This is a genomic window from Azospirillum agricola (genome assembly GCF_017876095.1).
Lineage (GTDB): Bacteria > Pseudomonadota > Alphaproteobacteria > Azospirillales > Azospirillaceae > Azospirillum > Azospirillum agricola.
In genome coordinates, this window is sequence record NZ_JAGINM010000004.1 from 281286 (window position 1) to 393621 (window position 112336).

The 112336-nt window shown below is 70.7% G+C and carries 104 protein-coding genes and 1 tRNA gene (2 of these 105 only partly in view); 47 read left to right on the forward strand and 58 right to left on the reverse strand.

What is annotated here, in order from left to right; translation table 11 throughout:
* Together J2847_RS07730 and J2847_RS07735 are read left to right on the forward strand one after the other, a co-directional pair.
* Window positions 1-276, forward strand: partial view of an amidoligase family protein gene (locus J2847_RS07730; protein ID WP_209778364.1) — the final stretch only. 696 nt of this gene lie to the left of the window's left edge; 276 of the gene's 972 nt are visible here — the last part of the coding sequence; its start codon lies off the left edge, out of view; it ends in the stop codon at window positions 274-276.
* Between the two features lie 13 nt (window positions 277-289).
* On the forward strand, window positions 290-1021 hold the full coding sequence (locus tag J2847_RS07735; RefSeq protein WP_209778366.1) for a gamma-glutamyl-gamma-aminobutyrate hydrolase family protein: 732 nt from the start codon (window positions 290-292) through the stop codon (window positions 1019-1021).
* Window positions 1022-1203: 182 nt separating this feature from the next.
* On the opposite strand, the gene J2847_RS07740 is transcribed toward J2847_RS07735, so the two are convergent.
* A complete protein-coding gene (locus J2847_RS07740) occupies window positions 1204-1557 on the reverse strand; it encodes a hypothetical protein (RefSeq protein ID WP_143268355.1) in 354 nt (117 codons plus the stop codon).
* A gap of 320 nt (window positions 1558-1877) precedes the next feature.
* Between J2847_RS07740 and J2847_RS07745 the strand changes: the two genes are divergently transcribed.
* Window positions 1878-3464, forward strand: coding sequence for a phospholipase D-like domain-containing protein (locus J2847_RS07745; RefSeq protein ID WP_209778367.1), 1587 nt, complete (start codon window positions 1878-1880; stop codon window positions 3462-3464).
* A gap of 39 nt (window positions 3465-3503) precedes the next feature.
* Here J2847_RS07745 and J2847_RS07750 read toward each other — a convergent pair whose 3' ends face one another.
* The 3 genes from J2847_RS07750 to J2847_RS07760 all read right to left on the reverse strand — a co-directional run bounded on the left by J2847_RS07750 (window position 3504) and on the right by J2847_RS07760 (window position 5529).
* Window positions 3504-4280, reverse strand: a complete 777-nt coding sequence (locus J2847_RS07750; protein WP_233474348.1) for an OmpA family protein — start codon at window positions 4278-4280, stop codon at window positions 3504-3506.
* Window positions 4277-4789 (reverse strand): DUF4398 domain-containing protein, encoded by a 513-nt coding sequence (locus tag J2847_RS07755; protein ID WP_209778369.1) that lies wholly within the window; start codon window positions 4787-4789, stop codon window positions 4277-4279. Before J2847_RS07755 ends, J2847_RS07750 begins: the two co-directional genes overlap by 4 nt.
* A gap of 122 nt (window positions 4790-4911) precedes the next feature.
* Window positions 4912-5529: a DedA family protein gene (locus J2847_RS07760; RefSeq protein ID WP_209778371.1), complete on the reverse strand. Its 618-nt coding sequence runs from the start codon at window positions 5527-5529 to the stop codon at window positions 4912-4914.
* A gap of 188 nt (window positions 5530-5717) precedes the next feature.
* On the opposite strand from J2847_RS07760, the gene J2847_RS07765 reads away from it, so the two are divergent.
* From J2847_RS07765 to J2847_RS07775, 3 genes are all read left to right on the forward strand, one after another.
* A complete protein-coding gene (locus J2847_RS07765) occupies window positions 5718-6383 on the forward strand; it encodes an NnrU family protein (protein ID WP_209778373.1) in 666 nt (221 codons plus the stop codon).
* Between the two features lie 62 nt (window positions 6384-6445).
* Entirely contained in the window at window positions 6446-6880 is a 435-nt protein-coding gene (locus J2847_RS07770) for a CBS domain-containing protein (protein ID WP_209778375.1), read from the forward strand.
* Between the two features lie 25 nt (window positions 6881-6905).
* Window positions 6906-7127: a DUF2934 domain-containing protein gene (locus tag J2847_RS07775; protein WP_209778376.1), complete on the forward strand. Its 222-nt coding sequence runs from the start codon at window positions 6906-6908 to the stop codon at window positions 7125-7127.
* Between the two features lie 189 nt (window positions 7128-7316).
* Here the strand turns inward: J2847_RS07775 and J2847_RS34800 are convergent, their stop codons facing one another.
* The 3 genes from J2847_RS34800 to J2847_RS07790 form a co-directional block, all read right to left on the reverse strand.
* On the reverse strand, window positions 7317-8063 hold the full coding sequence (locus J2847_RS34800) for a cold-shock protein (protein ID WP_209778378.1): 747 nt from the start codon (window positions 8061-8063) through the stop codon (window positions 7317-7319).
* Window positions 8064-8217: 154 nt separating this feature from the next.
* Window positions 8218-8391 carry a hypothetical protein gene (locus J2847_RS07785; RefSeq protein ID WP_209778380.1) on the reverse strand — a complete coding sequence of 58 codons (174 nt, stop codon included), beginning with the start codon at window positions 8389-8391 and terminating at the stop codon, window positions 8218-8220.
* A gap of 35 nt (window positions 8392-8426) precedes the next feature.
* Window positions 8427-8999: a hypothetical protein gene (locus J2847_RS07790; RefSeq protein ID WP_209778382.1), complete on the reverse strand. Its 573-nt coding sequence runs from the start codon at window positions 8997-8999 to the stop codon at window positions 8427-8429.
* Between the two features lie 234 nt (window positions 9000-9233).
* On the opposite strand from J2847_RS07790, the gene J2847_RS07795 reads away from it, so the two are divergent.
* Entirely contained in the window at window positions 9234-10106 is an 873-nt protein-coding gene (locus J2847_RS07795) for a DMT family transporter (protein WP_233474349.1), read from the forward strand.
* Window positions 10107-10120: 14 nt separating this feature from the next.
* On the opposite strand, the gene J2847_RS07800 is transcribed toward J2847_RS07795, so the two are convergent.
* From J2847_RS07800 to J2847_RS07830, 7 genes are all read right to left on the reverse strand, one after another.
* A complete protein-coding gene (locus tag J2847_RS07800; RefSeq protein ID WP_209778385.1) occupies window positions 10121-12628 on the reverse strand; it encodes a hybrid sensor histidine kinase/response regulator in 2508 nt (835 codons plus the stop codon).
* Window positions 12629-12839: 211 nt separating this feature from the next.
* Window positions 12840-13808 carry an MBL fold metallo-hydrolase gene (locus tag J2847_RS07805; protein ID WP_209778387.1) on the reverse strand — a complete coding sequence of 323 codons (969 nt, stop codon included), beginning with the start codon at window positions 13806-13808 and terminating at the stop codon, window positions 12840-12842.
* Window positions 13809-13841: 33 nt separating this feature from the next.
* A complete protein-coding gene (locus J2847_RS07810) occupies window positions 13842-14546 on the reverse strand; it encodes an ABC transporter ATP-binding protein (protein ID WP_209778388.1) in 705 nt (234 codons plus the stop codon).
* A 14-nt stretch (window positions 14547-14560) separates the two neighbouring features.
* Window positions 14561-15379: an ABC transporter ATP-binding protein gene (locus J2847_RS07815; protein WP_233474375.1), complete on the reverse strand. Its 819-nt coding sequence runs from the start codon at window positions 15377-15379 to the stop codon at window positions 14561-14563.
* Between the two features lie 2 nt (window positions 15380-15381).
* A complete protein-coding gene (locus tag J2847_RS07820) occupies window positions 15382-16329 on the reverse strand; it encodes a branched-chain amino acid ABC transporter permease (protein ID WP_209778392.1) in 948 nt (315 codons plus the stop codon).
* A gap of 27 nt (window positions 16330-16356) precedes the next feature.
* On the reverse strand, window positions 16357-17232 hold the full coding sequence (locus tag J2847_RS07825; RefSeq protein ID WP_209778393.1) for a branched-chain amino acid ABC transporter permease: 876 nt from the start codon (window positions 17230-17232) through the stop codon (window positions 16357-16359).
* Between the two features lie 173 nt (window positions 17233-17405).
* Window positions 17406-18560, reverse strand: coding sequence for an ABC transporter substrate-binding protein (locus J2847_RS07830; protein ID WP_209778395.1), 1155 nt, complete (start codon window positions 18558-18560; stop codon window positions 17406-17408).
* A gap of 404 nt (window positions 18561-18964) precedes the next feature.
* Here J2847_RS07830 and paaX point away from each other — a divergent pair, with 404 nt between their 5' ends.
* The 3 genes from paaX (at window position 18965) to J2847_RS34805 (ending at window position 22405) form a co-directional block, all read left to right on the forward strand.
* Window positions 18965-19921, forward strand: a complete 957-nt coding sequence (paaX, locus tag J2847_RS07835; protein WP_209778396.1) for a phenylacetic acid degradation operon negative regulatory protein PaaX — start codon at window positions 18965-18967, stop codon at window positions 19919-19921.
* A 311-nt stretch (window positions 19922-20232) separates the two neighbouring features.
* Window positions 20233-21261 (forward strand): hypothetical protein, encoded by a 1029-nt coding sequence (locus J2847_RS07840; RefSeq protein WP_209778398.1) that lies wholly within the window; start codon window positions 20233-20235, stop codon window positions 21259-21261.
* 85 nt (window positions 21262-21346) lie between these two features.
* Window positions 21347-22405 (forward strand): 2Fe-2S iron-sulfur cluster-binding protein, encoded by a 1059-nt coding sequence (locus J2847_RS34805; RefSeq protein WP_209778400.1) that lies wholly within the window; start codon window positions 21347-21349, stop codon window positions 22403-22405.
* Between the two features lie 61 nt (window positions 22406-22466).
* Here the strand turns inward: J2847_RS34805 and J2847_RS07850 are convergent, their stop codons facing one another.
* Window positions 22467-23483 carry a fumarylacetoacetate hydrolase family protein gene (locus tag J2847_RS07850; protein WP_209778401.1) on the reverse strand — a complete coding sequence of 339 codons (1017 nt, stop codon included), beginning with the start codon at window positions 23481-23483 and terminating at the stop codon, window positions 22467-22469.
* Window positions 23484-23556: 73 nt separating this feature from the next.
* Window positions 23557-24681, reverse strand: a complete 1125-nt coding sequence (locus J2847_RS07855; RefSeq protein WP_209778404.1) for a homogentisate 1,2-dioxygenase — start codon at window positions 24679-24681, stop codon at window positions 23557-23559.
* Between the two features lie 151 nt (window positions 24682-24832).
* Here J2847_RS07855 and J2847_RS07860 point away from each other — a divergent pair, with 151 nt between their 5' ends.
* A complete protein-coding gene (locus tag J2847_RS07860; RefSeq protein WP_209778406.1) occupies window positions 24833-25399 on the forward strand; it encodes a MarR family winged helix-turn-helix transcriptional regulator in 567 nt (188 codons plus the stop codon).
* A gap of 40 nt (window positions 25400-25439) precedes the next feature.
* Here J2847_RS07860 and J2847_RS07865 read toward each other — a convergent pair whose 3' ends face one another.
* Window positions 25440-26057 (reverse strand): phenylacetic acid degradation protein PaaY, encoded by a 618-nt coding sequence (locus tag J2847_RS07865; protein WP_209778407.1) that lies wholly within the window; start codon window positions 26055-26057, stop codon window positions 25440-25442.
* Between the two features lie 220 nt (window positions 26058-26277).
* On the opposite strand from J2847_RS07865, the gene J2847_RS07870 reads away from it, so the two are divergent.
* The 4 genes from J2847_RS07870 to J2847_RS07885 all read left to right on the forward strand — a co-directional run bounded on the left by J2847_RS07870 (window position 26278) and on the right by J2847_RS07885 (window position 29987).
* Entirely contained in the window at window positions 26278-27966 is a 1689-nt protein-coding gene (locus J2847_RS07870; protein WP_209778409.1) for an FAD-dependent oxidoreductase, read from the forward strand.
* Between the two features lie 27 nt (window positions 27967-27993).
* Window positions 27994-28191, forward strand: a complete 198-nt coding sequence (locus J2847_RS07875) for a DUF2783 domain-containing protein (RefSeq protein WP_209778411.1) — start codon at window positions 27994-27996, stop codon at window positions 28189-28191.
* A gap of 175 nt (window positions 28192-28366) precedes the next feature.
* Entirely contained in the window at window positions 28367-28624 is a 258-nt protein-coding gene (locus J2847_RS07880) for a hypothetical protein (protein WP_085555339.1), read from the forward strand.
* 97 nt (window positions 28625-28721) lie between these two features.
* Window positions 28722-29987, forward strand: coding sequence for a BaiN/RdsA family NAD(P)/FAD-dependent oxidoreductase (locus tag J2847_RS07885; RefSeq protein ID WP_267912499.1), 1266 nt, complete (start codon window positions 28722-28724; stop codon window positions 29985-29987).
* A 13-nt stretch (window positions 29988-30000) separates the two neighbouring features.
* Here the strand turns inward: J2847_RS07885 and J2847_RS07890 are convergent, their stop codons facing one another.
* Window positions 30001-32229, reverse strand: a complete 2229-nt coding sequence (locus tag J2847_RS07890) for a transglycosylase domain-containing protein (RefSeq protein ID WP_209778412.1) — start codon at window positions 32227-32229, stop codon at window positions 30001-30003.
* A gap of 240 nt (window positions 32230-32469) precedes the next feature.
* On the opposite strand from J2847_RS07890, the gene J2847_RS07895 reads away from it, so the two are divergent.
* Entirely contained in the window at window positions 32470-32781 is a 312-nt protein-coding gene (locus J2847_RS07895) for a polyhydroxyalkanoic acid system family protein (protein ID WP_085555342.1), read from the forward strand.
* Window positions 32782-32847: 66 nt separating this feature from the next.
* Here the strand turns inward: J2847_RS07895 and pspF are convergent, their stop codons facing one another.
* Entirely contained in the window at window positions 32848-33864 is a 1017-nt protein-coding gene (pspF, locus tag J2847_RS07900; protein ID WP_209778414.1) for a phage shock protein operon transcriptional activator, read from the reverse strand.
* 169 nt (window positions 33865-34033) lie between these two features.
* Here pspF and J2847_RS07905 point away from each other — a divergent pair, with 169 nt between their 5' ends.
* The 4 genes from J2847_RS07905 (at window position 34034) to pspC (ending at window position 35719) form a co-directional block, all read left to right on the forward strand.
* The gene (locus tag J2847_RS07905) at window positions 34034-34180 is read left to right on the forward strand and encodes a hypothetical protein (RefSeq protein ID WP_179166186.1); all 147 of its coding nucleotides are present in this window, start codon (window positions 34034-34036) and stop codon (window positions 34178-34180) included.
* 86 nt (window positions 34181-34266) lie between these two features.
* Window positions 34267-34938: a phage shock protein PspA gene (pspA, locus tag J2847_RS07910; protein ID WP_209778415.1), complete on the forward strand. Its 672-nt coding sequence runs from the start codon at window positions 34267-34269 to the stop codon at window positions 34936-34938.
* Window positions 34939-35037: 99 nt separating this feature from the next.
* Window positions 35038-35265, forward strand: coding sequence for an envelope stress response membrane protein PspB (pspB, locus tag J2847_RS07915; protein WP_209778417.1), 228 nt, complete (start codon window positions 35038-35040; stop codon window positions 35263-35265).
* 40 nt (window positions 35266-35305) lie between these two features.
* Window positions 35306-35719, forward strand: a complete 414-nt coding sequence (gene pspC, locus J2847_RS07920; RefSeq protein ID WP_085555346.1) for an envelope stress response membrane protein PspC — start codon at window positions 35306-35308, stop codon at window positions 35717-35719.
* Between the two features lie 67 nt (window positions 35720-35786).
* On the opposite strand, the gene J2847_RS34565 is transcribed toward pspC, so the two are convergent.
* The 3 genes from J2847_RS34565 to J2847_RS07930 all read right to left on the reverse strand — a co-directional run bounded on the left by J2847_RS34565 (window position 35787) and on the right by J2847_RS07930 (window position 37224).
* A complete protein-coding gene (locus J2847_RS34565; RefSeq protein WP_263300937.1) occupies window positions 35787-35909 on the reverse strand; it encodes a hypothetical protein in 123 nt (40 codons plus the stop codon).
* Window positions 35910-36124: 215 nt separating this feature from the next.
* The gene (locus J2847_RS07925; protein WP_209778418.1) at window positions 36125-36637 is read right to left on the reverse strand and encodes a hypothetical protein; all 513 of its coding nucleotides are present in this window, start codon (window positions 36635-36637) and stop codon (window positions 36125-36127) included.
* Window positions 36638-36657: 20 nt separating this feature from the next.
* A complete protein-coding gene (locus J2847_RS07930; protein WP_209778420.1) occupies window positions 36658-37224 on the reverse strand; it encodes a hypothetical protein in 567 nt (188 codons plus the stop codon).
* A gap of 305 nt (window positions 37225-37529) precedes the next feature.
* Between J2847_RS07930 and J2847_RS07935 the strand changes: the two genes are divergently transcribed.
* The 4 genes from J2847_RS07935 (at window position 37530) to tagF (ending at window position 43799) form a co-directional block, all read left to right on the forward strand.
* Complete coding sequence (locus tag J2847_RS07935; protein WP_209778422.1) at window positions 37530-39422, forward strand: potassium transporter Kup; 1893 nt, start codon at window positions 37530-37532, stop codon at window positions 39420-39422.
* Between the two features lie 352 nt (window positions 39423-39774).
* Window positions 39775-41082, forward strand: coding sequence for a type IVB secretion system protein IcmH/DotU (icmH, locus tag J2847_RS07940; protein ID WP_209778423.1), 1308 nt, complete (start codon window positions 39775-39777; stop codon window positions 41080-41082).
* Between the two features lie 10 nt (window positions 41083-41092).
* Window positions 41093-43102 carry a type VI secretion system membrane subunit TssM gene (gene tssM / locus J2847_RS07945; protein ID WP_209778425.1) on the forward strand — a complete coding sequence of 670 codons (2010 nt, stop codon included), beginning with the start codon at window positions 41093-41095 and terminating at the stop codon, window positions 43100-43102.
* 19 nt (window positions 43103-43121) lie between these two features.
* Window positions 43122-43799, forward strand: coding sequence for a type VI secretion system-associated protein TagF (tagF, locus tag J2847_RS07950; protein WP_209778427.1), 678 nt, complete (start codon window positions 43122-43124; stop codon window positions 43797-43799).
* Between the two features lie 459 nt (window positions 43800-44258).
* On the opposite strand, the gene J2847_RS07955 is transcribed toward tagF, so the two are convergent.
* Window positions 44259-44858 carry an EF-hand domain-containing protein gene (locus J2847_RS07955; RefSeq protein ID WP_209778428.1) on the reverse strand — a complete coding sequence of 200 codons (600 nt, stop codon included), beginning with the start codon at window positions 44856-44858 and terminating at the stop codon, window positions 44259-44261.
* 298 nt (window positions 44859-45156) lie between these two features.
* Here J2847_RS07955 and J2847_RS07960 point away from each other — a divergent pair, with 298 nt between their 5' ends.
* The 3 genes from J2847_RS07960 (at window position 45157) to J2847_RS07970 (ending at window position 47507) form a co-directional block, all read left to right on the forward strand.
* Entirely contained in the window at window positions 45157-45774 is a 618-nt protein-coding gene (locus tag J2847_RS07960; protein WP_085555351.1) for a glutathione S-transferase family protein, read from the forward strand.
* A gap of 66 nt (window positions 45775-45840) precedes the next feature.
* The gene (locus J2847_RS07965; protein WP_209778430.1) at window positions 45841-47022 is read left to right on the forward strand and encodes a M20 aminoacylase family protein; all 1182 of its coding nucleotides are present in this window, start codon (window positions 45841-45843) and stop codon (window positions 47020-47022) included.
* Window positions 47023-47027: 5 nt separating this feature from the next.
* Window positions 47028-47507, forward strand: a complete 480-nt coding sequence (locus J2847_RS07970) for a protease complex subunit PrcB family protein (RefSeq protein WP_209778432.1) — start codon at window positions 47028-47030, stop codon at window positions 47505-47507.
* 94 nt (window positions 47508-47601) lie between these two features.
* Here J2847_RS07970 and J2847_RS07975 read toward each other — a convergent pair whose 3' ends face one another.
* Window positions 47602-49167, reverse strand: a complete 1566-nt coding sequence (locus J2847_RS07975; protein ID WP_209778434.1) for an adenosine deaminase family protein — start codon at window positions 49165-49167, stop codon at window positions 47602-47604.
* 156 nt (window positions 49168-49323) lie between these two features.
* Here J2847_RS07975 and J2847_RS07980 point away from each other — a divergent pair, with 156 nt between their 5' ends.
* The 3 genes from J2847_RS07980 to J2847_RS07990 all read left to right on the forward strand — a co-directional run bounded on the left by J2847_RS07980 (window position 49324) and on the right by J2847_RS07990 (window position 52528).
* Window positions 49324-50961: a tetratricopeptide repeat protein gene (locus J2847_RS07980; RefSeq protein ID WP_209778436.1), complete on the forward strand. Its 1638-nt coding sequence runs from the start codon at window positions 49324-49326 to the stop codon at window positions 50959-50961.
* On the forward strand, window positions 50958-52274 hold the full coding sequence (locus J2847_RS07985) for an MFS transporter (RefSeq protein ID WP_209778437.1): 1317 nt from the start codon (window positions 50958-50960) through the stop codon (window positions 52272-52274). The genes J2847_RS07980 and J2847_RS07985 overlap by 4 nt, the downstream gene beginning before the upstream one ends.
* A gap of 74 nt (window positions 52275-52348) precedes the next feature.
* Window positions 52349-52528: a hypothetical protein gene (locus J2847_RS07990; RefSeq protein WP_209778439.1), complete on the forward strand. Its 180-nt coding sequence runs from the start codon at window positions 52349-52351 to the stop codon at window positions 52526-52528.
* Window positions 52529-52729: 201 nt separating this feature from the next.
* Here the strand turns inward: J2847_RS07990 and purH are convergent, their stop codons facing one another.
* From purH to clpB, 4 genes are all read right to left on the reverse strand, one after another.
* Window positions 52730-54334, reverse strand: a complete 1605-nt coding sequence (gene purH / locus J2847_RS07995) for a bifunctional phosphoribosylaminoimidazolecarboxamide formyltransferase/IMP cyclohydrolase (RefSeq protein WP_209778441.1) — start codon at window positions 54332-54334, stop codon at window positions 52730-52732.
* A 282-nt stretch (window positions 54335-54616) separates the two neighbouring features.
* Entirely contained in the window at window positions 54617-56269 is a 1653-nt protein-coding gene (locus J2847_RS08000) for a heparinase II/III family protein (RefSeq protein ID WP_209778442.1), read from the reverse strand.
* Between the two features lie 132 nt (window positions 56270-56401).
* Window positions 56402-57700, reverse strand: coding sequence for an RsmB/NOP family class I SAM-dependent RNA methyltransferase (locus tag J2847_RS08005; RefSeq protein WP_209778444.1), 1299 nt, complete (start codon window positions 57698-57700; stop codon window positions 56402-56404).
* A 96-nt stretch (window positions 57701-57796) separates the two neighbouring features.
* Complete coding sequence (gene clpB / locus J2847_RS08010; RefSeq protein WP_209778445.1) at window positions 57797-60382, reverse strand: ATP-dependent chaperone ClpB; 2586 nt, start codon at window positions 60380-60382, stop codon at window positions 57797-57799.
* Between the two features lie 287 nt (window positions 60383-60669).
* On the opposite strand from clpB, the gene J2847_RS08015 reads away from it, so the two are divergent.
* Both J2847_RS08015 and J2847_RS08020 read left to right on the forward strand, forming a co-directional pair.
* Complete coding sequence (locus J2847_RS08015) at window positions 60670-61236, forward strand: NUDIX domain-containing protein (protein WP_209778447.1); 567 nt, start codon at window positions 60670-60672, stop codon at window positions 61234-61236.
* Window positions 61237-61350: 114 nt separating this feature from the next.
* On the forward strand, window positions 61351-62124 hold the full coding sequence (locus J2847_RS08020) for an MOSC domain-containing protein (protein ID WP_209778448.1): 774 nt from the start codon (window positions 61351-61353) through the stop codon (window positions 62122-62124).
* A gap of 18 nt (window positions 62125-62142) precedes the next feature.
* Here J2847_RS08020 and J2847_RS08025 read toward each other — a convergent pair whose 3' ends face one another.
* The 9 genes from J2847_RS08025 to J2847_RS08065 form a co-directional block, all read right to left on the reverse strand.
* Window positions 62143-62592 carry a DUF4167 domain-containing protein gene (locus J2847_RS08025; RefSeq protein WP_209778450.1) on the reverse strand — a complete coding sequence of 150 codons (450 nt, stop codon included), beginning with the start codon at window positions 62590-62592 and terminating at the stop codon, window positions 62143-62145.
* A 271-nt stretch (window positions 62593-62863) separates the two neighbouring features.
* Window positions 62864-63715 carry a peptide chain release factor N(5)-glutamine methyltransferase gene (gene prmC / locus J2847_RS08030; RefSeq protein ID WP_209778451.1) on the reverse strand — a complete coding sequence of 284 codons (852 nt, stop codon included), beginning with the start codon at window positions 63713-63715 and terminating at the stop codon, window positions 62864-62866.
* 80 nt (window positions 63716-63795) lie between these two features.
* Entirely contained in the window at window positions 63796-64869 is a 1074-nt protein-coding gene (gene prfA / locus J2847_RS08035; RefSeq protein ID WP_209778453.1) for a peptide chain release factor 1, read from the reverse strand.
* Window positions 64844-66160: a glutamyl-tRNA reductase gene (hemA, locus tag J2847_RS08040; RefSeq protein ID WP_209778455.1), complete on the reverse strand. Its 1317-nt coding sequence runs from the start codon at window positions 66158-66160 to the stop codon at window positions 64844-64846. Before hemA ends, prfA begins: the two co-directional genes overlap by 26 nt.
* Before the next feature lie 186 nt (window positions 66161-66346).
* A complete protein-coding gene (ispG, locus tag J2847_RS08045) occupies window positions 66347-67477 on the reverse strand; it encodes a flavodoxin-dependent (E)-4-hydroxy-3-methylbut-2-enyl-diphosphate synthase (RefSeq protein WP_209778456.1) in 1131 nt (376 codons plus the stop codon).
* A 161-nt stretch (window positions 67478-67638) separates the two neighbouring features.
* On the reverse strand, window positions 67639-68874 hold the full coding sequence (locus J2847_RS34570; RefSeq protein WP_209778458.1) for a helix-turn-helix domain-containing protein: 1236 nt from the start codon (window positions 68872-68874) through the stop codon (window positions 67639-67641).
* A 123-nt stretch (window positions 68875-68997) separates the two neighbouring features.
* Window positions 68998-71289 carry a phosphoenolpyruvate--protein phosphotransferase gene (gene ptsP / locus J2847_RS08055; protein ID WP_209778459.1) on the reverse strand — a complete coding sequence of 764 codons (2292 nt, stop codon included), beginning with the start codon at window positions 71287-71289 and terminating at the stop codon, window positions 68998-69000.
* Window positions 71290-71291: 2 nt separating this feature from the next.
* Window positions 71292-72398 carry an NAD(P)H-dependent flavin oxidoreductase gene (locus J2847_RS08060; RefSeq protein ID WP_209778462.1) on the reverse strand — a complete coding sequence of 369 codons (1107 nt, stop codon included), beginning with the start codon at window positions 72396-72398 and terminating at the stop codon, window positions 71292-71294.
* 36 nt (window positions 72399-72434) lie between these two features.
* Window positions 72435-73670 carry an aspartate kinase gene (locus J2847_RS08065; protein WP_209778463.1) on the reverse strand — a complete coding sequence of 412 codons (1236 nt, stop codon included), beginning with the start codon at window positions 73668-73670 and terminating at the stop codon, window positions 72435-72437.
* A gap of 183 nt (window positions 73671-73853) precedes the next feature.
* Here J2847_RS08065 and ubiG point away from each other — a divergent pair, with 183 nt between their 5' ends.
* Together ubiG and J2847_RS08075 are read left to right on the forward strand one after the other, a co-directional pair.
* Window positions 73854-74633 (forward strand): bifunctional 2-polyprenyl-6-hydroxyphenol methylase/3-demethylubiquinol 3-O-methyltransferase UbiG, encoded by a 780-nt coding sequence (gene ubiG, locus J2847_RS08070; protein WP_211114646.1) that lies wholly within the window; start codon window positions 73854-73856, stop codon window positions 74631-74633.
* Between the two features lie 210 nt (window positions 74634-74843).
* Complete coding sequence (locus J2847_RS08075) at window positions 74844-76634, forward strand: hypothetical protein (protein WP_209778464.1); 1791 nt, start codon at window positions 74844-74846, stop codon at window positions 76632-76634.
* On the opposite strand, the gene J2847_RS08080 is transcribed toward J2847_RS08075, so the two are convergent.
* From J2847_RS08080 to J2847_RS08125, 10 genes are all read right to left on the reverse strand, one after another.
* Window positions 76579-77124, reverse strand: a complete 546-nt coding sequence (locus J2847_RS08080; RefSeq protein ID WP_209778466.1) for a Uma2 family endonuclease — start codon at window positions 77122-77124, stop codon at window positions 76579-76581. The two genes, J2847_RS08075 and J2847_RS08080, sit on opposite strands and share 56 nt — an antisense overlap.
* A 107-nt stretch (window positions 77125-77231) precedes the next feature.
* A complete protein-coding gene (ptsN, locus tag J2847_RS08085; RefSeq protein ID WP_085555374.1) occupies window positions 77232-77690 on the reverse strand; it encodes a PTS IIA-like nitrogen regulatory protein PtsN in 459 nt (152 codons plus the stop codon).
* Window positions 77691-77728: 38 nt separating this feature from the next.
* Entirely contained in the window at window positions 77729-78322 is a 594-nt protein-coding gene (gene hpf, locus J2847_RS08090) for a ribosome hibernation-promoting factor, HPF/YfiA family (RefSeq protein ID WP_085555375.1), read from the reverse strand.
* Window positions 78323-78446: 124 nt separating this feature from the next.
* The gene (gene rpoN / locus J2847_RS08095) at window positions 78447-80051 is read right to left on the reverse strand and encodes an RNA polymerase factor sigma-54 (protein ID WP_209778467.1); all 1605 of its coding nucleotides are present in this window, start codon (window positions 80049-80051) and stop codon (window positions 78447-78449) included.
* Between the two features lie 17 nt (window positions 80052-80068).
* Complete coding sequence (gene lptB / locus J2847_RS08100) at window positions 80069-80845, reverse strand: LPS export ABC transporter ATP-binding protein (protein WP_209778469.1); 777 nt, start codon at window positions 80843-80845, stop codon at window positions 80069-80071.
* Window positions 80842-81729 (reverse strand): LptA/OstA family protein, encoded by an 888-nt coding sequence (locus J2847_RS08105; RefSeq protein ID WP_209778574.1) that lies wholly within the window; start codon window positions 81727-81729, stop codon window positions 80842-80844. The genes lptB and J2847_RS08105 overlap by 4 nt, the downstream gene beginning before the upstream one ends.
* Window positions 81729-82490, reverse strand: a complete 762-nt coding sequence (gene lptC / locus J2847_RS08110) for an LPS export ABC transporter periplasmic protein LptC (RefSeq protein ID WP_209778471.1) — start codon at window positions 82488-82490, stop codon at window positions 81729-81731. Before lptC ends, J2847_RS08105 begins: the two co-directional genes overlap by 1 nt.
* Before the next feature lie 25 nt (window positions 82491-82515).
* Window positions 82516-83547: a KpsF/GutQ family sugar-phosphate isomerase gene (locus tag J2847_RS08115; protein ID WP_209778472.1), complete on the reverse strand. Its 1032-nt coding sequence runs from the start codon at window positions 83545-83547 to the stop codon at window positions 82516-82518.
* A gap of 169 nt (window positions 83548-83716) precedes the next feature.
* Complete coding sequence (locus J2847_RS08120) at window positions 83717-84343, reverse strand: ribonuclease D (protein WP_209778474.1); 627 nt, start codon at window positions 84341-84343, stop codon at window positions 83717-83719.
* Window positions 84344-84458: 115 nt separating this feature from the next.
* Window positions 84459-84545 (reverse strand) — tRNA-Leu (locus J2847_RS08125).
* A 243-nt stretch (window positions 84546-84788) separates the two neighbouring features.
* Here J2847_RS08125 and J2847_RS08130 point away from each other — a divergent pair.
* Together J2847_RS08130 and J2847_RS08135 are read left to right on the forward strand one after the other, a co-directional pair.
* A complete protein-coding gene (locus J2847_RS08130) occupies window positions 84789-85760 on the forward strand; it encodes a complex I NDUFA9 subunit family protein (protein ID WP_209778476.1) in 972 nt (323 codons plus the stop codon).
* Between the two features lie 175 nt (window positions 85761-85935).
* Window positions 85936-87102 carry an MFS transporter gene (locus J2847_RS08135; RefSeq protein ID WP_209778478.1) on the forward strand — a complete coding sequence of 389 codons (1167 nt, stop codon included), beginning with the start codon at window positions 85936-85938 and terminating at the stop codon, window positions 87100-87102.
* A gap of 8 nt (window positions 87103-87110) precedes the next feature.
* Here J2847_RS08135 and J2847_RS08140 read toward each other — a convergent pair whose 3' ends face one another.
* Window positions 87111-87911: an undecaprenyl-diphosphate phosphatase gene (locus J2847_RS08140; protein WP_209778480.1), complete on the reverse strand. Its 801-nt coding sequence runs from the start codon at window positions 87909-87911 to the stop codon at window positions 87111-87113.
* A gap of 377 nt (window positions 87912-88288) precedes the next feature.
* Between J2847_RS08140 and J2847_RS08145 the strand changes: the two genes are divergently transcribed.
* The 7 genes from J2847_RS08145 to htpG all read left to right on the forward strand — a co-directional run bounded on the left by J2847_RS08145 (window position 88289) and on the right by htpG (window position 101538).
* Entirely contained in the window at window positions 88289-89755 is a 1467-nt protein-coding gene (locus J2847_RS08145) for an NAD(P)-dependent oxidoreductase (protein WP_209778482.1), read from the forward strand.
* A 117-nt stretch (window positions 89756-89872) separates the two neighbouring features.
* Window positions 89873-94420 (forward strand): glutamate synthase large subunit, encoded by a 4548-nt coding sequence (gene gltB / locus J2847_RS08150; protein ID WP_209778484.1) that lies wholly within the window; start codon window positions 89873-89875, stop codon window positions 94418-94420.
* 246 nt (window positions 94421-94666) lie between these two features.
* Window positions 94667-95122 (forward strand): GNAT family N-acetyltransferase, encoded by a 456-nt coding sequence (locus tag J2847_RS08155; RefSeq protein WP_085555388.1) that lies wholly within the window; start codon window positions 94667-94669, stop codon window positions 95120-95122.
* 119 nt (window positions 95123-95241) lie between these two features.
* A complete protein-coding gene (locus J2847_RS34085) occupies window positions 95242-96729 on the forward strand; it encodes a tetratricopeptide repeat protein (protein WP_267912506.1) in 1488 nt (495 codons plus the stop codon).
* A gap of 161 nt (window positions 96730-96890) precedes the next feature.
* Window positions 96891-97559, forward strand: coding sequence for a glutathione S-transferase family protein (locus J2847_RS08165; protein ID WP_209778486.1), 669 nt, complete (start codon window positions 96891-96893; stop codon window positions 97557-97559).
* A gap of 117 nt (window positions 97560-97676) precedes the next feature.
* Window positions 97677-99305, forward strand: coding sequence for a hypothetical protein (locus J2847_RS08170; protein WP_209778489.1), 1629 nt, complete (start codon window positions 97677-97679; stop codon window positions 99303-99305).
* A gap of 349 nt (window positions 99306-99654) precedes the next feature.
* The gene (gene htpG, locus J2847_RS08175; protein ID WP_209778491.1) at window positions 99655-101538 is read left to right on the forward strand and encodes a molecular chaperone HtpG; all 1884 of its coding nucleotides are present in this window, start codon (window positions 99655-99657) and stop codon (window positions 101536-101538) included.
* A gap of 79 nt (window positions 101539-101617) precedes the next feature.
* On the opposite strand, the gene J2847_RS08180 is transcribed toward htpG, so the two are convergent.
* Window positions 101618-102820 (reverse strand): sensor histidine kinase, encoded by a 1203-nt coding sequence (locus J2847_RS08180; protein WP_209778497.1) that lies wholly within the window; start codon window positions 102818-102820, stop codon window positions 101618-101620.
* A 410-nt stretch (window positions 102821-103230) separates the two neighbouring features.
* On the opposite strand from J2847_RS08180, the gene J2847_RS08185 reads away from it, so the two are divergent.
* From J2847_RS08185 to J2847_RS08200, 4 genes are all read left to right on the forward strand, one after another.
* Window positions 103231-103665, forward strand: coding sequence for a Fur family transcriptional regulator (locus tag J2847_RS08185; RefSeq protein ID WP_085555395.1), 435 nt, complete (start codon window positions 103231-103233; stop codon window positions 103663-103665).
* A gap of 206 nt (window positions 103666-103871) precedes the next feature.
* Window positions 103872-104135, forward strand: coding sequence for a hypothetical protein (locus J2847_RS08190; protein WP_223677785.1), 264 nt, complete (start codon window positions 103872-103874; stop codon window positions 104133-104135).
* Window positions 104136-104206: 71 nt separating this feature from the next.
* Window positions 104207-104923: an HAD family hydrolase gene (locus J2847_RS08195; RefSeq protein WP_209778498.1), complete on the forward strand. Its 717-nt coding sequence runs from the start codon at window positions 104207-104209 to the stop codon at window positions 104921-104923.
* A gap of 64 nt (window positions 104924-104987) precedes the next feature.
* On the forward strand, window positions 104988-105389 hold the full coding sequence (locus J2847_RS08200; RefSeq protein WP_209778500.1) for a DNA-binding transcriptional response regulator: 402 nt from the start codon (window positions 104988-104990) through the stop codon (window positions 105387-105389).
* On the opposite strand, the gene sigJ is transcribed toward J2847_RS08200, so the two are convergent.
* From sigJ to J2847_RS08245, 9 genes are all read right to left on the reverse strand, one after another.
* Window positions 105378-106310 carry an RNA polymerase sigma factor SigJ gene (sigJ, locus tag J2847_RS08205; protein ID WP_209778501.1) on the reverse strand — a complete coding sequence of 311 codons (933 nt, stop codon included), beginning with the start codon at window positions 106308-106310 and terminating at the stop codon, window positions 105378-105380. The two genes, J2847_RS08200 and sigJ, sit on opposite strands and share 12 nt — an antisense overlap.
* 7 nt (window positions 106311-106317) lie before the next feature.
* Window positions 106318-106767 (reverse strand): carboxymuconolactone decarboxylase family protein, encoded by a 450-nt coding sequence (locus J2847_RS08210; protein WP_209778503.1) that lies wholly within the window; start codon window positions 106765-106767, stop codon window positions 106318-106320.
* A gap of 99 nt (window positions 106768-106866) precedes the next feature.
* Window positions 106867-107148 (reverse strand): hypothetical protein, encoded by a 282-nt coding sequence (locus J2847_RS08215; protein WP_233474351.1) that lies wholly within the window; start codon window positions 107146-107148, stop codon window positions 106867-106869.
* 8 nt (window positions 107149-107156) lie between these two features.
* Window positions 107157-107624 carry a DsrE family protein gene (locus J2847_RS08220; protein ID WP_209778504.1) on the reverse strand — a complete coding sequence of 156 codons (468 nt, stop codon included), beginning with the start codon at window positions 107622-107624 and terminating at the stop codon, window positions 107157-107159.
* Between the two features lie 28 nt (window positions 107625-107652).
* Window positions 107653-108468, reverse strand: coding sequence for a HesA/MoeB/ThiF family protein (locus tag J2847_RS08225; RefSeq protein WP_233474352.1), 816 nt, complete (start codon window positions 108466-108468; stop codon window positions 107653-107655).
* 135 nt (window positions 108469-108603) lie between these two features.
* Window positions 108604-109371 (reverse strand): hypothetical protein, encoded by a 768-nt coding sequence (locus J2847_RS08230; protein ID WP_209778506.1) that lies wholly within the window; start codon window positions 109369-109371, stop codon window positions 108604-108606.
* Window positions 109372-109724: 353 nt separating this feature from the next.
* Window positions 109725-110684 carry a cysteine synthase A gene (gene cysK / locus J2847_RS08235; RefSeq protein WP_209778507.1) on the reverse strand — a complete coding sequence of 320 codons (960 nt, stop codon included), beginning with the start codon at window positions 110682-110684 and terminating at the stop codon, window positions 109725-109727.
* A gap of 75 nt (window positions 110685-110759) precedes the next feature.
* Window positions 110760-111215, reverse strand: a complete 456-nt coding sequence (locus J2847_RS08240) for an RrF2 family transcriptional regulator (protein WP_085557233.1) — start codon at window positions 111213-111215, stop codon at window positions 110760-110762.
* Window positions 111216-111433: 218 nt separating this feature from the next.
* Window positions 111434-112336 carry the 3' portion of a cisplatin damage response ATP-dependent DNA ligase gene (locus tag J2847_RS08245; protein WP_209778509.1) on the reverse strand. The gene runs 687 nt beyond the window's last position, so only the last 903 of its 1590 coding nucleotides appear in the window; its start codon lies beyond the right edge, outside the window; its stop codon occupies window positions 111434-111436.

Here is a 112336-nt window from a genome sequence, read left to right on the forward strand (position 1 = left end):
GACCCGGAACGGCTGGACGCCGCCGGCGTCAGCGACCCGCATGTCCGGCCGCGCCCGACCTTCCATTACCGGCTGCCCAACGCCCGGCTGAGCGACCCCGGCTGGTCGCTGGCCGCCGACTGGAACCGCTGGGTGGCGGTGGAGGAGCTGGCGGCCGACCGCGAGCGGCTCGACCGGCTGGGCGCCGACTACCGCGACTTCGCCGCCCGCAGGGCGCTGGACGATTGGGCGCGGGAGGCCGGACGCCGCATCGCGCCGCGCCCGGCGGCCGGCTGAGGGACGCGCGGCCATGGCTGTCCTGCCCGGCACCGCGAAGCCCCTGGTGGGGATCACCGCCTCGGTCCATGGCAGCCGGATCGCCTGGTGGGCGAACCGGCTGGCGCTGCGCCGGGCCGGGGCCTCGGCGGTGCGCATCACGGCGCGCGATCCCTACCCGATCGACCGGCTCGACGCGCTGGTGGTCGGCGGCGGCGACGACATCGACGCCGCCCTCTACGGCGAGACGGCGCGGCCGCACATCCGCATCGATCCGGAGCGCGACCAGCTGGAGATGCGCGCGCTGGATTGCGCCGCCAAGCTGGGGCTGCCGGTGCTCGGCATCTGCCGGGGCTCGCAGATGATCAACGTGCACCGCGGCGGCTCGCTGCACGTCGACATCCACGAGATCTACGAGGAGGCGCCGCACATGCGCACCGTCCTGCCGCGCAAGCGCATCCGTATCGAGCCGGACAGCCACCTCTACCGCATCCTCGGCATCGCCGAATGCCGGGTGAACGCGCTGCACCACCAGTCGGTCGACCGGCTGGGCGACGGCCTGCGCGTCGTCGCCCGCGAACGGGCCGGAATCGTCCAGGGCATCGAGGCGGCCACCGAGCCCTTCCTGATCGGCGTGCAGTGGCATCCCGAATATCTGATCACCGACAGCCGTCAGCAGGGGCTGTTCCGCCAGCTCGTGGCGGTCGCCATGGGCGCGCCCGGTCTCGGCGAACCGCTGTCCGGCGCTCTGCACGCCGCCGACTGACCCGCGCCGGCCCGCCCGCCAAGCCGATTGACGCAAGTCGGATCATTCACCCGACTTGACGCAAGTCGGATGGACCACCGCCCGGATCGTCGCGGAAACGGAAACGGGCGCGCCGGATCGTCTCCGGCGCGCCCGTCGTCGCGCGAGGCCCGCCCCACGGGGGAGCGGGCCGAAAGCGGTCCTTACTGGCTGCCGTCCGGGCCGCAGTTCGGGGTGCCCGGCGGGCAGTGGGTGCCGGTGGCGGTCTGGTTGTCGCGCGGGATGTTGCTGCCGGTGTTGTTGCCCATGCCCGACGGCGCGGTGGTGACGCCCGGCATGCTGCTGCCCGACGAGTTGCCCGACCAGCTTCCGCTCGACCCGGCGGTGCCGTTGGGGGTGCCGGGCGCGTTCAGCGGGCCGCCGGTGGTCGAGCCCGCCTGCGGGGTGGTCGTGGTCCCCGGATAGTTCGGGCTGGACGGCGACGACGACATCTGGGCCATGGCCGAGCCGGTCATCAGGAGGACCGCCGAAACGGCGCCGATCATCACGTTACGCATGCTCGAATTCTCCTCATCTGGTGACGGCGCCTCACGCTCGGGCGCCTTTTTCCGAAAGAAGCCGGAACTGGTTTCCCGCCCCCGGCGAAGCGGGATGACCCGAAACGGGATGCCCCGAAACGGGATGACCGGGGGGCACCAGCCCCTTGCACCCATCCCCAACAGGCGGAGGCCGACATGGTTGCCCTCCCGATCGAGGCTTTTCGACAAAAGCAACGGCATCGCCGGACCTGCCCCGAAAGCTCCAGGGGCGCGCGTGGAACAGGGGCGGCGGCGGGGGGTTGCATCGGCAGCGCATCACCGCCGAGCCGCCCCGCACCATGCCCGACGATTCCCCCCGCCCGCCCTTCCGGACCCGCCCCGGCACCGATGGCCCGGTCCTGCGTCCCGGCGACACCTGCTGGCGGATCGAGCGGGCCGGGCGGCTGGCCGTCCTTGTCGACGGCGCCGCCTTCTTCGCCGCCGCCCGCGCCGCCATGGAAGCGGCGCAACGGTCGATCCTGCTGGTCGGCTGGGACATCGAGCCGCGCATGCGCCTGGACCCCGACCGGCCGGAAAATCTCGGCCAGTTCCTCGCCCGGCTGGTGCGGGAGCGCCCGGAGCTGCGGGTGCGGGCACTGAAATGGGACATGCCCTTCCCGATCACGCTGGAGCACCCGCACGAGCCGCTGGAGGACCTCGACCACAGCACCGGCCGGCGCCTGAACGCGCGGCTGGACGGCGAGCTTCCGGTGGGCGCCGCCCAGCACCAGAAGATCCTGGCGATCGACGACGCGCTGGCCTTCTGCGGCGGCATCGATCTGGCCGGCGACCGCTGGGACACGCCGGAGCACCGCGACGACGAGCCGCGCCGCCGCTGGCCGACCGGCGAGCCCTACGCCCCGCGCCACGACGTGATGATGATGGTGGACGGCGCGGCCGCCGGGGCGCTGGCCGATCTGGCGCGCGAACGCTGGCGCCGCGCCACCGGCGAGACGCTGGTCCCCTGCCCGCCGCCGGATCCCGATCCCTGGCCGGCGCAGGTCGCTCCCGACCTGACCGGCGCCACCGTCGGCGTGTCGCGCACCGTGCCGGAAGCCGCCGGCCATCCGGCGATCCGCGAGAGCGAGGCGCTGATCTTCGCCGCCATCGCCGCGGCGGAACGGACCATCTATCTGGAGAACCAGTATTTCGCCTCGGCCGCCATCGCCGACGCGCTGGCCCGCCGCCTCGCCGAGCCGGACGGGCCGGAGGTCGTGCTGGTCCTGCCGATGGAAAGCCCGAGCTGGTTCGACCGCATGGCGATGGACACCACGCGCTCGGTGGCGCTGCGCTGCCTGCGCGAGGCCGACCGCCATGGCCGGCTGCGGGCGATGACCCCGGTCACCCCGGCGGGGACCGGCATCGTCGTGCATTCGAAGATCGTCGCGGTGGACGGGCGGCTGCTGCGGGTCGGTTCGTCCAACCTCAACAACCGCTCGATGGGCTACGACACCGAATGCGACCTGACGGTGGAGGCCGCGCCGGGCGACCACGCCGTCGCCGAGGCCATCGTCGGCACCCGCGACCGGCTGCTCGCCGAGCATCTCGCGGTGGAGCCCGCCATCCTGTCCGCGACCGTGAAGGAAACCGGCAGCCTGATCGCCGCCATGGACCGGCTGGGCAAGGAGACCGGCCGCCGTCTGGTCCCGCTGCCCGCCACCGATCCCAGCCTGACCGAACAGGCCTTCGCGGCGCTGCGCATCGCCGACCCCGGCACCCCGGACGAGGCGTGGGCGGTGTGGAAGCGGATCCCGCTGCCGGCCCCGGCACGGCCGGTCCTGAACGCGGCGGCGGCCGCCTTGATGACGGCTGGAATCGCGCTCGGCGTGTGGGGGGCGGTGCGGACGCTGGATGCCGCGGGGATGCAGGAGGGGCCGGAGGAGTGAGTGCCATCCGGCCCTCGCCCGTCCCCGCGTCCCTTCCGGTCAGGGCCGCGTTTCGGCCACGGTCCCGTCGTCGGAAATGACGATGTCGACCCGGCGGTTCTGCTGGCGGCCGGCGTCGTTGCTGTTGGAGGCGACCGGCTGCGCCTCGCCGAGGCCCTGGGTGATGATGCGCGACGGGTTGACGCCGCGCGCGGTCAGGCCGTCGCGCACCGCCTGGGCACGGGCCTCCGACAGGCGCAGGTTGCTGTCCGCGTTGCCGGTGCTGTCGGTGTGCCCCTCGATCCGCACGGTGCGGGCCGGGTAGCGCTGCATGAACTGGGCGAGCCGGTCGATGCGCTCGTAGGCGCTGCTGGTCAGCTCGGCCCGGCCGGTGGCGAACAGGATGTCGCCCAGCGTCATCACCAGCCCGCGCTCGGTCCGCTCGGCCTGGAGGTCGCGGAGCTGCTGCTCCAGCTCGCTGTTGCGGGCCTGGAGGCGGTAGCTGTCGGCGTTGGCGACGACGTTCTGCGCGCCCTTCACCCCCGCCGTCTCCTGCGCGATCTGCACGCGGCGGCTGGTGAGATAGGCCTGATGATCGACCTCGACCGCGCCGCCGCCCTGGTTGCGCACGGCCTCGGCCTGGCGCAGGGCCTCCTCGGCGCGGCGCAGTTCGAGCGGCGCGTTGGCCGCGACCTGCGGGTTGCTGGCGGCGGCGTTGTAGTCCTGGCGGGCCTGGATCAGGGCCGCGGTGTCCATCGAGCCGGTGGCGCAGCCGGCGACGCCGGCACCCAGCCCGGCCAGAACCAGCAGGGCGCGCGTGGCGCTCATCGTCCTCATGGCCGGACCTCCGGATAGGTGTAGGTGCTGCCCCAGCTCGTTCCATTGTTCATCGGAACCACCCCGCCGGACACGGGCGGCAGCGTGCTGCCGGAGACGGGCGGCGCCGTCACCGCCGGAGGCGGCGTCATGGCGGACTGGGGCGCCGAGCGGGGAATCGCCTGCTGCCGCACGGCGGCGGCGGCCTGCTGGGTGACGGCGCGCTGGGACTTCGCGGTCGCCAGCTCGGCGTCGGCCTGGGCCTGCTCGGCGAGCTGGCGGGCGCGGGTGCGCTCGTCGGCGCGCATCGCGTCGTCGGCGGCGGCCAGCTTGTTGCGGGCGGCCTGAAGCTCGACCGGAGCGTATTGCAGCGCGTTGGCACGCTCGGCCGCCGCCACGGCCTGCGAGGAGGCGCCGAGCTGGGCGGTCGGCGGCGGGACGTCGGTGGCGCAGGCGGCGAGGCCGAGCGCGGCCGACAGGGCAGCCGCGGCCGCAGGCCAGCGGCGCGGGGGTGAGGGGTTCCGGGTCATCGCGTGACGTTCCTTGTTTGCCGAAGGATCATGTCCTTTCGGATGGATCGTCCCGGAAACGTCCGGCGGCGGGGAAAGTTCCGCCCACGCTCGACCGCCGCCCCATTCAACCGCCGCCCCATTCAACCACCACCGGGCAGCCGGGTCTGGCGGCGGTGCAGCACGACGCGCAGGACATAGGCCAGCAGCAGCCCGGCGAACAGCAGCAGCGCCCCCGGCACCATCAGGTCCGCCACCCAGGGAAAGCCGACCCGCACCAGATAGCCGGTGGTCGCCAGCACCAGCGCCCACAGGGCCGACCCGACCGCCGAATAGGCGAGGAACACCGGCATCCGCAGGCCGCAGGCGCCGGCCGGGATCGAGATCAGGGTGCGCAGCCCCGGCAGCGGCTGGCACAGCAGCACCGCCACCCCGCCGCGCCGGGCGAACCATTCGGTGGCGCGGTGGACCTGCTCGGGCCGCACGGTCAGCCAATGGCCATGGCGGCGCAGGAACGCCTCGAACCGCTCGCGCCCCATCCAGTGGGCCGGCAGGTACCAGACCAGTTCGCCGACCGCCGACCCCAGCCCGGCGGCCAGCGCCACCAGCAGCAGGTTGAACTCGCCGCTCGCCGCCCCCATGCCAGCCAGCGGGATCACCGTCTCGGCCGGCACCGGCGGCAGCACGCGGGCCAGGACCAGCATCAGGAAGATGCCGGCGTAGCCGAGCTGCTGCACGATCTGGATGATCCATTCGGTCATGATGGGTACGGGGGCTATCCGGACGGACGGTGATCCTTCGACAACCGCCGGACGCGCCCGCCGTTCCGAAACCGCCGTTCCGAAACCGTTGGCCCCGGCCGGGCAAGGCGTCATGGCGCAAAGACGCCACCCGCCCGGTTTGACCCCGGTCAAGGCGTCGGACGGGCGGATGCGATGGGATGGGCATCATGACCGCGCCGCTGCTTCTCTCCGCCCTGCTCCTGTTCCTCAGCCACGCCGTGCCGTCCTGGCCGGGGGTCCGGCCGGCCCTGATGGCGCGGATGGGCCGTCCCGGCTTCATGGCCCTGCATTCGCTGGGATCGCTGCTGACGCTCGGGCTGTTCGTCCTCGCCTACCGCGCGGCCGACGGCGGCGGCGTGCTGTTCGTGCCGGCCGGCTGGGCGGCGCCGCTGGTGGCGCTGGTCATGCCGCTGGCCTTCCTGCTGCTGGTCGCCCGCGTCACCACCCGGTTCGGGACCCTGGACGCCCCCGACCCGCCGCGCGGGATCTACCGGATCACCCGCTGCCCCGGCAGCCTGGGGCTGCTGCTGTGGGCGCTGGCCCATCTGAACGCCACGGGGGACGAGCGGCGGGTCGTGCTGTTCGCCACCATGGCGGCCATCGCCCTGTTCGCCATCGTCAAGAACGACACGGTTCTGCGACGCAACGCCGGGGGGCGGGCCTACCGCGCCGAGACCTCGGCCGTCCCCTTCCTGGCGCTGCCCGGCGGGCTGCGGGCGGCGCTGGCCGAGTTCGGCTGGCTGCGGCTGGCCGGCGGGCTCGCCGCCTACGCCGCCATGCTGGCGGTGCATCCCTGGCTGTTCGGCGTCAGCCCCCTCTATTGGATGAATTGAGCGGGACGCCCGCCGCCCGCGCCTGTTGAAGGCACGGACAACGGAAAACAGGGGCTCCTTCCATGAAGATCCGCGAGATCATGACCCGCGACGTGCAGACCGTGCGGCCGGACGACAGCATCCGCCGCGCGGCGGGGCTGATGGACGAGTTGAACGTCGGCATCCTGCCGGTGTGCGACGGGCGCACGCTGGTCGGCGTCCTGACCGACCGGGACATCACCATCCGCGCGACCTCCGCCGGGCTCGCGCCCGACCGCTGCACCGTCGCCGAGGTGATGACCGCCAGCCCGCGCTACTGCTACGAGGACGATCCGGTCGGCAGCGTCACCGAGCTGATGGCCGGGCAGCAGATCCGCCGCGTTCCGGTGGTGGACCGCAACGACCGGCTGAGCGGCATCGTCTCGCTGGGCGACCTCGCCACCGACGCCAAGAACGACCGCGCGGTCGGCGACGCGCTGGAACGCATCTCCTCCCCCTCGCGGCCCGACCGTGGCTGACGTCATTCACCAAGGGAGCATAGCGATGGACGAGAATTCCCGCATCCGCGCGCGCGCCCACGACCTGTGGGAGCGCGAGGGACGACCGGACAACCGCCATCAGGAGCATTGGGCGCAGGCCGAGCGCGAGATCGCGGAGGAGGAGGCCGTCAACGGCCCCGGCGCGGGCATCCAGGTCCCCGACAACGCCAGCACCCGCGTCCTGCGCGAGGCGGCGGAACACATCGCCGGAAAGACGGAAAGCTGACGCCGGCCGTTTGAGCGGTCAAAAGATATCGTGTGTGATTCTGATACAGATGAACACAGACAGACACAGATGAACAATGATGACGCTTCCGCTTTCATGGAAAAGGCCTGACCGGCAGAGCCGGGGTTCTTCCATGTTCATCTGAGTCTGTCTGTGTCCATCCGTGTCCAAGCAACAATCAAACGGCCGTCACTCGGCCGTCAGGCTGACCGCTTCCATGCCCTTTTCGCCCTGGCGGACGGTCATCCGCACGCGCTGGCCATCGTCGAGGCCGCGCAGCCCCGCACGCTCCAGCGCCCGCGCCGGGATGAACACGTCGCGCCCACCATCGTCCGGGGCGGCGAAGCCGAAGCCCTTGCTGCTGTTGAACCACTTCACGGTGGCGGTCATCTCGCTCGTCGGGCCGGAATCCCGAGGCCCGCCGCGCTCGCCGCGCGGGGCGAAGTCGCGCGGCGCCCCGCGCCCGCCACGGTCGGGCCCACCCCGGTCGAAACCACCCCGGTCGCCTCCACGGTCGCCGAAGCCGCGATCGCGCGAGCCGTAATCGCGCGGACCGCCACGGTCGCCCCCACGGTCGCCGAAGCCACGATCGCCGAAGCCGCGATCACCGAAACCACGGTCCGGGCCGCGCGGGCGCTCCGGCATGCGCGGGCGCGCGGGCGCGGCGGTCGACAGATCGACGGAATGCAGCGCGCTGACCTGCTTGCCCTTGCGGTCCTCGACGAGGTCGACCACGACGGTGGCGCCCTCCGGCAGGGTCGCGTGGCCGGCCGGCACGACGATGGAGGCGGGAAGCAGGGCGTCCTTGCCCTCCTCGCCAAGCTTGACGAAGCCGAAGCCGCGCTCCGGGTCGAACCATTTGACGGTGGCCGTCACCTGGGTGCCAACGACGTTGGGCTGGCGATAGACATGCTGACGGGGCGGCTGACGGCTCATGGGAAACCCGAACTCCAACGGACTGTAACGGCGCCCACGGACCTCGCGGGCGCGCCTGGAAGAGACATCGCCCGCCGAGGCCGGATTGGCAAGGCGCAGTTGCACGAATCCGGGCGAATCCGGGTGGAAGCCACCCGAAATCACCGAAGGGAACTCAAGCCGACAGATGCTCGGGCACCGGCGGCGGTTCGCGCGGCGGCACCGGGATGGGGGCCGGCGGCTCGCCCATCGGCGGACGCGACGGGTCGCCCGGCATCGGCAGCGGCGGGGTCGGCAAGGGGATGTCGCCCGGCGTCGGGGCCGGCGGGTAGGGTCCGAGATGCATCATGCGTGTCGTCTCCAAAAATCTCCGGAAGAGGGGGGTCAGCCGCCGCTGCCGCCGGGGGTCGACAGCGACAGGCGGCGGGCCTCGCCCAGGCTGTCCATGCAGCGGGTCTCGTCGCCGTCCCTGGCGGCGGCGCGGGCGGCGGTGACCAGGGATTCGAGCTGCGCGTTGCGCGCCGCCCGTCCCATCGTGTCGCCGGCCCCGCCGCTGCCGCCGGGCATGGCGCCCTGCGCCGGGTTGGAGCCGGCATCGGGCCGCACCGCCGGGGCGGTCGGCATGTTGCTGGCGCCCGAGCGCGGCGGGTCGATCACCGCCCGGTCGCCGACGGCGGGCGGCGCGATCAGGCCGCCCGACTGCGCCAGCCGCTCCGACGAGGCGGCGCCGCTGCCGTCCGTCGCGTCGCTCCGCGCGCTGGAGCCGGCGCTGCCCGGCGGCGCCGGCACGGCGGTCGGCGGCGGCTGGGTGGACAGGCTGTGGTCGGCGGCGAACTGCTCGACCATCGCGCCGCAGGTCTGCTGGGCCGCCGCCGGCAGCGCCGCCAGCATGGCCAGACCGGCGACCAGCGCCGCCCCGCGTCCCGCCTGTCCCGTCGACGTCGGTTCTGCTCGCATGGTCGGCTCCCTGGTCTGCTGCGGGGGTTTCGATGGGGGTTGAGGACACCCTCCCTCCATCAACGGCGAAACCGCCGTGCCGGTTCCCGGAACACGGGATCCCGCGTCTTCACAGGGCGGACGTGTGAAAAGGCGATCCCGCCATGCGCGTTGCTCATTTCGCGGGCGGATGGCGGGCGTCGTAGAGTGCCGGCCCCCTCAACGATTCGTGCGTTCCCCATCATGATCGCAAACATGGCCGCGCTCGGCGCCGCGCTGTGCTGGGCCGCCGGCGGGCTGATCGCCATCGGGCCGGTGCGGGCGCTGGGATCGATCGCGTTCAACCGGCTGCGGCTGACCGTCGTCGCCACCGGCCTGCTGATCGCCACCGGACTGCTCGGCGGCTGGCAGACGCTGGACACCGGCGCGGTCCTGACGCTGGCCCTGTCGGGGGCGATGGGCATCGTGATGGGCGATCTGGCGCTCTTCTGGTCGCTCAGCCGGCTGGGGCCGCGCCGCAACGTGGTGATCTACGCCGCCAACGCGCCGCTGACGGCGCTGCTCGGCTGGATCGTGCTGGGCGAGGCGCTGGGCAGCTGGACGGCGCTGGGCATCCTGCTGGTCACCGCCGGGGTCATGCTGGCGGTGGCGCTGCGCTCGGGCTCCACCCATTCCTGGGAGGCCGTGCAGGGCAGCCTGCTGGCCGGCGTCTGCGTCTGCCTCGTCGCCGCCTGCGGGCAGGCGGTCGGCTCGGTCATCGCCAAGCCGGTGATGGCGGCCGGCGCCGATCCGGTCGCCTCGGCGGCGGTGCGCGTCACCACGGCGGCGCTGATGCTGACCGCCATCGGGCTGCTGCCGGGGCAGCGGCTGGGCTTCGGCCCCGGCCTGACGCCGCGCATCGCGCTCCAGGTGGTCGGCAACGGCTTCATCGGCGTCGGGCTCGGCATGACGCTTCTGCTGGTCGGGCTGGCCCACGGCAACGCCGGGGTCGTCGCCACCCTGTCGGCGCTGAGCCCGGTGCTGATCCTGCCGATGCTGTGGATGCTGACCGGCCAGCGGCCGGGCCTGGGGGCCTGGGCCGGCGCCCTGGTCGCGGTGGCCGGCGTCGCCCTGATCGTCAACCGCTAGCTTGTCCCTTGCGGTCAGATGGCCGCCTCGACGCTGCCCGGCAGGGCGGCTCGGACGGCCTGGGTCGCCCGGTTGAAGGCGTCGCGCAGTTCGCCCTTCAGCGCCGCCGCGTCCTCGCGCTCCTGCTCGCAGGCGTGCTGCACGGCGCGCGCCAGCCGCGACAGCTCGACCATGCCGAGATTGCCGGCCAGGGACACCATGGCGTGCGCGTCGAAGCCGGCCGCCTTCGTGTCGCCGGTCTCCAGGATGCGGTCGACCCGCTGCGCCAGCTCGCCCAGCGTGCCGGCGACGAAACGCGGCATCACCTCCGGCCCGAGCGTGTCGGCCAGCGTGTCCAGCGTCAAGCGGTTCAGCACCGGCTCGGCCGGCTCGCTCCCCGCCGTCACCGTCGCCGGAACCTGCGGAGCCGGCCCCAGCCAGCGCTCGACGGCGGCCAGCAGGGTATCGCGCTCGATCGGCTTGGTGACATGGTCGTTCATCCCGGCGTCGAGGCAGAGCTGGAGCTGGTCGGACAGGGCGTTGGCGGTCAGCGCGATGATCGGGATGGAGCGCCGCGGATCGTCCAGCCGGCGGATCGCCGCCGTCGCCTGCACCCCGTCCATGCGCGGCATCTGCATGTCCATCAGCACGAGGTCGAACGCGCCGTCGCGCACCGCGGCGACCGCCGCCAGCCCGTCCTCCACCACCTCGACCGTGTGGCCGGCCTTGCACAGGATGGAGGAGGTGACGATCTGGTTCATCGGCACGTCCTCCGCCAGCAGGATGCGGGCGGCGCGGCGGGAGGCCTCCGGCGCCGGCCGGTCGGCCGGCCCCAGCACCTCCGCCGCCACCGGCAGCGGCAGCTCGAACCAGAAGGTGCTGCCGACGCCGGGGCTGCTCTGGAAGCCGATACGCCCGTTCATCAGCTCGGACAGCTGCTTGGAGATGATCAGCCCCAGCCCGGTCCCGCCGTAGCGCCGGGTGGTGGAGCGGTCTCCCTGGCTGAAGCGCTGGAACAGGTTCGGCTGCTCGGCGAGCGGGATGCCGGCGCCGGTGTCGCTGACCGAGAAGCGCAGCGGCGCCGCCCCGCTCTCCATCCGGTCGGCCGACAGCAGCCCGACCGACAGCAGGATCGAGCCGCGCTCGGTGAACTTCACCGCGTTGCCCAGCAGGTTCAGCAGGATCTGGCGGATGCGCGCCTCGTCGCCGCGCACGAAGCGCGGCACCGACGCGCCGAGCGCCAGTTGCAGCAGCAGCCCCTTCTGGGAGGCGGCGTTGCTCATCAGGTCGCGACAGTCGCGCATCAGCCGGTGCAGGTCGAAGGCGCGCTCCTCCAGCTCCAGCTTGCCGGCCTCGATCTTCGAATAGTCCAGGATGTCGCCGATGATCGCCAGCAGCCCGCGCCCGGCCTCGCGCTGGAGCGCCACATACTGGCGCTGCTCCGGCGTCAGCTCGGTGCCGAGCAGCAGGTCGGCGAAGCCGATGACGCCGTTCAGCGGCGTGCGGATCTCGTGGCTCATCGCCGCGAGGAATTCGGACTTCACGCGGTTCGCCGCCTCGGCCTCGGCGCGGGCCTCGTGGAGCTGCTCCTCATGGAGCTTGCGCTCGGTGACGTCGCGGACGGCGGCGATCACCGTGAAGGCGCCGGTGGCGTCCAGCGCCGGGCGCATGCTGGTCTCGACCCACGGGAACCGGCCATCCCGGTGGCAGGCGCGGTGGATGACGGCGAGCGGCGGCGAGCCCGGCTCCAGCCCGGCGAAGGCCGTGGCCGCGTATTCCCGGTCGTCGGGGTGGATCAGCGATCCCGCCAGACGGCCGACCACCTCCTCCGGACTGCGGCCCAGCAGGTCCCGCGCCGACGGCGAGGCGTAGGCGATCTCCCCGTCCGCCCGCAGCACCAGGATCATGTCGGTGACGTTGTCGGCCAGCAGCCGGTAGCGCGCCTCGCTCTCCGCCATCCGCAACTCGGCGTCGCGGTGGCGCTGCTCGCGCAGCAGCAGCGCGCCCAGGAACAGCGTGCCGCAGGGCAGCATGGCCAGGAAGGGCAGCGCCGTCTTGGCGAACACCTCGGCCATCAGGTCCCAGCTCGGCAGCAGCAGCAGGGTCGACAGCGACGACCCCGACAGCAGCACGCCGAGCGCCGCCATATGGGACAGGCGCAGCGTCATGCCGCGGCGGCGGATCCAGAAGGCGAAGCCCAGCCCCACCAGCAGCGAGACCGCGGCGTTGGCGACCCCCGCCGCCATCCCCACCCCGCCGAGCCAGGCCCGGTAGCCGCCGGCGACAAGGCTGGTCATCACCGCGGCGAGCGGCCCGCCGAACAGCGCCGTCAACCCGATCAGGGGCGCGCGCGCGTCGATGAAGATTCCCGGCCCGACGTGGATCGGGTGGACCATGGAGAAGATCGCCGTCAGCCCCATGAACAGGCCGAACAGCCCCTGCCGCGCCAGATTCCCCCAGCCCGAGGAGCGGCGGACGATGAAGGTGTAGGCGAGAACGACGAAGGCGCTCGCCGCGATGTTCTCGGCGAGGTCGTAGGTCATTGAGGAGAAATCGCCCAGCATCGTCCCGGTGCCCGCCCGTCCGCTTCCGTGGCCAACCACCGACCCCTCGCCGGCCCAGCACGGGAGCGAACGGATCGACCAGTCTTATACCACGCAAGCGGGTGGGAGAACCGTTAAAGCTCGCCGGAACGGTGGGGTGACAACGTCATGGGGCGGGCCGCCTTTCCCGCCCCATCCTTGCGCCTCACCCTCACGCCTGGAGCGCCGCCCACATCTCGCGGTCGCGCTCGGCGGTCCAGATGCGCGGATCGTCGATGCCGCCGGCCTCGTCGTAGGCGCGGGAGACGTCGAAGGGCAGGCAATGCTCGAAGATCACCCACGTGCCGAAACGCGGCTCCAGCGCCGACCGCGTCCGCGCGAAGGCATCCCCCAGCGAGGCGCCGGCCGCGCGCGCCTGCGCGACGGAGCCGTACATGGCGGTCAGGAACGCCTTGGTCTCGGCGATCGCCTCGGCGCAGAGCGCCGGCGTCGTCAGCGCGTTGCCGCGCCCCGGCACCAGCTTCTCCGGCCCCAGCGCCGACAGCCGGTCGAGCGTCGCCGGCCACTCGCGCAGATAGGCGTCGCCGGTGTAGGGGGTGGCGCCGTACTCCACCAGATCGCCGGAGAACAGCACCTTGGCATCGGGCAGCCACGCCACCGTGTCGCCCTTGGTGTGGCCGCGGCCGAGCTGCATGATCTCGACCCGCGTCCTGCCCATCCACAGCGTCATGCGGTTCTCGAAGACGATGGTCGGCCAGGTCAGGCCGGGGATCGAGTCCGCCCCCTGGAACAGGCGCGGGAAGCGGCCGAGCTCGGATTCGTAATCCTGCTGGCCGCGCTCGACGATCAGGTCGTAGGTGTCGCGGCTGGCGATGATGTGGTCGGCGCCGTAGCCCGACGCGCCGAGCACGCGCACCGCGTGGTAGTGGGTCAGCAGGACGTACTTGATCGGCTTGTCGGTGACGCTGCGCACCTTGGCGATGACGTCCTCGGCCATGCGCGGGGTCGCCTGGGCGTCGATCACCATCACGCCGTCGTCGCCGACGATGATGCCGGTGTTGGGGTCGCCCTCGGCGGTGTAGGCGTAGGCGCCGGGCGCCAGCTCGGCGAAGGTGACGGTCTTGGGCTCCAGGTCGCCGGTGGAGGCGAAGGCCTTGGCCGGCGCGGTGGTGGTGGACATGGGTTCCCGTCCTCGTTTGTTCGCGTGTGTGTCTCAGAGGCCCAGATAGGCTTGGCGGACCCGCTCGTTGCTCAGCAGGGCGGCGCCGCTGTCGCTCAGCACGATCTCGCCGGTCTCGATGACGTAGCCGCGGTCGGCGATGGCCAGGGCCGCGTGGGCGTTCTGCTCGACCAGCAGGATCGTCGTGCCCTCGCGCTTCAGCCGTTGCACCGCGTCGAAGATCTCGGCGACCAGCAGCGGCGCCAGCCCCATGCTGGGCTCGTCGAGCAGCAGCAGGCGCGGCTTGGCCATCAGCGCGCGGGCGAGCGCCACGATCTGCTGCTGCCCGCCCGACAGCGTGCCGGCCGGCTGGTCGCGCTTGACCTTCAGCATCGGGAACAGCGCGTAGAGCCGCTCCAGATCCTCGGCCGGCCTGCCGCTGCCGCGCCGGAAGGCGCCGAGCCGGAGATTGTCCTCGACCGACTGCGGGCCGAAGAGCTGGCGGCCCTCCGGCACCTGCACCACCCCCTCGGCGACACGGCGCGACGCCCGCATCCGGGTGATGTCGCAACCGTCGAACCTGATCATCCCGCTCGACGCCGGGTGGACGCCGGACAGCGTGCGCAGCAGCGTCGTCTTGCCCGCCCCGTTGGCGCCGACCAGCGCCACCAGCTCGCCCTCGCGCACCGTCAGGCTGGCGGATTTCAGGGCGTGGATGCGCCCGTAATGGCTGTTGAGGCCGTCTATTTCGAGAAGCATGGTCTCCGGTCCCCCTACGGCGCCGCGCCGAGATAGGCGGCGACGACCTCGGGGTTCGCCGCCACCTCCGCCGGGGTGCCCTCGGCCAGCTTGCGCCCATGGTTCAGCGCGGTGATCCGGTGCGAGATGCCCATCACCATCTTCATGTCGTGCTCGACCAGCACGATGGTCACCCCGTCGGCGGCGACCGTCTTGATGACCTCGTCGATCTCGCGGCTTTCGGTGGCGTTCAGCCCGGCGGCCGGCTCGTCGAGCAGCAGCAGCTTCGGCTCCGCCGCCAGCGCGCGGGCGATCTCCAGCCGCTTCAGGGCGCCGTAGGGCATCGAGGCGGCGTCGGCGTCGAGGTATTTCGACAGGCCGACCGCCCCCATCAGCTCCGCCGCGCGGTCGCGCGCCTCGGAATCCCGGCGCTTCAGCGAGGGGAAGCGGAACAGCGCCGGCAGCAGCCGGGTGTCCAGGTGCAGGTGCCGCCCCACCATGACGTTCTCCAGCGCCGTCATGTTGAAGAAGATCTGCAAGTTCTGGAAGGTGCGCGACATGCCGCGCGCCGCCAGCCGGTAGGGCGCCTGCCCCGACACGTCGGCCCCGTCGAACAGCACCCGCCCGCCCGACGGCTTGTAGACGCCGGTCACGAGGTTGAAGAGCGTCGTCTTGCCCGCCCCGTTCGGCCCGATGATCGAGTGGATGTCGCCGGCCGCCACGGTGAAGCTGAGGTCGCCGATGGCGAGCACGCCGCCGAACTCGCGGCTGAGATGCTCGACCCGCAGCAGGGCCGGGCCGGCGCGGCGGTTCAGCGGAGCCGCGTCGGCGGCCAGTTCCGGATCGGTCAGCATGTTCATGCCCGCCTCCGCGCCGGGATCAGAGCGGCCAGGGTGGGCAGCAGCCCCTTGGGCATGAAGACCATCGTCGCCATCAGGATCGCACCCAGCACGATCTGCTGGTAATCCTGGAACATGGTCAGAAGCTGCGGCAGCAGGGTCAGCACCACCGCCCCGACCACCGCCCCGAAGGTGGAGGCCATGCCGCCGAACACCACCATCGTCACCAGCTCGATCGACTTGAAGAAGTCGGCCTTGGCCGGGGTGATCAGGCCGGCGTAATGGGCGAACAGGCTGCCCGCCACGCTGGCGAAGACCGCCGACAGCACGAAGACCAGCACCTTGAAGCGCGCGGTGTCGACGCCGACCACCTCGGCCGCGACCTCCGACCCGTGGACGGCGCGCAGCGCCCGGCCCATCGGGCTGTCGATCAGGTTCAGCGACAGCCAGACCACGGCGAACAGCAGGGCGCCGACCACCCAGTACCAGACCCTCTCGCCGTACAGCTCGACGCCGAAGATGCGGAAGGGCTCGACCGTCATGCCGTCGGGGCCGCCGGTCAGGCCGCTCTCGGTGCGCAGCACGATGGAGACGATGATGCCGATGCCGAGCGTCGCCATCGCCAGGTAATGGCCCTTCAGCCGCAGGATCGGCTTGGCGACGACGAAGGCGAGCAGCCCGACGAACACCGCCCCGGCGAGCAGCGCCAGCACCGGCGGCCAGCCGTAGGTCCCGGCCAGCACGCCCGACGCGTAGGCGCCGATGCCGAAGAAGCCGGCGTGGCCCAGGCTGATCTGCCCGGCGTAGCCGATCAGCAGGTTCAGCCCGACGCAGACCACCGCGTTGAAGCCGGCGAGGATGGCGACGTCGAGGTAGAAGTTGTTGGGCAGGAAGGCCGGCAGGACCGCGATGATGGCCCCCATCGCCAGCAGGCCGGTCAGGCGCCCATGAAGGATGTTCTGCATGAAGGGTGTCCTCGGAGGCACGGGTCGTTACACGCGCTCGGTGCCGCGCTTGCCGAACAGCCCGTTCGGCATGAAGAGCAGGACGGCCAGGATGATGACGAAGGCGACCGCGTCCTTGTAGGCCGACGACAGGTAGCCGGCGCCCAGCGCCTCGGCGACGCCGACGATCAGCCCGCCGGCGACGGCGCCCGGCCCGTGCCCCAGCCCGCCGAGCACGGCGGCGGTGAAGCCCTTCAGCCCCAGCATGATGCCCATCTCGGTGTAGGAGAAGGTGATCGGCGCCACCACCGCGCCGCCGATGGCGCCGAGCGCCGCCGACAGCGCGAAGGAGGCGAGCACCACCCGCTTGACGTCGATGCCGACGAGCTGGGCGGCCAGCCGGTTGTGCGAGGTGGCGAGCATCGCCTTGCCGGTCAGGGTGCGGTTGAAGAACAGCCCGATGGCGACGATCAGCACCGCGGCGCAGCCGACGACCCACAGCGACTGCGGCTGCATCGAGGCGCCCATCAGCTGGATCGGCGTCTCGCCGGAGAAGGCGTCGAGCCGCTTGAAGTCCTTGCCCCAGACCAGCTCCGCCACGCCGCGCAGGAAGATCGAGGCGCCGATGGTGATGATGATCAGGGTGACGGTGGAGGCGTTGCGCGCCCGCTCGACCGCGAACTTGGCGACCAGCACCCCGACCAGCATGGCGCCGCCGCAGCCGATCAGGATGGCGAGCGGCAGCGGCACGCCGGACGCGGTCAGCGTCGCCGAGGCCATGCCGCCGATCATGATGAACTCGCCCTGGGCGAAGTTGATGACGTGGCTGGCGTTGTAGATGATCGAGAAGCCGAGCCCGGCCAGCGCGTAGATCGCGCCGATGGTCAGCCCCGACAGCATGTATTGCAGCAGTTCCGCGAACATGGCCGTTCCCTGATGACCCTTTTCCGCAAGCCTCCCCCTCTCCCCCCGCTCACGCGCAAACGAAGTTTGCGCTGACGCGGCAGGCGGACCCTTGGTCCGCCGAGAGCGGGGAGAGGGTCGGGGCGAGGGGGATGCGTGGCGACGTGGTGGGGGATGGCGAAGCGCCGGCGCCCCTACTTCACCAGCGCCCAGTCGCCCTGCTTGACCTCGACCATGTGGAAGGCGTCGAGCGTCAGGCCCATGTGGTCCTTGGGGCTCATCGTCACGATGCCGCCGGTGCCGACATAGCCCTTGGTCTGCTCGATGGCGTCGCGCAGCTTGGCCTTGTCGGTGCCGCCGGCGCGCCTGACCGCGTCGAGCGCGATCATCAGCCCGTCATAGGCGTGGCCGGCGAAGGTCGAGACCTCGGAGCTGAAGGCCTCCTCGTAGACCTTGGTGAACTCGGTCACGACCTTCTTCTGCGGATCCTCGGCGGCGAGCTGCGCCGCGACGACCAGCCCGGCGGCCGGCAGCCGCACGCCCTCGGCGGCACCGCCGGCCAGCCGGATGAACTCCTTCGACGCGACGCCGTGCGACTGGTAGAGCGGCAGCGCGATGCCGAGCTGGCGGTAGTTCTTGGTCACCACCGCCGGCCCCTGCCCCAGCCCGAACACCAGCACGGCCTGCGCCGCCGCGTTGTTGCGGATCTTGGTGAGCTGCGCGGTGACGTCGGTGTCCTTGGCGCCGTAGGTCTCGTCGGCGACCAGCTCGATCCCGCGCTCCTTGGCGACGGCGACGGTCTGCTCGCGGCCCGACTTGCCGAAGCCCGAATCCTCGGAGATCAGCGCCAGCTTGGTCAGCCCGCGCGCCTTCATGTCCTCCATGACCTTCTCGGCGGCCATCCGGTCGGTGTGCGGGGTCTTGAACACCCATTTCTTCACCGGCTCGACGATCACGACCGCGCCGGCCAGCGAGATGAAGGGCACCTCGGCGCGCTCGACCAGCGGCACCGCCGCCATGGTCGCCGCCGTCGTCGTGCCGCCGACGATCACGTCGACCTTGTCGCTCTCGATCAGCCGCTTGGTGAAGGAGGCCGCCTTGTCCGCCGCGCCGCCGTCGTCGTAGACGGTGAGCTGCACCGGGCGCCCGGCGACGCCGCCCGCCTGGTTGATGCGGTCGGCGTACAGCTCCAGCACCTTCTTTTCCGGGTCGCCCAGGAAGGAGGCCGGCCCGGTCGCCGAGACGATGGCGCCGACCTTGATCGGATCGGCGGCCGACGCCGTCCCCGCCATGGCGCCGAGAGCGAGGCCGACCATCGCGGCCATGGTGGAGAGCAAGCGATTGCGCATGGTTTCCTCCCGTCTTGCTGCGCCCTTCGTTGAACCGAAGGACGATTTGCCGAACATAATGTTTCAAACGAAATGATTTCGGAAGAAAAAATTTCCCCCATGATCCACGGGGTCGTCCGGATGCCGCGCGCGTCCTCCCGATGCGGCTTCCGATGCGGACCGGTTGCGATCCGTTGCTCCGATCCATTGGAGGGACGCGTTCCAGCCTTCGATTTCGTGACACATTTTTCTTTTGATGGATGCAAACTAGTGTATCACGTTATTGATTGTCAAACGGAAAGTCCGGACACCCCCATATCCCGCCGCCCGATGCACGCCCATGGCGCATGGCGCTGGCCCTGACCGGGGCGGGTTGCGTATACAGGGGCGCCCGCACCGTCTCGCAAAAAGGACGCCCCGTCCGCATGGCCCGCCCGCGCCGCCTTGAAGATCTCGCCGCCCAGCTGACCGACGCGGTCGCCCCGCGCGCGAAGTCGCTGATCATCACCGTCTATGGCGACGCGATCCTGCCGCACGGCGGCTCGGCGTGGCTGGGCGGGCTGATCGACCTGATGGCCCTGTTCGGCATGAGCGAGCGGATCGTCCGCACCTCGGTGTTCCGGCTGTGCAAGGACGACTGGCTGACCAACACCCAGATCGGCCGGCGCAGCTTCTACCGGGTCACCGACAGCGGCAAGGAACGCTTCGAAGCGGCGGACCGGCGCATCTACGCACCGCTCGTCCGCGACTGGGACCGCGGCTGGGACCTGCTGATGGTGCCGCCGAACAGCCTGGACGCCGAAACCCGCGACGCGCTGAAACGCGAGCTGGTCTGGCAGGGCTTCGGCGCCGCCTCGCCCACCGTCTACGCCCACCCCAACTGCGACGAGGCGGCGATGCGCCGGCTGCTCGCCGAGCTGGGGGTCGCCGACCGCATCGTCCACATGAAGGCGACGCTCGACCGTTCCAGCGGCTTCGGGTCGCTGCGCGATCTGGTGCGCGGCTGCTGGGACGTGGATCAACTCGAACACGACTACGTCGCCTTCCTGGATCGCTTCCGCCCGCTGTGGACGGCGCTCGACACCGCCGACCAGCCCGACCTGCGCGCCAGCTTCGTGGTGCGGACGCTGATGATCCATGATTTCCGCCGCATCCTGCTGCGCGACCCGATGCTGCCGCCCGACCTGCTGTCGGCCGACTGGCCGGGGCAGGAATCGCGGATGCTGACGCGCAACCTGTACCGGCGGCTGACCGCCCCATCGGATGCCTACCTGATGTCGGTCCTGACCACCGCCAACGGCCCGTTGCCGGAGGCGCAGCCCTCCTTCTACGCCCGCTTCGGCGGCCTGCTGGACAGCGAGCCGGCCGCCGCCATCGGCTGACGCGCCCCGCACACCCTCACGACGAGCGGACCGCCCCGCGCCTCCCCCGTGCCTGCGCGCGCGGCGGCGCGGCGACCACCGATTCGATACATCCGCCACGCGTCATCCGAAGCCATGATGATGAATTGATCTGGATCAATTCGCTCATTTTCGAATTGTCCGTTTCTTTTCAATGCAATGCCCATAATTCAAGCGCGCATCAATACGATACAGATATAATTGATTGCTCGCAGTTTTTGTGTCATAAAAATCCCCACAAGGCGCCAATGGACAAACACGAGCGCCCACCGGATTTGAGGAGGAAACGCCCCATGGCCAAGGACTACACCCCCATCGCCAACACGATGGAGTTCCCCCCGGACACCCCGCAGCCCAACGTCTACCCGCTGTCCTGGGAATCCCACACGAAGAAGCTGGAGGAGGTCTACGCCGCCGCCCAGCGCGAGAACTGGGACCCGGCTAAGCTGCCGTGGGACAGCTTCGACGTCACCCGCTACAGCTGGGAGGAACGCGAGGCCATCGCCTACTGGTGGACGATCCTGTCGGTGTTCGACGCCTCGGCCCCGCCGGTCTTCGCCCACGCGCTGATCAAGACCTACGAGGTGCACGAGGAGGACCCCGTCCGCCGCTGCTTCTTCTCCGTCACCCGCGACGAGCAGAACCACGAGCACATGTGCGGTCTGGCGATCACCCGGCTGCTGGAGGCGACCAGCCCGCTGACCTACGTGCCGAAGACCGACCTCGGCCGCCGGCTCCAGCGCAACGCCCACTGGCTCTACTACAACGGCGGGCGCTACTGGGACGGCTACAAGAAGGCGGTGCCGAAATACTCGCTGGCGGTGCTGTTCAGCTCCTTCCTGATGGGCGAGATCGCGGCGGCGACCATCTTCCACCAGATGGCGGCGGGCTGCACCGAGCCGGTGTTCAAGGAGGCCTTCCGCAACATCGGCCGCGACGAGGGCCGCCACATGGCGATCTGCATGTCGGTGATGGAGCGCGACTACCCGCACCTGCTGGTCGAGGACCGCGCGATCATCACCAAGCAGATCCGCGCCGGCTACCTGTTCCTGTCCGCCGTGCTGTTCGAGCCGCCGCCGCAGTTCTGGGACCTGCCCGACGACTTCATCGCCACCCAGCGCGAGGCCGAGGCGATCGCCCGCAACGCCGGCTTCCACATCCCGGACTACGAGGCCAAGAAGGAGAACTGGCGCAACGCCATGCTGAACCTGAAGGGCGTGCTGGACCGCTACGGCATCCCGTTCCCGGCGATCCCCGAGGTCGGCATCACCGGCGAGGAGGTCCGCGACATCGACATGGACGAGATCATCCCGGTCTTCTGAGCCCGGTCTTCCGAGCCGCGCGCGCCCGCCCCTCCCGCTCCGCGAGCGGGAGGAGCCCTTCCCGCTCCCTCTTGAGGATTTTCCGGTGAGCCGAATCCGCCTTCACCCCTCGGGCCGCACGGTGGACTGCCGCGACGGCGAGACCGTCCTGTCGGCGCTGGAGCAGGCCGGCTACGCCCTGCCCAACAACTGCCGCGCCGGAGCCTGCGGCGAATGCAAGGTCAAGGTGCTGGAAGGCCAGTTCGACCAGGGCATGGTGCTGGACATGGCGCTGTCGCGGGCCGAGCGGAAGGACGGCTACGGGCTGATGTGCATGGCCAAGCCGATCTCCGACGAGCTGGTCATCGAGTTCGGCACCGCCGACGCCAAGCCCAAGCTGTTCCCCCCGCGCGAGAACGCCCCTTTCGTCGTCACCGACCGCATCCCCCGCACGCCGCGCATCGTCGAGCTGCGCCTGCGCCCGCTCGGCCAGCCGCTGCGCTACTGGCCGGGGCAGTATGTGATGCTGGGCGACGCTTCGGCCGGGGCGCCGCCGCGCTGCTACTCCATCGCCAACGCCCCGCGCCCGGACGGCGAGATCGTCCTCCAGGTCACCCGCGTCGACGGCGGCCCGACGAGCAACTGGATCCACGACACGCTGGATGTGGGCGCCACGGTCCGGCTGTCCGGCCCCTACGGCACCTTCATCGGCGACCCGTCGGTCGACAGCCCGGTGCTGTGCATGGCCGCCGGGTCGGGCCTGGCGCCGATCCTGGCCCTGACCGACGCGGCGCTGCGCCGGGGCTACCGCCCGCCGGTGACGCTGCTGTTCTCCGCCTCCACCGCGGCGGACGTCTACGAGCGCGGGCTTCTGTCCTACTGGCAGGCGAGGCACCGCAACTTCAAGGTCCAGGTGACGCTGACCCGCGAGTCGCGGGAAGGCGGGCTGACGGGACGCATCCCGGCGATCCTGCCCGGCCTGTTCCCCGACCTGTCCGGCCACGCGGTGTTCATCGCCGGCAGCCCGGCCTTCGTCGAAGCGTGCGCCGCCGCCGCGCGGACGCTGGGCGCCAGGGAGGACCGGATCCACAGCGAAGGCTACGTCTCCCAGCACATCCCGGAGGCGCCGCCTCCCGAACGGCTGATGGCCGGCGCGCTGGCCTGAAGCGCGCAAAAAACGGGGCGCCCCTCCGAAAGGCGGGGCGCCCCTTCCTTCCTCGGGCCGCTCAGGGCCCGTCGTAGCGCACCACCTCCTGATCGATGGCGCCGAAGACGCTGGCGCCGGCTTCGTCGAACAGCTCGATCCGCACGCGGTCGCCGAAGCGCAGGAAGGGCGTCCGCGGCGCGCCGGTCGCGATGGTCTCGATGGTGCGCAGCTCGGCGAGGCAGGAATAGCCGACGCCGCCCTCGGCCACCGGCTTGCCGGGGCCGCCGTCCAGCTTGTTCGACACGGTGCCCGAGCCGACGATGCTGCCCGCCGCCAGATGGCGGGTCTTGGCGGCGTGGGCCACCAGCGTCGGGAAGTCGAAGGTCATGTCGGTGCCGGCGTCGGGGGTGCCGAACAGCGCCCCGTTCAGCCGCGTCACCAGCGGCCGGTTGACCTTGGCGCCGTCCCAGGAGCCGCCCAGCTCGTCCGGCGTCACCGCGACGGGGGAGAAGCTCGACGCCGGCTTCGACTGGAAGAAGCCGAAGCCCTTGCCCAGCTCCGCCGGGATCAGGTTGCGCAGGGACACGTCGTTGACCAGCATCAGCAGCCTGATGTGGCCGCCCGCCGCCGCCGCCGAGACGCCCATCGGCACGTCGTCGGTGATCACCGCGATCTCGGCCTCGAAATCGACGCCCCAGGCCTCGGTCGCCGCCGGGATCGGGTCGGTCGGCGCCAGGAAGCCGTCGGAACAGCCCTGGTACATCAGCGGGTCGGTCCAGAAGCTCGGCGGCATCTCGGCCCCGCGCGCCTTGCGGACCAGCTCCACATGGTTGACGTAGGCCGAGCCGTCCGCCCACTGGTAGGCGCGCGGCAGCGGCGAGGCCGCCAGCGCCGGGTCGAACGCCTCGCCCGCCGCCGGGTCGGCGTTCAGGTCGCGATAGACCGCCTCCAACCGCGGCGCCACGGCCGCCCAGTCGTCGAGCGCCGCCTGCAACGTCGCGGCGACGGCCGGCACGGGTTGGGCGCGGGACAGGTCGCGCGACACCACGACCAGGGTTCCGTCGCGCCCGCCCGCCTTCAAACTCGCCAGCTTCATCCTCTGTCTCGCTCCCTGTCGTTGCGCCGCTCACCGGGGCCCCCGTCGCGGCGGCCCCGGCCGTCCGGCCCCCTTACCTCGCCCTCCAACTGTCGACGTAGCCCGCCCATTCCGCCGCCTCCATCGGCTCCAGGACATCGAGCGGGTCGCGGGTGTCGATCATCACCGCCACCTCGTCGGTGTCCTTGCGCTCGTGCTTCTGGGCGACCTCGTAGGCCTTCGGGTGCGGGCCGTGCGGGAAGCCCGAGGGATGGTAGGTCACCATCCCCGGATGGATGTTGTCGCGCGAGAAGAACTGGCCGCGATGGTAGAACAGGACCTCGTCGTAATCCTCGTTGGAATGGTAGTAGGGCAGCTTCAGCGCCTCCGGATCCGATTCGATCGGGCGCGGCACGAAGGTGCAGACGATGAAGCGGTTCGCCACCCAGGTGCTGTGGGCCGAGGGCGGCAGATGGTAGCGGTGGCTCATCAGCGGCCGGATGTCGCGCCAGTTCAGCCGCACCGGCGCCAGATCGCCGTGCCAGCCCACCGCGTCCAGCGGGTTGAACGGGTAGGTCATCGAGCAGACCCGACCGCGCTTGCGGACGCGCACCTCCGTCTCGCGCTCGCTCTTCTGGGACTGGAAGGCGTCGTCGAGCAGCGGCACGTCGAGCACCGCCGGGTCGAAGATCGCGTGGGTGCCGACGATGCCCTTGGCCGGCAGCCGGTAGGCGTCGCCGGTCGCCTCGATCATCAGCACCATGACCGGCCCGTCCGTCTCCAGCCGCCAGGCGGTGTTGCGCGGCAGGACCACGTAGTCACCCTCGCGGACCTCCAGATGGCCATAGTCGCAGAACAGGTGCCCGCCGCCCTGGTGGAAGAACAGCAGGTCGTCGCCGTCGGCGTTGCGGACCAGATGCTCCATCCTGCCCTCGAAGCGCCACAGCCGCACCTGCGTCGCGCCGTTGCCCATCAGGCCGGGGGCGGCCAGCGGGCAATCCTGCGCGCGCTCCAGATGGTTGAGGTCGAAGGCGCGCGGCCGCAGCGGCCCGTCGAAGCGGATCCAGCCGGTCGGCGGGTGGGCGTGGTGCATCTGGGTCGCCGGGCCGAAGAAGCCCTCGCGCCCCATCTCGCGCTCGTAGGTGCCGGCGGGCAGCCGCACATGGGCCTGCCGCGTCGCGGTTCCCTCCAGCTTCGGAAACGAAATCCAGTTCTTCACGGCGTCCTCCCGTCGGGCGTTGGCGGGGCGTTCGGGCACCCCGGATTGTCGGCCCCCATGATTAGTTTCGTTTGAAACTGTTGCAAGCATAAAATTCCCGGGCAGGATGGAATCGGACAACCGCCACGCAGCCGCCACGAAGCCTCCGCCCATGCCGTCCACCCGCCGCCCCGCGCCCGACAGCGCCGCCCCAGCCAGCGCCGACCCGGCCAGCGCCGACCCGGCGGCGCTGCACCTGACGCGCTTCCTGCCCTACCGGCTGTCGGTTCTGGCCAACACGGTCAGCCACACGGTGGCGAAGCTGTACGACAAGCGGTTCGGCATCACGATTCCCGAATGGCGCATCATCGCCGTGCTGGGCGGCGGCGAGACGCTGAGCGCCGGCGAGATCGCCCAGCGCACCGCGATGGACAAGGTGCAGGTCAGCCGGGCCATCAGCCGCATGCTGGATTCGGCGCTGATCCTGCGCGAATCGGGCGACACCGACCGCCGCAAGGCGCTGCTGACCCTGACGCCCAAGGCGCTGGCGATCTACGCCGAGATCGTGCCGATGGCGCTCGCCTACGAATCCGACCTGACCGACGCCCTGCCGGAGGAGGAGCGCGCCCTGCTCGACCGGCTGCTGAACCGGTTGCAGGCCCGCGCCGACCAGCTGGCGGCCCCCGCCGCCCGCGCCGCCGCCCCCGCCGGGGCGGCCCTGGAGGCGGCGGAGGACTGACCGCCGCCTCCACGGGGCCGCCTTCACGGTGGCCCGTTCCCTACGCGCCCTTGACCTGATAGAGCGGCTGGCTGCTGCCGGCGTCCACGCGGGGGCGGTCCGGCTCCACCGCCTCCAGCGGGGCGCAGGCGGTCATGGTCGCCAGCGAACGGACGGCGAGGCGCTGGTACTCCTGCGTCCCCTCCGCCTTCCAGGCGATCTCGTCGTCGCGCAGTTCGCGCACCACCTTGGCCGGCAGCCCGGCGACCAGCGAGCGCGGCGGCACCTGGAAGCCGGCCTTGACGAAGGCCATGGCGGCGACGATGGAGTTCTCGCCGATCACGGCGCCGTCCATCACCACCGCGTTCATGCCGACCAGCGCGCCCCGCTTGACCACGCCGCCATGCAGCACCGCGCCGTGGCCGACATGGCCGTCGACCTCGACCACCGCGTCCTCGCCGGGGAAGGCGTGCAGGGTGCAGTTGTCCTGCACGTTGCAGCCCTCCTCCAGGATGATGCGGCCGAAGTCGCCGCGCAGGCTGGCGCCGGGGCCGACGTAGCAGCCGGGACCGACCACCACGTCGCCGATCAGCACGGCCGCCGGATGCACGAAGGCGGTCGGGTGGATGACGGGAACCACGCCGTCGATGGCGTAGACGGTGGGGCGCGGCAGGCTCATGGACGGATCCTTTCTCCGGTCATCTCTGGCAAGGCGACCGACGCTACACCGCCACCCTTGTTCGCGATACCGATTTTCCGTCATGGTGACCATGCCGGTATCGCGTCGTGCCCCCACCCGGCGGGAGGGCTTGATTGGTATCAAATGAAACTGTATCGTTAGCAACAACAACAATCCGCCAGCGAACCATCCAAAAAAGCATCCCCAGGGGGAAACGCCGATGCACGCCACCTACAGCTACCCGACCTACCCCTACACACCGTCGGAGGAGCAGCGCACCGGCACGGTGCGCCGCCATCCGGTGGTCGTCATCGGCGCCGGCCCGGTCGGGCTGACCGCCGCGCTCGACCTCGCGCAGAAGGGCGTGCCGGTGGTGGTGATCGACGCCGAGGACACCGTCAGCGTCGGCAGCCGCGCCGTCTGCTACGCCAAGCGCGCGCTGGAGGTGTGGGACCGGCTGGGCGCCGGCCGGCGGATGATCGACAAGGGGGTGGTGTGGAAGATCGGCAAGGTCTTCAACGGCGACGGGCTGGTCTACCAGTTCGACCTGCTGCCGGAGCCGGACCACAAGATCCCGGCCTTCATCAACCTCCAGCAATATTACCTGGAGGATTATCTGGTCGCCGAGGCCCGCAAGTCCGACCGGATCGAACTGCGCTGGCGCTCGCGCGTCGTCTCGCTGCGGCAGATGGACGACCACGTCGTCCTCCAGGTCGAGACGCCGGACGGCATCCACGCGGTCGAGGCCGATTGGGTCATCGCCTGCGACGGCGCCAAATCCACGATCCGCAAGATTCTGGGGCTGGAGTTCCAGGGCGAGGTGTTCAAGGACCGCTTCCTGATCGCCGACGTCGTCATGAAGGCCGACTTCCCGGCGGAGCGCTGGTTCTGGTTCGACCCGCCCTTCCACCGCCGGCAGTCGGCCCTGCTGCACATGCAGCCCGACAATGTCTGGCGCATCGACTTCCAGCTCGGCTGGGACGCCGATCCGGAGGAGGAAAAGAAGCCCGAGCGCGTCATCCCCCGCCTGAAGGCGATGCTGGGCGAGGACACGCCGTTCGAGCTGGAATGGGTGTCGGTCTACACCTTCCAGTGCCGGCGGCTGGAGCGCTTCCGCCACGGCCGCGTCTTCTTCGCCGGCGACTCGGCGCACCAGGTCTCGCCCTTCGGGGCGCGCGGCGCCAATTCGGGCGTGCCGGACGCCGACAATCTCGGCTGGAAACTGAAACTGGTCATCGACGGGCTGGCGCCCGACAGCCTGCTCGACAGCTATTCCGACGAGCGGGTGGCGGCGGCCAGGGAGAATCTTCTGAACTCGACCCGCTCCACCGACTTCATCACGCCGAAGAGCGCGATGAGCCGCATCTTCCGCGACGCCGTGCTGGAGCTGGCGGCGGACCATCCCTTCGCCCGTTCGCTGGTGAATTCCGGCCGGCTGTCGACCCCGACCACCTACAGCGACAGCCCGCTGAACACGCCGGACAGCGACGCCTTCGCCGGCCGCATGGTGCCCGGCGCCCCGGCCACCGACGCGCCGGTCGAGCGGAGCGACGGACAGGCCGGCTGGCTGATGGACGCGCTCGACGGGCGCTTCGTCGTGCTCCACGCCGCCGGGACCGATCCGGTGCCGGCGGAGGTTGCCGAGGCGCTCGACCGGCTGGCCGCCGGGCCGCTGCCGCTGGTCTGGCACGCCGTCACCGACCGCCGCCGCGGCCTCGCCAACGAGCTGGTGGATTGCGCCGGCCGCGTCCGCGAGCGCTACGACCTGTCGCCCGGCGCCGTCTACCTGATCCGCCCCGACCAGCATGTCGCCGCCCGCTGGCGCCGCTTCGACGCCGCGGCGCTGATCGCCGCGCTGGACCGCGCCACCGGCCGCCACCCCACCGGCCATCACCCCACCGGCCGCTGACCCGCTTTTTCCAAGGAGAGCTCCCCCATGGCCACGCTCGCGACCGACAACCGGCTCGCCAACCCCGACGATTTCTACCAGGCCCTGATCGACAGCCACCGCGACCTGACGGCGGAGCAGAGCGCCGCGCTGAACGCCAAACTGGTGCTTCTGCTCGCCAACCACATCGGCGATTCGGAGGTGCTGGCGGAGGCGTTGCGGATCGCCCGCAGAGGCGCTCCGTAAGGGGCTTGTTCGGCATCGGAAAAGGATTCTACAACAAGGGGAAGGCCGATTTTTCGCGGAGGAGCGGAGCCCGGATGCGCCCGTCTCCCTCCGCATTTTCGGCCACCCCCGCCGGGCCGCGCCCGGTTTTGCCCGGCGGGGGCGCGAAGCTCGACCGGAACGAGGATTCCCAGCGATGTCGAACCAACACAAACAAGCCATGGATGCGGTCCTGCAAGCCGCCGCGCACGACATCGTCGCCACCCTGAAAGAGCGCGACGTCGAGGACCGCCACAGCGAGGAAGCCGATCTCGCCGTTCTCGACGTGGCGATCCTGCACGCCTACCGCGTCTTCATGCGGATCTGCGAGGAGAACGGGCTGGAGGTGGACGCCGGCTATTTCGCCGACCTCGCCGCCGACCTCGCCGAGGAGGTCGCCCAGGACGAGGATTGACCGTCACTGGCCGATACGTGCCCCCACCCGCCCCTCCCCCCGCTCAGCGGAGGAGGGGCGGGTGGGGCAAGATTTCCCGCACCAGAAAGCCCCCGCCTTGTCAGCCGCCCCCCATTTCTCCCCCGACGTCGCGGTGATCGGCGCCGGCCCCGCCGGGCTGATGGCGGCCGAGGTCGCGGCCTCCGCCGGGCTGCGCGTCGCGGTGTTCGACCACATGCCCACCCCGGCGCGCAAGCTGCTGCTGGCCGGGCGCGGCGGGCTCAACCTGACCCATTCCGAGCCGCTCGACCGCTTCCTGCCGCGCTACGGCGCGCAAGCGCCGCTGTTCCGCGACCTGCTGGCCGGATTCTCGCCGGACGACCTGCGCGGCTGGGCCGCCGGGCTCGGCATCGAGACCTTCGTCGGCAGCAGCGGCCGGGTCTTTCCGGTGCAGATGAAGGCATCCACCCTGGTGCGCGCCTGGCTGCGCCGGCTGGGCGGGCTGGGCGTGACGCTGCACGGCCGCCACCGCTGGACCGGCTGGGACGCCGACGGACGGCTCGCCCTGACCGGGCCGGACGGCGCAGCCGTCACCGCCGCCCCGCGCGCCACGCTGCTGGCGCTGGGCGGGGCGAGCTGGCCGCGCACCGGCTCCGACGGCGGCTGGACGGACATCCTTGCCGCGCGCGGGGTGGAGATCGCGCCGCTGCGCCCGTCCAACATGGGCTTCGAGGTCCCCTGGTCCGACCATCTGCGCGAGCGCTTCGCCGGCCAGCCGGTCAAGAGCGTCGGCCTGTCCTTCGCCGGCCGCCGCCTGAAGGGCGAGTTCGTCATCACCGGGACCGGCATCGAGGGCGGCGCCGTCTACGCGCTGAGCGCCCCCTTGCGCGACGCCATCGAAGCGGAGGGCTGGGCCGGGCTGACGCTCGACCTGCTGCCGGACATGCCGGAGGCGGAGCTGCTGAAGCGCCTGCGCCGCCGGGGCGCCGAGTCGCTGGCGACCTTCCTGAAGAAGGCGCTGTCGCTGTCCGGCCCGCGCGCCGCCCTGCTGCGCGAGTTCGCCCCGGCCGCCGCCCTGTCCGACCCGGCGGCGCTGGCCCGCGCGATCAAGGCGCTGCCGATGGTGCTGACCGGCACCCGTCCCATCGACCGCGCGATCTCCAGCGCCGGCGGCGTGGCGCTGGCGGAACTGGACGAGACCTTGATGCTGAAGCGCCTGCCCGGCGTTTTCCTGGCCGGCGAGATGCTGGACTGGGAGGCGCCGACCGGCGGCTATCTGCTGCAAGGCTGCTTCGCCATGGGCGCGACCGCCGGGCGGGGGGTCGTGGCGCGCCTGCTCCCCACCGCCTCGGTCTCCCTCTCCCCGGAGGGGAAAGGGGATTGAGGGTCGGGCGGATTCAACGCATCTGGTTCCCATAATCATACTGGACCCGCGGCGCGCTGCCGCCGCCGGTCAGCTTGTCGATCAGCGAGCCGATGCCGCCGTCGGCGCGTTGGGCGGGCGCCGGCGCCGCCGTGGGTGCCGGCCCCGCCGGACGGCCCGCCGGAACATCCGCCGAGGCGACCGGCACCGTCCAGGCGGGCGCCCCCTCCACCCCCGGCAGCGGGCGCGCCGGACGGCCGGCGTGGGCGTCCATCATGAAGTCGCGCCACAGCTTGGCCGGCAGCGTGCCGCCGGTGACTTTCTTCATCGCCTCGTTGTTGTCGTTGCCGAGCCAGACCCCGGCCACCAGATCGGCGGTGAAGCCGACGAACCAGGCGTCGCGGTACTCCTGCGTCGTGCCCGACTTGGCCGCCGCCGGGCGGTCGAGCTTCGCCGCCTTGCCGGTGCCGAACTCGATCACCCCGGCCATCATGCGGGCGATCTGCACCGCGTGGGCCGGGTCGACCACGGCGCCACCGCCGCCGCCCTGCCGCCGGTAGAGCAGCGTCCCGTCGCGGTCCTTGATCTCGGTGATGGCGTAGCCCCAGACCGGCACCCCCCGGTTGGCGATCCCGGCGTAGGCGCGGACCAGCTCCAGCAGCGACACCTCGCTGGTGCCGAGCGCCAGCGACAGATCCTTGGTCAGCGGCGAACCGATGCCGAGCGCCGAGGCGACCCGGCGCACCCGCTCGGTGCCGATGCGGTCGACCAGCCGCACCGTCGCGGTGTTGGAGGAATGGGCCAGCGCGGTCGCCAGCGTGATGGTGCCACGGAACTTGCCGTCGTAGTTGCCGGGGCTCCAGTTGGCGATCTGCACCGGCGCGTCCTCGATCAGGCTGTCGGGTGACCAGCCGGCCTCCAGCGCCGCCAGATAGGCGAAGGGCTTGAAGGCGGAGCCCGGCTGCCGCAACGCCTGGGTGGCGCGGTTGAACTCGCTGCTGTCGTAGTCGCGGCCGCCGACCAGCGCCCGCACCGCACCGTCCGGGGTCATCGCCACCAGGGCGGCCTGCCGGGCGTTGGCGGCCGGGCCGGCCGTCGCCAGCAGGGCCTCCAGCCGCTGTTCGGCGGCGCGCTGCATCCTGAGGTCCAGCGTGGTGCGGACGATGACGTCGCCATGCTCGGGGCCGACGAAGCCCGCCACCAGATCGGTCACCCAGTCGGCGAAATAGCGCCCGTCGCCGCCCGGCTTGCGGCGCGGCGACGGCGGGGCGTTGCGGGCGGCCTCGACCTCCTGCGCGGTGACGAAGCCGGCGGCGACCATGGCGTTCATGACGATGCGGGCGCGCTCGGCCGATTCGTCGGGGTTGGAGGTCGGGGCGTAGCGCGACGGCGCCTTCAGCAGAGCCGCCAGCACCGCCGATTCGCGCAGGTCGACCTGGGTCGCCGGCTTGCCGAAATAGGTGCGCGAGGCCGCGTCCACCCCGAAGGTCCCGGCGCCGAGATAGACGCGGTTCAGGTAGGCGGTGAGGATCTGGTCCTTGGTGAAGCGGTGCTCCAGCCACAGGGCGAGCATCGCCTCCTGGATCTTGCGGCGCAGCGACTTTTCGGGCGTCAGGAACAGGTTCTTGGCGAGCTGCTGGGTGATGGTCGAGCCGCCCTGCGTCGCCCGGCCGGACCGCCAGTTGACGTAGACGGCGCGCATCAGCCCGATCGGATCGACGCCGAAATGGCTGTAGAAGCGGCGGTCCTCGATCGCCAGCACGGCGTTGACCAGATGCGGCGGCAGGTCCTTGACGCCCAGCGTCGTGCCGTGCAGGTCGCCGAAGCGCGCGAACTCGCTGCCGTCGGCGGCCAGCACGGTGATCGAGGCGCGCCGCTCGAACTGCGCCACCTTGGAGATGTCCGGCAGATCCAGCGCGAACCAGGCCAGCACGGCGCCCAGCCCGATGCCGCACCAGATCGCCGCGACCAGCCCCCACTGCACCAGCCGGGACAGCCACGACCCGCCGCCGTTCGGACGCGGCGCGGCGCGGCGCGGCGCGGCCGGCGGCTTGGGCGGCCTCGGGGGCTTGCCGGCGGCCGGCGGCCGGGGCGCAGGCGGCGGCGCCTTGGGCGGCTTGGCCTTGCCGCGCGGCAGCTTGGGCAGCGACAGGGCCGGCATCGACCGGGCCTTGCCGGCCAGCCGGTCGAGCGGCGTCGGCTCGTCCCGGGTGCGGACGGGGCGCGGTCCCGCGAAAAGCTGATCCGGTCGGTCGGCGGTCACGGTGCGCTCGCTGCCCCTCTGGCGTGGTACGGCGGTGTGGGTGGGGTGGATTGTTCAGGCCATATAACGCCCACCCCGGCCGGGCCGGAAGAGCGTGATCGCCGCGCCGAAGATTTGTCTCGCGACCGTGGCGAAAGAATGACGGTTTGTGCAATCGGGGGGCGGAAGGGGGAGCGGACGAACCCAACGGCCTCCCTGCGTGTTGTTCCCGCATCACCGCCCGTTCCGGAGAGCCCCGCGATGCCCAAGCCCCTGACCCTGTCCATTCCCCACTCGCTCGGCCGGGCGGAGGCGAAGCGGCGGCTGGCCGACGGGCTGGGCGACGCGCGGGCGCGGCTGGGCGCCGTCGCCACCAGCATCGACGACCATTGGGAGGGCGACCGGCTGGCCTTCCGCGTCGTCGCCCTGGCCCAGACCGTCACCGGCCGCATCGACGTCGCCGACGACCGGGTCGACGTCGAGGTCGAACTGCCCTGGGCGCTCGGCATGCTGGCCGACAAGCTGAAGACCAAGCTGACCCGCCAGGGCACCCTGATGCTGGAGAAGAAGTGACGGTGTCCGGCACCGGAACCGCCGGCCGATCCGCTCCCAGCCCATCCGTCCCCAGCCCATCCGCCCTCAGCCGATCAGCCCGTGCTTCTTCAGCATGCCGCGAAGCTGGTGGTAGCCGAGGCCGAGCGCCTGCGCGGTCTGGCGCTGGTTGAAGCGGTTGCGCTCCAGCGCGTCGCGCAGCTTGGCCGCCTCGAAGGCGCGCACCTCCTCCAGGATGCCGCCATCCGTTGGCGAGGACGGATCGGCTGGGGGCGGATGGGCTGGGGACGGATCGGCCGGCGGTTCCGGTGCCGGACGCCGCTCCACCGGCCGCCAGGGCGAGGCGAAGGGGTCGAGGACGATCGTCCCGACCGCCTCGTCCGGGTCGGCCGCGGCGACGGAACGCTCCACCGCGTTGCGCAGCTCGCGCACGTTGCCGGGCCAGGGATGGCCTTGCAGGGCCGCCAGCGCCTGCGGGGTGAAGCCGGGGAACAGCGGGCGCTCCAGCTCGCGCACCATGCCCAGGGCGAAATGCTCGGCCAGCGGCGGGATGTCCTCCGGCCGGGCGCGCAGCGGCGGCAGCGTCACCACGTCGAAGGCCAGACGGTCGAGCAGGTCGGCGCGGAAGCGGCCGGACTCGGCCAGCGCCGGCAGGTCGGCGTTGGTGGCGCCGACGACCCGCACGTCCACCGTCGCGGTGCGCCCGCCCACCCGCTCGATCTCGCCATACTCCACGGCGCGCAGCAGCTTCTCCTGCACGGCGGGCGAGGCGGTGGCGAGTTCGTCGAGGAACAGGGTGCCGCCGTCGGCCTGCTCGATCCGGCCGATCTGCCGCCGCGTCGCCCCGGTGAAGGCGCCGGCCTCGTGGCCGAACAGCTCCGAGTCGAGCAGCGATTCGGGCAGCGCCGCGCAGTTCACCTTCACGAAGGGCCGGTCCCAGCGCCGCGACAGGTAGTGCAGGCGGGCGGCGATCAGCTCCTTGCCGGTCCCGCGCTCGCCGATCACCAACACCGGCCGCTCCAGCGGCGCCACCCGCGAGACATGCTCCAAGGCCTCACGGAAGGCGGGGGATTCGCCCAGCAGGGGCGGCGGCGTGTCCGGCATCGCTCCATTCACCACTGTTTCGCCAATTCGGCGACTCTATCGCCTTATCGGCGACGCGGCAACCGGCGGTGGGAATGGGCAAACCCCAGGCCGGGCAAGGGAAAGCCCGGACCTGAGCCGTTTGGCACGGCGGTTGCGATAGGGGATGCCAACGGAAGGAGATCACCGCATGACCGACTTCAGCGACTTTCGCCGCCGCTACGGCACCGACACCGCCCCGCTGGCCCGCCGCGTGCGCCAGTTCCTGCGCACCCGCCCGGCGGAAAGCTGGCTGTTCTTCTTCGGCGGCATCGTCGTCGGCGCGATTCTCGGCTGACCGGCCGGCGGCCGACCGCCCGGCCTTCATCAAGCCGCTCTGATTGACCATGGCCCGCCGCAAGGGCCGACCACAGGAACCCGACCATGAGCATCTTTTCCCGCCTGACCGACATCATCCAGTCGAACCTGAACTCCCTGCTCGACCGCGCCGAGGAGCCGGAGAAGCTGATCCGCCTGATCATCCAGGAGATGGAGGACACGCTGATCGAGGTCCGCTCCTCCACCGTGAAGATCATCGCGGAGAAGAAGGAGATCGAACGCCGGGTCGCCGACCTGCGCCGCGAGCGCGACGAGTGGGAGCGCAAGGCCGAGATCGCCCTGACCCACAACCGCGAGGATCTGGCGAAGGAGTGCCTGCTGGCCAAGTCGAAGATCGCCGAGCAGGCCGACACGCTGACCGAGCAGCTCATCCATGTGGAGGCGGCGCTGGCCAAGGCGAACGACGACCTGGGCCGGCTCCAGGCCAAGCTGACCGACGCCAAGACCCGCGAGAAGGCGCTGGCCGCCCGCGCCCAGACCGCCGCCAACCGGGTCAAGGTGCGCTCCACCCTGCACGACGAGCGCATCAACGAGGCGCTCCAGCGCTTCGAGCAGGTCGAGCGGAACCTCGACGAGCTGGAGGGCCGGGTCGAATCCTACGACCTCGGCCGCGCCCGCAACCTGACCGAGGAGATCGCCGAGCTGGAGGCCACCCACAAGGTGGAAGGCGAGCTGGCCGCCCTGAAGGCCCGCCTCGCCGCCCGCCGGGGGAGCTGAGGACGGGTACGCTTGCCCGGCCCCTCTCCCTCAAGGGAGAAGGGCCGGGCGCCAAAACTCGCAGCCCCCCTCCCCAACGACAAGAAAGGCCAATCCGCCATGGGGTTCTTCGGTTTCGTCATCGCGGTGCTGTTCATGGTGGTGGTGGCGCCGATCTGGATCGTCTTCCACTACATCACCCAATGGCGGTCCCAGCGCGGGCTGACGGCCCAGGACGAACGGATGCTCGCCGAGCTGTGGGAGATCGCCAACCGCCTGGAAGGCCGCATCCAATCGCTGGAGCGCGTGCTCGACAGCGAGGCGCCGAACTGGCGCAACAAGACCTGACCGCCTGAACACCGTCTCATCAAGGAAGGACCGAGCCGTCATGGACCGCCCGTCCCCCCATCACTCCCCCTACGAATCGCCCAACCCGCACCGGCTCTACCGCAACAAGGAGCGCGGCATGCTCGGCGGGGTCTGCGCCGGCGTGGCCGACTACTTCGGCGTGCGGCCGGCCGTGATCCGGCTGGCGGTGTTCATCGGGATGTTCTTCTTCGCGTTTCCGCTGATCGTCGCCTACGTCATCGCGGTGATCGCGCTGCCGGTGCGTCCGCCGCAGCTCTACCGCAACCCGGAGGAGGAGGCGTTCTGGCGCGCGGTCTCGACCAAGCCGGACCGGACGCTCGCCGGCCTGACCCAGCGCTTCCGCGACTTCGAGAAGCGAATCACGGGTGCCGAGGCGTACGTCGCCTCGAAGGAGTTCGAACTGAACCGGGCGATCCGCGACCTGGACCGCTGACCGCCGATCACTGACCGCCGACTGGCCGCCGAAGACCTGGCCGGTGAAGACCTGGCCGGCGCCGGCCTTACCGGCGCTGGCGGCGGCGGTCGCGGATGCGGACCGGCACCGGCTTCGGCGTCGGGAGCGTGGCGATCACCCCGGCCAGAACCGCGGCCATCGCACCACCGAGCAGAATGAGATCCATCATTGGCCCTCCACCATCGATCCCCGGCTTGCCTCTCCCCATCGTGGGGCAAGCTGGTTACAACATGGTAGTGAAAAGAGTGGATGACAACACTCCCCCAATCAGACACCGGACAGGGGGGAGAAGGCAATGACCCAAATCACACAATCCGCTCACGAACGGCCCGCTCACGAACGGCCGCCTTCCCACCGTCCGCCCGTGCCCGCCCCCCGGCCCGCTCACCCCTGGTAGGACTCGGCGCCGGTGATGGCGAAGCCCTTGTTCTCCGGGTAGCGGGCGTGGAGTTTCTCCCGCGCCTTCTTCTCGTCCAGGCCCCAGACCAGGATGCGGCGCCCGCGCTTCCAGCTCTCCAGCGCCACGGGGTCGAGCTGGGCGTTGACCTTCGCGGCGTACTCGCCGTTCACCACCCGCAGGATCCAGCCGGCGTCGGCCCGCGTGCGGCGATCGTCCAGCACATAGACCCGCCGGTCGTTGGATCCCGCCGCCTTCACCCGCTGCTCCAGCTCCTCGCAGCCCATGTCGACCGAATTGCGGCGGCGGCGGGCGTCGCGCAGGTCGCGCGCCTGCTGCAAGGTCGTCCGCGCGACCTTCCTGATGCGCTCCACCTGCGCCTGCTTGCGCGCCACCGCGTTGGCGATGCGCTCCTCCGACGTCTTCAGCCGGCGCATCGCCAGCAGCAGCGACACCGCCAGCGAGGCGAGCCCCACCAGGGCGGCGAACACATAGGGCATGGCGGCTCCTCCCTCGCTTCTCAGCCAGCCTTGGCGACCGGCGCCGCGGCCGCGCCGATGTCCTGCATGCGGGTGACGACGTAGCCGAAGGCCGGCGGGTAGCGCCGCTCGATCTCCGCCCGCGCCTCGGCCATCGACTTGGCCCACACCTCGATGGACTGCGGCTGCGCCCAGCTCGAATCGATCAGGGCGTGTTCCTTCTGCTGGAAGGTCGAGGTGCCGACATATTTGTTGGCCACCATGGCGAGGTAGCAGGGCGTCCCCACCACCTCCTCGCCGACCAGACGGACGAGGCGCTCGCCGGATTGCTGCGATTCCTTGATCCGGCGCTCCAGCGACGCCCGGCGGCCCAGCAGCTCCTGGACGGCGCCGTCGGCCTCGCGCAGTTCGCCGACGCGGTCGGCGCGGCGGGCCTCGAACAGGGTCTCCATCTTGGCGCGGCGGGCGATGACGTCGCGCACGCCGGACGTGCCGTGGCGCTTTTCGATCATCCGCTCGCCACAGACGATGACGAGTTGCCCGATGCCGAACCCCAGCCCGGCAAGCCCGAAGGCGGTGATCAGAGCGTTCGTGTAGTCATGCCACATTCAGGTGCGCCCGGTTCGGCCTCAACGCCAACCCTAGGATTATCGCGCGCGAACACGCCGTTCAACGGTGGCGCTGCAACGAATTCCTTCAGAGTCTAACGAAATTGCCTCGGTCCGCCCCTCCGCGCCCCGGCGAAGGATTTTCGCCGCACCCTCCCGCGCCATGGATCGTTGAAAGCGGCTCGGGCGTTTCGCCACTCGGCCCTTGCCTTGGGGACGGGCGACGCATAAGGCTCCAGGAACCGTGAGCCTGGCCTTTCTCCCGGAAAGACGGCCCAGCGGCACGGCCAAGGACGGAAACGGCGATGGAAGCGAGCATGACCGACCGCGAGCATTCGACGAAGCTGCGCGCCCTGACTATGGGCGCGCTGGGCGTCGTCTACGGCGACATCGGCACCAGCCCGCTCTACACCCTGCGCGAATGCCTGACCCAGGGCGGCGGGTTCGACCTGTCGCCCGACGTGATCCTCGGGGTGCTGTCGCTGATCTTCTGGGCGCTGGTGATCACGGTGACGGTGAAGTACGTCATCTTCGTCATGCGCGCCGACAACCAGGGCGAGGGCGGCATCCTGGCGCTGACGGCGCTGGCCCTGCGCGGGATGCGGCCGGGGCACCGGCGGACCGCCACCGTGATGGCGATCGGCGTGATGGGTGCCGCGCTGTTCTACGGCGACAGCCTGATCACCCCGGCCATCTCGGTGCTGAGCGCGGTGGAGGGGCTGAAGGTCGTCGCCCCGGTGTTCGAGGACTACGTCATCCCGATCACCGTCACCATCCTGATCCTGCTGTTCGTGCTGCAAAGCTTCGGGACGGAGAAGGTCGGCAAGCTGTTCGGCCCGGTGATGCTGGTGTGGTTCGTCACGCTGGGCGTGCTGGGCATCCGGCAGATCCTGAAATACCCCGACGTGCTGGGCGCCATCTGGCCGGGCCACGCGGTGGAGATGCTGTTCGAGCATGGCTGGAAGGGCTACCTGCTGCTCGGCGCCGTCGTGCTGGCGGTGACGGGGGCCGAGGCGCTCTACGCCGACATGGGGCATTTCGGCCGCAAGCCGATCCGGCTGGCGTGGTTCGGGCTGGTCCTGCCCTCGCTGCTGCTCTGCTATTTCGGCCAGGGCGCGCTGCTGCTGCACGAGCCGGACGCCATCGAGAATCCCTTCTACCATCTGGCGCCGGACTGGGCGCAGGTGCCGCTGCTGGTGCTGGCGACGGCGGCGACGGTCATCGCCGGCCAGGCGGTGATCTCCGGCGCCTATTCGGTCACGCTCCAGGCGATGCACCTGCGCTACCTGCCGCGCATGGAGGTCCGCCACACCTCGGAGCACGAGAAGGGCCAGATCTACATGCCGCAGCTCAACTGGCTGCTGCTGGCCGGGGTGATCGCGCTGGTGCTGAGCTTCCAGACCTCCAGCAACCTCGCCGCCGCCTACGGCATCGCGGTGACGGGCACCATGGTGGCGACCACTCTGCTCGCCTACAAGGTGGCGCGCAGCCTGGGGCGCTGGTCGCTGTGGCAGGCCGGGCTGGCGCTGATCGTCTTCCTGTCGATCGACGGGGCCTTCTTCTTCTCCAACCTGATCAAGGTCGAGGAGGGCGGCTGGTTCCCGCTGGCGGTCGGGGCGGCGGTGTTCCTGCTGATGGCGACGTGGCGGCGCGGGCGCGAGGTGGTGCGGGCCCGGCTGGCCGAGGACGCGCTGCCGCTCGACTCGCTGCTGGAGCGCCTGAAGGGCGGCTCGATCCAGCGGGTGCCCGGCACGGCGGTCTTCCTCACCGGCAACCCGCGCGGCCTGCCGCCGGGGCTGCTGCACAGCCTGAAGCACTACAAGGTGCTGCACCAGCGGATCGTGCTGCTGACCGTCGACATCCAGGACGTGCCGCACGTTCCCGACAGCCAGCGCTACGAGCTGAAGCCGCTGTCGGCCGGCTTCTTCCGGCTGATCCTGCATTTCGGCTTCAAGGACGAGCCGGACATCCCCAACGCGCTGGAGAAGAGGAAGATCCCCGGCCTGCCCTTCGAGCCGATGGAGACGACCTACTTCGTCAGCCGCGAGACGCTGATCCGCTCGCACCGGCTGGCCGGGATGCCGCGCTGGCAGGAGCCGCTGTTCATCTTCCTGTCGAAGCTGTCGACCAGCGCCTCGGAGTATTTCTGCATCCCGCCCAACCGCGTGGTCGAGCTGGGCATGCAGCTGGAGATCTGAGGGACTTCCGGCCGGGCATGACGACGCCTGAACGGCCGGCGGCGAGGCCGGCCGAGCGGCCCCTCCGCTTCCCCCCCGGAGCCTGTCGCCGCGACTCGGCGTTCCTTCGCGGCCGCCCGCCTGCTATACCTCCTTCGGACGCGCGGCGGCGCCCGCTGGCATGGGGGATTCGGTGGGGGTGGAGGATCGTTTGGGCGGGGACGGGCCACGGCTCGACCCACGGGAACCGCGCCCACGGGAACCGCGCTGGGAGGACGATCCCGCGCGACCGTCCCGGCTGCCCCCGGCGCCGGCCTTCCTGACCGCCAGCCGGCCGGGCGGGATGCCCGCGCCCGCCATGCCTCCCTCCGCCATGCCTCCCTCCGCCGCGCCCGCGCCGCTTGAGGCCGCCATCCCCGGCACCCAGATCCCCGACGCACCCGTCCCCACCCCGCCGCCGCATCTGCCGGAACCGCGCCTGCGCGGGGCGCTGAACCCGTTGCTGGGCGCCGCCGCCCCGGTGCTGGACCTCGCCATGGGCCTGCGCGACCGCATGACCCACGACGCTCCCGACGGCGTGCGCGATCAGTCCCTGGCGGCCATCCGGCGCTTCGAGACGGACGGCGCCGCCGCCGGCCTGACGCCCGAGGAGATCCGCGTCGGCCGCTTCGCGCTGAGCGCCACGCTGGACGACGTGGTCCGCGCCGCCCCCTGGGGGGCCCGTTGCGCCTGGACGAAGCAGGGGCTCGTCGCCGAACTCGACCCCGACGCCGGCGGGGCCGACCGCTTCTTCGACCTGCTCGACACCATGCTGGGCGACCCGCGCCTGCACCGGCGCGAGCTGGAGCTGTTCTACGCCTGCCTGTCGCTCGGCTTCGAGGGCCGCTACCGCGACAAGCCGCGCGGCGCCCACGACCTCGCCCATCTGCGCGACGAGCTGTACCGCATCCTGCGCCGGGCGCGCGGCGAGCCCAGCCCCGGCCTCTCCCCCGCCGGGCAAGGGGCGGCCATGGCGGGATTGGCCGGGCGCTTCCGCCCGCTGGGCGGCGGCCTGCCGTCCTGGCTGGCCTGGGCGGCGGTCGGGCTGGGCCTCGCCCTGCTCCACACCCAGCTCTCCGCTTCGCTGGAGCGGCAGGCCGGGCCGGTGGCCGCCCGCATCGCGGCGCTGCTGCCCGACGGCCCCATCGAGATCGCCCGCCTCGCCCCGCCGCCGCCGCCGACCGCCGGCCCGGCGCTGATCGCCCGCGTCACCGCCCTGCTCGCCCCGGAGATCCGCACCGGCGCCATCGAGGTGCTGGCCGGGGAGGACGGCGCCCTGGTCATCCGCGTCCCCGCCGCCGCCATGTTCGCCACCGGCGGCGAGGCGGTGAAGGCCCGCCACCGCGCCATCGTCGACCGCGTCGGACAGGCGCTGGCGCCGGAGGCCGGCCGCGTCCTGGTGGCCGCCCACACCGACGGCCAGACGTCCCAAGGCCAAACACCGGGCAACGGCCGCCTTCCCACCGCGCGGAGCCTGACCGACGCGCGGGCCGAGGCCGTGCGCGCCCTGCTGGAGCGCCAGCTCGACCCCGCCCGCCTGTCGGCCGAGGGCCGCGGCGACGCCGAACCCATCGCGCTGAACGACACGCCCGCCGGGCGCGACAGCAACCGGCGGATCGACATCCGCCTCTACCCGCAGTGAGGCGGCCGCCATGACCGTCCCCCGCCCGCCCCGCCAGCCGGCCCCCGGTTCCGCCGCCCCGCCCGCCGCCCGCCCGCGGCGCCCCCGCGCGGCGGGCCTGCCGGCCAGCCTGCGCTGGGGCGTCTCGCTGGGGGGCGTGCTGGCCCTGGGCTTGAGCGGCTGGCTGCTGGTTCCGCAGGCCGTGCCCGGCGCCGACTGGACCGAGCGCCTGCTGCCGCTGCTGCTGGCGCTGGCCGGCTGGGCCGCCGCCAACCGCGCCATCGACCGCCGCGAGCGCGCCGCCAACGCCCGGCTGGTCGAGGCGCTGGCCGCCGCCCGCGATCCCGACCTGAAGGCGTCGCTCGACGAGCTGGGCAGCGTGCGCGAGCGCCTCGACGCCGTGCTGGCCCGACTGAAGACGCAGAAGTTCGGCGCCGGCCTGACCGGCCGCTACCTCTACCAGCTTCCCTGGTATCTGGTGATCGGCGCGCCGGGATCGGGCAAGAGCACGGCGCTGGCCAACGCCCGGCTCGGCGCCCCTCTGGCCAGCGGCGACATCGCCGAGCCGATCGCCAACCTCGGCGGCACCCGCAACTGCGACTGGTGGTTCACCGACCACGCGGTTCTGATCGACACCGCCGGGCGCTACACCACCCAGGACAGCCGCCGGGCGGTCGACGGGCGGGTGTGGTCGGGGCTGCTCGACCTGCTGAAGACGCACCGGCCGCGCCAGCCGGTCAACGGCGTGCTGGTCACCGTCAGCCTGACCGATCTGGCCGCCTGGAGCGACGCCGAGCGCCACGCCCACGCCATCACCATCCGCCAGCGCCTGAACGAGCTGCGGACGCATCTGGGCCTGCGCGTTCCGGTCCATGTCGTGCTGACCAAGGCCGATCTCGTCGAGGGGTTCGCCACCTTCTTCGACCCGCTCGACCGCGCCGGCCGGACGCAGGTCTGGGGCATGACCTTCCCGGCGGAGGAGGCGCCCGACGGACCGCTGCCCGCCTTCCACGCCCTGTTCGCCGATCTGGTGCGGCGGCTGGACGAGCGGCTGCTCGACCGGCTGCACCAGGAGCCGGACATCCGGCGGCGCAGCGCCGCCTTCGCCTTCCCTCTGCGCATCGCCGAACTGGAGACGGCGCTGGCCGATCTGGTCGACACCGCCTTCGCCTCGGAGTCCGGCGAGGAGGTGCCGCTGCTGCGCGGCATCCACCTGACCAGCGCCACCCAGACCGACCGTCCCACGACCGTCGACGAACCGGCCGGAACCTATTTCCTCGACCGGCTGCTGCCCGAGCGCGTCTTCCCCGAGGCCGGCCTCGCCGGGGTCGACCGGGCGCTGGAGCGCCGCCAGCGCCGCGCCGCCGCCCTGTCGGTCGGCGGCGCGCTGGCCGCCGGGCTGCTGCTCGGCGGCTTCTGGCTGCACAGCCGCGACGGCAACGCCGCCCTGCTGGAGCGCGCCGACGCCGCCGCGCGGTCGGTGGAGGAGGCGCTGCGCCCGCTCGGCACGGCGCCGCGTTCGCTGACGCGGGTCGACGACACCGACGCCGCCGCGATCCTGCCGGTGCTGGACGGCCTGCGCGCCCTGCCGCTCGGCCATGCGGAGCGCGGGGCCTGGGCGCCGCCGGGGCTGGCCGGCGGGCTGTACCAGGGCCACCGCATCGCCGCCCCCGCCCGGGAGGTCTACCAGAGGGCGCTGCGCACCCTGTTCCTGGCGCGGATCGCCCTGCGGCTGGAGGAGCAGCTGCGCACCAACTGGGCGCGGCCGGACCTGCTGCGGCTGGCGCTGCGCGCCTACCGCATGGTCGGCGGGCAGGAGCCGATGGACCGGGCCTACCTCGCCGAATGGCTGGCGATCGACTGGCAGCGCACCCTGCCCGGCCCGGCCAACGACGCCCGCCGCCGCGCGCTGGGCGATCATCTGGCCGCCCTGTTCGAGGCCGGCTTCGCGCCGGTCCCCCCCGACGACGCCCTGGTCGCCCGCGCCGGCGAGGTGCTGGCGCAGGCCGAGCCCGCGCGCGCCGCGACACCGGCCCCGTAAGGCTCCCATGATCCTCGGCATGGGAAGCGCGGGCCGGAGAGCGTCCGGCCATTTCCGCGGCGTCGGCTTTCACGGCAAGGTGCCGGCGCGCGGCGATTTCGTCGGCCACGGCCTGCCGCGCGAGGTGCTGGAGCCGTGGGACGGCTGGTTGGCGGCGGCGCTTGCCGAGACGCGGCGACGGCTGGGCGGCGGCTGGGAGCGCTGCTTCGCCGGCGCCCCGGTCTGGCGCTTCGCCCTGTCGGCGGGCCTGTGCGGCGACGCCCCGCTGATCGGCGTGCTGAGGCCAAGCGCCGACCGGGTCGGGCGGCTCTACACCTTCACCATCGCCGCCGCCCTGCCCGACACGCTGGAGCTGAGCGCCGCTCCCGGCGCCTGCACCGCCTGGTTCACCCGCGCCGAGGCGATCGCCACCGGCGCCTGCCGGACCGGGGCCGACGTGGAGGGGCTGCCGGCCCGGCTGGCGCTTCTCGGGCGGCCGGAACCGGAATGCCCGCACCCGATCGCGGTCGCCCTGGTCCGGCGTCTGGCCGGGCCGCTGGCGGCGGGATCGAGCCTGTGGTGGACACGGGGGGGCGGGGACGTCGAGCCGTCGCTGCTGTCGTGCCGCGGCCTGCCCGGCGGCGCCCGCCCGACCGCCATGCTCGACGGCGCCTGGGACCGCTGGGGATGGGAGGACGGGGACGTCGCGCGGGGATAGGGGATTTCCCGCCGTGACCGGCCTGCGGGCCGCTGCACGCGCTGCGCCGGTCGGGCGGGCATCGCCCGGTTGCCGGTCGCGGCGGATGGACTCCGGATTAGAGCGCCGAACAGAATTTCGTTTTCGCCATCGGTGCCCTATGGAACCGTCATCCCCGCTTTCGCGGGGATGACGAGTCGAGAGACGACTCAAGCTTCTGTTCGGCGCTCTTAACGGAGGGCAGCCCGCCGCGCCATCGGGGATGCTCCCGATCCGGACGGCAAGGATCCCGTCCGTGAAGAGCCCGGCCGCGCCATACCGCCGGGCGCAAGCACTGACACACCCATCGTCTTCACGTCATGACCGGGCTTGTCCCGGTCATCCACGCGCAACCATTTTCCCGTGATTTGCGGCCGTGGATGCCCGCCACAAGGCCGGGCATGACGGTTCACGCGTGCATCAGCGCCTTTGCTCGATGGATCAGGCGGCGGCGACCTCGTTCATGCTGCTCATCAGGAAGCGCAGCGTGTCGCTGCCGAGCCGGCTGGAGGTCACACCGCCGGCTTGGCTGAAGGAAGCACCGGACACGCCGGCCATGCGCTCTTCGGCCGACACGTAGCCGTCCTGATTGGTGTCCAGCGGATCGTAGGTCGTCGAGGAGCCGCCCGCCGCCCCGGCCGACCCCGCCGCGCCCGGCGGGGACGAATCCGCATCCTCCGACGACGCGCTGTCGTTGGCCGGCGGCGGCCCCGGCGGCGGCTGGTTGCCGGCCGCCTCCTGCGCGGCGAGCAGGGTGCTGCCGCCGCCATAGTCGAACTGGCTGGCGAAGGAGGAGAACTCCGTCGCGCCGAGCGTACCGCTGGAGTCGGAATCGAGGCTGCCGACCAACTCGTCCACCGCCGACGACAGCTTCGAGCCGTCCGACGATTTGCCCGTCTTGGACAGCGCGCCGATCAGCTCGTCCTTGGACAGGGACGAGTCGGAATTCGTGTCCGCCTTGGCGTAGACGCTCTGGAGCATCGACGCGAGGCCACCGCTCCCATACCCGCTGACCCCATACCCGCTGATCGTCGAGACCATGGCCGGATCCCCCCGTTTGCGCCCGGTTGCGTGGGCGTCCGGCGGCCGGTGGCCGTGAGCGCCCTGGATACCCGACATACGGTGCGGGGCGGCGGACTCCTGCGCGGCCTCCACCCGACCCGTCGCATTTTATGGATTTTGCCGGGACCGGCGCCCCCTGGCGCCCCCCCCTGGCGCCCCCCCCTGGCGCCCCCCCCTGGCGCCCCCCCTGGCGCCCTCTGGCGTTGCGCGCGCAAATCGGCCAGACTGACGGATGGAACCGCAAGGACAGCCGCGCGGCAGGAGAGACGGCCCCGTCATGATCACGCTCTACACCTTCCCCTCGCCCAACGGGCGCAAGGCGTCCGTCCTGCTGGAGGAGCTGGGCCTGACCTACCACCTCCACAAGGTCGATCTGGTGGCCGGCGAGAACAAGCGGCCGGAGTTCCTGGCGATCAGCCCGATCACCAAGATCCCGGCGCTGGTCGAGGAGCTGCCCGGCGGCCGCAGCCGCCGCCTGTTCGGGTCGGGCGCCATCCTGCTGCATTTCGCCGAGCGCACCGGCCGCCTGATGCCCGAGAGCCTGGACGACCGCGCCGAGGCGCTGAGCTGGCTGATGCTGGGCATCAGCGACCTCGGTCCCACGGCGGTGGACATGCTGCGCTTCTCGGTCCGCGCGCCGGAGAAGATCCCCTACGCCATCGACCTCTACAAGGGCGAGCTGATGCGCTGCTACGGCGCGATGGACGACCGGCTGGCCGTGGCCGAGTATCTCGCCACCAGCTATTCCGTCGCCGACATCGCCTGCTTCCCGTTCATCGCCGCCGCGGCGGTCGCCGGGGGCGGGCTGCTCGACCGCTTCCCCAACCTGAAGCGCTGGCACGACGCCGTTGCCGCCCGCCCGGCGGTGCAGCGCGGCATGGCGGTTCCCGAATAGCGTTCCCTACCACCGATACGCTCCCGAAAACGGCCCGCGAGGGCCCCAAAAGCAAACGTCAGAGATATGCCGATCAACAACCGAATCGCCGCCTTCCAGGACGACATGACCGCGTGGCGGCGCGACATCCACGCCCATCCCGAGCTGGGATTCGAGGAAAACCGCACCGCCGACCTCGTCGCCGCGAAGCTGGCCGAGTTCGGAATCGCGGTGCATCGCGGCCTGGGCAAGACCGGCGTGGTCGGCACCCTGAAGGGGCTCGGCACCGGCAGCGGACGCGCCATCGGCTTGCGCGCCGACATGGACGCGCTGCCGATGCCGGAGGCCAACGACTTCGATTACGCGTCGCGCCATCCCGGCAAGATGCACGCCTGCGGCCATGACGGGCACACCACCATGCTGCTCGGCGCCGCCCGCTATCTGGCGGAGACGCGCAACTTCGACGGCACCGTCCACTTCATCTTCCAGCCCGCCGAGGAGGGCCAGGGCGGCGGCCTGAGGATGATCGAGGAGGGACTGTTCACGCAGTTCGACTGCGAGCAGATCTACGGCCTGCACAATTGGCCGGAGCTGCCGGCCGGCCAGATCGCCGTGCATCCCGGCCCGGTGATGGCCGCCGCCAACCAGTTCGAGATCACGGTGAGCGGCCACGGCGCCCACGCCGCCATGCCCCACCGCAGCATCGATCCGGTGCTGGTCTCCGCCCACATCATCACGGCGGCGCAGAGCCTCGTCAGCCGCGGCACCGACCCGGCCGACAGCGCCGTCGTCTCGATCACCGTGGTCGACGCCGGCACCGCCGCCAACGTCATCCCCGACAGCGCCATCCTGCGCGGCACCATGCGGACCTTCTCCGAGGCCACCCACCGCCGCATCCAGGAGCAGTTCGCCCGGCTGGTGTCGAGCATCGCCGAGGGCTTCGGCGCCCAGGCGGTGCTGAATTTCCGCCCCGGCTACCCGGCGACCGTCAACAGCGAGCCGGAGGCCCGCGTCGCCGCCGCCGCCGCCGCCAAGGTGGTCGGCGACGAGAACGTGATCTGGGCGCCGGCCCCGACCATGGCGGCCGAGGATTTCGGCTACATGCTGAAGGAGCGGCCGGGCGCCTACATCTGGCTCGGCCATGGCGGGCACGGCGGGCCGGGCTGCCGGCTGCACAACCCGCACTACGACTTCAACGACGCCATCCTGACGACCGGCGCCAGCTACTGGGCGTCGCTGGTCGAGACCATCCTGCCACGGAGCGCCTGACCCGCATGACCCGCCGTCCCCCGGCCCGCCGCCGCCTCGCTCCGCTCCTTCTCCTCGGCATCCTGTCCCTGACCGCCTGCCAGACCAACGGATCGAACCGGACGGCGGACGGGGGACTGCTCCCCGCCGAGGCCGCTCCCGGGACCTACTGGCAGGGCGACCGCAGCCTCGCCGCCGAGCGCGCCTACGTCGTCGCCCGCAGCGATCAGGATTGGAGCGAGCTGTGGGCGCGGGTCGGGGAGGCGGTGCCGTCCTCGCTGCCCGGCGACCGCATGGCGGTGGCGGTGTTCCTCGGGCCCCGCGACACCGCCGGCTATTCGGTCAGCATCGACCGCGCCCGCACGATGGAGGGCGGGGTGCAGGTCGGTTTCCACGAGCGGGTGCCGGGTCCGGAGCAGGTGGTGGCGCTGACCCAGACCAGCCCCTACGCCGTCCGCCTGCTGCCGCGCGTCGAGGGCAAGGCGACGTTCCAGCGGGACAGGTAAGGGCCTCTTCCCCGGACACCCTTGCCCCCACCCCGACCCTCCCCCGCTGGGCGGGGGAGGGTCGGGGTGGGGGTCTGACTTGCGGGAGTGGCGGTCACACCCGTCCTTCCGCCGCCTCCCGCTCGAATCGGCGCAGCGCCTCCTCCAGCTTCCACTGGATCCGCGCCTTCTCGCTGCGGTCGAGCACCGCCTGGCAACCGGCCGAAGGCGTCGCCGCCACCGACGCGCAGCCCGGCGCCGACCACAGGCTGTCGCCCGGCAGGAAGCTGTGCTCCAGGCTGGTGCGGGCCAGCCCGACCAGATCGGCGTAGCCCAGCCCGAACTCCGTCACCCCGCGTTGCAGCTCGTTGGTCAGGTCGATGCGGCTGACGCCCTCGTCGTCGGTCGAGAGCACCGTCGGCACGCCGGCCGCCCGGTAGAGCGGGAAGGGATGGTCCTTGCCCGCCACGCCGAGGATCAGGTCGTTGCTGGTCAGGTTGATCTCCACCGCGACCTTGCGGGCGGCCATCGTCCGCAGCAGCCCCTGCGGGTCGTCCTCGTACATCAGGTCGACGCCGTGGCCGATGCGCTTGGCCCCGGCGATTTCGACCGCCTTGCGGATGTGGTTGCGCAGCTCCTCCGGCGGGACGAGGCCGAGCGTCAGTTCGCCGGCGTGCAGCGCCACGTTGGTGCCGGGGAAGCGGCGGCGCGCCTCGGCGATCATCCGCATGTGCAGGTCGTAGTCGGACAGCGCGGTCGGGTTGTCCTCCGGCGCCACGAAGTTCAGGCCGGCGACGCGCGGCTCCGCCGCCGCCAGCATGGCGTTGAACAGGGTGGTGGCGAAGACCGGGCCGGGCGCCTGGGTGCGCGAGACCTGCTGGATGTAGCGCACCGACACGCCGCAGCCGGGCTTGGCCGCCGGGGTGCCGCAGCCAAGCAGGGACCGCATGCGCGCCTCCGCCGCGTCGATGTCGGCCCTGGCCTGCGGGATCAGTCCCGGCAGGCCGGCGGCGGTCAGCCGGTCGGCCATGGTCGACAGGTCGCCGGTCCAGGGCTGCTGCCTGCCGATGCCGGCGGCGACCCAGGTGCGGAAGGACACCATCAGCTCGACATGCTGCTCGCCCTGGCGGCCGGCGCGGTCCACCACCTCGGCCAGCAGATCGCCGGTGGCATCGTTGGCGGCGCTGAAGCGGCCGAAGGTGGCGAAGAACTGGTCGTGCAGGCTGTAGCCCGACACCGGCAGGGCGGAGCGGGTCGACAGCGCGTTGACCGCCATCGGGTAGAGCGTCGAATCGGGAATCACCACGGCGGCCGCCGGACGGGGATCCTGCGCGGTGGCGCCGCAGGGCGCGGCCTTGGTCGGCGCGACCAGGAACTTGGTCTTCGTGTCGAAGCAGAGGTTTTCCGCCGCCGCCAGCCGCAGATAGGTTTCGGCGTAGACGGCGCCGGTCAGGTGGCTGTGGAGGTCCGCCCCCTTCGGCATCGCGTGGAGGAAGGCCCGCAGTTCCGGCGGGCTGTGGCGCACCGCCTCGAACCGCCTGGCCGCCGCCGAGCCGGCGACGTCCGGCGCGGCGCCACCAACCTGCCCGCTTCCCACCGGCCCGTTCCCCGCCGTGGCGCATCCCGCCAGCAGCAGCGCCGCCAGGGCGGACGCCGCGATGCCGGACTTCACTTTCTTCATGCAAGGCACTCCCGCGTTTCGTCTTTTGCGGGAACCTTGTTCCTGATAATCGCCCATGCGCAACGCGGCATCCCGCACCGAAGGGCTGTGGAGCCGCGGCAATTCGGCTATGGTGCGGAATCCTTGGAGTTCCAGCCGATTCCGGAGCCGCCCGCGATGACCGACACGCCCGCCCCCACGCTGCTCGATGCGGCCCGCCTGTTCCGGGCCAACGATCTTGCGGGCGCCGAGGCGATCTGCCAGACGGTGCTGGCGACCGACCCGCACAACGCCCAGGGGCTGCACCTCCTCGGCCTGATCGCCGCCCACACCGGCCACGCCGACGACGCGCTCTCCCTCTTCGCCCAGGCCATCGCCGAGCAGGGCAGCGACCCGTCCTTCCACAACAGCCGGGGCAGCCTGCTCTTCCAGCTCGGCCGCGCGGCGGAGGCCGAGGAGGCCTTCCGCGCCGGCCTGTCGATCAACGCCGGCTTCCCGGAGCTGCACGGCAACCTCGGCAACGCGCTGAAGGCGCTGGGCCGGCTGGCGGAGGCGGCGGAGAGCTTCCGCGCCGCGCTCGACCTCAAGCCGGGCGCGCCGGAGATGCATCATTTCCTGGCATCCACCCTGCGCGAGCTGGGCGAGCTGGAGACGGCGGAAACCCATCTGCGCACCGCGCTCGACCTCGCCCCCGACTATCTGGAGGCGCACTACACCCTGGCCGAGCTGCTCGCCACCCGCGGCCGGCTGGAGGAGGCGGAGGCCGCCTTCCGCACCGTGCTGGCCGCCGCCCCGCGCTTCGTGCCGGCGCAGGTCGGGCTGGCCCATGTGCTGCAAAGCCTCGACCGCGCCGCCGACGCCATCGAGGCGATCGAGGCGGCGCGCGAACAGGCCCCCGACCACCCGCTGGTCCAGTTCACCCGCCGTCTGATCTATTCGAACGCGGTGCCCGGCTGGCACCTGCCGATGATCAATGATTTCGAGCGCAACGACGCCTACAAGCACTCGCTGGAGCGCGCGGTGAAACCGGACTCCCTCGTGCTGGAGATCGGCACCGGGTCGGGCATCGTCGCCATGATGGCGGCCCGCGCCGGGGCGCGGAAGGTCGTGACCTGCGAGGTCAACCCGATCCTGGCCCGCGTCGCCAAGGAGACCGTCGCCAACAACGGCTACGCCGACCGCGTCACCGTGGTGCCGCGCCTGTCCACCCAGCTCACCGTCGGCGAGGGCGGCGACCTGCCGGAGAAGGCCGACGTCTTCGTGTCGGAGCTGATCAACATCGGCATGCTGGCGCCGCGCATGCTGTCGGTGCTCCAGCACGCCCGCACCCATCTGGTGAAGCCGGGCGGCGCCATCATCCCGCGCGCCTCCACCGTCTACGCCATGCTGATCGAGACGCCGGAGCTGGCCCGCATCAACCCGGTCAAGCGGATCGACGGCTTCGACATGTCGAGTTTCGACGTCTTCCGCTCCCCCGGCTACCAGCAGATCGATCTCGGGGCCGACGCCCACAGCGCGCTGTCCGAGCCCTTCACCGCGCTGGATTTCGACTTCACCCGCAACATGCCGGAGGAAGGCGAGCGCGAGATCGACGTGACCGTCACCCGCGCCGGCACCTGCCATGGCGTCGCCTTCTGGTTCGACCTCTTCATGGACGAGGAGGTCGTCTACAAGTCGGAGAGCCAGGCGCGCACCAACCATTGGAAGCAGGCGATGACCTTCCTCGACGCGCCGATCCCGGTGCGGCCGGGCGACGTGCTGCGGGTCGTCGCGCGCTACGACAACAACCAGATCTCCTTCGGGATCGGCGGATGAGGCCGTTCGGCGGGGAGCCCCCGGTCGACCGGCGCGCCGTCGCCTCCTGGTGCCTCTACGACTGGGCGAACTCCGCCTACAACACCATCATCACCACCTTCGTCTTCTCGGTCTATTTCGCGCGCGGCGTGGTCGGCGACCCGGTCGCCGGAACCTCGCGCTGGAGCGTGGCGATGACCGTCGCCGGGATCGCCATCGCCCTGCTCAGCCCGGTGCTGGGCGCCATCGCCGACCGCAGCGGCCGGCGCAAGCCGTGGATGGCGCTGTTCACCGGCATCACCGTGCTGCTGAGCGCGGCGCTCTGGTGGGTGGAGCCCGACCCGTCCTTCGCGCTGTTCGCGCTGGTCTGCGTCGTCGTCGCCACCGTGTCCTTCGAGCTGGCCAACGTCTTCTACAACGCCACCCTGCCCGGTCTGGTGCCGGGGCGGCTGCTCGGGCGGGTGTCCGGCTGGGGCTGGGGCATCGGCTATTTCGGCGGGCTGGTCTGCCTCGTCGTCGCGCTGTTCGGCTTCGTGAAGGCGGAGGCGCCGCTGTTCGGCCTGCTCGGCGTCGCCTGGGACGACTGGGGGCCGCAGGCCAACATCCGCGCCACGGCGCTGCTGGTCGCGGTGTGGTACGGGCTGTTCGCCCTGCCCTATTTCCTGTGGGTGCCCGACGAGCCGTCGAGCGGGCGGCCGCTGGGGCAGGCGGTGCGCGAGGGCATCGGCATGCTCGGCCGCACGCTGCGCGAGGCGCGGCGCTACAAGCAGACCGTCCGCTTCCTGATCGCCAGCGCCTTCTACCGCGACGGCATCAACACCATCACCGCCTTCGGCGGCATCTTCGCCGCCGGGACCTTCGGCATGAGCTTCGAGGAGATCGTGATCTTCGCCATCGCGCTCAACGTGGTGGCGGGGGTGGGGGCGATCGGCTTCGCCTGGATGGACGACCGGGCCGGGGCCAAGCCGGTGATCCTGCTGGCGCTGCTCGGCATGACCGCCTTCGGCGTGCCGCTGCTGCTGGCGACCGACAAGCTGTGGTTCTGGGTGCTGGCGCTCGGGCTCGGCGCCTTCTTCGGGCCGGCGCAGGCGGCGGGGCGGTCGATGATGGCGCGCCTCGCCCCGCCGGGCATGACCACCGAGATGTTCGGGCTCTACGGCCTGACCGGGCGCTTCGTCGGCTTCTTCGGACCGCTGCTGTTCGGGCTGGCGACCGAGGCCTTCGCCAGCCAGCGCGCCGGGATGGGAACGGTCCTGGTTTTCTTCGTGGTCGGGTTCGTGCTTATGATGGGGGTGCGCGAACCGGACCGGTCGCGTCAGAACGCCGCAGCCTGAGAGCTTTCCAGGCCGGATCCTGTTACCCTCGTGATTGTTGCACTGCACAATTTCGAGGCCGAGAGGCACGAGCCATGCTGCACATCAAGGACATCGAAGCGTTCGCCCGCATCAACGAGGCGTTGAACGAGAAGCCGGAGAGCGATTCGGCCGGCGGGGAGGCCGCCGCAGCGGAAGAGGCGGAGGCGGCCCGCCTGCGACGGCTCGCCATGCTGCCGCTGCTGCCCTGGGGCCGATTCGTCCGCAAGCGTTGACGAATCCCTCAACGCTGACTTTACCCCTCTCCTTCCCGGGGAGAGGGTGGCCCGCAGGGCCGGTGAAGGGGCGTTACGGCCGGCAGGCCGGAAAAAACAAAAGATCAGCAACGGCTTCCGGTCTGCGACGCACAGTGCGTCCCCCTCACCCAACCCTCTCCCCGGGGGGGAGAGGGCAAGGTCGCAAGGGGAAAATGCCGCTCAGTGCCGGAAGTGGCGCATCCCGGTCAGGACCATCGCCAGACCCTTCTCGTCCGCCGCCGCGATGACGTCGGCGTCGCGGATCGAGCCGCCCGGCTGGATCACCGCCGTGACGCCGGCCTCCGCCGCCGCCAGCAGCCCGTCGGCGAAGGGGAAGAAGGCGTCCGACGCCACCACCGAGCCCTTGGTCAGCGGCTCCGCCAGACCGGCGGCCTTGGCGGCCTCGGCCGACTTGATGGCGGCGATGCGGGCGCTGTCGACACGGCTCATCTGGCCGGCGCCGACGCCGACCGTGGCGCCGTTCTTGGCGTAGACGATGGCGTTCGACTTGACGTGCTTGGCGACGCGGAAGGCGAAGAGCAGGTCGGCCAGCTCCTGCTCGGTCGGGGCGCGCTTGGTCACGACCTTCAGCCCGGCCGGGTTGACGCGGCCGGAATCGCGGTTCTGCAACAGGAAGCCGCCCGACAGATGCTTGACCATCATGCCGGCGTCGGCCGGGTTCGGCACGTCCTTGGTCAGCAGAACGCGCAGGTTCTTCTTGGTCGCCAGCAGCGCGCGGGCCGCGTCGTCGGCGTCCGGGGCGATCACCACCTCGGCGAAGAGCTTGGAAATCTCCTCGGCCGTCGCCGCGTCGAGCGAACGGTTCACCGCGATGATGCCGCCGAAGGCGCTGACCGGGTCGCACAGCAGCGCCGAGCGGTAGGCGTCGAGCAGGTTCGCACCCTGGGCGACGCCGCAGGGGTTGGCGTGCTTGATGATGGCGACGGCCGGCTGCTCGAACTCGGCGACCAGCTCGAAGGCGGCGTCGGTGTCGTTCAGGTTGTTGTAGGACAGCTCCTTGCCCTGGAGCTGGACGGCGGTCGCCACGCCGGGGCGCTGGTCGCCGGTGACGTAGAAGGCGGCCTGCTGGTGTGGGTTCTCGCCGTAGCGCAGCGTCTGCGCCAGCGAGCCCGACAGGGTGACGCGCGGCGGGAAGGTCTCGTCCAGCTCGCCGGCCAGCCACGTCGAGATGGCGGCGTCGTAGGCGGCGGTGCGGGCGTAGGCGCGCTGGGCCAGCTTGCGGCGCAGCCCCAGCGTGACGCAGCCGTCATGGGTCGCCAGCTCGTCCATCACCGCCTCGTAATCCGACGGCTCGGTGACGATGGTGACGAAATCATGGTTCTTGGCGGCGGCGCGGATCATCGCCGGCCCGCCGATGTCGATGTTCTCGACGCAATCGTCGTAGGCGGCACCCTTGGCGACCGTCGCCTCGAACGGGTAGAGGTTGACGACGACCAGATCGATCGGCGGGATGTCGTGCTGCGCCATCGCGTCGGCGTGGATGTCGCGGCGGGCCAGGATGCCGCCATGGACGCGCGGGTGCAGCGTCTTGACGCGGCCGTCCATGATCTCCGGGAAGCCGGTGTGGTCGGAGACCTCCTTGACCGGCACGCCGGCCTCGGCGAGGCGCTGGGCCGAACCGCCGGTCGACAGGATCTCGACGCCCTTGGCGGCCAGCGCCTGCCCCAGCGCCACCAGCCCGGTCTTGTCGGACACGGAAATCAGCGCGCGGGTGATGCGGACCTTGTCGGGGGCGGGAGCGTGGTTGGCTTTCGGCGGGCTCATGGCGTGATCCTGAGGCTTGCGTTGTCGGAACGCGGAAAGCCCGAAGGACACGGATGAACAGGATGAAGAAAAGCACGGATGAACACGGATCAAAATTCATCTGTGTTTATCTGTGTTCATCTGTGTCAGATCCTGCTTTGCCGAACAGAGATTCGACACAGATGAACACAGATAAACACAGATAGAAAAATCCGTGTTCATCCGTGCCCAATCCGTGTTCATCCGTGTTCCAAACCCCGCCCGCCAAGGCAAGCGGGTCCGGCCACCGCGGATGGGCGGGATTTACGCCGCCTTGCGTTCGCGGCGCAAGGCCCATTTCACCGTGATGCCCTCGGGTCCGCTATGCCCCTGCATCACGATCTGGCTGGTCCGCCGCGGCTCGTCGCCGCTGCCCATGTAGATGCTCTCGGCCAGTTCCAGCACCGCCCCGGTCGCCCGCATCCGCCAGACGTTGCCGCTGGGCAGCCGCAGTTCGACCTGGGCGCCGCCCTGGATCAGGGCGGGCTGGACCTGCGGGTGCAGATGGAAGCGGATGGCGAAGGGCTGGCCGGTCGGGGTGGCGCCGATCACCGGCTCCAGCGTGTCCTCGCCGCGCAGATCCTCGCCGTTGTCGGCCAGATAGACCCGCCGCCGGTGCAGGAAGCCGAAGCCCTTGCTGTAGCCGTTGTGGGTGGCGACGACCAGCACGGCGCCGTCCGATTCCTGGCGCTCGCAGCCGACATGCGACGGGCGGCGGCCGAGCCCGCCATTTTCCAGCACCTCGGCCGAGTTGGTGTCGGCGATCACCACCGTCGAATGGGCCGCCGAGCCGGCCAGCGCCGCGCGCCAGCGCCCGCGCTGCGACGGGTGGCTGCCGCAATTGACGATCAGCCGCTCCTTGCCGACCGACACCTCCATCGACAGGATGCCGGCGTGGGCGGTGCGGTCGAGCCCCGGCGGCGGCGGCGCCCCGGTGTCGAGCAGGGCCAGCGTCCGCCCGGCGATCAGCCGCTCGAAGCCGGTGTGCGGCGCGCTCTTCAGCGGACGGCCGCGGGCGTCGGCCTGGGCCAGCACGGTGTCGACCAGCCCGGCCTCCTCCTCGCGCCCGCCGTTGAACAGGGCGAGCCCGCCGTCGGCGTGACGGAAGAAGCGGAGCGCCGGGGTCATCCGGTCGATGGCGTGCTGGAGCGATTCCGGCACCTCGGCGCGGGCGACGCGCAGCACCGCGCGCATGTCGATCAGGTCGCGCAGCACCCGCAGCTGGACCGAGGGGTTGCGCTCGACATGGCCGCCGTCGGGCAGGATCTGGCGGGGCAGCTCGCGCTCGAGCAGGCGCAGCGCCTCGTAGCCGGCCTTCTCGTGGTCGGGCAGGCAGAAGCCGCCATAGACCAGCCCCTTGAGCGCCACGACCAGCCGCTCGCCGTCGAGCGCGCCGGGCAGCACCCGGCCAAGATGGCGGACCTGCCGGGCGAGATTCTCGAAGACCCGCGCGCGGAACTCGTCGTCGGCCGAGGCGCAGTAGAAGTCGTGCAGGCCGATCCAGTTGGCGACCCGCGCTCCCAGTATGTCGGGCGCCCAGCTCTGGGCGTTCCAGCCGCCGTTGTGGTCGAGCCAGGACCAGACCAGCACGCGGGCGCGCCGCCGCGCCATGTCGCCGCCGACCGCCCGCAGGTCGCGCATCCAGTCGAAGCCGTGCAGCGCCCGCAGCCAGCCGGCGCTGGCGCCGGGCAGCCGCCAGTTCGGCTCGCCGATGGGATCGACGGCGACCGCCTGTCCGGCGAAGCGCAGCACCCCGGCGAGGATGGCGGAACCGTCGGCGGCGTCGCCCGGCCAGGGATCGGGGGGGATGACCGCCAGGGCGCCCGGCGCCCGGCCGCCCAGCATCAGCGCGTAGAGCGGGTTCCCATAAGCGAGCCGGGCCATCCCGTCGCGCAGCCGCCCGAAACCGTCACCCATCGCCCGGACTCCTTCAGGACCGCGGACGGCGGGACGGGCCGGCGGGCGACAAAACGACGATGCGGGGAAGCGCGGGCGAAAGCATGAGTGTGTCGTATCAATTCACCGCCGCCACCGCAAGACGATGACGTCTTATTCGGGCCGGCGTCGCAGCCGTGCCACAAAGAAACCGTCGATGCCGCCGAGATCGGCGAGCATGCCGGGCAGCGAGCGGACCTCGCCCTTCTCGTTGATCGGCTCCGACAACCCACCCAGCTCGGCGGGCGTCACCGGCCAGCGCTCGACCCGGCCGTCGCGGGCCAGCAGGCGGGAGATCTGCGCCTCGCCCTCCTCCGGCTGGATCGAGCAGGTGCAGTAGATCAGCGTGCCGCCCGGCTTCACCAGATCGACCGCGCGGGCCAGCAGGCGGCCCTGCGCCTTGGCCAGCTTGGCGATGTCGTCGGGCGTCTTGACGCGCAGGATGTCGGGATGGCGGCGCACCGCCCCGGTCGCCGAGCAGGGCGCGTCGAGCAGCACCGCGTCGGCCGGGCCGCCCTCCGGCTCCCAGGTGGCGGCGTCGGTGGCGACCAGCTCGGCCTCCAGCCGCAGGCGCTTGAGGTTCTCGGTCACCCGCTCCAGCCGCTTGGCCGAGCGGTCGAGCGCGGTGACGCTCGCCCCCTGGGCCACGAGCTGCGCGGTCTTGCCGCCGGGGGCGGCGCAGAGGTCGAACACGCGCTTGGCGGCCAAGTCGCCGAACAGCTTGGCCGGCAGCGAGGCGGCCAGATCCTGCACCCACCAGGCGCCCTCGTCGAATCCCGGCAGCTCGGTGACGGAACCGCCGGACGGGCGGCGCAGCGAGCCGGTCGGCAGCAGGGTCGCTTCCAGCCGCTCCGCCCAGGCCGCCGGGTCGGCCTTCACCGTGAGGTCGAGCGGCGCCTCGTGCAGGTGCGCCTCGACGATGCCGCGCGCCTTCGCCGTGCCGTAGGCGGTGCGCCAGGACAGCCACATCCAATCGGGCGTGTTCAGCCGGCCAGCGTCCTGCTGGGCGGCCAGCGCCGGCCCCTCGCGCCCGATGCGGCGCAGCACGGCGTTGATGAGGCCCTTGTAGGGGGCGGCGTTGCGCGCGGCGGCGAGCTCCACCGCCGTGTCGACGGCGGCGTGGGCGGGGGTGTTGAGGAACACGAGCTGCGCCGTTCCCAGCCGCAGCATGTCGTGGATCGCCGCCTTGGGCAGGCCCGGCTTGGCGAGGCAGCTCTGGATCAGCTCGTCGATCTGGCCCAGCCGGCGCAGCACGGTGGCGACCAGCAGGCGGACGAAGCCGCGGTCGCGCGGCTCCAGCCCGGCAAGGTCGGGGTGCGCGTCGAACGCGTCGTCGAAGGGAACGGACTTGCGCAGCACGTCGCGCAGCAAGTCGAGCGCGACGCCGCGGGCGGCGAGGGTGGTGTCGGTCATTCCGTTGATCTAGCGCGCCCGGCGGCGGGAGTCGATGGCGCAATCATCCTCTTCCACCCCGTGGCAACGCTTGCCACGGGGTGGAAGCGGGAATGGTCAGCCGATCGGCACGCCGTCGATGGTCAGGGAACCGTCCGCGGCCCCGACCCGCACCGTCTGGCCGTCCTTGACGCGGCCCTCCAGGATCATGGTCGCCAGCGGGTTCTGCAACGACCGCTGGATCACCCGCTTGAGCGGACGCGCGCCATAGACCGGGTCGTAGCCGGCGTCGGCCAGCCATTGCGTCGCCGCCTCGTCCACCGCCAGCGTGATGTCGCGCTCGGCGAGCATCTTCGTCAGGCGGCCGAGCTGGATGGTGACGATCCCGCCCATGTGCCGGCGGTCGAGCCGGTGGAACAGCAGGATCTCGTCCAGGCGGTTCAGGAACTCCGGCCGGAAATGGGCGCGGACCGCCTCCATCACCTCGTCGCGGACGGCGGCGCTGTCCTGGCCCTCCGGCTGGTCGGCCAGCGCCTGCGAGCCGAGGTTCGAGGTCATGATGATGACCACGTTGCGGAAATCCACCGTCCGCCCCTGCCCGTCGGTCAACCGCCCGTCGTCGAGCACCTGGAGCAGCACGTTGAAGACGTCCGGATGGGCCTTCTCCACCTCGTCGAACAGCACGACCTGATAGGGCCGGCGGCGCACCGCCTCGGTCAGCGCCCCGCCCTCCTCGTAGCCGACATAGCCGGGAGGCGCGCCGATCATGCGGGCGACCGAGTGCTTCTCCATGTATTCCGACATGTCGAGCCGGACCATGGCGGTCTCGTCGTCGAACAGGAACTCGGCCAGCGCCTTGGTCAGCTCGGTCTTGCCGACGCCGGTGGGCCCCAGGAACAGGAAGGAGCCGATCGGCCGGTTCGGGTCCTGCAAGCCGGCGCGCGCCCGGCGCACCGCGTTGGACACGGCGACGATGGCCTCCTCCTGGCCGATGACGCGGCCGCGCAGGCGGCTTTCCATCGCCAGCAGCTTCTCGCGCTCGCCGGCCAGCATCTTGTCGACCGGGACGCCGGTCCAGCGGCTGACCACGCCGGCGATGTCGCTCTCGCGCACCTCCTCGTTCAGCATGCGGTTGGCGGCGTGCTCCTCGGCGGCCTTCAGCGCGGTCTCCAGGCCGGGGATGACCCCGTAGGCCAGCTCGCCGGCGCGGCCCCAGTTGCCGTCGCGCTGCGCCGCCTCCAGCTCGGTACGGGCCTTCTCCAGATCCTCCTTGATCTTCTGCGCGCCCTGGAGCTGGTCCTTCTCGGCCTGCCACTTGGCGGTCAGCGCGGCGGATTCCTGCTCCAGATCGGCCAACTCGCGCTCCAGGTTGCCGAGCCGGTCGCGGGAGCCCTGGTCGGATTCGCGCTTCAGCGCCTCGCGCTCGATCTTGAGCTGGATGATGCGGCGGTCCAGCTCGTCGATGGTCTCCGGCTTGCTGTCCACCGCCATGCGCAGGCGGCTGGCCGCCTCGTCGATCAGGTCGATGGCCTTGTCGGGCAGGAAGCGGTCGGTGATGTAGCGGTTGGACAGCGTCGCCGCCGCGACGATGGCCGCGTCGGTGATGCGCACGGCGTGGTGGAGTTCGTAGCGCTCCTTCAGGCCGCGCAGGATGGAGATGGTGTCCTCCACCGTCGGCTCGGGCACGAAGACCGGCTGGAAGCGCCGGGCGAGCGCGGCGTCCTTCTCGATGTGCTTGCGGTACTCGTCCAGCGTGGTGGCGCCGACGCAATGCAGCTCGCCGCGCGCCAGGGCGGGCTTCAGCATGTTCGAGGCGTCCATCGCGCCGTCGGCCTTGCCGGCGCCGACCAGCGTGTGCAGCTCGTCGATGAAGACGACGATCTCGCCGGCGGCGGCCTGGATTTCCGACAGCACCGCCTTCAGCCGCTCCTCGAACTCGCCGCGGTATTTGGCGCCGGCAACCAGCGCGCCGAGGTCGAGCGACAGCAGCCGCTTGTTCTTCAGCCCCTCCGGCACGTCGCCCTTGACGATGCGCTGGGCCAGCCCCTCGACGATGGCGGTCTTGCCGACGCCGGGCTCGCCGATCAGGACCGGGTTGTTCTTGGTGCGGCGCGCCAGCACCTGGATGGTGCGGCGGATCTCCTCGTCGCGGCCGATGACCGGGTCGAGCTTGCCCTCGCGGGCGGACGCGGTCAGGTCGCGCGCGTATTTCTTCAGCGCGTCGTAGCCCTGCTCGGCGCTCGCCGTGTCGGCGGTGCGGCCCTTGCGGACGTCGTTGATGGCGCTGTTGAGCCCCTGCGGGGTGACGCCGGCCGCCTTCAGCAGCCGGGCCGAGGGCGTGCCGTCGGCCATGGCGAGCGCCAGCAGGATGCGCTCGGCGGTGACGAAGCTGTCGCCGGCCTTCTGCGCGATCGTCTCGGCCTCGCCGAAGACGCGCGACAGTTCGGGGGAGAGGTAGAGCTGCCCGGCGCCGCTGCCCTCGACCTTCGGCTGCTTGTCCAGTTCGGCGTCGACGGAGGCGAGCGCCATCGCCGGGTCGCCGCCGGCGGCGCGGATCAGGTTGGCGGCCAGCCCCTCCTTGTCGTCGAGCAGGGTCTTCAGCAGATGCTCGGGCGTCAGGCGCTGGTGGCCCCGGCGCGTGGCCAGCGTCTGCGCGGCCTGGACGAATCCGCGGCTGCGCTCGGTGTATTTCTCGAAATCCATGGCGTGCTCCCTTATCTCCGCCGACCGTCCGCGAGGCAGCCCGGTCGTTCCGATCCACATGAAACGTGCGATCCGCAAGGATGCTGCCAAAGATGTAGGCACCGCCCGACGCCATGCAAGACCATCGGCCACACGGGGGCTTGCGGGGGCCAGACCGGCCGAAGGAGGTAGCCGCCGCCGGCGCTTTCCCGCCGGATTCCCGGCCGATCGGATCACTTACGCGCCGCCGACGCCGGCGCTAGACTGCGCGGCGGTCACATCCAGGGAACGGCAAGGGACGGGAGTTCATGACGGCCATCGCCACCCCCCGCAAGACGGCCCGCGACGCGGCCGACCCGGCGGCCACAGCGTCGGCCGCCAAGCCGGCGCCGCGCCCGCTGCTCGCCGCCCTGCTGCGGCTCGCCTGGATCGGCCGGGGGCTGTGGCACCGGGTCGCCCGGCCGCTGACCATGGGGGTGCGCGCTCTCATCCTCGATGAATCCGACCCGGCCGCCGCCCGGATCCTGCTGATCCGCCACAGCTACGTCGGCGGCTGGCACATGCCCGGCGGCGGCGTCGGCAAGGGCGAGACGCTGGCCGAGGCCATGCGCCGGGAGGTGCGGGAGGAGGTCGGGCTGAGGGTGGAGGGCGAGACGCCGCCGTTGGGAATCTACGCCCGCTTCCGCAACGGGGCGAGCGACCATGTGACGGTCTTCGTCGTGCGCGGCTGGAGCGGCACGCCGAAAGCCGACGGGGTGGAGATCGTCGAGGCGCGCTTCTTCACCGTCGACCGGCTGCCCGCCGACCTGAGCCCGGCGACCCGCCGCCGGCTGGAGGAGTTCCTCGGCGGCAAGCCGCCCGCAGCGCGCTGGTAGCGCCACTCTGGACGGAATGGGATCGCCCGCCGGATCGGCGCGTTGGGCGGAGCGGCCGGACCGCCCATCGGACCGGTTGACAGAGCCGATCCCACCCACTCATTGTGCAGTGCAATGAACCCCACCGTCGCCGCCATTCGCCGCCACCCCGTGAAGGGGCTGAGCGGCCAAGAGCTGACCGCCGCCGACCTCGTTCCCGGCCAAGCCCTTCCGCTCGACCGCCGTTACGGCCTGCTGCACGGGCCGGCCGCCCTGGACACCGACGTGAAGGGATGGCGGCCACCGTCGGATTTCTTCACGCTGGACCGCACCGAGAAGCTGGCCCTGCTCGACACCGGGTTCGACGAGGCGACCCATTCGCTGATCGTCCGGCGCGGCGGGCGGCAGGTGTCGCGCGGACGGCTCGACCAGCCGATGGGCCGCACCCTGCTGGAGCAGTTCTTCGCCGCCTATCTGGCCGGCACCGTGCCCGGCATGCCGCGCCTGGTCGAAGCGGCGCCCGGCGGCGCCTTCGGCGACAGCGAGGAGCCGTCGCTGGTCCTGCTGAATCTCGCCAGCCTGCGCGACCTGGAGGAACGGATCGCCAAGCAGCCGGTCGATCCGCGCCGCTTCCGGGCCAATCTGCTGATCGACGGGCTGAATCCGTGGGTGGAACGGTCCTGGGCCGGAACGACGCTGACCGTCGGAGGGGCGACGCTCGCCATCGTCGAGGCGGTCGACTGCCGGCCGGCCTACGACGTGAACCCCGCCAGCGGGGCGACCGACCTCAATCTGCTGCCGCTCATGGAGCGCGGCTACGGCCACGCGCAGGTCGCGCTGCGCGCCCGCGTCGTCCGTGGCGGCCGGATCGCCGTGGGCGATCCGGTCTCACCGGGAGAGGTCGGGTAAAAACCGGGCCTCCCGCCTTCAGGCGTTGACCGCCGCCCGTTCCTCGGCGCCATCGGCCTCATCCTCGCCGCCCTGCTGGTCCTCGTCCTCGGACGTGGCCGCCGGGGCGCCCTGCGCGTGGGCGTGGCTGTTGCCGGGCTGGCCGCCGCGCTGGCGGTTTTCCGATTCCTGGATCTGGTTGATGATGCGGAGATAATGCTCCGCGTGCTGGAGATAGTTCTCGGCCTGCACCCGGTCGCCCGACGACATCGCGTCGCGCGCCAGCGCCTGGTACTTCTCCTGGACTTGCCACGCGTTGCCGCGGATGCGCACGTCCGGACCGTTGCTGTCGAAGGTCTGATGACGCAGCGGAACGTTCTGGCGCCGGTTGGCGTTGCCGCCCCCGCCACCACCACCACCGCCGCCACCACCGCCCCCGCCGCTGTTGCCACGACCGCGCGAACGCCTGGAGTTCGGTCCCTGTCTCATTCGGCTCTTAAGGCCCCATGCAAGAGAAGCGCATTCCCCGGAACGCCCGGCCGGCCATCCCGGCCGCCAAGCCCGCCGTGGAGACCGTCCACGGATGAGTCACGGGGATCAAACGACGCGTCCGCAGCAAGTGCGGCGGGTTGTGGCGGTCAACGCTCGGCAAAGCACCAGTCCGAGACCAAGAACCCCGCAATCCCTTATGTTCGCGGTCGTGTACCGCACACTAACCGCCAACGCCCGCCAATCCAACCTTTTTTTTGGATTACCCGGATCATGCCAAGTCGTTCCGGCCCCGAACACATCGTTCGATTCCACCAAGATCGCGGAGCCGCGCTATGTCCGCGATGCCCTGTGCGGCGAACAGATCCGCCACATCCGGAGCTTGCCCCTGCCCCACCTCGACGGCGACCAGCCCGCCGGGCACGAGGAGCGCCGGCAACTGGGCCGCGATGATCCGATAGGGATCCAAACCATCGGCACCCCCATCGAGCGCGCGCCGCGGGTCGTGCTCCCGCACCTCCGGGGCCAGCGTGGCGATGTCGGCCGTCGGAATGTAGGGCGGGTTGGAGACGACGATGTCGAAACGGTCCTCAATGCCGCTGCCCCAATCGCCGGTCTGGAAGCGTGCCCGCGCGGCCAGCCGATTGCGCTCCGCGTTGCCGGCCGCCGCCTCGACCGCCAGCGGGCTGAGATCGACGCCGAGGCCGCTGGCGTTCGGCAGCTCCGCCAGCAGGGCCAGCAGGATGCAACCCGTTCCGGTTCCGAGATCGAGCAGGCGAAGGGAAGCGTTCTTGTCGGGAAGCGCCTTCAGCACGGCCTCGACCACGGTTTCCGTGTCGGGACGCGGCTCCAGCGTGTCGGGGTTGAGGGCAAGGTCGATGGTCCAGAACTCGCGATGGCCGAGGATGCGGCCGACCGGCTCGTGGGCCGCGCGGCGGTCGACCAGGGCCAGGGCGCGGGCGGCGTCGGCTTCCGGAATTATTTGTTCCGATTTCGTAATGAAGTCGGTCCGTGTGAGGTTCAGCGCGTGTTCCAGCAGGTAGCGCGCGTCGAGATCCGGCGTGTCGATGCCGGCATCGCGCAAACGCGCCTCGGCAAGCCGCCGCAGGGCGTGAAGATTCATGGCCGCTTCGCTCCTTCCCACCGCGACACCAAGTCCCCTCCCCCGCCCAGCGGGGGAGGGAAATGAGGCGTCGATCGGCCTCACCCCAGCTCCGCCAAGCGGGCGGCTTCGTCCTCCGACACCAGGGCGTCCACGAACTCGTCGAGTGCCTCGCCGGTCATCATCTTGTCGATCTTGTAGAGCGTCAGGTTGATGCGGTGGTCGGTCACCCGCCCCTGCGGGAAATTGTAGGTGCGGATGCGCTCCGACCGGTCGCCGCTGCCGACCTGACTCTTGCGGTCCGCCGCGCGGGCGGCGTCCTTCTCGGCGCGCTCGCGGTCGTAGAGCCGGGCGCGCAGCACCTTCAGCGCCTTGGCCTTGTTCTTGTGCTGCGACTTCTCGTCCTGCTGGCTGACGACGAGGCCGGTCGGCAGGTGGGTGATGCGCACCGCGCTGTCGGTCGTGTTCACCGACTGCCCACCCGGCCCCGACGAGCGGAACACGTCGATGCGCAGATCCTTCTCGTCGATGTGGATGTCGACCTCCTCGGCCTCCGGCAGCACCGCCACCGTCGCGGCGGAGGTGTGGATGCGGCCCTGCGCCTCGGTCGCCGGCACCCGCTGCACCCGGTGGACGCCCGACTCGAACTTCAGGCGGGCGAACACGTTGCGGCCGGTGATGTTGGCCGTCGCCTCCTTGTAGCCGCCGATGCCGGTCTCGCTGACGTCCATCGCCTCGAAGCGCCAGCCGCGCGCGGCGGCATAGCGGCGGTACATCTCGAACAGCTCGGCGGCGAACAGCGCCGCCTCGTCGCCGCCGGTGCCGGCGCGCACCTCCAGGATGGCGTTCTTCTCGTCCGCCTCGTCCTTGGGCAGCAGCGAGACCTGGACGCGCCGCTCGAAATCGGGGATGCGCTTGGAGAGGTCGCGGAACTCCTCCTCCGCCATCGCCTTCATCTCGGGATCGCCGTCCGGGTCGGCGATCATCTGGGCGAGGTCGGCGGCCTCGGCCTTGACCTTCTTCAGCTCGGCGATGGCCTCGGCGATCGGGGTGAGGTCGGCGTACTCCTTCGACAGCCGGGCGAACTCGCCCGACTCCGCCAGACCGGCGGCGAGCGCGTCGCGCAGCTCGTCGTGGCGGGCCACGACCCTATTGAACTTCTCGTCCAGGCTCACGTCGCTCGTCCTCTTCGCGTTCCACAGCGCTCGTCCCGTCCAGACGGAACAAGCGAAACAACAGCCGTTCGGCCGCGGCCCGTTCGGCCAACCCAACCCCGTCATGGTCGGCCGCCAGCGCCCGCAGCACCTCCGACGGCCCGTGCAGCAGCCGGTTCACCAGCAGCCGCGTCGCCGAGGCGGCGTCGAGGTCGCCGTGCTCGACCAGCAGCCGCCGCCGCTCCCCCTCGAAATGCATGCGCAGCGCCGCCACGGCGGGCACGGCGGCGCGTTCGGCGCGGTCGCGGGCGAAGGCGGCCAGCGCCTCGTCGACGATGCTCCAGGCGGCCTGGGTCGCCGCCTCGCGCCCGACACGGCCCTGCAAGGCCACCCGCTCCAGGTCGGCGAGGTCGTAGACGAAGGCGCCGTCCATGCCGGCGACCGCCGGCTCCACGTCGGAGGGGATCGCGGCGTCGACCACGAACACCGGGCGGCGGCGGCGGCGCCTCAACGCCGCCTCCATCATCCCGGAGGTCAGGATATAGCGCCCCAGCCCGGCCGCGGTCACCACGATATCGGCCCCGGCCAGCGCGGAGTCGAGATCCGACCAGGGCGCGAAATGCCCGTCGAGCCGCCGCGCCGCCGCCTCGGCCCGGCGGTCCACCGGGGCGGTGACGGTCAGCCGCGGCAGGCCGGCCTCGCGCAAGCCATCGAGCACCAGCGTGCCCATGTCGCCGAGCCCGATCAGCAGGGCGGCGCAGCGCTTCGGGTTGCCGTGCAGGTCGCGCGCCACCTGGACGGCGGCGGCGGCCAGCGAGGTGGCGCCCTCGGCGATCGGCGTCTCGCTGCGCACCCGCTTGGCGGCGGCGTAGGCCGCCTGCATCGCCGCCTCCAGCTCCGGCCCGGTCAGCCCGCCGGCGGCGGCGGTGCGGTGGGCGGCCTTGAGCTGGCCCAGGATGTGCGGCTCGCCGACGATCTGGCTGTCGAGCGAGCAGGCCACCGCGAACAGATGGCGCACCGCGTCGAGCCCGGTGCGGGTGTAGAGCTGGTCGGCGAGATCCGGCGTCGGCAGCCCGACCCGCTCGGCCATCAGGCCGGCGATGGCCAGCGCCGCCTCGTTGGGGCGCTCGTGGACGGCCTGCACCTCGACCCGATCGCAGGTGCTGAGCCACACCGCCTGCGTCACCCCGGCGGCGCGCAGACGCTCCAGCATGCCCGGCACCTCCGCCTCGTCGGTCGCGAGACCGTCGCGGATCGCGCCGGAGCAGGTCCGGTGGCTGGCGCCGATGACGAAGTAGGAGGTGGTGGTCACGCCGGTGGTCGTTTCGTCCCTGCCCGTCGCGGGGGTTCGCGCGTTGGCTGATGTTTATTGAGACACAGATGAACACAGATAAACACAGATGAATATAATAATATTAACATCGATTCCATTTGGCATGAAACCCGATGTGCATCATGTTCATCTGTGTCTATCTGTGTTCATCTGTGTCAAAAAACCTTACTCCGCCGCGGCAGCCGCCTTCTCGGTCGCCTTAGCCGCCTCGACCTCGGCGGCCTTCTTCTCGACCAACCCGACGAGGTGATCGACGATGTCCTTGTCCTTCAGCCGGTGGTCGGTGACGCCGGACAGGTAGATCTGGTGGGTGTTGTTGCCGCCGCCGGTCAGGCCGATGTCGGTCTCGCGCGCCTCGCCGGGGCCGTTCACCACGCAGCCGATCACCGACAGGGTCAGCGGCGTCGTGATGTGGGCCAGACGCGCCTCCAGCAGTTCCACCGTCTTGATGACGTTGAAGTTCTGCCGCGCGCAGCTCGGGCAGGAGATCACCGTCACGCCGCGCCGGCGCAGGCCGAGCGACTTCAACATCTCGTAGCCGACCTGCACCTCCTCCGCCGGCTCGGCCGACAGGGAGACGCGCAGCGTGTCGCCGATGCCCGACCACAGCAGCATGCCGAGCCCGATGGAGGACTTCACCGTCCCGGCGCGCAGGCCGCCGGCCTCGGTGATGCCGATGTGCAGCGGGTAGTCGCAGGCCTCGGCCAGCGCCTGGTAGGCGGCGACCGCCAGGAAGGTGTCCGACGCCTTCACCGAGATCTTGAACTCGCGGAAGTCGTTGTCCTCCAGGATCCTCGCGTGGTTCAGCGCGCTCTCGACCATCGCCTCGGGGCAGGGCTCGCCGTACTTCTCCAGCAGATCCTGCTCCAGCGAGCCGGCGTTGACGCCGATGCGCATCGAGCAGCCATGGTCCTTGGCCGCCTTCACCACCTCGCGCACCCGTTCGGGCGAGCCGATGTTGCCGGGGTTGATGCGCAGGCAGGCCGCCCCGCTCTCCGCCGCCTCGATGGCGCGCTTGTAATGGAAATGGATGTCGGCGACGACCGGCACCGACACCTGCTTCACGATGTCCTTCAGGGCCAGCGCCGACTCGCGGTCGGGGCAGGAGACGCGGACGATGTCCACCCCCACCCGCTCGGCCGCCTGGATCTGCTCGACCGTCGCCTTCACGTCGGTGGTCGGCGTGTTGGTCATGGTCTGGACCGAGATCGGCGCGTCGCCGCCGACGAGCACGTTGCCGACCCGGATCTGGCGGGACTTGCGGCGGAGGATCTGGCGGTAGGCACGCACGGTCATGGCAGGGGCCTCAAGACAGCGTCGGGGGCGACGACGGGGGGCCGGGATCCGTGTGTGCGCACACGGCCGGGGTCACGTCAGAAGTACGGTCCCCCGCGGCGGATTCAAGCGCCAGTTCCAGGACACAGGGTTCCGCGACACGGGGTTTCGCGGCGCCGGGCTCAGCGCCCGGCGGGGCGGACGACACCATGGGCGTCGATGGAGACGTCGCGCAGCACCTGACCGACCGAGCCGAGCGGGCCGCTCTCCGCGCCGTCGGCGACCACCACAAGGCCGCCGGCGTTGCCGGTGCGCACCCGCACCCCGGCCTTGTCGGGAACGCGGTAGGTGTCGCCAGGCTTCAGCACGCGGGTGAAGACGATCTCGCTGCCGTCGCGGATCTGCAACCAGCTCTCCTGGGTCGCCTTCAGGACGAGCCGGACATTCTGGTATTGCAGCCCGTAGACCTTGGCGTTCGGGTTGGCCGGGGCCGCTTCCGCCGGGCGCGGGGCCGGGGCGGCCGGCGGCGGGGCGGCGGCCAGCGGCGTCGGCTCCTGCGGCGACCCCTCGTCGTCGTCCTCCGCCGGAGGCGGCGGCACGTTGGTCACCCCCGCCGGAGCGGGCGTCTGCGGAACCGGAGCCGCCGACGGCGGCAGCGCCGCGACGGCGGGCGGCTTGGCGGGCGGCAGGGGCGGCGCCACCACGGGAGACGAGGCCCCGGCCGGAGCGGGAGCCGGCGCCGCCGGGGCGGCCAATGGGGTGGCCAGCGGGGGGGAGGTGGTCGCCGGGGAAACGGGAGGGGGCGCGGCAACGGAAGCGGACGGCGCAGCGGCCGGAACCGGAGCCGTGGAGGACGGCAGCGCCGCCGTCTGCTGGGGGGCGGACTGGGAAACGGCCGGCGGGGCCGGGTCGGCGGACGGCGCGGCGCCGCCCCTGAACGGCAGCGTGTCGAGCAGCGACACCAGCCGGTCGGGCAGCGCCGGCACCAGATCGGCCATCGACCGGTCGGTCGCCGACAGATAGTACCAGCCGCCATAGACGATGCCGCCCAGCACCAGCGTCATCAGCAGCAGCGTTCCGCCGGGAACCCGCTCCTCCGTCGCCGGGGTCGGCAGGTAGAGCTCCTGCTGGCGCAGGGCCCCCGCCGCCTCCTCCTTGTAGCGGGCGACGATGCTCTCCGGGTCGAGCCCGAGATACTCGGCGTAGGAGCGCAGGAAGCCGGCGGCGTAGGCCGCGCCCGGCAGATCCTGGAAACGCCCGTCCTCGATGGCCTGGAGGTACGGGTAGCGGATGCGCAGCATCGACGCGACGTCGCGCAGCTCGTGCCCCATGGCGATGCGCGCGTCGCGCAACGTTTCGGAGACGGTGGGACCGGCCGGAACCGGGACGTAATCGTCGAAAAGCTTGCGCTTGGCCATGGAATTGCCGTCTCGCTGGGTCGGGCATCCCCGCCGGGGACGCGCAAGCGGAATGGGTACGACAAGCCGCCCCGGCGGCGCAACCGGATTGAGGCCGCCAAGCCCCCTCGGATCAAGCCATCCTCAGATGAGGACGCCGTGATCGCGGGCGAAGGTCTTCAGCTTGTCGCGCAGGCTGTGGTCGGCGCCAAGATACAGGCCCGACATGTACTGCCGCAGCGCCGCCACGTCGAGCGAGCGCAGCATCGTCTTCACCGGCCCGACCGAGGGCGGCGCCATCGACAGCGTGCGGAAGCCGGCGCCGATCAGCGCCATGGCGTCGAGCGGCCGCCCGGCCATCTCGCCGCACAGGCTGAGCGGCACCTTGTTCTTGGCGCATTCATCGACCAGCCGACGCATGACGCACAGCATCCCCGGCGACAGCGCGTCGTAGCGGGTCGAGGTGCGCGGGTTGCCGCGGTCGGCGGCGTAGAGATACTGCATCAGGTCGTTGGAGCCGACCGACAGGAAATCGACCCTGGGCAGCAGGGCCGGCAGTTGCCACAGCAGCGACGGCACCTCGATCATCGTGCCGACGCGCAGGCGGCTCGGCGGCTCGACGCCCTGCCCGGCCTGCCGCTTCAGCTCCAGATCGAGCAGGCGGCGGGCGGCGTCGAGTTCGGCGACCTCGGCGATCATCGGGAACATCACCGACAGCGGCCGCCCGGCGGCGGCCTGCAACAGCGCGCGGAGCTGCTGGCGCAGCAGCGACGGGTGGTCGAGACCGATGCGCACCGCGCGCCAGCCGAGCGCCGGGTTCTCCTCCTCGCCGCCGGTCATGTAGGGCAGCATCTTGTCGCCGCCGACGTCGAGCGTGCGGAAGACGATGGGCTTCTCGCCCGCCTCGTCCATGATCCGGGAGTAGAGTTCGGTCTGCGCCTTCACGTCCGGGTAGGAGGCGCGGACCATGAAGGGGATCTCGGTGCGGTAGAGGCCGATGCCCTCCGCCCCGCTGGCCTGGAGATGCGGCAGGTCGATCAGCAGGCCGCAGTTCAGCTGGATCGAGATCGGCACGCCGTCGCGCGTCACCGAGGGCAGGTTGCGGATCTCCGCGTACATCTGCTCCTTGCGGTGCTGGAGCGCGACGCTGTCGGCGAAGGCCATCTGGATGTCTTCGGCCGGGCGGATGAAGACCTGCCCGTGGTCGCCGTCGACGATCAGCTGGTCGAGCGCCTCGATGCGGTTCAGCGCGTCGGCCGCCTGCACCACCGGGATGTTCAGCGCGCGGGCGACGATGCAGACGTGGCTGGAGGGGGTTCCCTCCTCCAGCAGCAGGCCGCGCAGCCGCGAGCGGTCGTAGTCCAGCAGCTCCGCCGGCCCCATCGAGCGGGCGACCAGGATCATGTCGTCCGGCTGCGTCGCCCCGTCGGCGCTGGAGGTCTTGCCGGCGAGGTGCTGAAGCAGCCGGTTGGTCAGATCCTCGAAATCCTGCAGCCGCTCGCGGATGTAGGGGTCGGTCAGGTGGCTCATGCGGGCGCGGGTGTCGTTCTGCACCTGCTGCACCGCCGCCTCCGCCGTCAGGCCGGCGCGGATCGCCTCGCGGATGCGCGACAGCCAGCCGCGGTCCTCGGCGAACATCCGGTAGGTCTCCAGGATGTCGCGCGGCTCGCCCAAGCCGGCCAGCGTCGCCGCCTCCAGCAGATCGTCGATGGCGCTGTGCATGGTGACGAGCGCGGCGTTGAAGCGCTCCAGCTCGGCCTCGGCGTCCTCCGCCACCAGCTGGCGGATGGTCAGCTGCGGGCGGTGGATCACCGCCAGCCCCATGGCGAGGCCGGGGCTCATGGCCACACCCGACAGGCGGGCCGGCAGCAGCACCGGGTCGCCGGATGTCGAGACCTCCGACGCGCCGACCAGCTCGCTCTGGGCGACCAGCTCGGCGACGACCATGGCGATGGTCTGGAGGCTCTCGACCTCCTCCTCGACGTAGGGACGGCGGTCCTTGTGCTGGATCACCAGCACGCCGCGCACCTTGCCGCCGCGCAGCACCGGCACGCCGGCCATCGACAGGAAGGGATCCTCGCCGGTCTCCGGCCGGTAGGCGAAGCTGGGGTGCGACGGCGCGTTGTCGAGCGCCAGCGGCCGGGCGTGGCCGGCGATGTAGCCGACGATGCCCTCGCCGACCCGCAGGCGGGTGTTGTGGACGGCGGTCTTGTTCAGGCCCTCGGTGGCGAACAGCTCCAGCACCTCGCCGGCGCGCATGACGTAGCAGGAGCAGACGTCGGCCCGCATCTCCGCCGCGATCAGCGTGACGATCTTGTCCAGCCGCTCCTGCCCCGACCCCGACCCGGCCATGATGTCCCGCAGATGGGCCAGCAGCCGGCGCGAGGAGGCGCCGTCGAAGCTGGGGCCGGCCGTCAGGTCGAGGGTGCTGGTCATCGCTACAACGCTCCCAGAGCCGTGGGCGTCTCCGCCGCCTCCGCCACCTCCGTCCTGTCCAAGGATGCCCCATCGCCGCCACGGCGCGCCAGCGCCGTTTCGGCCTGGGCGATCAATTCGGCCAGGATGTCCGTCACCGGCTGTTCGCGGGTGACGAGGCCGACGCTCTGGCCGGCCATCAGGGAACCGGTCTCGACGTCGCCGTCGATCACCGCGCGGCGCAGGGCGCCGGCCCAGAAATGCTCGATCTCCAGCAGCCCCTCGTCGCGGGTCAGCGCCCCGGCGTCGACCTTGGCGATCACGGCGCGCTGAAGCTCCATGAAGGCCTTGCTGCCGGCGTTGGCCAGCGCGCGGACCGGGATCACCGGGAAGCGCGGGTCGATCTGCACCGACACCTGCGCGTCCCGCGCGGAAGCGCGAATGAACGTCTGCTTGAAGTTGGCGTGCGCGATGGATTCGCTGGCGCAGACGAAGCGCGTGCCGACCTGCACGCCGGCCGCCCCCAGCTCCAGATAGGCGACGATCGCCTCGCCGCGTCCGATGCCGCCGGCGACGAAGACCGGGACCTCGCGCAGGTCGGGCAGGATTTCCTGCGCCAGCACGGTGGTGGAGACCGGGCCGATGTGGCCGCCGGCCTCGGTGCCCTCGATCACCAGCGCGTCGGCGCCCTGGCGGACCATGCGCCGGCCGCTGACCAGCGTCGGCGCGAAGGCCATCGCCCTGGCGCCGCCGTCCTTGATGCGGCGCAGCGTGGCGCCGGACGGAAAGCCGCCGGCGATGACGACATGGCCGACCGCCTGCTCGCGGCAGACGTCGATCAGCCGGTCGAGTTCCGGGTGCATGTTGATGAGGTTGACGCCGAACGGCTCCGCCGTCAGCGCCTTGGTGCCGGCGATCTCCGCCGCAAGCTGGTCCGGCGCCATCGACCCGCAGGCCAGGACGCCGAAACCGCCGGCGTTCGAGATCGCCGAGACCAGATTCCGCTCCGACACCCAGCTCATCGCGCCGCCCATCACGGCGGTGCGCGTGCCGAGGAAGGCGCAGCCGCGCGCCCACAGCCGGTCGAGCCGTGCCCTTGCCGCCGTTACGGTCGTCGCCGTCTCGGTCATGCCCGGCTCTCCCTTCCCTGTTTCCTCAACGCAGCGTCAGGCGGCGTCGAGGCCATAGGCGGTGTGCAGGGCGCGCAGCGCCAGCTCCGCGTACTCCTCGGCGATCAGGACCGAAATCTTGATCTCGGAGGTCGAGATGACCTGGATGTTGATGCCCTTGTCGGCCAGCGCCTTGAACATCCGCTGGGCGACGCCGGCGTGGCTGCGCATGCCGACGCCGATGACCGACACCTTGACGACGTTGGCGTCGGAGATGATGCGCTTGTAGTTCAGCGTCTCCTTCGCGTCCTCCAGCACCTTCACGCCGCGCGCGAGGTCGGCCTTGCCGACGGTGAAGGTCATGTCGGTCGACTTGCCGTCCTCCGACACGTTCTGGACGATCGTGTCGACGTTGACGGCGTTGTCGGTCAGCGGCCCGAAGATGGCGGCGGCCACGCCCGGACGGTCGGCGACGCCGACCAGGGTGATCTTCGCCTCGTCGCGGCTGTAGGCGATGCCGCTCACAACTTCCTTTTCCACGATCTCGTCCTCGTCAACAACCAGGGTTCCCGGAAGCGAGCTGCCCGCCGCCGCCTCGAAGCTCGACAGCACCTGCACGCGCACGCGGTGGTTCATCGCCATCTCGACCGAGCGGGTCTGAAGCACCTTGGCGCCCTGCGAGGCCAGCTCCAGCATCTCCTCGTAGGTGATCTTATCGAGCTTCTTGGCCTTGGTCACGATGCGCGGGTCGGTGGTGTAGACCCCGTCCACGTCGGTGTAGATGTCGCAGCGGTCGGCCTTCACCGCCGCCGCCAGCGCCACCGCCGAGGTGTCGGAGCCACCGCGGCCGAGCGTGGTGATGCGCCCCTCCTTCGTCACCCCCTGGAACCCCGCGACCACGGCGACCTCGCCGGTCTGCATGGATTTTTCCATCTGGGTGGTGTCGATGGAGACGATGCGCGCCTTGCCGTGCGTGTCGTCGGTGTGGATCGGAATCTGCCAGCCCGCCCAGGAGCGCGCCGGGATGCCGATCGACTGCAAGGCCACGGCGAGGAGACCGGAGGTCACCTGCTCGCCCGAGGCGACGACGGCGTCGTACTCGCGCGCGTCGTGCAGCTTGTCGATCTCGTTGCAGTATTTGACGAGCTGGTTGGTCACGCCGGACATCGCCGACACGACGACGGCGACCTGATGGCCCGCCTTGACTTCCTGCTCGACCTTCCGGGCCACGTTCTTGATGCGGTCGATGTCGCCGACCGACGTGCCTCCGAACTTCAGGACGATCCGCGCCATACCTCACACCAATTCTCTGGCCGCCTTCACGGGAGCCCTGGCGAGATCCGTGACGAAGGGCGGCATGCGGCACCCCCGCTCTACCGTTGCCGGCGCGGGGCGGCGTATCCATACTCCCTCGCTCACAGCGAGGCAAGGTTGCCCCGCATGCCAACCGTCAACCACCCCACGGAAATCCCAGCCATGACCGCGACCGCCGGAACTCCGCACGCCACGCCCTCGGAAACGTCCTTTGGAACGATCGATCCCGAGGACGTCGCCCGCTTTTCCGCCATCGCCGCCGAATGGTGGGATCCGGCCGGCAAGTTCCGGCCGCTGCACCGGCTGAACCCGCTGCGCCTCGCCTACATCCGCGACACGGTGTGCAGGCGGCTGGGCCGCGATCCGCTGGCGCCCTCTCCGCTGGCCGGCGTCCGCGTCGTCGACATCGGCTGCGGCGGCGGCCTGCTGGCCGAGCCGATCGCCCGCATGGGCGCCACGGTGGTCGGGGTCGACGCCTCGGAAAAGAACATCAGAACGGCGGCCACCCACGCCGCCGAGACCGGCACCGCCGTGGACTACCGCACCACCACCGCCGAGGATCTGGCCGCCGGCGGCGAGCGCTTCGACGTGGTGCTGGCGATGGAGGTGATCGAGCATGTCGCCGACGTCGACCTGTTCGTGAAGTCCTGCACCGATCTGCTGGCGCCGGGCGGCGTCCTGTTCCTCGCCACGCTGAACCGCACCCCGAAATCCTTCGCGCTGGCCATCGTCGGGGCCGAGTACATCCTGCGCTGGATGCCGCGCGGCACCCACAATTGGCGCCAATTCCTGCGCCCGTCCGAACTGAACGCCGCCGTACGCGCGTACGGGCTGGGCGTACGCGACCTGACCGGCATCACGTACAACCCGCTGGCCGACGAGTTCCGGCTGAATCCGAAGGACCTGGAGGTCAACTACATGGGCTGGGCCGAGCGTGTGTGAGCGTTTTTCGTCCCACTTCGGAAGAGAGTCGTTGGCCTACGAATTCGGTTCTTGAGGAAAAGCCTCAAATGTTTCCAGTTGTCGACTGTTGAAAAACCCTCTATTCTAAAGGGAGACTTAGTGGGACGAAAATGTTTCCAAGCCGCATGCCGGAATTTTACATAACCATAACGCGCAACAGCGGATGAATATATCTTGACAGATCGATTATTGTTCAAGTCCCGCAGAGATGTGAAGCTCTGGCTTCGAGACAAGCCGATCGACTGGTCACGTGCGCTCGCCTTCCGCATCGCGCTACGCGTGTTGCCACTTGACGGCTTGGTGGCTGGCGAAACAGCGATGGGAAGCAAGCCACCCGGTTGGCGAGAACGCCTGATCCTCGCAACGATTCGCGCCAACTTCCTGGCTTTACCTACGCAGATTTTTCCAGGTAAGTATATAATTGCTGCCTCTAACGCCGCTGCCTCCACCGCCGCCCACGCAGCTGCCGCTGCCACTGCCGCTGCCGCCGCCCACACTGTCGCTGACGCCGCTGACGCTGCCTATGCCGCCACCGATGCTGCCGCTGACGCCACCCATGCTCGCGCCTACGCCGCCGCCGCCGACGTTTGGTTGTCATTGTCCAATGATGCCTATTGGCTATTGGAACACCAAGAATCTTCAGACACCGAATTGGGAGCATTGCTAGCGAAACAGCCACTGTGGCCAGAGGGTGCACCAAAACAGATTCACAATATCTGGATACGCTTCGCGAAAAGCGATTTTGCTACCGCTCATGGCTTTCATCCCTGGATCCGTTGGTACGAAGCGTTAGCCGGCCTGAAAAGCGGCGCACCGCCACGTGACTTTTTTGGCGAAACATTGACCTTACGGATCGGCAGTCAGGAGAATGATTGGTGGAGGCGCCCCCCGAAGGCGGTTAATGCCGATATTGTGGAGTGGCTGAAGGAAAAAGACGACTCAGACAGTATCGCCCCGGCCGACGTCGCAAGCCCGGCCGCGCTCGCCGACGCCCTGGACAAGCTGCCGGCCCAGCAGCCCGCTCCCTATCTGTTCGACTGGCGTGACGGGCGCCTGGAAATCCTGCCGCCGGATGCCCTGCCCGAGGATGGGGGGATCGCGCAGGATTATCTGGATGAGGCCCGCGACAAGGCGCAAGGGCTGCTCGACGATCTCGCCGACCGCGGCCACAACCTCCCTCCCGACATCGCCCGCAAGGTCGGCAAGCTGCGGGAGGTTCTGAGCGAGCGCACCGCCGATCTCCGCCCGGCGCTGGTGGATTCCCGGACCATCTCCCTCGAACGGCTCGCCAACGCGCTCGACAACCCGCAGGACAAGGCGGAACTGCCGTCCCGCATCCTGGCGGATCTAGGCGATCTCGCCGACACCGCGCGCCGCCTGTGCCACTGCCTGCCCACCTTGTGGAGACGGGATGTCGACCGGCTGGCGAACAGCCTGTCAGCGGACAACGCCGCCACCTTGATCTTGCAGCTCGATATGTTGCGCGAGGGGGTGAAGGACGCGGAGGTCGTCGGGCCGGACACCCGAGCCGCCTTCGCCACCCTGTCGGAAGACAGTGCCGAACCGGCCGCCGACGACCTGAAACGGTGGCGCGTCGCGATGTACGCGCTTTCGGCCCGCAACTTCCTGACCGCGCTGCTGCGCGTCACGAAGGGCTCTGCCGCCGTCGCAAAGGAGCTGTTCCGCTTCGCCCAGGATGTCCGCAAGGAGCTTCGCCCCGAATTGGTCAAGGGAACAGCGAAGATGATCATCGGCGGAAGCCTGACCGTGGTGGCGGCCGCGTGTCTGTTCGTGACACTCCTCGAGCCGGCCAGCGGCATCGCGAAAGTCTTCCCGGAGTTCGAACGGATCATCCGCCTTCTTGAAACGGTGAAGCCGGGCAAGAGCGAGCCCCCCTCGGCGCCCCCGAGCGCCCCGCCTCCCCTCAGTCCTCGTACACCGCGGCCAGCGGCAGAGAAAGGTCCAACGCGGCCAGCGTGACCTCGCCCTCGGTGACGATGTCGGCGACCCAGCCACCGCCCTCGCGGCGGTAGATCTCGATCCGCCGTTCGTTCTGCGCCACCAGCACGATCTCGCGCAGGGAGGGGATCGTCTGGTAGTTCACCCGCTTCTCGCGGCGGTCGACCGCCTCGGTGCTGTCCGACAGCACCTCCACGACCAGGACCGGCGCCTCGACCACATAGGGATCGTCGTCGCCCGGATGGCAGGTCGCCACGATGTCCGGGTAGTAGTAGGCGTTCGCCGCCTCGACGCGGACCTTGACGTCGTTCAGGAAGGCATCACAGCCCCGGCGCAGGGCCGCCTGCCGGATGGCGAAGCCGAAGCGGGCCACGATCCCCGCGTGCCGGCGGCTGGCGCCGACCATGGCGAAGATCTCGCCATCGACATACTCGTGCCGCAGCTCGGCCGTCCGTTCGGCGGCGAGATAGTCACCCGGCGAAATCCAGACCTTGCGCAGCGTGTTCGGCATGACGACGACTATACGCCGATGCCGCCCCAAGAAAAGAGGCCCAAAGAAAAAGGGCCGCGCAACCCGTGCGGCGGCCCTCGCGGCGTACGTCCCGTCATGGAAGCCCGTCAGGCGGTCGGGCTGGCCTCATGCTGGGTCAACAGGGCGTAGATCGCGTCGCCCGACTGGGCACCGCGCAGCTTCTCGCACATGGACTGGTCGCGCAGCAGGCGCGACACGCGGGCGAGCGCCTTCAGATGGTCGGCCCCCGCCTGCTCCGGGGCGAGAAGAAGGAAGATCAGATCCACCGGCTGCTCATCGATCGCGTCGAAATCGATGGGACGTTCCAGGCGGGCGAAGACGCCGTGGACACGGTCGAGGCTGGACAGCTTGCCGTGGGGAATGGCGATGCCATGCCCCACGCCGGTCGTGCCCAGCCGCTCGCGTTCCAGGAGGACGTCGAAGATCGCCCGCTCGTGCTGACCGGTCAGATCGGACGCTTTGCGCGCCAGCTCCTGGAGGGCCTGCTTCTTGCTGCCGGCCTTCAGGTTCGGGAGGATGGCGTGCGGCGCTATGAGGTCGAGCATGAGGCTTCAGACCAGGGGGAAAGGGTCGGCGCCTGGGGTCAGGCGCCGGCCTTCTCCGCCGGATCGACCCAGCCGATGTTCCCGTCGGCGCGGCGGTACACCATGTTCAGGCGACCGTGCACGCCGTTGTGGAACATCAGCGCCGGAGCCTGGGCCAGCTCCAGGCGCATCACCGCCTCGCTGACCGACAGGGTGGCGATGGAGGTTTCCATCTCGGCCACGACCATCGGCTGGTGCGCGCCGTCGACCGGGGCCTCGGCCTCGTGGTCGTCGGCCTCGGCCTCCAGGATCTGGTAGCGGGCGGGCAGCGCCTCGACGGCGGCGGAGCCGTTCTCGCCATGGTGGTCGCGCAGGCGGCTCTTGTAGCGGCGCAGGCGCTTGGCCAGCTTGTCGCAGGCCGTGTCGAAGGCCGGATACGGCTCCGTCGCGTCGGCGGCGCTCTGCAGGACGATGCCGCGGCCCACATGGACCTGGATGTCGGCCTTGTAGAGGTGCGCGTCCTTGGCCAGAACGACGTTGGCTTCGATCGGCTTGTTGAAGTACTTGCCGACGACGGTGGTCAGGCTGTCGGCCACATGGGTGCGCAGGGCGTCGCCCACGTCAAGCTGCTTGCCTTTGACAGTCAGTTGCATGTTGGAACGTTTCCAATATTGGTCCGCTGGGGACGATGGAGAGACGACGGTCCGCCGTACGCGAGCCGCGACCTTAGTCGGGGGTCCCTAGACTGTCAACGAAGCGCGCCCCCGCGGGTTCCGGCTACATGCGTGACATCTTGGCACGGCGTCTCTGCACCGACGACGGTATTTTCATCGCTTCACGATACTTCGCGACCGTCCGCCGCGCAATGTCGATCCCCTCGGCGCGCAGAATCTCCACCAGCTTGTCGTCGGACAGGACGTCCTCGGGCTTCTCGGCGTCGATCATGGTCTTGATGCGGTGCCGCACCGCCTCCGCCGAATGGGCGGCCTGCCCGTCGGCCCCCTGGATGGCCGAGGTGAAGAAATACTTCAGTTCGAACACGCCGCGCTGGGTCGCCATGAACTTGTTGGTGGTGACGCGGCTGACCGTGCTCTCGTGCATGCCGATCGCCTCGGCGATGTCGCGCAGGATCAGCGGCTTCAGGTGCGAGACGCCGTGGATGAAGAAGGCGTCCTGCTGGCGGATGATCTCGGAGGCCACCTTCAGGATGGTGGTCGCCCGCTGGTGCAGCGACTTCACCAGCCAGTTGGCCGACTGGAACTTCTCCGCCAGATACTCCTTGTCGGCCTTGTTGCGGGTGGCGTCGGAGATGCGCGCGAAATAGCGCTGGTTGACCAGCACGCGCGGCAGGGTGTCGGGGTTGAGGTCGATCAACCAGCCGCCGCCGGGGTTGGGCCGCATCAGGATGTCGGGGGTGACGAGCTGCGCCGGGGTGTGGTCGAAGCACAGCGCCGGCTTGGGATTCAGCTTGCGGATGTCGGCGACCATGTCGGCGACGTCCTCGGCGTCGACGCCGCAGACCTTCATGATGGCCGGCAGGTTGCGCGCCGCCAGCAGCTCCAGATTGTCGAGCAGCGCCTGCATCGCCGGGTCGAGCCGGTTCTTCTCGCGAAGCTGGATCGCCAGGCATTCCTTCAGCGAGCGGGCGAAGATGCCCGGCGGGTCGAAGCGCTGGCAGGCCGTCAGCACCCGCTCCACCCGCGCCGGATCGCAGCCAAGCTGTCCGGCCAGCGCCGCGGCGTCGAAGCCGACCAGCCAGCCGGCCTCGTCCAGCATGTCGATCAGCGCCAGCCCGATCAACTGGTCGCCATGGTCGGGCAGGTCGATCTTGAGCTGCTCGGTCAGGTGGTCGCGCAGGCTGATCTCGCCGGTGAGCGTCGCCTCCAGGTTGGAGTCGTCGTCCTCGAAGCCGCTGCGCCCGCCGCGCTCGCTGTAGGAGCCGTAGACCTCGTTGCCGCCGTCCGAACCGTCGGAGAAGCGGTCGTCGGCGTAGACATTCTCGAAATCGGTGTCGAGCGGCGATTCCGACGAGGCCCCCATGGTGTCCGACGAGGTCAGCTCCACCGTGTCGCGGGTGCGCCCGTCCGCCGACGGCGGGGCCGGCCCGTCGTCGCGCCCGTTGAGGCTGTCGGCCAGCGAGCCGCCCGGCTCCGCGCCGCCCGGCCCGTCCAGCCCCCCCTGCGCCTCGCCGCCGACCGGGTCGCTGCCGCCGTCGCCGGGGCCGCTGTCGCGCTCCAGCAGCGGGTTCTGTTCGATCTCGCGGTCCACGAAGTCCGACAGCTCGATGTTCGACAGTTGCAGCAGCTTGATCGCCTGCTGCAACTGCGGCGTCATCACCAGTGTTTGGGCTTGTCGGAGATCGAGACGTTGAGCAAGCGCCATGGACAGGGAACCGAGTGCTAGAGGCTGAACCGGTCGCCGAGGTAGACCCGGCGCACATCCTCGTGCGCCACGATCTCCGCCGGCCCGCCCTCCATTAGTACCACACCATCGTGCAAAATATATGCCCGATCGACTAGGTCTAAAGTTTCTCGCACGTTGTGGTCGGTGATGAGCACGCCGATTCCCCGGTCGCGCAGGTGCCCGACCAGCTCGCGGATGTCGTTCACCGCGATCGGGTCGATGCCGGCCAGCGGCTCGTCGAGCAGGATGAAGTGCGGCTGCCCGGCCAGCGCGCGGGCGATCTCGACACGGCGGCGCTCGCCGCCCGACAGCGCCAGGGCGGGGGCGCGGCGCAGATGGGTGACGGAGAATTCGGCCAGCAGCTCGTCCAGCATCGCCTCGCGCGCGTCGCGGTCGCTCTCGACAACCTCCAGCACCGAGCGGATGTTGTTCTCCACCGTCATGCCGCGGAAGATCGAGGCCTCCTGCGGCAGGTAGCCGATGCCGAGCCGGGCGCGCCGGTACATCGGCAGGGCGGTGATGTCCTGCCCGTCCAGCGTGATGGTGCCGGAATCGGCGGCGATCAGCCCGGTGATCATGTAGAAGCAGGTCGTCTTGCCCGCCCCGTTGGGGCCGAGCAGCCCGACCGCCTCGCCGCGCTGGACGCTGACCGTCACGTCGCGGACGACCGGGCGCTTCTTGAAGGACTTGCCGAGATGGCGGGCGACCAGCCCCTCGGCGGGAGCGGCCGCGGTGGCGGCGGCGCCCGGCCCGTTGGCGGTCAGCACGGTCACGGCTTCGCCGCCGCCGGCCTGGCGCCGGAGGCCGGCCTGCCCTGGGAGCCGCCCGCTTCCGGACCGTTCTGGCCGGGGATCAGCAGGCCGCTGACCCGCCCGGCGGTGGGGCCGGCGATGACGCGGTTGATCTTGGTGTTCATGTTCATCTCGGCGGCCTCGCCGTTCAGCTGGTTGTCGCCGCGCGTGATCTTCACGTTGCCGATCAGCACCGCGACGTTGTCGGCGACCGAATAGACCATCTTGTCCGACAGCGCGACGTCGGTCGCCGTCGTCACCACGACGCTGCCCGACCCGTCGATCCGCTCCATCTGGGTGGAGCCGTCCGGCATCTTCCTGAGCTGGCCGATCAGCACGTCGGCGCGCAGCCGGTCGGCGCCGCGCACCGCCACCGCGTCGCCGCGCGCCACGGTCAGCTCGCGCGCCTCGTAATATTCCAGGCTGTCGCGGGCGGTCACCACGTCCTTGGTGGTGATCAGCTTCAGGTCCTTGCCGGTCACCACGGCGACCTGCTTGTCGACGTCGTAGACGCCGTGGTCGCCGAACACCTGCTGGTTCGGGCTGACCACGCGGACGGCGCCGTCGGCGACGAGCTGGAAGACCTCGTTCCCCTTGCCGGGGACCTCGCGGTAATAGGCGGTCAGCACGTCGGCGAAGACGGTCGATTCGCCGCGCTTGGCCGAGGCGTTGCCGCGCGCCACGTAGGCGCGGACGTCCTGATGCCACTCGATCGCCTGGTCGGCGTTGACCTCGACCGGGATCTTGCCGCCGCCCATGCCGGGCAGCCCCTGGGCCAGGGCCGCGCCGGGCATGACGACGCCGCCGGCGCCCCCGGCGGCGAGAAGGGCGAGGACGGCGGCCAGCCGGCTGCGCGTGGAATGCATCACCGCTTCTTACTCCCCGGACGCTCGGCGGCCTGAACCTCGGCCTTGGACTGGTTGAGGAAGACCACCGTCTTGCCGCGGTCGGTCATGCGGAAGCCCTTGGCGTTGATCTCGCCCTGCGGCCCCTGCCCGGTCACGGGGGCGTCGCCCCAGGCGTTGCCCTTGCGGATGTCGGTCTCCGCTTCCTCGGTGGTGAACTCGTTTCCGTCGTCGCGCATGACGCGGACGTTGCCGCGCATCAGCAGGATGCCGGTCACCTGGTTGTACCAGCCCTTGTCGGAACGGATCGTCACCCAGGTGCCGGCGGTCTCCGTCATCTCCGCCTCGGGCAGGTCGAGCAGCACGATGTCCGGCTGGTCGGTCGACTTGTCGGCCTTGGCGGCGACCAGGGAGAAGGGCTGGTTGTGCTCGTCCAGGCTGAAATAGCGCGGCTTCAGCATCTCGCTCTGCCCCTTGTCCGCGGCGATGCGCGGGGTCGGCAGGCTGGTCAGCGACGGCCACGCCGCCAGCAGCGCCACCAACGCCAGGGCGGCGGCCGGCAGCACGAACTTCATGGCGGAGACGAAGCGGCTGTAGACCCGGCTGACCGGGCGGGTGTCGCGGCGCCGGTGGGCGCGCGAGGCTGCCGTCAGGTGATGCGGGACCGGGCCGGCGGCCAGGGGCAAGGCCGGAGCCGGGGCGGCGCCCTGCGGCGGAACGGCCGGACGGGTGCCCGGGCGGGCCTCGGCCCGCAGTTCCTGGACACCATCCTCGATGCTCATGGGCGGCTTCTCCGCTCGGCCGTGGTCAGGCGGCGCCCGCCCGCAGGCAATCGTGGATGTGCACGATGCCCAGCGGCCGGTCGGCCTCGATCACGAACAGGGTGGTGATCTGCTTCTCGTTCATCACCCGCAACGCCTCGGCGATCAGCGCCTTCGGCCGGATCGTCTTGGGATGGGGCGACATGATGCGGTCCGCGCGTTCCGCCAGCAGTTCCGGGGCGAGATGGCGGCGCAGGTCGCCATCGGTGATGATCCCGACCAGCGCGCCATCACCGTCGGTGACGCCGACGCAGCCGAGCCGCTTCGCGGTCATCTCAAAGATGACGTCGGACAGCGGGGAATCAAGACGGCAGAGCGGCAGCCCGTCGCCCGCATGCATGACGTCGGTCACCTTCAGCAGCCCGCGGCCGAGCTGCCCGCCCGGATGGAATTCGCGGAAATCGGCGGCGGAGAAGCCCCGGCGCTCCAGCAGCGCCACGGCCAGCGCGTCGCCCAGCGCCAGCATCATGGTGGTCGAGGTGGTCGGCGCCAGCCCCAGCGGGCAGGCCTCCGGCACCGGCGGCAGGACCAGCGCCACGTCCGACTGCTCGGCCAGCGCCGAGGCGGCCCGGCGCGTCATGCCGATCAGCGGGATGTCGAAGCGGCGGGTGTAGGCGATGATGTCCGACAGCTCGTGGGTGTCGCCGGAGTTGGAGAGCGCCACCACCGCGTCGTCGCGGGTGATCATGCCGAGATCGCCGTGGCTGGCCTCGCCGGGATGGACGAAGAAGGCCGGCGTGCCGGTGGAGGCCATCGTCGCCGCGATCTTGCGGGCGACGTGGCCCGACTTGCCCATGCCGGTGACGATGACGCGGCCGCGGATGCCGTGCAGCGTGTCGAGCGCCCGCAGGAAGGCGCCGTCCAGCCCGTCGGCCAGCGCGTTCAGCGCGTCGGCCTCGGTGCGCAGGACGCGGGCGGCGCAGGCGATGTCGTCCGCCCGCGTCCTTCCGGACCCGGAGGTCACGGATCCGGCCAGATCGCCGATCGCTTCCGCCGCCTCGTTCAACAAGCTGGTCATGGACGCAGGATGCCTTCTGGAAGAAACACGGCGCCGCCCGCCGGAACGAGCGCGGGCGGCGCCCCGCGAAGGGGGCAGTATGCCCACCGGCGGGCGTCGGGTCAAACCCACGGCCGGATGGACAGGGTTTGTCCCACCTTTGGGAGAGGACGCGACTTTGTGCGAAGGGTCAATGCGCCAGGATGTCCGGAACTTCCCAGCCGCCGAGGTCGAGCTCGCCGCGCGCCGGCAGGAAGTCGAAGCAGGCCTGCGCCAGATGGGTCCGCCCCTCGCGCGCCAGCATGACGTCGAGCTTGGCCTTCAGGTCGTGCAGGTGCAGCACGTCCGACGCCGCGTACTTCATCTGCTCGGGGGTCAGCTCGGAAGCGCCCCAGTCCGAGGACTGCTGCTGCTTGGACAGCTCGACGCCGATCAGATCCCTGGTCAGGTCCTTCAGGCCATGGCGGTCGGTGAAGGTGCGGACCAGCTTGGAGGCGACCTTGGTGCAGTAGACCGGCCGGCAGGAGACGCCGAGATAGGCCTTCATCACCGCCACGTCGAAGCGGGCGAAGTGGAACAGCTTGGTCACGGCGGGGTCGGCCAGCAGGCGCTTCAGGTTCGGCGCCTCGTACTGCCCCTTGCGGAACTGGACGAGATGCACCGCCCCGTCGCCGGCCGAGAGCTGGACCAGGCACAGCCGGTCGCGGTGGGGGTTCAGCCCCATGGTCTCGGTGTCGATGGCGACGGCGTTGTCGCGGGCGTTCGCCGCGAGGTCGAGGCCGTCCGGCAGATCGCCGTCATGAAGATCGATGGGCATGGTCGGTTCCCGGCAGAAGGCCCCCGGCCACGGACCCTAGAAACGACGAACGCCGCTCTGCACGGTCGCCCCGGATCGGGGAGTTGTGCATGCGGCGCAGCCGGGTAGAAAGAAATGGTGCCCAGGAGAAGACTCGAACTTCCACGACATTTCTGCCACAGGTACCTGAAACCTGCGCGTCTACCAATTCCGCCACCTGGGCTCGGTGCTCGGTGTGTGGACGGGTTTTTAGTGACCGGGCCGGGGGCCGTCAACAGCTTTTTTCTCGGGATCGTCATTTTTCCGGAACGGTCCGGCCGCCAGGAGCTGCTCCCATGGATGGGAGGCCCTAGCCGGACGGGGATGCTTTCGCTATAAGCATCGGCGCATTCATGTCCTAGAGATCAGGTCCGGGCGGCGCGCCAGCTAAGGGAGCCCGCGCGACACGGCACGGGGGAGACGGTCGATGTCCTATCGCACTCAGGTTATCACGGTGTTCGGCGGGTCGGGCTTCATCGGCCGCCACCTGATCCGGCGCCTCGCCAAGTCGGGCGCCGTCGTCCGCATCGCGACGCGCAACCCGGCCAAGGCCGGCTTCCTGAAGACCGCCGGCGCCGTCGGCCAGATCGTCCCCTTCGCCACCGACGTGACCAAGGACGAGTCGGTCGCCCGCGCGCTCCGGGGCGCCGACATCGCCATCAACCTGATCGGCGTGCTGTACGAGCGGGGAGCCCAGAGCTTCCAGGCCGCCCATGTCGACTGCGCCGCCCGCATCGCCCGCATCGCCGCCGTCGGCGGCGTGTCGCGTCTGGTGCATGTCTCGGCGCTGGGCGCCGACGCCGCCTCGCCGGCCTCCTACGCGCGCTCCAAGGCGGCGGGCGAGCAGGCCGTGCTCGACGCCTATCCGGCGGCGACCATCCTGCGGCCGAGCATCGTCTTCGGGCCGGAGGACAATTTCTTCAACAAGTTCGCCGCGATGGCGCAGATCGCCCCGGCGCTGCCGCTGATCGGCGGCGGCAAGACCCGCTTCCAGCCGGTCTATGTCGGCGACCTCGCCGACGCCATCGTCGCCTCGCTGGATCTCGACAGCGCCAAGGGCCGGACCTTCGAGCTGGGCGGCCCGCGCGTCTACAGCTTCCGCGAACTGCTGGAGCTGACGCTGAAGACCATCCAGCGCAAGCGCTTCCTGGCCACCATCCCGTGGAGCGCCGCCGAGACGCTGGGCGGCGTGCTGGAGAAGGTGCCGGTGCTGGCCCCGGCGCTGACCCGCGACCAGGTCGAGCTGCTGAAGCGCGACAACGTGGTGTCGCCGTCGGCCGCCGGCTTCGCCGACCTCGGCATCACCGCGCTGACCTCCTGCGAGGTGCTGGTGCCCACCTATCTGGGTCGCTTCATCGTCGGCGGCCGCAACCCGACGGTGGCCGGCGGCGCGCACTGAGCCGCAGCGCCCCCGCTTCGCCAACGACAGCCCCGGCCGCCGCGCCGGGGCTTTTTTCATGGCAGCCCTGCCGGAGGGCGGACACCCCCCGGCTTGATTTCACGGGGACGGGGCGGCATGTCCGGGCCTCCGCCTTCCGGCCCGGCGGCGGAACACCAACCGGCGGGAGGCGATCATGACGGACAGCGAAGCAGGCCGCACGCAGGCGGCGCGGCGGGCAAGCCGGACCGCCTTCCTCCTGAACGGCACCGTCTTCGGCGTGTGGGCCACCCACATCCCCGCCATCAAGGCGCATCTGGATCTGAGCGCCGCCGTGCTGGGCACGGCGTTGCTCTGCCTCGCGGTCGGCGCGCTGACGGCGATGGTCGCCAGCGGCCCCCTGCTCGGCCGGCTGGGCAGCGCCCCGGTGACGCGGGCCACGGCGCTCGCCTTCGCCGGCCTGCTGCCCCTGCCCTCGCTGATGCCGGACGTCGCGTCGCTCTGCGCCGCCCTGTTCCTGTTCGGCGCGGCCGGCGGCACGATGGACGTCGCCATGAACGCCCAGGGCGCCCTGGTGGAGCGCCGGCTCGGCCGCCCGGTCATGTCGTCGCTGCACGGGATGTGGAGCCTCGGCGGCCTGACCGGGGCCGGGGCCGGCGGGCTGCTGCTGCCGCTGCTGCCGGCACCCGTCCAGGCCGGGCTGGTCGCCGCCGTCCTGCTCGCCCTCTTCCTGGCGACGCAATCCAGTCTGCTGCCCGACCGCGAGAGCGCGGGAGAGGGCGGCCTCGCCCTGCCCGACCGCGACACGCTGCTGCTGGGGGCGATGGCGATGCTCGCCTTCATGAGCGAGGGCGCCATCCTCGACTGGAGCGCCATCTATCTGCGCGAGGATCTGGAGAGCGCCACGGCGCTCGCCGGCTTCGGTTTCGCGATCTTTTCCGGCGCCATGGCGCTCTGCCGCTTCTTCGGCGACCGGCTGCGCCAGAAGGTCGGCGCGGTGGCGCTGGTGCGGGCGGGCGGGCTGCTGGCCGCCGGCGGGCTGGCGCTCGCCATGCTGGGCGGGACGCCGGCGCTGGCGCTGGTCGGCTTCGGGCTGACCGGTATCGGCCTGTCGAACATCGTCCCGGTGCTGTTCAGCGCCGCCGGGGCCGCGGAGGAGGGACCGGGGAGGATGTCCGCCGCCCGCTCGATCGCCGCCGTCTCGACGCTCGGCTACACCGGGGTGCTGGCCGGGCCGGCGCTGCTCGGCTTCGTGGCGGAGGCGAGCAGCGTCGGGGCGTCCTTCGGTCTGGTCGCGGCGCTGATCCTGGCGATCACCGCCATGGCCCGGCGGGGCGTGCGGGTGCCCGCCCGGCCGTTGTGACCTGACCGTTACAGATAGAGGTAGGCCAGCATCCCGCTGCCGATGGCGATGCGGTACCAGCCGAACGGCGTGAAGCCGTAGCGGCCCACGAAATCCACCAGCGTCTTGACCACCAGCGCCGCCGCGATGAAGGCGGTGACGAAACCGACCGCGATCAGCGCCGCGTCGTCGAGGTTCATCACGCCCCAGTTCTTGTAGAGGTCGTAGGCTGTCGCCCCGGCCATGGTCGGCACCGCCAGGAAGAACGAGAACTCGGCCGCCGCCTTGCGGTCCACCCCCATCAGCAGCGCGCCCAGGATGCTGGCGCCCGAGCGCGACACGCCGGGCACCAGGGCCAGGCACTGGCACAGCCCGATCTTCAGCGCCAGCGGCGCCGAGAAGCTCTCGATCTGGTGATAGCGGGCGACCGGGACGAAGCGCTCGACCACCAGGATGGCGACGCCGCCGACGATCAGGGCGACGCTGACCACGGTCGGGTTGAACAGCAGGGTCTTGATGATCCCATGCAGCCCGGCGCCCAGAACCATGGCCGGCAGGAAGGCCAGCAGCACCGCCCGCACGAAGCGGCGCGCGCCCGGATCGTCGGCCAGCCCGGTGGCGACCTTCCACAGCCGGGCGAAATAGACGACGCAGATGGCCAGGATGGCGCCGAGCTGGATCACCACCTCGAACACCTTGCCGGGCGGTCCCTCGAAGCCGAGGAAGGTGTCCAGCATGATGAGGTGGCCGGTGGAGGACACCGGCAGGAACTCGGTCAGCCCCTCCAGGAGGCCCATCAGGACGGCGTCCAGATATTGATCGATCAGCATGCGGTGCTGCGCCTTCGACGGAGTGGGGGAACACTGTCCCGGCTTATAGCACCCGCCCTGAAGCTTGGCGATGTCGAGGGGTCGGTACCCCTCTTTGGGTGAAAGGACCGTTTCGGGACTAATTTTCTTTCCGATTTTACGAAACCGCCGATATGCGGACCAATCCGGTCTGGATTACGAATGAAAAGGTCAACAAACGATACCTATCGTCCGTTTTGTGCTTCCACCGCGCCGCAGCATGCGTTATATGACGAGCGTCCGCCGGTGCGCGGACGTTCGGTTTCAACCCAGCCGAGGGTCCTAGGGCAACCGCCGGGACTCCCCGGTCAGGCGGTCGCCCCTCACGGCGCGGTGCCGCGTAGAAGGAGCAGAAGGTCATGGCGAGCCAGAAGATGTTGGGCTTCGTGCACACCGCGCAGAAGATGCCCGACAAGCGCACCGCCGAGGAGCGCCGCCAGGACTTCGCCGAGATCTACGCCCGCTTCACCGACCAGCGCGCCAACGAACAGGCCAACCGCTGCTCGCAGTGCGGGGTTCCCTTCTGCCAGGTCCACTGCCCGGTCTCCAACAACATCCCCGACTGGCTGAAGCTGACCGCCGAGGGCCGGCTGGAGGAGGCCTACGAGACCTCGCAGGCGACCAACAACTTCCCGGAAATCTGCGGCCGCATCTGCCCGCAGGACCGGCTGTGCGAGGGCAACTGCGTCATCGAGCAGTCGACCCACGGCGCCGTGACCATCGGCTCGGTCGAGAAGTACATCAACGACACCGCCTGGGAGCAGGGTTGGGTCAAGCCGCGCACGCCGGTGCGTGAACTGGGCCTGTCGGTCGGCATCGTCGGCGCCGGCCCCGCCGGTCTGGCCGCCGCCGAGGAGCTGCGCGCCAAGGGTTACGAGGTCCATGTCTATGACCGTCACGACCGCATGGGCGGCCTGCTGGTCTACGGCATCCCCGGCTTCAAGCTGGAGAAGGACGTCGTCGGTCGCCGCGTCCAGCTGCTGGCCGACGCCGGCGTGGTCTTCCACCCGAACTTCGAGATCGGCCGCGACGCCTCGCTGGCCGATCTGCGCCAGCGCCACGTCTCCGTGCTGATCGCGACCGGCGTCTACAAGGCGCGCGACATCAAGGCGCCGGGCTGCGGCCTGAAGAACATCGTGCCGGCGCTGGACTACCTGACCACCTCCAACAAGGTGAGCCTGGGCGACAGCGTCGCGGCGTTCGAGGACGGCTCGCTGAACGCCAACGGCAAGAAGGTCGTGGTGCTGGGCGGCGGCGACACCGCCATGGACTGCGTGCGCACGGCGATCCGCCAGGGCGCCACCTCGGTGAAGTGCCTCTACCGCCGCGACCGCAAGAACATGCCGGGCTCGCAGCGCGAGGTCGCCCACGCCGAGGAGGAGGGCGTCGAGTTCGTCTGGCAGGCCGCCCCCGAGGGCTTCACCGGTGAGAACCGGGGGGGCGACGACGTCGTGACCGGCGTGCGCGCCGTGCGCATCCATCTCGGCGTCGCCGACGCCACCGGCCGCCAGACCCCGCAGGTGATCGAGGGCTCCGCGTTCACCGAGGAGGCCGATCTGGTCATCAAGGCGCTGGGCTTCGAGCCGGAGGACCTGCCGGGCGCCTTCGGCGCGCCCGACCTGACCGTCACCCGCTGGGGCACGCTGCTGGTCGACCACCGCACCAAGATGACCAGCCTGGACGGCGTCTTCGCCGCCGGCGACATCGTGCGCGGCGCCTCGCTGGTCGTCTGGGCCATCCGCGACGGCCGCGACGCGGCGGAGGCGATGCACGCCTACGCCCAGGCCGAGACGCAGCGCGTCGCGCTCGCCGTCGCCGCCGAGTAAAGCGACAGTCCCCCCCCGCGCGAGCGGGGGAGGGCCAGGGTGGGGGCACGTCACCCCGCCACATCCCCAGGGGTCCAGCCCCCCAGGTCCACGTTCAGACTGTGAAAGGGTCGTTCCATGACCACCGAGTTGAACCAGGGTGAGCAGTTCGTCGCCGATTTCCGCGCCAACGCCGCGGCGCTGACCACTGCCAACGCCTACAATCCGGAGGATGAGCACGACGCCTGCGGCGTCGGCTTCATCGCCGCGATCGACGGCAAGCCCCGCCGTTCGGTGGTCGAGAAAGGCATCGAGGCGCTGAAGGCGGTCTGGCACCGGGGTGCGGTGGACGCGGACGGCAAGACCGGCGACGGCGCCGGCATCCACGTCCAGGTCCCGCAGAAGTTCTTCAAGGACCATGTCAGGGTCATCGGCCACCGCGCGCCCGACAACAACCTCGCCGTCGGCCAGGTGTTCCTGCCGCGCGTCAGCCTGGACGCGCAGGAAGCCTGCCGCTGCATCGTCGAGACCGAGATCCTGGGCTTCGGCTACTATATCTACGGCTGGCGCCAGGTGCCGATCAACGTCGACATCATCGGCGAGAAGGCCAACGCGACCCGGCCCGAGATCGAGCAGATCATCGTCGGCAACACCAAGGGCGTGTCCGACGAGCAGTTCGAGCTGGACCTCTACATCATCCGCAACCGCATCGAGAAGGCGGTGCGCGGCGAGCAGATCAACGACTTCTACATCTGCTCCCTGTCGGCGCGCTCGCTGATCTACAAGGGCATGTTCCTGGCCGAGCAGCTGACCACCTTCTACCCCGACCTGACCGACGAGCGGTTCGAGTCGAGCTTCGCCATCTACCACCAGCGCTACTCGACCAACACCTTCCCGACCTGGCCGCTGGCCCAGCCCTTCCGCATGCTCGCCCACAACGGCGAGATCAACACGCTGAAGGGCAACGTCAACTGGATGAAGGCGCACGAGACCCGCATGGAGCACCCGGCCTTCGGGGCGCACATGCAGGATCTCAAGCCCATCATCGGCGTCGGCCTGTCCGATTCCGGCGCCTTCGACTCGGTGTTCGAGGTGATGGTCCGCGCCGGCCGCACGGCGCCGATGGTCAAGATGATGCTGGTGCCCCAGGCGCTGACCAGCTCCAAGACCACGCCCGACAACCACAAGGCGCTGATCGCCTACTGCAACTCCGTCATGGAGCCGTGGGACGGCCCGGCCGCGCTCGCCATGACCGACGGCCGCTGGGTCGTCGGCGGCATGGACCGCAACGGCCTGCGCCCGATGCGCTACACCATCACGACGGACGGCCTGATCATCGGCGGGTCCGAGACCGGGATGGTCAAGATCGACGAGACCCAGGTGGTCGAGAAGGGCCGCCTCGGGCCGGGCGAGATGATCGCCGTCGACCTGCTGGAGGGCAAGCTCTACCACGACCGCGCGCTGAAGGACCATCTGTCGGCCCTGAAGCCGTGGGGCCAGTGGGTCAAGAACACCACCCACCTCGACGAGCTGGTCAAGGACGCCGCCCAGAAGGGCGAGCCGTCGGAGATGGACAAGGCCGAGCTGCGCCGCCGCCAGATGGCCTTCGGCCTGACCATGGAGGACATGGAGCTGATCCTCCACCCCATGGCCGAGGACGGCAAGGAGGCCATCGGCTCGATGGGCGACGACAGCCCGATCGCCGTGCTCTCCGACAAGTACCGTGGCCTGCACAACTTCTTCCGCCAGAACTTCTCCCAGGTCACCAACCCGCCCATCGACTCGTTGCGCGAGCGCCGCGTGATGAGCCTGAAGACGCGGCTGGGCAACCTCGGCAACATCCTGGACGAGGACGAGAGCCAGACCCGTCTGCTCCAGCTCGACAGCCCGGTGCTGACCACCGCCGAGTTCCGCGCCATGCGCGGCTACATGGGCGACACGGCGGCCGAGATCGACGCCACCTTCCCGGTGGACGGCGGCCCCGACGCGCTGCGCGACGCGCTGCGCCGCATCCGCGTCGAGACCGAGGACGCCGTGCGCGGCGGCGCCAGCCACGTCATCCTGACCGACGAGGCGATGGGGGCCGCCCGCGCCGCCATCCCGGCGATCCTGGCGACCGGCGCGGTCCACACCCACCTGATCCGCAGCAACCTGCGCACCTTCACCTCGCTGAACGTGCGCACGGCCGAGTGCCTGGACACCCATTACTACGCCGTGCTGATCGGCGTCGGCGCCACCACCGTCAACGCCTATCTGGCGCAGGAGGCGGTGGCCGAGCGTCACCGCCGCGGCCTGCTGGGCTCGCTGCCGCTGGAAAAGGCGATGGCCAACGTCAAGAAGTCGATCGACGACGGCCTGCTGAAGATCATGTCCAAGATGGGCATCTCGGTCATCAGCAGCTACCGCGGCGGCTGCAACTTCGAAGCCATCGGCCTGTCCCGCGCCCTGGTCGCCGAGCATTTCCCGGCGATGGTCAGCCGCATCTCCGGCATCGGCCTGAACGGCATCCAGAAGAAGGTGCTGGAGCAGCACGCGGTGGCCTACGACAACGCCGTCGTGGCGCTGCCGGTCGGCGGCTTCTACCGCTTCCGCAAGTCGGGCGACCGCCACGGCTGGGAGGGCGGCATCATCCACACCCTCCAGCAGGCCGTCACCAACGACAGCTACACCACCTTCAAGAAGTATTCCGAGCAGGTGAACAAGCGGCCGCCGATGCAGCTGCGCGACCTGCTGGAGTTCCGCTCGACCAAGCCCGCCGTCCCGGTGGACGAGGTCGAGAGCATCACCGCCATCCGCAAGCGCTTCATCACCCCCGGCATGTCGATGGGCGCCCTGTCGCCCGAGGCGCACGGCACGCTGAACGTCGCGATGAACCGCATCGGCGCCAAGTCCGACTCGGGCGAGGGCGGCGAGGATCCGGCGCGCTTCCGTCCCGACAAGAACGGCGACAACTGGAACTCGGCGATCAAGCAGGTGGCGTCGGGCCGCTTCGGCGTCACCGCCGAGTACCTGAACCAGTGCCGCGAGCTGGAGATCAAGGTCGCCCAGGGCGCCAAGCCCGGCGAGGGCGGGCAGCTGCCCGGCTTCAAGGTGACGGAGATGATCGCCAAGCTGCGCCACGCCACCCCCGGCGTGATGCTGATCAGCCCGCCGCCGCACCACGACATCTACTCGATCGAGGATCTGGCCCAGCTCATCTACGACCTGAAGCAGATCAATCCGGACGCGAAGGTGACGGTGAAGCTGGTGAGCCGGTCCGGCATCGGAACGATCGCCGCCGGCGTCGCCAAGGCCAACGCCGACATCATCCTGATCTCGGGCCACTCGGGCGGCACGGGCGCCAGCCCGCAGACCTCGATCAAGTTCGCCGGCCTGCCCTGGGAGATGGGCCTGTCGGAGGTGCATCAGGTCCTGACGCTGAACCGCCTGCGCCACCGCGTGCGTCTGCGCACCGACGGCGGCCTGAAGACCGGCCGCGACATCGTCATCGCCGCCATGCTGGGTGCGGAAGAGTACGGCATCGGCACCGCCAGCCTGATCGCCATGGGCTGCATCATGGTGCGCCAGTGCCACTCCAACACCTGCCCGGTCGGCGTCTGCGTGCAGGACGAGGCGCTGCGCGAGAAGTTCGTCGGCTCGCCGGAGAAGGTCGTCAACCTGTTCACCTTCCTGGCGGAAGAGGTCCGCGAGATCCTGGCCAAGCTGGGCTTCCGCACGCTCAACGAGGTGATCGGCCGCACCGACCTGCTGCACCAGGTCAGCCGTGGCGCGGAGCATCTCGACGACCTCGACCTCAACCCGCTGCTGGCCCAGGTCGATCCCGGCGAGAACGCGCGCTACTGCACCCTCCAGGGCCGCAACGAGGTGCCGGACACGCTCGACGCCCGCATCGTCGCCGACGCCCGCCCGCTGTTCGAGGAGGGCGAGAAGATGCAGCTCGCCTACAACGCGCGGAACACGCAGCGCGCCATCGGCACGCGGCTGTCCTCGATGATCACGCGGAAGTTCGGGATGTTCGGGCTCCAGCCCGGCCACATCACCGTCCGCCTGCGCGGCACCGCCGGCCAGTCGCTGGGCGCCTTCGCGGTGCAGGGCATCAAGCTGGAGGTGATGGGCGACGCCAACGACTATGTCGGCAAGGGCCTGTCGGGCGGCATGATCGTGGTGCGCCCGCCGGTCAGCAGCCCGCTGCTGTCCAACGAGAACACCATCATCGGCAACACGGTGCTGTACGGCGCCACCGCCGGCAAGCTGTTCGCCGCCGGTCAGGCCGGTGAGCGGTTCGCGGTGCGCAACTCCGGCGCCACCGTGGTGGTGGAGGGCTGCGGCTCCAACGGCTGCGAGTACATGACCGGCGGCACGGCGGTGATCCTGGGCAGGGTCGGTGACAATTTCGGCGCCGGCATGACCGGGGGCATGGCCTACATCTACGACGCCGACGACCAGCTGCCGCTCTACATCAACGACGAGAGCGTCATCTTCCAGCGCATCGAGGTCACGCATTACGAGGCCCAGCTGCGCGGCCTGATCGAGGAGCACGTCGCGGAGACCCAGAGCCGCTTCGCCGCCGAGATCCTGAACGACTGGGAGCGCGAGCTGACCAAGTTCTGGCAGATCGTGCCGAAGGAGATGCTGAACCGTCTGGCCGTTCCGGTGACGCTGCCCAAGGCGATCCCGGCGGAGTGACGGCCCGTCTGCAAGCCCCTCTCCTCCTGCGGGAGAGGGCTTCGGACGGCCTTTCGCGAAGACTTCCACCAAGACTTCCACAGGGGCGGTCCCATCCGGGCCGCCCTTTCTCTTTGGGCGCACTCCCGGCTCCCATCGCGACCAATGGACCGTTCGCCTATTTCCGCATTCCGGAATATTCTGGTGTGTGGATGGTTGATGCAGGCGGACCCGACCACCGCCCCGCAACCGACGAAAGGAGGGCGCATGCCGGCAGGCGACGGCTTTCGCATCGTGATCCGCATGGCCCGCGCGACCGACGCGCCGCGCTGCGCCGAGATCTTCCTCCACGGCCGCCGCACGGCGTTCTCCTGGCATCCGGCCGACCGCTTCGGCCTCGACGACTATTACGATTGCGTCCAGGAGGACGAGGTGATGGTCGCCGAGGTGGACGGGCTGGTCGTCGGCTTCGTGTCGATCGACGAATCGGAACGCTTCATCCACAACCTGTTCATCGACGCCGCCTGGCACAAGCGCGGCATCGGCTCCGCCCTGCTGCGCGAGGCGCTGGCCCTGCTGCAAGGCTCCGCCCAGCTCGCCTGCGCGGCGCGCAACGCGGCGGCCCGCGCCTTCTACGAGCACAAGGGCTGGACGCCGGTCCCGCCTCCCCCCTCGGACCATCCCGAACCGCTGGTGCTCTACCGGATGTCGCGGGCGGGCTAGAGCGCGGCCGGTTCGGGCGTTTCCCAGGATGCCCGCGGTCGCGCCCGTGCTAGAAGGAACCGGCACCCGGCACATCACCCGCGCGCAGGAGAAGCGTCATAGCGACCATCGCCGAAGCGCTGAATCTGGCACTCGACCACCACCGGCAGGGACGGATGGAGGAGGCGGGCATTCTCTACGGCCGCATCCTCGACGCCGACCCGGACCAGCCCGACGCCCTGCACCTGCTTGGCCTGCTGCGTGCCCAGCAGGGACACCCCGCGCAGGCGCTGGAGCTGGTGGACCGGGCGCTGGCCCTGCGCGGCGACCGCGCGGCGTTCCACGTCAACCGCGCCAAGCTGGCCCTGGTCCTGGGCCGCCCCCAGGAGGCCGGCCACGGCCTGCGCCGCGCCCTGGCCCTGGACCCGGCGGCGCCGGACGCCTGGGAGCAGGCGGCCTCCCTCGCGGAGCGCGGCATCGATCCGCCATGGGATCCGCCGTGGGATTGGCGACAGGCTCTCCGCCGCGCCGTCCGGCTGGGACGGCGGGATCTGGCGGCCCGGCTGGCGGCCCTGGGGCGGCAGCACGGCGACGCCATCCTGCTGGACGACGCCGTCGCCGCCGGAGCCTGCGACGCCGACACCTTCTACGCCCTGGGCAACGCCCGGCTCGATGCGGGCCGTCCGGCCCCGGCGGCCCGCGCCTACCGCGCGACCCTCTGCCTGCGGCCGGACGCCCACGCGGCCTTCTACAATCTGGGCGTGGCCGCCTTTTCCTCCAGGGATTTCGACAGCGCCGAGCGGGCCTTCGCGCGCGCCGGCACCGTCCGCCCGGACGACCTGCAAGCGCTCGACTACCGCGCCGTCGTCCTCCACGCCGCCCATCGGCTGTCCGAGGCGGCGGCCCAGACCGACCTGCTGCTCGACCGCAAGAACGCGCTGGCGCCCGCGGCACCGCCCCTGCCGGAGATGCCCAGCCATCCCGGCCGGCGCCGGCGCGACGTGATCGCCTTCAGCCTGTGGGGCGACCGGCCGGAATACACGCAGGGCGCCATCGAGAATGTCCGGCTGGCGCGGGAGCTTTATCCCGGCTGGATCTGCCGGATCTACCACGACGGCTCGGTGCCGGCCCCCGTTCTCGCCGCGCTGGACGCCGCCGGAGCGGAGCGGGTGGCGATGCCCGCGGGGAAAGCGGCGACTCAGGGAACCCTGTGGCGCTTTCTGGTGTCCGACGACCCCGACGTGGCGCGTTTCCTGTGCCGGGACGCCGATTCCCGGCTGAACCGCCGCGAGCGGGCCGCCGTGGACGAATGGCTGGCCTCGCCGCACCCCTTCCATGTGCTGCGCGACCATGTGCTGCACAGCGAGGTCATGCTGGCGGGGCTGTGGGGTGGTCTGGCCGGCCTACTGCCGCCGCTGCCGCCGCTGTTCGACACCCACACCGCGCGGGGAACCGACCGGCTGAGCGACCAGCGCTTCCTGCGCGACGTGATCTGGCCGCGCATCCGCACGCGCTGCCTCGTTCACGACAGCGCCCACCCCCGCCACGGCCGTCCCTTCCCCCCCGTGACCATCGAGTCGCGGTTCACCTTCACCCATGTCGGGGCCAGCGTCCGGGTGGAGGGGTGAAGGTCGTGGCCGGCCGGGCCTGAAGCCGCGATCGAAACCGCGATTCGGGGACCGGGCGCGACGCTCCGGCCGATGGGGGCGGTCATCCCCCGAACGGACGAGCGCCCACCCCGCCGCCCGGGCTGTTTTCCTTTGCTGCGTTGCGCTACAGTCCCGCCGCCATGAGGACCCTGTACCACCACCCGCTCCACACGCTGTCGCGAATCGCCCGCGTGATGCTGGCCGAGAAGGGCCTGCCCTTCGATCCGGTGATCGAGAAGCCGTGGGAGCGGCGCACCGACTTCCTCAAGCTGAACCCCTCCGGCGAGGTCCCGGTCCTGGTCGAGGAGGACGGCACCATCGTCGCCGGCGGGCTGGCGGTGGTCGAGTATCTGGAGGAAGCCTACCCCGACGTGGTCCTGCTGCCGCGCGAGATCGCCCACCGGGCCGAGGTGCGGCGGCTGGTCGACTGGTTCACCCGCAAGTTCGAGCGCGAGGTGACCGAGAATCTCGTCGGCGAGAAGCTGATCAAGCGGCTGTCCGGCGAGGGCCACCCCTTCGCCCCGGCGATCCGCGCCGGGCTGGCGAACATCCACTACCACCTCGACTACATCGCCTTCCTGTCGGAGCGGCGCCCCTGGCTGGCCGGGCCGAGCTTCACGCTGGCCGACATCGCGGCGGCGGCGGAACTCTCCTGCCTCGACTACATCGACAATGTGCCGTGGGACCGGCACGGCGAGGCCAAGGACTGGTATGCCCGCATCAAGTCACGGCCCAGCTTCCGCGCCCTGCTGGCCGACAACATCACCGGCAGCCCGCCGCCCAGGCATTACGCCGACCTGGATTTCTGACCGGGGGGCTCGGCGGATCGGCGGGTCGGCGGTTCGTCCGTCTCCCATTCAGACGATGGACCGGCGTCGCGTATCAGGCTTAACTGAGGGCAAACAACCCCTTGGGAGAGCCTCCAAATGCGTCGTCCGTCCGTCCGTCCCCTCACACCCGGCGCGCTCGCCGGCGGCCTGTTCGTCCTGGTCGCCGCCGCCTGGACTCCGGTCCGGGCCGAGGTGCCCGTGGTCGATGACGCCGGCGCCCGCGCCCTCGCCGCCACGCTGAAGAGCGGCCTCAACCGCTGGTTCCCCGCCGCCACCGAGGACAGCGAGGGCATCGGCTTCGAGTGGGAGGGCGAGCCCACCGTCAAGCCGGCCGGCGACCATTACGACGTCGCCCTGCCCCGCCTGTCGGCGGAGGGTCCCGAGGGCACGCGGATCGAGGTCGGCACCGTCCTGCTGACCGTCACGCCGCGCGACGCCGGCCAGTTCGGCATCGCCGTCACCCTGCCCGGCAGGATCGCCGTCCAGCAATACGACGAGGAGGAGGACGATTACGCCGAGGCCGCCACCGTCACGCTGGGGCGCCAGAACTTCACCGGCACCTGGTCGGCCCCGCTGGAGACCCTGCTGACGGTCGACGCCGCCTACAACGACGTCACGGTCATCAGCCCGGACGGCAAGGGCAGCATCGCCATCGGCTCCCTGACCATGGCCCAGGACCTGAAGCCCGACGGCGCCACCACCTGGAGCGGCCCGGCCGCCATCGCCATCGGCGGCGTGGTCGGGCTGGACGAGAAGAAGCGTGAGATGTTCAAGCTCGGCGGGCTCGCCATCGAGAACAGCTACGTCCGCGCCGACCTCGCCAAGATCGGCGCCCTCCAGAAGCTGTCGCAGCAGCTCGCCGCCAGCGGCAAGACCCCGACCTCGGCCGAGGTGCTGCCCATGCTGCGCGGCCTGATCGGCAGCGCCACCGGCAAGCTGCGGCTGACCGGCCTGTCGGCGACCGACAGCTCGGACGGCTCCACCGTCACGCTCGGCCAGCTCGCCTTCCAGGGCGGCGTCACGGATCTCGACCAGGGCTTCGCCACCGCCAGCTTCGGGCTGGAGGCGCGCGACTTCGCCATGACGCCCTCGCCGGCCCCGTCGGCCTTCACGCCCAAGGCGGTCGATGTCCAGCTCTCGCTCGCCAAGCTGCCCACCACCGCGCTGTGGCAGACCTTCAGCGACCTGATCGTCGCCGCCGAGGCCGAACAGAAGGCCGCCGCCGAACCGCCCAAGAAGGGCGCCAAGGGCAAGCAGCCGCCGGCCGCCCCGGCGCCGGCCGCCGCCGATGTCGCCATGCAGAAGGCGATGGCCGCCCTGATCGAGGCGGGCAGCGAGCTGCGGCTCGACAAGCTGGCGGTCGACACGCCGGCCACCGCCGGCAGCGCCACCGGCGCGCTGCGCGTCGCCCCCCAGTCGCCCTTCGGCGTCACCGGCGGGACGGTCGTGCTGCTGAAGGGGCTGGACGCCGCCGTCAAGGCCTTGCAGCCGGCCCCCGGCGCCAAGCCCGACAAGGAGACCCAGGACGTCCTCGGCATGATCGGCATGCTCCAGGCGATGGGGCAGGTCAGCCAGGATCCGGGCGGCGCCGAGGTCCGCAGCTACAAGATCGACGTGACCGAGACCGGCCAGCTCCTGCTGAACGGCGCCGACATGGCGCCGCTGCTGGCCGGCGGCGCCGAACCGGCCCCGGCCGAGCCGCCCAAGAAGGCCCCCAAGAAGTAAAGGGACGGGTCAAGCAACCGCCCTCCTTTCCCATCCGCCATGCCCGGCCTCGAGCCGGGCATCCACGCGCAAACTCCCGACACCCATGGCGGTACGCCCGTGGATGACCGGGCCAAGCCCGGTCATGACCTGGTCGGGGGAGCTGGCGCGCTGTTTCCGTGCGTCTCCCGGCCCAGCCGGACACTTCGCTTCACCAGCGCCGCGCAACCACGACGGGACGGGAAAACATCCCCGTCCCGTCGTGCGCGCGGTGTTTCTGCGCCCATGCCTCTTGAACCGGAGGGGTGCTCTCGCCTATCTCCGCCGTTCAAACGCTTCACCACGACAAGACACGGACGAAGGTGCCCCCATGACCGAAGAACGGCTCAGTTTCCAGGCCGAGGTCAGCCGCCTGCTCGACATCGTCGCGCACTCGCTCTACAGCGAGAAGGAAGTGTTCCTGCGCGAGCTGGTTTCCAACGCGTCGGACGCCTGCGACCGGCTGCGCTACGCCGCGCTGACCCAGCCCGAGCTGTCGGCCGAGGACCCGAACCTGACGGTCCGCCTGCTGGCCGACAAGGAGGCGCGGACCCTGACCGTCGCCGACAACGGCATCGGCATGAACCGCGAGGATCTGATCGAGAATCTGGGCACCATCGCGCGGTCGGGCACCGCCGCCTTCATGAAGTCGCTGAAGGAGGCCAACGCCGAGGGCAAGAAGGACGTCAACCTGATCGGCCAGTTCGGCGTCGGCTTCTACTCCGCCTTCATGGCCGCCGACCGGGTCGAGGTGCTGACCCGCAAGGCCGGCGAGGCCCAGGGCTGGCGCTGGGAGTCCGACGGCAAGGGCGAGTTCACCATCGCCGAGGCCGACGGCCTGCCGCGCGGCACGAGGATCGTCCTGCATCTGCGCGAGGGCGACGACGAGTATCTCGAGGAGCACCGGCTGGGCGCCATCGTCCGCAAGTATTCCGACCACATCGCCATCCCCATCGTCTTCGGCGAGGGCGACGACGCCAAGTCGCTGAACAGCGCGTCCGCCCTGTGGACCCGCTCGAAGAGCGAGATCACCGCCGACCAGTACAAGGAATTCTACCACCATGTCGGCCACGCCTTCGACGAGCCGTGGCTGACGCTGCACTGGCGGGCCGAAGGGGCGCTGGAATACACCAACCTTCTGTTCGTCCCCTCGACCAAGCCCTTCGACCTGTTCGACCCCAAGCGCGCCCACCGGGTGAAGCTGTACGTCAAGCGCGTCTTCATCACCGACGCGGCCGAGGGGCTGATCCCGCCCTACCTGCGCTTCCTGCGCGGCGTGGTCGACAGCGAGGATCTGCCGCTGAACATCAGCCGCGAGATGCTCCAGCACAACCCGATGCTGGCCAAGATCCGCGCCGGCCTGACCCGCCGCGTCCTGTCGGAGCTGAACAAGAAGGCCAAGGACACGGAGAAGGCCGCCGAATACGCGACCTTCTGGGAGAATTTCGGCGCGGTCCTCAAGGAAGGGCTCTACGAGGATTACGAGCACCGCGACGAGTTGCTGAAGCTGCTGCGCTTCCGCAGCACCGCCGGCGACGGGCTGGTGTCGCTGGAGGAATATGTCGGCCGCATGAAGGAGGGCCAGGACACCATCTTCACCCTGTCGGGCGACGATGTGGACAGCCTGCTGCGCAGCCCGCAGCTCGAGGGCTTCAAGGCCAAGGGCGTCGAGGTGCTGCTGCTGACCGACCCGGTGGACGAGTTCTGGATGCCTTCGGTCGGCGTCTATGACGGCAAGCCCTTCAAGTCGGTGACCCGCAGCGGCGCCGACCTCGGCAAGATCAAGGGCGGCGAGGAGGACAAGCCGGAGGACAAGGCGCCGGAAGGCGAGCTGGTCGACCTGCTGGCCCTGCTGAAGCTGACGCTGAGCGACGCCGTGAAGGACGTCCGCAAGTCGGAACGCCTGACCGACAGCGCCGTCTGCCTGGTGTCCGACGACAACGACATGGACATGCACCTGGAGCGGCTGCTCAAGCAGCACAAGCAGCTCGGCGCCGACGCGGCCGGGGCCAAGCGCATCCTGGAGATCAACCCGTCGCACCCGCTGATCAAGCGTCTGGCCGACCGGGCCAAGGCCGAGGGCGCCGCGGTGAATCTTGAGGACGCGGCGTGGCTGCTGCTCGACCAGGCCCGCATCGTCGAGGGCGAGTCCCTGCCCGACCCCGCCGCCTTCGCCCGCCGCCTGGCGAGCGCCATGGAGAAGGGGCTGGCGTAAGCGGCCGGCAGCGGAAAAGAGAAAGAGCGGAAAAGAGAAAGGCGGGCCGTCTGGTCCGCCTTTTTCATGCCGTCTCGTGTCAGCCCCGCCCCATCCGGTCGGCCGGGAAGACCAGCGCCATCGTCGTGCCGCGGTCGGGCGTGCTGATCACGTCCAGCCGGCCGCCATGCAGCTCGATCAGGCATTTGGTCAGCGGCAGCCCGAGCCCGGTCCCGACATGGCCGCGCCCAAGCGCGCTGTCGATCTGCCCCCAGGGCTCCAGCGCCTTGGCCAGCTCCTCGCCGGACATGCCGATGCCGGTGTCGTGCACCGACATCCACAGCGATCCGTTCGCCGCCAGACGCGCGCTCACCGTCACCACCCCGTCGGCCGGCGTGAACTTCACCGCGTTGGACAGCAGGTTCAGCAGCATCTGGCGCAGCTTGCGCTCGTCCGCCCACAGGGCCGGCAGGTCGGGCGGAACCGCGGTGACGATGCGCACGCCGTTGCGCGCGGCGCGCTCGGACAGCAGGCGCGCGGTGCCGGCGAGCACGCGCGGCACGTCCACCGTCGCCTCGACCAGATCGAGCCGGTCGGCCTCGGCCTTCGACAGATCCAGCAGGTCGTTGATGAGATCCATCAGGTGCCGGCCGCTCTCCGCGATGTCGCGGGCGTATTCGCGGTAGAGCGGGATGGCGTGGGGCCCGAGGACCTCCTGTTCCAGGATCTCCGCGAAGCCCATCATGGCGTTCAGCGGCGTGCGGATCTCGTGGCTCATGTTGGCGAGGAAGGCGGTCTTCGCCCGGTTGGCCTGCTCGGCCTGCCGCCGCGCCGCCTCGAGCTGGCGGCTGCGCAGTTCGCCCTGCTCGGCCGAGCGCGCCATCAGCCCGGTGGCGGTGCCGAGGCCGAGATAGCGTCCATCCCGCACCACCACGAAGCCGGTCACCAGGGCCGCCGGCTTCAGCCGCGCCATCCGCCGGCCGATCTCGCTCAGGGTCAGGCCGGCCTCGACCGTCAGCGGCTTGGCGTCCATCAGTTCGGCCACCGGCCGCCGCGCCACCTCGGGATCCTCGGCGAAGGCCGCCATCAGGCTGTTGCGGTCGATCAGCCCGAGCACCCAGCCGTCGCGGTCGACCACGACCAGCGCCGGCAGATCGGCGTGACGGGAAAAGCGGTCGATCGCCTCGGCGCAGACGCGGTCGCTGTCGACCGGCGCCACGGGCACGGCAAGCCCGGCGGCCGTGTAGGCCGCCTCGTCGTCGCGCGCCGCCGAGGCGTAGCCGATTGGGTCGGATGGCGTCACCGCGCTCCCCGCTGTCTGGACCGCCGCCGGTTCCGACCGGCCTTGCGGGCACCGGACAGGGTCGGGCAGCGGGTATCGTCGCGCCGGTCCCGACCGCAATCGGGCTGCGCTTGCAGCAAACGCTAGCAGCCGTTTATGAGCAATTGGTTTCCGAACGGCGTTTGCCCCTGCCTCCGCCCGGCCCGCCGCGGCGTCCGGAACGCCTTCCGCCGGCCGGTCGCGCCGGTCGGAATAATGAGGCGCGCGATCTTGCCATGGATCGGCGGCGGGGGCATTTGAGAATGATCTCGAAACACAGTATGATGGTCGGATATTCGGGGGCCGGGCGCAAATCCTGGTCCGGCCACCCGCAAAGCTCGCGGGCGGCCCTTCGCCGGAAGCGGTTAGAGACACGACAACAGGGGATTTCCATGCCTTCGCGCCTCGAGGATCTGTGTGTGCAGAAGGGGTTGAAGATGACCGACCAGCGGCGTGTGATTTCACGCGTGCTGTCCGACGCCACCGATCATCCCGACGTGGAGGAGGTGCACCGCCGCGCCTCCGCCATCGATCCGCGCATCTCGATCGCCACGGTGTACCGGACGATGCGGCTTTTCGAGGAGGCGCACGTGATCGACCGGCTCGATTTCGGCGACGGCCGCGCCCGCTACGAGGAAACCCGGACCGACCACCACCATCACCTGATCGACGTCGATTCCGGCGAGGTGATCGAGTTCACCAACGAAGAGATGGAAAAGCTGAAGGAAAGCATCGCCCGCGAACTGGGCTATGACCTGATCGGCCATCGTCTTGAGCTGTACGGCGTGCCGCACAACCGGCGCAACGACCAGGGCGAGGAATCCTGATCGATTCGGGTTTGGGTGCAAATCCTAATCGTCTGCGCGCAAGGGGTGCCCGCGAACCGGGCACCCCCCGGAATCTCCAAAACTTTCACGGGCGGTTACGGCGTCCCACCGCTTGCGGAGTGCGCCGGGCGCGGCGCTGGTTCTTGACGGTTCCGGATCCCAGATCAAGACTTGGACCCACCCCACCGACCGGAACCGGCCGTACCATGGACGACAGCAACACCGACCCCGTGCTCGCCCGCTTGGACCGCTTGTCCGAACTGCTCGTCCGCCGCCTGGACCGCCTGGAACAGAAGGTGCGCGGGCTGGAGCAGGACAACGGCGAAATCATCAACCTGCTGATCGCCGTCAAGGCGGGGCTGGAGGAAGCCTCCGGCGACCTGATCGCCCAGCTCGAGGAATTCCAGGCGGACGACCCGGTTCCCGACGACGACGGGCGGGACGGCCAGGCGGGCCCCATGCTGCACTGAGGTTTTCCCTGGCCGCAGGTCCCACGGAAAACCCTTGCCGGAGCGGCCGGGACAGCCGGATAAACGCGGTCATGCAGACCACCGACGCCAAAGCCGCGCCCCACGGCCCTTCGTCCGCCCCCGACCAGCCCGGCATCGACCGGCCCGGCATCGACCCGGCCGGCGGCGGTCCCGGAGTCGCCTTCTTCGACTTCGACGGCACCCTGATCCACGGCGACAGCCTGCCGATGTTCGTCGGCGAGGTGATCGGGCGCCGCCGCGCCGCGCTGGCGCTGGCCGACGCCATCCGCTCCGGGCTGCACCGCCATGTGCGCGGGCGCGGGCCGGGGGTGGATTTTCCCGGATCGGTCAAGGCGATCTTCCTGAAGCGCACCCTGCGCGGCCTGCCGGTCGCCGACGCGCTGGCCGCCGCCGAACGGATGGTGCCGCGCGTCCGCTGGCATCCGCCGCTGCTCGACACCCTGAAGGCCCACCGCGCGCGCGGCCACCGCGTGGTGATCGCCACCGGCGCGCTCGACCTCTACATGCCGGCGCTGCTGCGCGGGCTGGGGGTGGACGATCTGCTCGCCACCGGCATGGAGGTGGTGGACGGCGCGCTGACCGGCCGGCTCGGCACCGCCAACTGCGTGCGGCTGAACAAGGCGGAGCGGGTGCGCGCCTGGATCGCCGCCCATGGCCCGGTCGGCGCCACCTGGGGCTACGGCAACCGTCCGAGCGACCTGCCGATGCTGGCGCTGATGGAGCGCGGCGAGGTGGTGAAGATCCGCCGCGGCCACGCCCAGCGGTAGCGCCGGTTTACAGGCCCGGCTCTCCGTTCTATAACCGAACGGTGATGAGCGAGGGAGACGGGCGGTGTTCAGCATCGATGCCGATATCCGGCCGCCGGGCCATGGCGGGCGCCGCGCCGTGGTGTCCGACCGAGACGCCGGACAGCGCGAGGCGTTGAGCCGCCATCTGGCCGGGCGCGGTTTCCGCGTGTCCCAGGCCGACAACGGGCTGGACGCCCTGTCGATCATCGGGGAGGAGGCGCCGAGCGTCGCCCTGCTGCACGACGACCAGGGCGGCGACGGCGAACGCGCGCTGGCGCTGGCCGCGATGCTCTACCCGCAGACCCGCATCATCGTCACCCGGATCGTCGTCGCCGGCGCCGCCGGGATGGACGACGCGCCGGACGGCGAGGAACCCTTTCCGGTCCTGCGCCGCCCGGTCGACCTCGACCAGCTCGACCGCTGCCTGGACGCGCTACAGGCCTGACGGCGGCGTCACATGCGCCAGCTTGTGCGGGTTGGCGATCTTGTACAGGCGCGTGATCCGCCCGTCCGCGATGTCCAGCGCCCACACCCCGCTGAACACCCCGCCATGGGTGGTCAGAAAGCCCGGCCCGCCATTGACCCGGACGGGCGTGAAGGCGAAGGCCCGGCCATGCTTGCGCTGCACGCCGATGATGAAGCGGGCGATGCGGTCGGCGCCGCGGATCGGGTTGAGCGCGGTCAGCGCCACGCCGCCGCCGTCGCCCAGCCACAGCGCGTCGTCGGACAGCAGCGACACGATCGCCGCGTAGTCGCGCCGGACGCTGGCCTCGGCGAAGGCGTCGGCCAACCGGCGCCCCGCCTCGGGCCGGGCGTTGGCGGCGGAGGGTTCGGCCAGACGCCCGCGCGCCCGCCGCATGATCTGGCGGCAGGCCTCGGCGGACTTGCCGAGAATGGCGGCGATCTCCGCGTAATCGAGATCCATCGCCTCGCGCAGCACGAAGACCGCCCGCTGGTCCGGGGCCAGACGCTCCAGCAGGAGCATCATCGCCATCGGCACCTGATCCGCCGCCTCGACCTCGTCGTCCCAGGAGGACACCTCGGGTTCCGGCAGCCACAGCCCGTAATAGCGCTCGCGCACCGTCCGGGCGGCGCGCAGCCGGTCGAGCGCCAGCCGGGTCACCATGGTGGTCAGGAAGGCCGCCGGCGTCCCGACGGCCGCCGGATCGACCGCGCTCCAGCGCAGCCACGCGTCCTGGAGCACGTCCTCCGACTCGGCGACCGAGCCGAGCAGGCGGTAGGCCAGCGACCGCAGCCGCCCCCGCTCGGCCGCGAAGACCGTCAGCGGATCGCGGAGGGCGGTGTCGCCGAAGGCCGTGTCCTTAAAGGCCGTGTCGCCAAAAGCCGTGCCGGGGGCGGCGCTCATGCCGGCCTCAGGCGGCGGCCGGCGACACGGCTTCGCGGTACTGGGCGATGCCGAGCCGGTTCCAGGCGTTGATCTGCGCCACCGCCACGGTCAGGACGCCGATCTGGCCGTCGTCGAAATGCCGCTGAAGCGCGCGGTGCGCCCCGTCGATCTCGTCGTGCCGGTTGCGGGTCAGCGCCTCGGCCCAGGCGAAGGCGGCGCGCTCGTCCGCCTCGAACCGGTCGGACGCGGCCCAGCCCGCCAGGGCGTCGAGACGCTCTTCCGTCTCCCCCGCGTGGCGGGCCTCCTTGCCGTGCATGTCGATGCAGAAGGCGCAGCCGTTGATCTGCGACACCCGCAGATCGACCAGATGGATCAGGCGGGGCGGCAGGCCGGCGGCGCGGACGGCGGTGGTCGTCGCGATCATCGCGCGGTAGAGGGCGGGAGCGGTGGCGGAAACGGAAAGACGGGTGTCCATGGTCGGCGCGTCCTTGGGCTTGGTTTGCGATCACCCCTGTGACGGGACGGCCGGCGGACGCGTGACGCATGGCCGCCTTGCGCCTGCATCAATGCTCCGTCAGTCGCTTTCGAGGATCAGCCCGGCCGCCTCGCGCAGGATCGCGGTCTTGGCGGCGAAGCGGCCGGCCGGGTCGCTCTCACCGATCAGCTCGATCATGATGCCCAGCGCGTGGGCGACCCGTGGCGCCATGCCCGGCATCGCCCGCACCCGCCGCGCCAGATCGGCCAGGGCGTCGGCATGGGGCTTGCCCTCGAAACCGTCCGTGGCGATGGCCTCGAAGCGGTTGGCGAGGTCGAGAACGGCGGCGTTGTCCATCGGGGCGGGCTGGCTTTCCGGCATGGGCGGGCTCACACGAACAGCATGGCGGCGCCCTTCGGCGCCTCGTTCAGGAAGGTGACGACGCCGCCGCCCTGCACCGGCACGTCCGCGCGCAGGGCCGTGCTGGCCGGCAGGCCAAGCGCCCGCAGCCCCATCTCGCAGGCCATCACGCGCACGCCGAGCAGGACGCAGGCCTCCAGCAGCTCCTCGAAGGTCGCGACTCCGTTGCCGGCGAACCAGCGGTCGCGCGCCGCCGGGGCGCTGCCGTCGTCGGCCGGGTCGAGCCCGTGCCAGCCCGGCGCCTCCGGCCCGCTTCCGGGCAGCAGGGCGCCCAGGGCGCGGCCGGTGAAGAACAGGGTGACCGGCCGGTTTGTGGCCGCCGCAGCACTCGCCATCACCAGCGCGTAATGGACCCGGTCGAACCCGCCGGCGAACAGCACGATCGCCAGCCCGGCCGGGTTGCCGGAGCCGGCGGATGGGGTTTCGGATGAAGACATGGCCGCCCTCCTCGGGCCGCGGAGCGCCTCAATGGGCGGAGAGATCGTGGGCGGAGAGATCGAGGATCGTCGGGTGATCGCCGCACAGCGGGCAGTCGGGATCCCGCTTCAGCCCGATGCGCTGGTAGGACGCGTAGAGCGAATCCATCATCAGCAGGCTGCCCGACAGGCTCTCGCCCAACCCCAGCAGTTCCTTCAGCACCTCGGTCGCCTGGAGCGAGCCGACGAAGCCGGCCAGCGCCCCCAGCACCCCGCCCTCCGAGCAGGAGGGCACCAGGCCGCGCGGCGGCGGTTCGGGGAACAGGCAGCGGTAGCAGGGGTGCGGCGGGCCGAGATGCGCCTTGAAGCTGCTCAGCTGCCCGTCGAACCGCAGGATCGCCGCCGACACCAGGGTCTTCCTCGCGAAGAAGCAGGCGTCGTTCAGCAGGAAGCGCGTGGCGAAATTGTCCGACCCGTCGGCGACGAGGTCGTAGCGGCCGATGAGGTCCAGCGCGTTGTCGCGGGTCAGCCGGGTCCGGTGGGCCTCGACCGTGACGTCCGGGTTGAGGGCGCGGATGCGCGCGGCGGCGCTCTCCACCTTCGGCTGGCCGAGCGAGGTCTCGTCGTGGATGACCTGCCGTTGCAGGTTGGACAGATCGACCGAGTCGTCGTCGACGATGCCGATGGTGCCGACCCCCGCCGCCGCCAGATAGAGCAGCAGCGGCGCGCCCAGCCCGCCGGCGCCGACCACCAGCACCTTCGATCGCAAGAGCCGTTCCTGCCCGATCCCGCCGACTTCCGGCAGGATGATGTGGCGCGAATAACGGTGGAGCTGTGTGTCGGTGAAGTCCATGGCGCCGAGCATAGCGCAACCCGCCCCACCCGGCGCAAGTGTCCGCTCCGCTCTTTTCCGAAAGCGGCCGCCGGGGCGGCCGGCGGGGACGGCCGGCGGGGACGGTTGGAGCGGCGGTGGTAGGAGTGGAGGCGGCCGGGGCGGCGGTCAGGCCGAGGTCGTGGTCGGCTTGGCCTCCGACGCCCATTGCTTCAGACGCGCCTCGCGCTCCCGAAGGATCTTGCTGACGCCGCTTTCCTGGTTCCCGCCCGTCGCGGTCACGCTGGTGTCGCGCGGCACGAAGCTCATGTGGAACGGGGTCGGTTGCTCCATCTTGGACGAGGGAATGATCATCATCTGATATTCCCCCGGCTCGATCTTGAAGGTCGGCTTGTTGAAGAAGTCGGTTTCCTGCTTGCTGTCGCTGGAGGCGACGACCTGGCCGTTCTTGTCCATCATCGCCCAGCGGGCGTTGGGCAGCGAGAAGTTGGCGATGAAGCTGCCGCCCTGGGCGACGTTCACCGTGTGCTTCTGGATGCCGGTGTCCGCCCCTGCCACCGGCTGCGCCATGCCCTTGAACGTCGCGCCGGCGGCGGTCATCAGCACATTCTGCCGCTCGCTGATGTCGAGCGAGAAGTCGCGGGGCTTTGCGGTCCGGTTGGCCTCGGTGATCACCGCGGTGTAGGTGCCCGGCCCGAGCTTCGCGCTGGTGTCGGCGACCTCGGTCTTGGAATTGAGCTGGGCGACGACCTTGTTGTTCTGGTCGAGGATCTTGACGTTGGTGAAGGTGTTGTTGATCTTGAAATTGAGTTCGGACGCCTTGCCGACCTGGAACTGCTGGTAGGACGCCTTGCCGCCGTCGGAGGCGAGCTCCGTCGTCTTCCCCTTGATGCGCGAGAAGCTTCCCAGCGTCACGTTCGGTATGGAGACACCCATGGCGGTCACTCCCCATCGGCAAGGGGCACGCTCGGGCAGGCCGGATCGCCGGAGCGGCGGATGATGGAACGAATTTACTAAAATACGATCAAATCGTCAAACGGGAACCGTGTCCCGGCACGGACCCGCACGCCGGATCATAGCCGAACCGGCGCGGGCGCACAACGCTGGATGGAAGCCCGGCGGGGAAACCGCCCATGGAAGCCCGGCCACGCGGCGCGGCCGGGCTTCCGCCGGGGGCTTAGAGCGCCGAACAGAATTCCGTTTTCACCATCGGTGCCCAATGGGGCCGTCATCCCCGCGAAGGCGGGGATGACGAGTCGAGAGACGACTCAAGCTTCTGTCAGGCGCTCTTACTCCAGCCCTTCGAACAGGGCGGTCGACAGGTAGCGCTCGGCGAAGGAGGGCAGGATGACGACGATCTGCTTGCCCTCGTTCTCCGGACGGGCGCCCAGCTCCAGCGCGGCGGCCAGCGCGGCGCCGGACGAGATGCCGACCGGAACGCCTTCCAGGCGGGCGACCTTGCGGGCGGTCTCGAAGGCGCGCTGGTTGGAGATGCGGATCACCTCGTCGATCAGATCCTTCTTCAGGATGTCGGGCACGAAGCCGGCGCCGATGCCCTGGATCTTGTGCGGGCCGGGCATGCCGCCCGACAGGACCGGGCTGTCCTCCGGCTCGACCGCGACGACGCGGAAGCCGGGCTTGCGGGCCTTGATGACCTCGCCGACGCCGGTCAGCGTGCCGCCGGTGCCGACGCCGGAGATCAGGAAATCCGCCTGGCCGGCGGTGTCGGTCCAGATTTCCTCGGCCGTGGTGGCGCGGTGGACCGCCGGGTTGGCGGTGTTCTTGAACTGCTGGAGCAGGTAGGCGTTCGGGTCGGCGGCGAGGATCTCCTCGGCCTTGCGGATGGCGCCCTTCATGCCTTCCGACGCCGGGGTCAGCACCAGCTCGGCGCCCAGCAGCTTCAGCATCTTGCGGCGCTCGACCGACATGCTCTCCGGCATGGTCAGGATCAGCTTGTAACCCTTGGCGGCGGCGACGAAGGCCAAGGCGATGCCGGTGTTGCCCGAGGTCGGCTCGACCAGCGTGGTGCGGCCGGGCGCGATGGTGCCGGCGGCTTCCGCCGCCTCGATCATGGCGTTGCCGATGCGGTCCTTGACGCTGGCCAGCGGGTTGAAGAACTCCAGCTTGCCGAGAATCTGCGCCTTGACGCCCGCGTCGTCGGCCAGACGCTTCAGCCGCACCAGCGGCGTGGCGCCGATGGTGTCGAGCACGCTGTCGTAGATCCTGCCGCGGAATTCGGAAGCAGCCATGATTCTACCTCTTTCCTCTGTCTTTTAAGCGGTTTCAACACCCTGACTGGAATTTACCCACTCCGCCAGGGGGAATCAAATCGTAAAGTCGATGCGGTCTTCCGTTTCGCTCTCCACCCCGGCGGCCCGCGCGCGCATGCACAGATCCTCGATGGTGATGGTGTCGAGCTGCTTCATGGTCTCCTCCTGAAGCTCGCCCCACAGCGGACGCACCACCTTGTGGCCGAGGATCGAGCCGGCGGGCTCCTCGATCGGGTCGGTCGCGGTCTCCATGGAACGGACGACCTTGACGATCTCGCCCAGCGTGATCCGCCGCCGCTCGCGGGCGAGGCGGTAGCCGCCGCGCGGGCCGCGCACCCCCGCCAGCACGCCGTCGCGGACGAGCTGCTGGAGCACCTGCTCCAGATAACGCTTCGGAATGCCCTGGCGGCGGGTGATCTCTCCGGACTGCACCGGCTCGGTGCCCGCGTTGTAGGCGATGTCGAGAACCGCCTCGATGGCGAACATCAGCTTCTTGGAGATGCGGAGCATCACGGCCACTCCTGAACGGTGCAATGGGTGTTGCGGGCGCGGACTGCCCGGTTTGCATCCGGCGGATTGGGGAACGCGGACGGCTTTCCCCAGCCGGACTGTTGGTTGGAAATTGTTTTACATCGGAGAGGCGGGAATTCACAACATGATTTGTCGCACCCCGCGGTGCGGCGGGGCGTGGGATGTCCGCTCCGCAAGGTGGCGACGTCCCGTGATGTCTAGGCCGCCGCGTCGGCGCCCACCACCATGCGCGCCAGCGTCTCCAGCCGGTCGGCCTCGGGGGCGGGCTTGTCCCAGCGGATGCGGTGGATTCGGGGGAAGCGCATCGCCAGACCGCTCTTGTGCCGGGTCGAGGGGTGCACGCTGTCGAAGGCGACCTCCAGCACCAGCCCGGCCGACACCTCGCGCACCGGGCCGTATTTGCGGACGGTGTGGTTGCGCACCCAGCGGTCCAGCTCGACCAGCTCGGCGTCGGTGAAGCCGAAATAGGCCTTGCCGACCGGGACCAGCTCCGCGCCGCGCCAGACGCCGAAGGTGAAGTCGGAATAGAAGCTCGACCGCTTGCCGTGGCCGCGCTGGGCGTACATCAGCACGGTGTCGAGGGTCAGCGCCCCGCGCTTCCACTTGAACCACGGCCCCTTGGGACGGCCGCCGAGATAGGGGCTGTCGCGGCGCTTCAGCATCAGCCCCTCGATCCCGTTCTCCCGCGCGCCCTCGCGCAGCGCCGCGAGCTGCTCCCAGCCCTGGAAGGGCACCAGCGGCGAGAGGTCCATGCGGCGCGGCCGGACGGCCTCGTACCAGCGTTCCAGCCGGGCGCGGCGTTCGCTGAAGGGAAGGCCGCGCAGATCCTCGCCGCCGTCGAACAGGATGTCGTAGAGCCGCACCCAGGCCGGCCCGTCGCGCAGCATCGCCGCCGTCACGCTCTTGCGGTTCAGCCGCTGTTGCAGGTCGTTGAAGGGCGCCACCACCCCGTCGCGCGCCACCAGAAGCTCGCCGTCCAGCACGGCGTCGAACAGCATGTGGTCGGCGACGTCGGGGAAGGCGCCGGACAGCTCGTCGCCGGTGCGGCTGTAGACGCGCCGCTGCCCGTCGCGCGCCACGAGCTGCACGCGGATGCCGTC

Bases quoted from the DNA above. Each gene is read 5' to 3' on its own strand.
- J2847_RS07735 (WP_209778366.1), top strand. From the start codon at position 290: ATGGCTGTCCTGCCCGGCACCGCGAAGCCCCTGGTGGGGATCACCGCC.
- J2847_RS07740 (WP_143268355.1), bottom strand. From the start codon at position 1,557: ATGCGTAACGTGATGATCGGCGCCGTTTCGGCGGTCCTCCTGATGACC.
- J2847_RS07745 (WP_209778367.1), top strand. From the start codon at position 1,878: ATGCCCGACGATTCCCCCCGCCCGCCCTTCCGGACCCGCCCCGGCACC.
- J2847_RS07750 (WP_233474348.1), bottom strand. From the start codon at position 4,280: ATGAGGACGATGAGCGCCACGCGCGCCCTGCTGGTTCTGGCCGGGCTG.
- J2847_RS07755 (WP_209778369.1), bottom strand. From the start codon at position 4,789: ATGACCCGGAACCCCTCACCCCCGCGCCGCTGGCCTGCGGCCGCGGCT.
- J2847_RS07760 (WP_209778371.1), bottom strand. From the start codon at position 5,529: ATGACCGAATGGATCATCCAGATCGTGCAGCAGCTCGGCTACGCCGGC.
- J2847_RS07765 (WP_209778373.1), top strand. From the start codon at position 5,718: ATGACCGCGCCGCTGCTTCTCTCCGCCCTGCTCCTGTTCCTCAGCCAC.
- J2847_RS07770 (WP_209778375.1), top strand. From the start codon at position 6,446: ATGAAGATCCGCGAGATCATGACCCGCGACGTGCAGACCGTGCGGCCG.
- J2847_RS07775 (WP_209778376.1), top strand. From the start codon at position 6,906: ATGGACGAGAATTCCCGCATCCGCGCGCGCGCCCACGACCTGTGGGAG.
- J2847_RS34800 (WP_209778378.1), bottom strand. From the start codon at position 8,063: ATGAGCCGTCAGCCGCCCCGTCAGCATGTCTATCGCCAGCCCAACGTC.
- J2847_RS07785 (WP_209778380.1), bottom strand. From the start codon at position 8,391: ATGATGCATCTCGGACCCTACCCGCCGGCCCCGACGCCGGGCGACATC.
- J2847_RS07790 (WP_209778382.1), bottom strand. From the start codon at position 8,999: ATGCGAGCAGAACCGACGTCGACGGGACAGGCGGGACGCGGGGCGGCG.
- J2847_RS07795 (WP_233474349.1), top strand. From the start codon at position 9,234: ATGGCCGCGCTCGGCGCCGCGCTGTGCTGGGCCGCCGGCGGGCTGATC.
- J2847_RS07800 (WP_209778385.1), bottom strand. From the start codon at position 12,628: ATGACCTACGACCTCGCCGAGAACATCGCGGCGAGCGCCTTCGTCGTT.
- J2847_RS07805 (WP_209778387.1), bottom strand. From the start codon at position 13,808: ATGTCCACCACCACCGCGCCGGCCAAGGCCTTCGCCTCCACCGGCGAC.
- J2847_RS07810 (WP_209778388.1), bottom strand. From the start codon at position 14,546: ATGCTTCTCGAAATAGACGGCCTCAACAGCCATTACGGGCGCATCCAC.
- J2847_RS07815 (WP_233474375.1), bottom strand. From the start codon at position 15,379: ATGCTGACCGATCCGGAACTGGCCGCCGACGCGGCTCCGCTGAACCGC.
- J2847_RS07820 (WP_209778392.1), bottom strand. From the start codon at position 16,329: ATGCAGAACATCCTTCATGGGCGCCTGACCGGCCTGCTGGCGATGGGG.
- J2847_RS07825 (WP_209778393.1), bottom strand. From the start codon at position 17,232: ATGTTCGCGGAACTGCTGCAATACATGCTGTCGGGGCTGACCATCGGC.
- J2847_RS07830 (WP_209778395.1), bottom strand. From the start codon at position 18,560: ATGCGCAATCGCTTGCTCTCCACCATGGCCGCGATGGTCGGCCTCGCT.
- paaX (WP_209778396.1), top strand. From the start codon at position 18,965: ATGGCCCGCCCGCGCCGCCTTGAAGATCTCGCCGCCCAGCTGACCGAC.
- J2847_RS07840 (WP_209778398.1), top strand. From the start codon at position 20,233: ATGGCCAAGGACTACACCCCCATCGCCAACACGATGGAGTTCCCCCCG.
- J2847_RS07850 (WP_209778401.1), bottom strand. From the start codon at position 23,483: ATGAAGCTGGCGAGTTTGAAGGCGGGCGGGCGCGACGGAACCCTGGTC.
- J2847_RS07860 (WP_209778406.1), top strand. From the start codon at position 24,833: ATGCCGTCCACCCGCCGCCCCGCGCCCGACAGCGCCGCCCCAGCCAGC.
- J2847_RS07865 (WP_209778407.1), bottom strand. From the start codon at position 26,057: ATGAGCCTGCCGCGCCCCACCGTCTACGCCATCGACGGCGTGGTTCCC.
- J2847_RS07870 (WP_209778409.1), top strand. From the start codon at position 26,278: ATGCACGCCACCTACAGCTACCCGACCTACCCCTACACACCGTCGGAG.
- J2847_RS07875 (WP_209778411.1), top strand. From the start codon at position 27,994: ATGGCCACGCTCGCGACCGACAACCGGCTCGCCAACCCCGACGATTTC.
- J2847_RS07880 (WP_085555339.1), top strand. From the start codon at position 28,367: ATGTCGAACCAACACAAACAAGCCATGGATGCGGTCCTGCAAGCCGCC.
- J2847_RS07895 (WP_085555342.1), top strand. From the start codon at position 32,470: ATGCCCAAGCCCCTGACCCTGTCCATTCCCCACTCGCTCGGCCGGGCG.
- pspF (WP_209778414.1), bottom strand. From the start codon at position 33,864: ATGCCGGACACGCCGCCGCCCCTGCTGGGCGAATCCCCCGCCTTCCGT.
- J2847_RS07905 (WP_179166186.1), top strand. From the start codon at position 34,034: ATGACCGACTTCAGCGACTTTCGCCGCCGCTACGGCACCGACACCGCC.
- pspA (WP_209778415.1), top strand. From the start codon at position 34,267: ATGAGCATCTTTTCCCGCCTGACCGACATCATCCAGTCGAACCTGAAC.
- pspB (WP_209778417.1), top strand. From the start codon at position 35,038: ATGGGGTTCTTCGGTTTCGTCATCGCGGTGCTGTTCATGGTGGTGGTG.
- pspC (WP_085555346.1), top strand. From the start codon at position 35,306: ATGGACCGCCCGTCCCCCCATCACTCCCCCTACGAATCGCCCAACCCG.
- J2847_RS34565 (WP_263300937.1), bottom strand. From the start codon at position 35,909: ATGATGGATCTCATTCTGCTCGGTGGTGCGATGGCCGCGGTTCTGGCC.
- J2847_RS07925 (WP_209778418.1), bottom strand. From the start codon at position 36,637: ATGCCCTATGTGTTCGCCGCCCTGGTGGGGCTCGCCTCGCTGGCGGTG.
- J2847_RS07930 (WP_209778420.1), bottom strand. From the start codon at position 37,224: ATGTGGCATGACTACACGAACGCTCTGATCACCGCCTTCGGGCTTGCC.
- J2847_RS07935 (WP_209778422.1), top strand. From the start codon at position 37,530: ATGGAAGCGAGCATGACCGACCGCGAGCATTCGACGAAGCTGCGCGCC.
- icmH (WP_209778423.1), top strand. From the start codon at position 39,775: ATGCCTCCCTCCGCCGCGCCCGCGCCGCTTGAGGCCGCCATCCCCGGC.
- tssM (WP_209778425.1), top strand. From the start codon at position 41,093: ATGACCGTCCCCCGCCCGCCCCGCCAGCCGGCCCCCGGTTCCGCCGCC.
- tagF (WP_209778427.1), top strand. From the start codon at position 43,122: ATGGGAAGCGCGGGCCGGAGAGCGTCCGGCCATTTCCGCGGCGTCGGC.
- J2847_RS07955 (WP_209778428.1), bottom strand. From the start codon at position 44,858: ATGGTCTCGACGATCAGCGGGTATGGGGTCAGCGGGTATGGGAGCGGT.
- J2847_RS07960 (WP_085555351.1), top strand. From the start codon at position 45,157: ATGATCACGCTCTACACCTTCCCCTCGCCCAACGGGCGCAAGGCGTCC.
- J2847_RS07965 (WP_209778430.1), top strand. From the start codon at position 45,841: ATGCCGATCAACAACCGAATCGCCGCCTTCCAGGACGACATGACCGCG.
- J2847_RS07970 (WP_209778432.1), top strand. From the start codon at position 47,028: ATGACCCGCCGTCCCCCGGCCCGCCGCCGCCTCGCTCCGCTCCTTCTC.
- J2847_RS07975 (WP_209778434.1), bottom strand. From the start codon at position 49,167: ATGAAGAAAGTGAAGTCCGGCATCGCGGCGTCCGCCCTGGCGGCGCTG.
- J2847_RS07980 (WP_209778436.1), top strand. From the start codon at position 49,324: ATGACCGACACGCCCGCCCCCACGCTGCTCGATGCGGCCCGCCTGTTC.
- J2847_RS07985 (WP_209778437.1), top strand. From the start codon at position 50,958: ATGAGGCCGTTCGGCGGGGAGCCCCCGGTCGACCGGCGCGCCGTCGCC.
- J2847_RS07990 (WP_209778439.1), top strand. From the start codon at position 52,349: ATGCTGCACATCAAGGACATCGAAGCGTTCGCCCGCATCAACGAGGCG.
- purH (WP_209778441.1), bottom strand. From the start codon at position 54,334: ATGAGCCCGCCGAAAGCCAACCACGCTCCCGCCCCCGACAAGGTCCGC.
- J2847_RS08000 (WP_209778442.1), bottom strand. From the start codon at position 56,269: ATGGGTGACGGTTTCGGGCGGCTGCGCGACGGGATGGCCCGGCTCGCT.
- J2847_RS08005 (WP_209778444.1), bottom strand. From the start codon at position 57,700: ATGACCGACACCACCCTCGCCGCCCGCGGCGTCGCGCTCGACTTGCTG.
- clpB (WP_209778445.1), bottom strand. From the start codon at position 60,382: ATGGATTTCGAGAAATACACCGAGCGCAGCCGCGGATTCGTCCAGGCC.
- J2847_RS08015 (WP_209778447.1), top strand. From the start codon at position 60,670: ATGACGGCCATCGCCACCCCCCGCAAGACGGCCCGCGACGCGGCCGAC.
- J2847_RS08020 (WP_209778448.1), top strand. From the start codon at position 61,351: ATGAACCCCACCGTCGCCGCCATTCGCCGCCACCCCGTGAAGGGGCTG.
- J2847_RS08025 (WP_209778450.1), bottom strand. From the start codon at position 62,592: ATGAGACAGGGACCGAACTCCAGGCGTTCGCGCGGTCGTGGCAACAGC.
- prmC (WP_209778451.1), bottom strand. From the start codon at position 63,715: ATGAATCTTCACGCCCTGCGGCGGCTTGCCGAGGCGCGTTTGCGCGAT.
- ispG (WP_209778456.1), bottom strand. From the start codon at position 67,477: ATGACCGTGCGTGCCTACCGCCAGATCCTCCGCCGCAAGTCCCGCCAG.
- J2847_RS34570 (WP_209778458.1), bottom strand. From the start codon at position 68,874: ATGGCCAAGCGCAAGCTTTTCGACGATTACGTCCCGGTTCCGGCCGGT.
- ptsP (WP_209778459.1), bottom strand. From the start codon at position 71,289: ATGACCAGCACCCTCGACCTGACGGCCGGCCCCAGCTTCGACGGCGCC.
- J2847_RS08060 (WP_209778462.1), bottom strand. From the start codon at position 72,398: ATGACCGAGACGGCGACGACCGTAACGGCGGCAAGGGCACGGCTCGAC.
- J2847_RS08065 (WP_209778463.1), bottom strand. From the start codon at position 73,670: ATGGCGCGGATCGTCCTGAAGTTCGGAGGCACGTCGGTCGGCGACATC.
- ubiG (WP_211114646.1), top strand. From the start codon at position 73,854: ATGACCGCGACCGCCGGAACTCCGCACGCCACGCCCTCGGAAACGTCC.
- J2847_RS08080 (WP_209778466.1), bottom strand. From the start codon at position 77,124: ATGCCGAACACGCTGCGCAAGGTCTGGATTTCGCCGGGTGACTATCTC.
- ptsN (WP_085555374.1), bottom strand. From the start codon at position 77,690: ATGCTCGACCTCATAGCGCCGCACGCCATCCTCCCGAACCTGAAGGCC.
- hpf (WP_085555375.1), bottom strand. From the start codon at position 78,322: ATGCAACTGACTGTCAAAGGCAAGCAGCTTGACGTGGGCGACGCCCTG.
- rpoN (WP_209778467.1), bottom strand. From the start codon at position 80,051: ATGGCGCTTGCTCAACGTCTCGATCTCCGACAAGCCCAAACACTGGTG.
- J2847_RS08105 (WP_209778574.1), bottom strand. From the start codon at position 81,729: ATGCATTCCACGCGCAGCCGGCTGGCCGCCGTCCTCGCCCTTCTCGCC.
- lptC (WP_209778471.1), bottom strand. From the start codon at position 82,490: ATGAGCATCGAGGATGGTGTCCAGGAACTGCGGGCCGAGGCCCGCCCG.
- J2847_RS08115 (WP_209778472.1), bottom strand. From the start codon at position 83,547: ATGACCAGCTTGTTGAACGAGGCGGCGGAAGCGATCGGCGATCTGGCC.
- J2847_RS08120 (WP_209778474.1), bottom strand. From the start codon at position 84,343: ATGCCCATCGATCTTCATGACGGCGATCTGCCGGACGGCCTCGACCTC.
- J2847_RS08130 (WP_209778476.1), top strand. From the start codon at position 84,789: ATGTCCTATCGCACTCAGGTTATCACGGTGTTCGGCGGGTCGGGCTTC.
- J2847_RS08135 (WP_209778478.1), top strand. From the start codon at position 85,936: ATGACGGACAGCGAAGCAGGCCGCACGCAGGCGGCGCGGCGGGCAAGC.
- J2847_RS08140 (WP_209778480.1), bottom strand. From the start codon at position 87,911: ATGCTGATCGATCAATATCTGGACGCCGTCCTGATGGGCCTCCTGGAG.
- J2847_RS08145 (WP_209778482.1), top strand. From the start codon at position 88,289: ATGGCGAGCCAGAAGATGTTGGGCTTCGTGCACACCGCGCAGAAGATG.
- gltB (WP_209778484.1), top strand. From the start codon at position 89,873: ATGACCACCGAGTTGAACCAGGGTGAGCAGTTCGTCGCCGATTTCCGC.
- J2847_RS08155 (WP_085555388.1), top strand. From the start codon at position 94,667: ATGCCGGCAGGCGACGGCTTTCGCATCGTGATCCGCATGGCCCGCGCG.
- J2847_RS08165 (WP_209778486.1), top strand. From the start codon at position 96,891: ATGAGGACCCTGTACCACCACCCGCTCCACACGCTGTCGCGAATCGCC.
- J2847_RS08170 (WP_209778489.1), top strand. From the start codon at position 97,677: ATGCGTCGTCCGTCCGTCCGTCCCCTCACACCCGGCGCGCTCGCCGGC.
- htpG (WP_209778491.1), top strand. From the start codon at position 99,655: ATGACCGAAGAACGGCTCAGTTTCCAGGCCGAGGTCAGCCGCCTGCTC.
- J2847_RS08185 (WP_085555395.1), top strand. From the start codon at position 103,231: ATGCCTTCGCGCCTCGAGGATCTGTGTGTGCAGAAGGGGTTGAAGATG.
- J2847_RS08190 (WP_223677785.1), top strand. From the start codon at position 103,872: ATGGACGACAGCAACACCGACCCCGTGCTCGCCCGCTTGGACCGCTTG.
- J2847_RS08195 (WP_209778498.1), top strand. From the start codon at position 104,207: ATGCAGACCACCGACGCCAAAGCCGCGCCCCACGGCCCTTCGTCCGCC.
- sigJ (WP_209778501.1), bottom strand. From the start codon at position 106,310: ATGAGCGCCGCCCCCGGCACGGCTTTTGGCGACACGGCCTTTAAGGAC.
- J2847_RS08210 (WP_209778503.1), bottom strand. From the start codon at position 106,767: ATGGACACCCGTCTTTCCGTTTCCGCCACCGCTCCCGCCCTCTACCGC.
- J2847_RS08215 (WP_233474351.1), bottom strand. From the start codon at position 107,148: ATGCCGGAAAGCCAGCCCGCCCCGATGGACAACGCCGCCGTTCTCGAC.
- J2847_RS08220 (WP_209778504.1), bottom strand. From the start codon at position 107,624: ATGTCTTCATCCGAAACCCCATCCGCCGGCTCCGGCAACCCGGCCGGG.
- J2847_RS08225 (WP_233474352.1), bottom strand. From the start codon at position 108,468: ATGCTCGGCGCCATGGACTTCACCGACACACAGCTCCACCGTTATTCG.
- J2847_RS08230 (WP_209778506.1), bottom strand. From the start codon at position 109,371: ATGGGTGTCTCCATACCGAACGTGACGCTGGGAAGCTTCTCGCGCATC.
- cysK (WP_209778507.1), bottom strand. From the start codon at position 110,684: ATGGCTGCTTCCGAATTCCGCGGCAGGATCTACGACAGCGTGCTCGAC.
- J2847_RS08240 (WP_085557233.1), bottom strand. From the start codon at position 111,215: ATGCTCCGCATCTCCAAGAAGCTGATGTTCGCCATCGAGGCGGTTCTC.